The organism is Nostoc cf. commune SO-36 (genome assembly GCF_023734775.1).
In the GTDB taxonomy this organism is placed as follows: domain Bacteria; phylum Cyanobacteriota; class Cyanobacteriia; order Cyanobacteriales; family Nostocaceae; genus Nostoc; species Nostoc commune_A.
This window is the reverse complement of sequence record NZ_AP025732.1, coordinates 3,989,340-4,104,682: the sequence shown is the minus strand read 5'-3', so window position 1 is coordinate 4,104,682 and position 115,343 is coordinate 3,989,340. Positions and strand designations below refer to the sequence as shown.

97 protein-coding genes and 19 pseudogenes (1 of these 116 only partly in view) are annotated in these 115,343 nt (G+C 42.2%); 81 read left to right on the top strand and 35 right to left on the bottom strand.

Features of this window, described 5'->3' with window-relative positions; genetic code table 11:
• The 5 genes from ANSO36C_RS18505 to ANSO36C_RS18485 form a co-directional block, all read left to right on the top strand.
• Window positions 1-714: the 3' portion of a metallophosphoesterase family protein gene (locus tag ANSO36C_RS18505; protein WP_251955723.1), read on the top strand. 204 nt of this gene lie to the left of the window's left edge; the window shows 714 of its 918 coding nt (coding positions 205-918); its start codon lies beyond the left edge, outside the window; it ends in the stop codon at window positions 712-714.
• A 4-nt stretch (window positions 715-718) separates the two neighbouring features.
• Window positions 719-1,252, top strand: coding sequence for a GAF domain-containing protein (locus ANSO36C_RS18500; RefSeq protein ID WP_251955722.1), 534 nt, complete (start codon window positions 719-721; stop codon window positions 1,250-1,252).
• A gap of 54 nt (window positions 1,253-1,306) precedes the next feature.
• Window positions 1,307-2,656: an AAA family ATPase gene (locus tag ANSO36C_RS18495; RefSeq protein ID WP_458368244.1), complete on the top strand. Its 1,350-nt coding sequence runs from the start codon at window positions 1,307-1,309 to the stop codon at window positions 2,654-2,656.
• Window positions 2,653-3,303 (top strand): retron system putative HNH endonuclease, encoded by a 651-nt coding sequence (locus ANSO36C_RS18490; RefSeq protein ID WP_251955720.1) that lies wholly within the window; start codon window positions 2,653-2,655, stop codon window positions 3,301-3,303. The genes ANSO36C_RS18495 and ANSO36C_RS18490 overlap by 4 nt, the downstream gene beginning before the upstream one ends.
• A 96-nt stretch (window positions 3,304-3,399) precedes the next feature.
• On the top strand, window positions 3,400-3,693 hold the full coding sequence (locus ANSO36C_RS18485) for an antibiotic biosynthesis monooxygenase family protein (protein WP_251955719.1): 294 nt from the start codon (window positions 3,400-3,402) through the stop codon (window positions 3,691-3,693).
• A gap of 56 nt (window positions 3,694-3,749) precedes the next feature.
• Here ANSO36C_RS18485 and pcrA read toward each other — a convergent pair whose 3' ends face one another.
• On the bottom strand, window positions 3,750-6,074 hold the full coding sequence (gene pcrA / locus ANSO36C_RS18480; protein ID WP_251955718.1) for a DNA helicase PcrA: 2,325 nt from the start codon (window positions 6,072-6,074) through the stop codon (window positions 3,750-3,752).
• Window positions 6,075-6,641: 567 nt separating this feature from the next.
• On the opposite strand from pcrA, the gene ANSO36C_RS18475 reads away from it, so the two are divergent.
• The 3 genes from ANSO36C_RS18475 to ANSO36C_RS18465 are packed head-to-tail and all read left to right on the top strand — an operon-like array spanning window position 6,642 to window position 8,656.
• A complete protein-coding gene (locus ANSO36C_RS18475) occupies window positions 6,642-7,610 on the top strand; it encodes a sodium-dependent bicarbonate transport family permease (protein ID WP_251955717.1) in 969 nt (322 codons plus the stop codon).
• Between the two features lie 4 nt (window positions 7,611-7,614).
• Window positions 7,615-7,926: a P-II family nitrogen regulator gene (locus tag ANSO36C_RS18470; RefSeq protein ID WP_251955716.1), complete on the top strand. Its 312-nt coding sequence runs from the start codon at window positions 7,615-7,617 to the stop codon at window positions 7,924-7,926.
• Between the two features lie 28 nt (window positions 7,927-7,954).
• Window positions 7,955-8,656, top strand: coding sequence for a carbonic anhydrase (locus tag ANSO36C_RS18465; RefSeq protein ID WP_251960368.1), 702 nt, complete (start codon window positions 7,955-7,957; stop codon window positions 8,654-8,656).
• A 127-nt stretch (window positions 8,657-8,783) separates the two neighbouring features.
• Here ANSO36C_RS18465 and ANSO36C_RS18460 read toward each other — a convergent pair whose 3' ends face one another.
• On the bottom strand, window positions 8,784-10,508 hold the full coding sequence (locus ANSO36C_RS18460; protein ID WP_251955715.1) for a sensor histidine kinase: 1,725 nt from the start codon (window positions 10,506-10,508) through the stop codon (window positions 8,784-8,786).
• 944 nt (window positions 10,509-11,452) lie between these two features.
• Between ANSO36C_RS18460 and ANSO36C_RS18455 the strand changes: the two genes are divergently transcribed.
• A complete protein-coding gene (locus ANSO36C_RS18455) occupies window positions 11,453-11,890 on the top strand; it encodes a CAAD domain-containing protein (protein WP_251960367.1) in 438 nt (145 codons plus the stop codon).
• Between the two features lie 170 nt (window positions 11,891-12,060).
• On the opposite strand, the gene ANSO36C_RS18450 is transcribed toward ANSO36C_RS18455, so the two are convergent.
• The 6 genes and pseudogenes from ANSO36C_RS18450 to ANSO36C_RS18425 form a co-directional block, all read right to left on the bottom strand.
• Window positions 12,061-12,261: a hypothetical protein gene (locus ANSO36C_RS18450; RefSeq protein WP_251955714.1), complete on the bottom strand. Its 201-nt coding sequence runs from the start codon at window positions 12,259-12,261 to the stop codon at window positions 12,061-12,063.
• A 344-nt stretch (window positions 12,262-12,605) separates the two neighbouring features.
• A pseudogene (locus tag ANSO36C_RS18445) lies at window positions 12,606-13,365 on the bottom strand (YebC/PmpR family DNA-binding transcriptional regulator).
• Window positions 13,366-13,412: 47 nt separating this feature from the next.
• A pseudogene (locus tag ANSO36C_RS18440) lies at window positions 13,413-14,983 on the bottom strand (metallophosphoesterase).
• Window positions 14,984-15,442: 459 nt separating this feature from the next.
• A pseudogene (locus ANSO36C_RS18435) lies at window positions 15,443-16,649 on the bottom strand (nicotinate-nucleotide--dimethylbenzimidazole phosphoribosyltransferase).
• 77 nt (window positions 16,650-16,726) lie between these two features.
• Window positions 16,727-17,468, bottom strand: a pseudogene (locus ANSO36C_RS18430) (DUF2232 domain-containing protein).
• 224 nt (window positions 17,469-17,692) lie between these two features.
• Window positions 17,693-18,394, bottom strand: coding sequence for a Crp/Fnr family transcriptional regulator (locus tag ANSO36C_RS18425; RefSeq protein ID WP_251955713.1), 702 nt, complete (start codon window positions 18,392-18,394; stop codon window positions 17,693-17,695).
• A 484-nt stretch (window positions 18,395-18,878) separates the two neighbouring features.
• Here ANSO36C_RS18425 and ANSO36C_RS18420 point away from each other — a divergent pair.
• Window positions 18,879-22,894: pseudogene (locus tag ANSO36C_RS18420) on the top strand (hypothetical protein).
• 625 nt (window positions 22,895-23,519) lie between these two features.
• Window positions 23,520-24,173: a sugar transferase gene (locus ANSO36C_RS18415; RefSeq protein ID WP_251955712.1), complete on the top strand. Its 654-nt coding sequence runs from the start codon at window positions 23,520-23,522 to the stop codon at window positions 24,171-24,173.
• Window positions 24,174-24,195: 22 nt separating this feature from the next.
• On the opposite strand, the gene ANSO36C_RS18410 is transcribed toward ANSO36C_RS18415, so the two are convergent.
• The 8 genes and pseudogenes from ANSO36C_RS18410 to ANSO36C_RS18375 all read right to left on the bottom strand — a co-directional run bounded on the left by ANSO36C_RS18410 (window position 24,196) and on the right by ANSO36C_RS18375 (window position 33,214).
• Complete coding sequence (locus ANSO36C_RS18410; RefSeq protein ID WP_251955711.1) at window positions 24,196-25,032, bottom strand: carbohydrate ABC transporter permease; 837 nt, start codon at window positions 25,030-25,032, stop codon at window positions 24,196-24,198.
• 177 nt (window positions 25,033-25,209) lie between these two features.
• A pseudogene (locus tag ANSO36C_RS18405) lies at window positions 25,210-26,162 on the bottom strand (ISAs1 family transposase).
• A gap of 751 nt (window positions 26,163-26,913) precedes the next feature.
• Complete coding sequence (locus ANSO36C_RS18400) at window positions 26,914-27,807, bottom strand: catalase family protein (protein WP_251960366.1); 894 nt, start codon at window positions 27,805-27,807, stop codon at window positions 26,914-26,916.
• A 186-nt stretch (window positions 27,808-27,993) separates the two neighbouring features.
• On the bottom strand, window positions 27,994-28,569 hold the full coding sequence (locus tag ANSO36C_RS18395) for a 5-formyltetrahydrofolate cyclo-ligase (RefSeq protein ID WP_251955710.1): 576 nt from the start codon (window positions 28,567-28,569) through the stop codon (window positions 27,994-27,996).
• A 74-nt stretch (window positions 28,570-28,643) separates the two neighbouring features.
• Complete coding sequence (locus ANSO36C_RS18390; protein ID WP_251955709.1) at window positions 28,644-29,588, bottom strand: GDP-L-fucose synthase family protein; 945 nt, start codon at window positions 29,586-29,588, stop codon at window positions 28,644-28,646.
• A 23-nt stretch (window positions 29,589-29,611) separates the two neighbouring features.
• Window positions 29,612-30,693: pseudogene (gmd, locus tag ANSO36C_RS18385) on the bottom strand (GDP-mannose 4,6-dehydratase).
• A 511-nt stretch (window positions 30,694-31,204) separates the two neighbouring features.
• Window positions 31,205-31,960 (bottom strand): sugar transferase, encoded by a 756-nt coding sequence (locus tag ANSO36C_RS18380; RefSeq protein ID WP_251960365.1) that lies wholly within the window; start codon window positions 31,958-31,960, stop codon window positions 31,205-31,207.
• Between the two features lie 111 nt (window positions 31,961-32,071).
• Window positions 32,072-33,214: a glycosyltransferase gene (locus ANSO36C_RS18375; protein WP_251955708.1), complete on the bottom strand. Its 1,143-nt coding sequence runs from the start codon at window positions 33,212-33,214 to the stop codon at window positions 32,072-32,074.
• A 294-nt stretch (window positions 33,215-33,508) separates the two neighbouring features.
• Here ANSO36C_RS18375 and ANSO36C_RS18370 point away from each other — a divergent pair.
• Window positions 33,509-34,449: pseudogene (locus ANSO36C_RS18370) on the top strand (NAD-dependent epimerase/dehydratase family protein).
• Between the two features lie 65 nt (window positions 34,450-34,514).
• Here ANSO36C_RS18370 and ANSO36C_RS18365 read toward each other — a convergent pair.
• Window positions 34,515-35,249 (bottom strand): Uma2 family endonuclease, encoded by a 735-nt coding sequence (locus tag ANSO36C_RS18365; RefSeq protein WP_251955707.1) that lies wholly within the window; start codon window positions 35,247-35,249, stop codon window positions 34,515-34,517.
• Window positions 35,250-35,472: 223 nt separating this feature from the next.
• Between ANSO36C_RS18365 and ANSO36C_RS18360 the strand changes: the two genes are divergently transcribed.
• The gene (locus tag ANSO36C_RS18360) at window positions 35,473-36,357 is read left to right on the top strand and encodes an SMP-30/gluconolactonase/LRE family protein (RefSeq protein ID WP_251955706.1); all 885 of its coding nucleotides are present in this window, start codon (window positions 35,473-35,475) and stop codon (window positions 36,355-36,357) included.
• 78 nt (window positions 36,358-36,435) lie between these two features.
• On the opposite strand, the gene ANSO36C_RS18355 is transcribed toward ANSO36C_RS18360, so the two are convergent.
• Window positions 36,436-36,651: a hypothetical protein gene (locus ANSO36C_RS18355; protein WP_251955705.1), complete on the bottom strand. Its 216-nt coding sequence runs from the start codon at window positions 36,649-36,651 to the stop codon at window positions 36,436-36,438.
• Window positions 36,652-36,844: 193 nt separating this feature from the next.
• Entirely contained in the window at window positions 36,845-37,372 is a 528-nt protein-coding gene (gene pgsA, locus ANSO36C_RS18350) for a CDP-diacylglycerol--glycerol-3-phosphate 3-phosphatidyltransferase (RefSeq protein WP_251955704.1), read from the bottom strand.
• A gap of 192 nt (window positions 37,373-37,564) precedes the next feature.
• On the opposite strand from pgsA, the gene ANSO36C_RS18345 reads away from it, so the two are divergent.
• From ANSO36C_RS18345 to ANSO36C_RS18320, 6 genes and pseudogenes are all read left to right on the top strand, one after another.
• Complete coding sequence (locus ANSO36C_RS18345; RefSeq protein WP_251955703.1) at window positions 37,565-39,001, top strand: aspartate ammonia-lyase; 1,437 nt, start codon at window positions 37,565-37,567, stop codon at window positions 38,999-39,001.
• A 246-nt stretch (window positions 39,002-39,247) separates the two neighbouring features.
• Window positions 39,248-40,215, top strand: a pseudogene (locus ANSO36C_RS18340) (DUF362 domain-containing protein).
• A 1,025-nt stretch (window positions 40,216-41,240) separates the two neighbouring features.
• The gene (locus ANSO36C_RS18335; RefSeq protein ID WP_190940600.1) at window positions 41,241-41,426 is read left to right on the top strand and encodes a hypothetical protein; all 186 of its coding nucleotides are present in this window, start codon (window positions 41,241-41,243) and stop codon (window positions 41,424-41,426) included.
• A gap of 355 nt (window positions 41,427-41,781) precedes the next feature.
• Entirely contained in the window at window positions 41,782-42,294 is a 513-nt protein-coding gene (locus ANSO36C_RS18330; protein ID WP_190940619.1) for an inorganic diphosphatase, read from the top strand.
• 126 nt (window positions 42,295-42,420) lie between these two features.
• Window positions 42,421-42,804: an aspartate 1-decarboxylase gene (panD, locus tag ANSO36C_RS18325; protein WP_251955702.1), complete on the top strand. Its 384-nt coding sequence runs from the start codon at window positions 42,421-42,423 to the stop codon at window positions 42,802-42,804.
• Between the two features lie 11 nt (window positions 42,805-42,815).
• Window positions 42,816-43,719, top strand: a pseudogene (locus ANSO36C_RS18320) (MBL fold metallo-hydrolase).
• 78 nt (window positions 43,720-43,797) lie between these two features.
• Here the strand turns inward: ANSO36C_RS18320 and ANSO36C_RS18315 are convergent.
• The 5 genes from ANSO36C_RS18315 to ANSO36C_RS18295 all read right to left on the bottom strand — a co-directional run bounded on the left by ANSO36C_RS18315 (window position 43,798) and on the right by ANSO36C_RS18295 (window position 53,019).
• Window positions 43,798-45,009, bottom strand: coding sequence for an HhoA/HhoB/HtrA family serine endopeptidase (locus ANSO36C_RS18315; RefSeq protein WP_251955701.1), 1,212 nt, complete (start codon window positions 45,007-45,009; stop codon window positions 43,798-43,800).
• A gap of 264 nt (window positions 45,010-45,273) precedes the next feature.
• Window positions 45,274-46,596: a D-alanyl-D-alanine carboxypeptidase gene (locus tag ANSO36C_RS18310; protein WP_251955700.1), complete on the bottom strand. Its 1,323-nt coding sequence runs from the start codon at window positions 46,594-46,596 to the stop codon at window positions 45,274-45,276.
• Window positions 46,597-46,746: 150 nt separating this feature from the next.
• Window positions 46,747-47,817 (bottom strand): LOG family protein, encoded by a 1,071-nt coding sequence (locus ANSO36C_RS18305; RefSeq protein ID WP_251955699.1) that lies wholly within the window; start codon window positions 47,815-47,817, stop codon window positions 46,747-46,749.
• A gap of 600 nt (window positions 47,818-48,417) precedes the next feature.
• Entirely contained in the window at window positions 48,418-51,171 is a 2,754-nt protein-coding gene (locus ANSO36C_RS18300; RefSeq protein WP_251955698.1) for an NACHT domain-containing protein, read from the bottom strand.
• A gap of 81 nt (window positions 51,172-51,252) precedes the next feature.
• Entirely contained in the window at window positions 51,253-53,019 is a 1,767-nt protein-coding gene (locus ANSO36C_RS18295) for a pentapeptide repeat-containing protein (RefSeq protein WP_251955697.1), read from the bottom strand.
• A 504-nt stretch (window positions 53,020-53,523) separates the two neighbouring features.
• Between ANSO36C_RS18295 and ANSO36C_RS18290 the strand changes: the two genes are divergently transcribed.
• The 5 genes from ANSO36C_RS18290 to ANSO36C_RS18270 all read left to right on the top strand — a co-directional run bounded on the left by ANSO36C_RS18290 (window position 53,524) and on the right by ANSO36C_RS18270 (window position 58,094).
• A complete protein-coding gene (locus tag ANSO36C_RS18290) occupies window positions 53,524-56,547 on the top strand; it encodes a zinc-dependent metalloprotease (RefSeq protein ID WP_251955696.1) in 3,024 nt (1,007 codons plus the stop codon).
• 98 nt (window positions 56,548-56,645) lie between these two features.
• Entirely contained in the window at window positions 56,646-57,065 is a 420-nt protein-coding gene (locus ANSO36C_RS18285) for a XisH family protein (RefSeq protein WP_251955695.1), read from the top strand.
• A complete protein-coding gene (locus tag ANSO36C_RS18280; protein WP_251955694.1) occupies window positions 57,053-57,388 on the top strand; it encodes a XisI protein in 336 nt (111 codons plus the stop codon). Before ANSO36C_RS18285 ends, ANSO36C_RS18280 begins: the two co-directional genes overlap by 13 nt.
• A 67-nt stretch (window positions 57,389-57,455) precedes the next feature.
• Window positions 57,456-57,626 (top strand): hypothetical protein, encoded by a 171-nt coding sequence (locus ANSO36C_RS18275; protein ID WP_251955693.1) that lies wholly within the window; start codon window positions 57,456-57,458, stop codon window positions 57,624-57,626.
• A gap of 51 nt (window positions 57,627-57,677) precedes the next feature.
• A complete protein-coding gene (locus ANSO36C_RS18270) occupies window positions 57,678-58,094 on the top strand; it encodes a type II toxin-antitoxin system VapC family toxin (RefSeq protein WP_251955692.1) in 417 nt (138 codons plus the stop codon).
• Between the two features lie 157 nt (window positions 58,095-58,251).
• Here ANSO36C_RS18270 and ANSO36C_RS18265 read toward each other — a convergent pair whose 3' ends face one another.
• Window positions 58,252-58,986, bottom strand: a complete 735-nt coding sequence (locus ANSO36C_RS18265) for a DUF1995 family protein (protein ID WP_251955691.1) — start codon at window positions 58,984-58,986, stop codon at window positions 58,252-58,254.
• Window positions 58,987-59,368: 382 nt separating this feature from the next.
• On the opposite strand from ANSO36C_RS18265, the gene ANSO36C_RS18260 reads away from it, so the two are divergent.
• The 4 genes and pseudogenes from ANSO36C_RS18260 (at window position 59,369) to ANSO36C_RS18245 (ending at window position 64,160) form a co-directional block, all read left to right on the top strand.
• Window positions 59,369-60,181 carry a DUF2382 domain-containing protein gene (locus tag ANSO36C_RS18260; RefSeq protein ID WP_251955690.1) on the top strand — a complete coding sequence of 271 codons (813 nt, stop codon included), beginning with the start codon at window positions 59,369-59,371 and terminating at the stop codon, window positions 60,179-60,181.
• Between the two features lie 753 nt (window positions 60,182-60,934).
• Window positions 60,935-61,831: a DUF2382 domain-containing protein gene (locus ANSO36C_RS18255; protein ID WP_251955689.1), complete on the top strand. Its 897-nt coding sequence runs from the start codon at window positions 60,935-60,937 to the stop codon at window positions 61,829-61,831.
• A 257-nt stretch (window positions 61,832-62,088) separates the two neighbouring features.
• Complete coding sequence (locus tag ANSO36C_RS18250; RefSeq protein ID WP_251955688.1) at window positions 62,089-62,991, top strand: DUF2382 domain-containing protein; 903 nt, start codon at window positions 62,089-62,091, stop codon at window positions 62,989-62,991.
• A gap of 259 nt (window positions 62,992-63,250) precedes the next feature.
• Window positions 63,251-64,160: pseudogene (locus tag ANSO36C_RS18245) on the top strand (ion channel).
• A 26-nt stretch (window positions 64,161-64,186) separates the two neighbouring features.
• Here ANSO36C_RS18245 and ANSO36C_RS18240 read toward each other — a convergent pair.
• Window positions 64,187-64,381 carry a hypothetical protein gene (locus tag ANSO36C_RS18240; protein ID WP_251955687.1) on the bottom strand — a complete coding sequence of 65 codons (195 nt, stop codon included), beginning with the start codon at window positions 64,379-64,381 and terminating at the stop codon, window positions 64,187-64,189.
• Window positions 64,382-65,186: 805 nt separating this feature from the next.
• Here ANSO36C_RS18240 and ANSO36C_RS18235 point away from each other — a divergent pair.
• Window positions 65,187-66,905: pseudogene (locus ANSO36C_RS18235) on the top strand (alpha/beta hydrolase).
• 204 nt (window positions 66,906-67,109) lie between these two features.
• On the opposite strand, the gene ANSO36C_RS18230 reads toward ANSO36C_RS18235, so the two are convergent.
• A complete protein-coding gene (locus ANSO36C_RS18230; protein WP_251955686.1) occupies window positions 67,110-68,441 on the bottom strand; it encodes an HlyD family efflux transporter periplasmic adaptor subunit in 1,332 nt (443 codons plus the stop codon).
• An 836-nt stretch (window positions 68,442-69,277) separates the two neighbouring features.
• Here ANSO36C_RS18230 and ANSO36C_RS18225 point away from each other — a divergent pair.
• The 8 genes and pseudogenes from ANSO36C_RS18225 (at window position 69,278) to ANSO36C_RS18190 (ending at window position 74,565) form a co-directional block, all read left to right on the top strand.
• Window positions 69,278-69,583: a hypothetical protein gene (locus ANSO36C_RS18225; protein ID WP_251955685.1), complete on the top strand. Its 306-nt coding sequence runs from the start codon at window positions 69,278-69,280 to the stop codon at window positions 69,581-69,583.
• A 46-nt stretch (window positions 69,584-69,629) separates the two neighbouring features.
• Window positions 69,630-69,899 carry a hypothetical protein gene (locus tag ANSO36C_RS18220; protein ID WP_251955684.1) on the top strand — a complete coding sequence of 90 codons (270 nt, stop codon included), beginning with the start codon at window positions 69,630-69,632 and terminating at the stop codon, window positions 69,897-69,899.
• Between the two features lie 77 nt (window positions 69,900-69,976).
• Window positions 69,977-70,249, top strand: coding sequence for a hypothetical protein (locus ANSO36C_RS18215; protein ID WP_267145325.1), 273 nt, complete (start codon window positions 69,977-69,979; stop codon window positions 70,247-70,249).
• 77 nt (window positions 70,250-70,326) lie between these two features.
• Window positions 70,327-70,599 (top strand): hypothetical protein, encoded by a 273-nt coding sequence (locus ANSO36C_RS18210; protein ID WP_251955683.1) that lies wholly within the window; start codon window positions 70,327-70,329, stop codon window positions 70,597-70,599.
• Between the two features lie 77 nt (window positions 70,600-70,676).
• Complete coding sequence (locus tag ANSO36C_RS18205) at window positions 70,677-70,949, top strand: hypothetical protein (RefSeq protein ID WP_251960490.1); 273 nt, start codon at window positions 70,677-70,679, stop codon at window positions 70,947-70,949.
• A gap of 77 nt (window positions 70,950-71,026) precedes the next feature.
• The gene (locus tag ANSO36C_RS18200) at window positions 71,027-71,317 is read left to right on the top strand and encodes a hypothetical protein (RefSeq protein ID WP_251955682.1); all 291 of its coding nucleotides are present in this window, start codon (window positions 71,027-71,029) and stop codon (window positions 71,315-71,317) included.
• Between the two features lie 701 nt (window positions 71,318-72,018).
• Window positions 72,019-72,318 (top strand): collagen-like protein, encoded by a 300-nt coding sequence (locus ANSO36C_RS18195; RefSeq protein ID WP_251955681.1) that lies wholly within the window; start codon window positions 72,019-72,021, stop codon window positions 72,316-72,318.
• A 101-nt stretch (window positions 72,319-72,419) separates the two neighbouring features.
• Window positions 72,420-74,565 (top strand): annotated as a pseudogene (locus ANSO36C_RS18190) (peptidase domain-containing ABC transporter).
• Between the two features lie 207 nt (window positions 74,566-74,772).
• Here ANSO36C_RS18190 and ANSO36C_RS18185 read toward each other — a convergent pair.
• Window positions 74,773-75,093: a hypothetical protein gene (locus ANSO36C_RS18185; protein ID WP_251955680.1), complete on the bottom strand. Its 321-nt coding sequence runs from the start codon at window positions 75,091-75,093 to the stop codon at window positions 74,773-74,775.
• 1,098 nt (window positions 75,094-76,191) lie between these two features.
• Here ANSO36C_RS18185 and ANSO36C_RS18180 point away from each other — a divergent pair.
• Window positions 76,192-77,015 (top strand): annotated as a pseudogene (locus tag ANSO36C_RS18180) (SDR family NAD(P)-dependent oxidoreductase).
• 31 nt (window positions 77,016-77,046) lie between these two features.
• Here ANSO36C_RS18180 and ANSO36C_RS18175 read toward each other — a convergent pair.
• The gene (locus tag ANSO36C_RS18175; RefSeq protein WP_251955679.1) at window positions 77,047-78,285 is read right to left on the bottom strand and encodes a ScyD/ScyE family protein; all 1,239 of its coding nucleotides are present in this window, start codon (window positions 78,283-78,285) and stop codon (window positions 77,047-77,049) included.
• A 434-nt stretch (window positions 78,286-78,719) separates the two neighbouring features.
• Between ANSO36C_RS18175 and ANSO36C_RS18170 the strand changes: the two genes are divergently transcribed.
• From ANSO36C_RS18170 to ANSO36C_RS18160, 3 genes and pseudogenes are all read left to right on the top strand, one after another.
• Window positions 78,720-80,216 carry a glycosyl hydrolase family 57 gene (locus ANSO36C_RS18170; RefSeq protein ID WP_251955678.1) on the top strand — a complete coding sequence of 499 codons (1,497 nt, stop codon included), beginning with the start codon at window positions 78,720-78,722 and terminating at the stop codon, window positions 80,214-80,216.
• A 136-nt stretch (window positions 80,217-80,352) separates the two neighbouring features.
• A pseudogene (locus ANSO36C_RS18165) lies at window positions 80,353-81,509 on the top strand (FIST signal transduction protein).
• A gap of 7 nt (window positions 81,510-81,516) precedes the next feature.
• Entirely contained in the window at window positions 81,517-82,596 is a 1,080-nt protein-coding gene (locus tag ANSO36C_RS18160; protein WP_251955677.1) for an ATP-binding protein, read from the top strand.
• Between the two features lie 45 nt (window positions 82,597-82,641).
• On the opposite strand, the gene ANSO36C_RS18155 is transcribed toward ANSO36C_RS18160, so the two are convergent.
• The gene (locus ANSO36C_RS18155) at window positions 82,642-84,000 is read right to left on the bottom strand and encodes a sensor histidine kinase (protein WP_251955676.1); all 1,359 of its coding nucleotides are present in this window, start codon (window positions 83,998-84,000) and stop codon (window positions 82,642-82,644) included.
• Between the two features lie 239 nt (window positions 84,001-84,239).
• On the opposite strand from ANSO36C_RS18155, the pseudogene ANSO36C_RS18150 reads away from it, so the two are divergent.
• Both ANSO36C_RS18150 and ANSO36C_RS18145 read left to right on the top strand, forming a co-directional pair.
• A pseudogene (locus ANSO36C_RS18150) lies at window positions 84,240-85,009 on the top strand (Uma2 family endonuclease).
• A 96-nt stretch (window positions 85,010-85,105) separates the two neighbouring features.
• Entirely contained in the window at window positions 85,106-86,275 is a 1,170-nt protein-coding gene (locus ANSO36C_RS18145) for an S-layer homology domain-containing protein (protein ID WP_251955675.1), read from the top strand.
• A 121-nt stretch (window positions 86,276-86,396) separates the two neighbouring features.
• Here the strand turns inward: ANSO36C_RS18145 and ANSO36C_RS18140 are convergent, their stop codons facing one another.
• The 3 genes from ANSO36C_RS18140 to ANSO36C_RS18130 form a co-directional block, all read right to left on the bottom strand.
• On the bottom strand, window positions 86,397-86,717 hold the full coding sequence (locus ANSO36C_RS18140) for an RNA recognition motif domain-containing protein (protein WP_190942914.1): 321 nt from the start codon (window positions 86,715-86,717) through the stop codon (window positions 86,397-86,399).
• A 261-nt stretch (window positions 86,718-86,978) separates the two neighbouring features.
• The gene (locus ANSO36C_RS18135) at window positions 86,979-87,518 is read right to left on the bottom strand and encodes a phycobiliprotein lyase (protein WP_251955674.1); all 540 of its coding nucleotides are present in this window, start codon (window positions 87,516-87,518) and stop codon (window positions 86,979-86,981) included.
• Window positions 87,519-87,843: 325 nt separating this feature from the next.
• Window positions 87,844-87,999, bottom strand: coding sequence for a hypothetical protein (locus ANSO36C_RS18130; RefSeq protein ID WP_251955673.1), 156 nt, complete (start codon window positions 87,997-87,999; stop codon window positions 87,844-87,846).
• A gap of 174 nt (window positions 88,000-88,173) precedes the next feature.
• Between ANSO36C_RS18130 and ANSO36C_RS18125 the strand changes: the two are divergent.
• Window positions 88,174-89,560: pseudogene (locus ANSO36C_RS18125) on the top strand (efflux RND transporter periplasmic adaptor subunit).
• A gap of 62 nt (window positions 89,561-89,622) precedes the next feature.
• A pseudogene (locus ANSO36C_RS18120) lies at window positions 89,623-92,888 on the top strand (efflux RND transporter permease subunit).
• A 108-nt stretch (window positions 92,889-92,996) separates the two neighbouring features.
• Here ANSO36C_RS18120 and ndhN read toward each other — a convergent pair.
• The gene (ndhN, locus tag ANSO36C_RS18115) at window positions 92,997-93,473 is read right to left on the bottom strand and encodes an NAD(P)H-quinone oxidoreductase subunit N (protein ID WP_251955672.1); all 477 of its coding nucleotides are present in this window, start codon (window positions 93,471-93,473) and stop codon (window positions 92,997-92,999) included.
• A gap of 669 nt (window positions 93,474-94,142) precedes the next feature.
• On the opposite strand from ndhN, the gene ANSO36C_RS18110 reads away from it, so the two are divergent.
• The 32 genes and pseudogenes from ANSO36C_RS18110 (at window position 94,143) to prfA (ending at window position 112,595) form a co-directional block, all read left to right on the top strand.
• The gene (locus ANSO36C_RS18110) at window positions 94,143-94,316 is read left to right on the top strand and encodes a hypothetical protein (RefSeq protein WP_251955671.1); all 174 of its coding nucleotides are present in this window, start codon (window positions 94,143-94,145) and stop codon (window positions 94,314-94,316) included.
• Between the two features lie 72 nt (window positions 94,317-94,388).
• Entirely contained in the window at window positions 94,389-95,021 is a 633-nt protein-coding gene (rplC, locus tag ANSO36C_RS18105) for a 50S ribosomal protein L3 (RefSeq protein ID WP_251955670.1), read from the top strand.
• A gap of 147 nt (window positions 95,022-95,168) precedes the next feature.
• Window positions 95,169-95,807 carry a 50S ribosomal protein L4 gene (rplD, locus tag ANSO36C_RS18100; RefSeq protein ID WP_069070797.1) on the top strand — a complete coding sequence of 213 codons (639 nt, stop codon included), beginning with the start codon at window positions 95,169-95,171 and terminating at the stop codon, window positions 95,805-95,807.
• Window positions 95,800-96,114, top strand: a complete 315-nt coding sequence (locus ANSO36C_RS18095; protein WP_251955669.1) for a 50S ribosomal protein L23 — start codon at window positions 95,800-95,802, stop codon at window positions 96,112-96,114. The genes rplD and ANSO36C_RS18095 overlap by 8 nt, the downstream gene beginning before the upstream one ends.
• A gap of 158 nt (window positions 96,115-96,272) precedes the next feature.
• The gene (gene rplB / locus ANSO36C_RS18090; protein WP_094349090.1) at window positions 96,273-97,136 is read left to right on the top strand and encodes a 50S ribosomal protein L2; all 864 of its coding nucleotides are present in this window, start codon (window positions 96,273-96,275) and stop codon (window positions 97,134-97,136) included.
• A 142-nt stretch (window positions 97,137-97,278) separates the two neighbouring features.
• Window positions 97,279-97,557: a 30S ribosomal protein S19 gene (gene rpsS / locus ANSO36C_RS18085; RefSeq protein WP_012410721.1), complete on the top strand. Its 279-nt coding sequence runs from the start codon at window positions 97,279-97,281 to the stop codon at window positions 97,555-97,557.
• A gap of 84 nt (window positions 97,558-97,641) precedes the next feature.
• Entirely contained in the window at window positions 97,642-97,998 is a 357-nt protein-coding gene (gene rplV / locus ANSO36C_RS18080; RefSeq protein ID WP_069070777.1) for a 50S ribosomal protein L22, read from the top strand.
• Between the two features lie 53 nt (window positions 97,999-98,051).
• Window positions 98,052-98,831, top strand: coding sequence for a 30S ribosomal protein S3 (gene rpsC / locus ANSO36C_RS18075; protein ID WP_251955668.1), 780 nt, complete (start codon window positions 98,052-98,054; stop codon window positions 98,829-98,831).
• An 87-nt stretch (window positions 98,832-98,918) separates the two neighbouring features.
• A pseudogene (rplP, locus tag ANSO36C_RS18070) lies at window positions 98,919-99,345 on the top strand (50S ribosomal protein L16).
• 3 nt (window positions 99,346-99,348) lie between these two features.
• Entirely contained in the window at window positions 99,349-99,576 is a 228-nt protein-coding gene (gene rpmC / locus ANSO36C_RS18065; protein WP_251955667.1) for a 50S ribosomal protein L29, read from the top strand.
• 6 nt (window positions 99,577-99,582) lie between these two features.
• Window positions 99,583-99,831 carry a 30S ribosomal protein S17 gene (gene rpsQ / locus ANSO36C_RS18060; protein WP_069070773.1) on the top strand — a complete coding sequence of 83 codons (249 nt, stop codon included), beginning with the start codon at window positions 99,583-99,585 and terminating at the stop codon, window positions 99,829-99,831.
• Between the two features lie 46 nt (window positions 99,832-99,877).
• Window positions 99,878-100,246 carry a 50S ribosomal protein L14 gene (rplN, locus tag ANSO36C_RS18055; RefSeq protein WP_069070772.1) on the top strand — a complete coding sequence of 123 codons (369 nt, stop codon included), beginning with the start codon at window positions 99,878-99,880 and terminating at the stop codon, window positions 100,244-100,246.
• Window positions 100,246-100,599 carry a 50S ribosomal protein L24 gene (rplX, locus tag ANSO36C_RS18050; protein ID WP_118167584.1) on the top strand — a complete coding sequence of 118 codons (354 nt, stop codon included), beginning with the start codon at window positions 100,246-100,248 and terminating at the stop codon, window positions 100,597-100,599. Before rplN ends, rplX begins: the two co-directional genes overlap by 1 nt.
• A 125-nt stretch (window positions 100,600-100,724) precedes the next feature.
• Window positions 100,725-101,273, top strand: coding sequence for a 50S ribosomal protein L5 (rplE, locus tag ANSO36C_RS18045; RefSeq protein WP_104906405.1), 549 nt, complete (start codon window positions 100,725-100,727; stop codon window positions 101,271-101,273).
• Window positions 101,274-101,293: 20 nt separating this feature from the next.
• Window positions 101,294-101,695 carry a 30S ribosomal protein S8 gene (gene rpsH, locus ANSO36C_RS18040; protein ID WP_012410712.1) on the top strand — a complete coding sequence of 134 codons (402 nt, stop codon included), beginning with the start codon at window positions 101,294-101,296 and terminating at the stop codon, window positions 101,693-101,695.
• 120 nt (window positions 101,696-101,815) lie between these two features.
• On the top strand, window positions 101,816-102,364 hold the full coding sequence (gene rplF, locus ANSO36C_RS18035; protein ID WP_251955666.1) for a 50S ribosomal protein L6: 549 nt from the start codon (window positions 101,816-101,818) through the stop codon (window positions 102,362-102,364).
• A gap of 2 nt (window positions 102,365-102,366) precedes the next feature.
• A complete protein-coding gene (gene rplR, locus ANSO36C_RS18030) occupies window positions 102,367-102,729 on the top strand; it encodes a 50S ribosomal protein L18 (protein WP_118167587.1) in 363 nt (120 codons plus the stop codon).
• Window positions 102,730-102,858: 129 nt separating this feature from the next.
• Window positions 102,859-103,386: a 30S ribosomal protein S5 gene (gene rpsE, locus ANSO36C_RS18025; protein WP_012410709.1), complete on the top strand. Its 528-nt coding sequence runs from the start codon at window positions 102,859-102,861 to the stop codon at window positions 103,384-103,386.
• Between the two features lie 103 nt (window positions 103,387-103,489).
• Entirely contained in the window at window positions 103,490-103,933 is a 444-nt protein-coding gene (rplO, locus tag ANSO36C_RS18020) for a 50S ribosomal protein L15 (RefSeq protein ID WP_069070765.1), read from the top strand.
• Window positions 103,934-104,007: 74 nt separating this feature from the next.
• The gene (gene secY / locus ANSO36C_RS18015) at window positions 104,008-105,318 is read left to right on the top strand and encodes a preprotein translocase subunit SecY (RefSeq protein ID WP_251955665.1); all 1,311 of its coding nucleotides are present in this window, start codon (window positions 104,008-104,010) and stop codon (window positions 105,316-105,318) included.
• Between the two features lie 2 nt (window positions 105,319-105,320).
• Window positions 105,321-105,875 (top strand): adenylate kinase, encoded by a 555-nt coding sequence (locus ANSO36C_RS18010; protein WP_251955664.1) that lies wholly within the window; start codon window positions 105,321-105,323, stop codon window positions 105,873-105,875.
• 177 nt (window positions 105,876-106,052) lie between these two features.
• Window positions 106,053-106,277 carry a translation initiation factor IF-1 gene (gene infA / locus ANSO36C_RS18005; protein ID WP_006276978.1) on the top strand — a complete coding sequence of 75 codons (225 nt, stop codon included), beginning with the start codon at window positions 106,053-106,055 and terminating at the stop codon, window positions 106,275-106,277.
• Window positions 106,278-106,394: 117 nt separating this feature from the next.
• Window positions 106,395-106,508 (top strand): 50S ribosomal protein L36, encoded by a 114-nt coding sequence (rpmJ, locus tag ANSO36C_RS18000; RefSeq protein WP_015129703.1) that lies wholly within the window; start codon window positions 106,395-106,397, stop codon window positions 106,506-106,508.
• 115 nt (window positions 106,509-106,623) lie between these two features.
• Window positions 106,624-107,004, top strand: coding sequence for a 30S ribosomal protein S13 (rpsM, locus tag ANSO36C_RS17995; RefSeq protein ID WP_012410704.1), 381 nt, complete (start codon window positions 106,624-106,626; stop codon window positions 107,002-107,004).
• A 54-nt stretch (window positions 107,005-107,058) separates the two neighbouring features.
• A complete protein-coding gene (gene rpsK, locus ANSO36C_RS17990; RefSeq protein ID WP_069070761.1) occupies window positions 107,059-107,454 on the top strand; it encodes a 30S ribosomal protein S11 in 396 nt (131 codons plus the stop codon).
• 310 nt (window positions 107,455-107,764) lie between these two features.
• Window positions 107,765-108,712, top strand: a complete 948-nt coding sequence (locus tag ANSO36C_RS17985) for a DNA-directed RNA polymerase subunit alpha (RefSeq protein ID WP_094349104.1) — start codon at window positions 107,765-107,767, stop codon at window positions 108,710-108,712.
• Window positions 108,713-108,743: 31 nt separating this feature from the next.
• Window positions 108,744-109,094, top strand: coding sequence for a 50S ribosomal protein L17 (rplQ, locus tag ANSO36C_RS17980; RefSeq protein WP_069070759.1), 351 nt, complete (start codon window positions 108,744-108,746; stop codon window positions 109,092-109,094).
• A gap of 67 nt (window positions 109,095-109,161) precedes the next feature.
• A complete protein-coding gene (truA, locus tag ANSO36C_RS17975; protein WP_251960364.1) occupies window positions 109,162-110,010 on the top strand; it encodes a tRNA pseudouridine(38-40) synthase TruA in 849 nt (282 codons plus the stop codon).
• Between the two features lie 116 nt (window positions 110,011-110,126).
• Window positions 110,127-110,588, top strand: coding sequence for a 50S ribosomal protein L13 (gene rplM / locus ANSO36C_RS17970; protein WP_251955663.1), 462 nt, complete (start codon window positions 110,127-110,129; stop codon window positions 110,586-110,588).
• Window positions 110,588-111,004 carry a 30S ribosomal protein S9 gene (gene rpsI, locus ANSO36C_RS17965; RefSeq protein WP_104906415.1) on the top strand — a complete coding sequence of 139 codons (417 nt, stop codon included), beginning with the start codon at window positions 110,588-110,590 and terminating at the stop codon, window positions 111,002-111,004. The genes rplM and rpsI overlap by 1 nt, the downstream gene beginning before the upstream one ends.
• 147 nt (window positions 111,005-111,151) lie before the next feature.
• A complete protein-coding gene (gene rpmE, locus ANSO36C_RS17960; RefSeq protein WP_251955662.1) occupies window positions 111,152-111,394 on the top strand; it encodes a 50S ribosomal protein L31 in 243 nt (80 codons plus the stop codon).
• A 103-nt stretch (window positions 111,395-111,497) separates the two neighbouring features.
• Window positions 111,498-112,595 carry a peptide chain release factor 1 gene (gene prfA / locus ANSO36C_RS17955; RefSeq protein ID WP_251955661.1) on the top strand — a complete coding sequence of 366 codons (1,098 nt, stop codon included), beginning with the start codon at window positions 111,498-111,500 and terminating at the stop codon, window positions 112,593-112,595.
• Window positions 112,596-112,683: 88 nt separating this feature from the next.
• On the opposite strand, the gene ANSO36C_RS17950 is transcribed toward prfA, so the two are convergent.
• Window positions 112,684-113,130 carry a hypothetical protein gene (locus ANSO36C_RS17950; RefSeq protein ID WP_251955660.1) on the bottom strand — a complete coding sequence of 149 codons (447 nt, stop codon included), beginning with the start codon at window positions 113,128-113,130 and terminating at the stop codon, window positions 112,684-112,686.
• A gap of 240 nt (window positions 113,131-113,370) precedes the next feature.
• On the opposite strand from ANSO36C_RS17950, the gene ANSO36C_RS17945 reads away from it, so the two are divergent.
• The 4 genes from ANSO36C_RS17945 (at window position 113,371) to ANSO36C_RS17930 (ending at window position 115,135) form a co-directional block, all read left to right on the top strand.
• On the top strand, window positions 113,371-113,733 hold the full coding sequence (locus tag ANSO36C_RS17945) for a helix-turn-helix domain-containing protein (protein ID WP_094342463.1): 363 nt from the start codon (window positions 113,371-113,373) through the stop codon (window positions 113,731-113,733).
• Window positions 113,734-113,850: 117 nt separating this feature from the next.
• Entirely contained in the window at window positions 113,851-114,330 is a 480-nt protein-coding gene (locus ANSO36C_RS17940) for a DUF29 domain-containing protein (RefSeq protein ID WP_251955659.1), read from the top strand.
• Between the two features lie 95 nt (window positions 114,331-114,425).
• The gene (locus tag ANSO36C_RS17935; RefSeq protein ID WP_251955658.1) at window positions 114,426-114,872 is read left to right on the top strand and encodes a DUF4336 domain-containing protein; all 447 of its coding nucleotides are present in this window, start codon (window positions 114,426-114,428) and stop codon (window positions 114,870-114,872) included.
• Window positions 114,869-115,135, top strand: a complete 267-nt coding sequence (locus ANSO36C_RS17930) for a DUF4336 domain-containing protein (protein WP_251955657.1) — start codon at window positions 114,869-114,871, stop codon at window positions 115,133-115,135. The genes ANSO36C_RS17935 and ANSO36C_RS17930 overlap by 4 nt, the downstream gene beginning before the upstream one ends.
• Window positions 115,136-115,343 lie beyond the last annotated feature (208 nt).

The window sequence follows — 115,343 nt, the reverse complement described above, 5'->3', positions numbered from 1 at the left end:
CAGTATGCTGTGGCTGGAGCGATGAATGCGTATCATAAGAAAAATCCTTATGATTTAGTCGTTTTAGCTGGAGATAACATTTACAATAACGGCGAAATCGAGAAAATTAATGCAGTTTTTGAGCGTCCTTATCAAGGTTTACTCAAGCAAGGCGTGAAATTTCATGCTTGTTTAGGTAATCACGATATTCGCACCGCCAATGGCGAACCACAAGTAAAGTATGCTGGCTTTAATATGAAGGGACGTTACTATACATTTAAACGTAATCAAGTACAATTTTTCGCTTTAGATACTAACAGTAATGCTGATTGGAAAAACCAGCTATCTTGGTTAGAAAAAGAATTAAGTCTTAGCAATGCTCCTTGGAAAGTGGTGTTTGGTCATCATCCGATTTATTCATCTGGTCAATATGGGAGTAATCCAGATTTTATTAAAACTTTTACTCCTCTATTTCAAAAATACGGCGTTCAACTTTATATCAATGGTCACGAACATAATTATGAACGCACTCGTGCTATTGATGGTACAACTTACTTAATTTGTGGCGCAGGTGCTGGTAATCGTCCTGTAGGGCGTTCGGAGTGGACAGGGTATTCTACCAGTGACTTAAGTTTTGCTTCTTATGAAGTGTATAAAGATAGAATAGAAATAAGTGCGATCGCTACTAATAATCGCGTTTTTGATAAAGGTATTATTCAATTAAAATCAGCTTAGTTATATGACTCAGCAAGAACTTCCTTCTGCACTCAAAAATATTGTAGAATCATCTCAAACACCAGATGCTCTATTTTCTGCACTATTGCCAGCTATAGGCGATTTTCTACAGTCTGATAGATGTTTTCTATACCTGCATAATCCCCAAAATAACCTCGGTAGAGTCGCCTTTTGTTGGATTCGCACTCCAGATGTACCTACTGTTTATAATGAAGAATGGGCAGCACAACCCCCAACTTTAGTAGATGATGATCCGATGTTTGCGGCTGCGCTACGTGCCAAACCTTCAATCTTTGTCGAAGATGTGGAAACTGCTGAACCTCAAGTCTTAAATCGGGAATTTGAACAGAAGTATTTTGGACATCGCGCCTTAATTCATGCCCATATCCGCCAGGATGGTGAACTCTGGGGAATTTTACAACCATGCATTTTTGGTCATCCTAGAATTTGGACTGAATATGAACGAGGAGTGATTAATAATCTTGTCGATAAAATCACACCTTTTGCAGTTGATTATGTCAAGTCTGCTTTTGATTAGCTTTAGTAAATTACATTCAGCGTTGTTAAAACTATGAAAGTCAAGCGCTTGAAAATGCAATCATTCCGTGGAATCGGTGATTTTACGTTGGAGTTTGATGAAACAGTCCCAACGGTACTTATTGGTATCAATGGTGTGGGAAAATCGAGTATTCTTGACTGTCTTGCTATTCTTCTAACACAGTTTACTGGACAGATGCAAAACTCACTTGAGTCTTTACGTTTCTTTATTAAGCAAGATGTTACAAACGGACAGGAAAGAACACTCAATAAAATTACTGTACTTATAGAATTACAAGAATTAAGTTGGTCAATGAGTGAATATGATTTACAAGATAATATCAAAAGCATTTTAGATTTACAAAAAAAAATAAAGGAGAGTCTAGAAAAATATAAAAGAGAGGAAATTGAGACTCTTTTTATGGAAAGTGAAAATCTGGGTACAGAGATAGCAAAAACAATACGTACCAAATTAAGAGAATCTCTAAAAATAGCTATTGAAAACTTAAACAATCAGTTAGCAACTATTGCTGATACGAATATTCCTTTAGCAGTTTATTACCCCGTTAATCGTGCTGTTATTGATATGCCTCTAGAAATTTCAGAGGCATATTCTTTTAAACAAGTAGATGCTTATGAGCAGGCACTCACAGGAGGAAGAATAGACTTCAAAACATTTTTTGAATGGTTTAGAAATCGAGAAGACTTAGAGAATGAAAGACGAAGGGATAACCCTGATTATCGAGACAAACAATTAGAAGCAGTAAGACAAGCTATCTCTTCATTGATACCGGAATTCTTAAATTTGCGAGTTGAGCGTTCACCCCTACGAATGACTGTCAGAAAAAAAGGTGAGCAACTTATAGTTAATCAGCTATCTGATGGAGAGAAATGCTTGCTGGCAATGGTGGGAGATTTAGCAAGACGATTAGCGATCGCTAACCCAGGTTTAACAGAACCACTCGAAGGTGAGGGTGTTGTTTTAATTGATGAAATTGAGTTACACTTACACCCCAAATGGCAACGAGAAATCATTCCAGCTTTGACAAGAACATTCCCCAATTGCCAATTTATTGTCACTACCCATTCGCCTCAAGTACTCAGCCAAGTCAAACCGGAAGGAATTTACATTCTAGAAAAAACAGACCAAGGTGTTGTTGCTAAAAGGCCAGAAAGTTCCTTTGGGAGAGATAGCAATCGGATCTTAGAAGACCTCATGGGTGTTCCAGAACGTCCGCAAGAAATTAAGCAAAGTCTTTTAGAACTTTTTCGACTAATTGATGCTGGAAATATTGAAGGTGCTAGGCAATTACGTCAAAAATTGACTATTGAAATTGGAGCAGATGAGCCAGAGTTTGTCAAAGCGGATGTACTCATTCGGCGGAAGGAAATTCTCAACCGATGAAGCACATCAAAAAGAGTCAAGAACCAGAAAAATTTACCAACTGGAAGGCTCTAGAAAATGATGATTGGAAACCTAGCTGGGATGATAATTTTCAAACACCAGAAAAACCTGTTGTACATGATGCTTTACTGAAGGAACAGGGATATATCTGTTGCTATTGTGGAATGCGTATCACTAGAAAAACTAGCCACATAGAACACCTCAAACCTCGTAGTACTTATCTCAATCTGGCACTGGAGTACACAAATCTCCTCGCTTCATGTCAAGGAGAAAGAGAAGAACCTCCTACTGTTCCCGTGCATTGCGGACATAAGAAAAAGTATTGGTACGATGAAAATTTGATGGTTTCACCTTTGGAAATAAACTGTGCTGATTTTTTTAAATATCCTGCTTCTGGTGAAATTCAACCGACAGATAATCCAGGTAAAAAAGCTGTTGCTGAAACAACAATTGAGAAGCTTGCACTTGACATTGACAAACTGCAAAAGATGCGTAGAGTAGCAATCGATGCTGCATTGCTAGCTACTGAAGGTTTAACTGAAGTAGAAATAAAACTACTTGCGGAAGGTTATGAAAAACCGGATGTTGATGGACAACATACTCCGTTTTGTGCGGCAATTAGCTATTTACTCAAGAATTATTTTTGATTCAATAAAATATGTAGGTAGGCGTAGACTATCGTAGACATCACATTCACTTTATACTAAATAATATTAGCTTCTTAATTGTCACTGCAAAACTATATGATTCTTGAGGCAGTTATACTTCCTATTAAACATGGTCTAGAATCCGATTTTGAAGCTACTTTCAAAAAAGCTTCTAAAATTCTTTCCTCAATGGACGGATATTTATCCCATGAATTGCATAAATGTATAGAAGTCCAAGGTAAATATTTATTACTTGTCAGATGGAAAACTTTAGAATCTCATACTATCGGATTTAGAAATTCTGTTGAGTATCAAGAATGGAAAAAACTTCTGCATCATTTTTATGAGCCATTTCCTACTGTTGAACACTTTGAAGAAATTGAAATATGAAAAACCAAAAAACAAGATCCCCGACTTCTTAAAGAAGTCGGGGATCTGCGATTGTATCACTCTACTCGTTGCAACTGTGCTACTCTTGGATCAACAATTTTCTGCCCCAAGCTGGCAAATTTAATTGCTACAGACATTTTATTACCTGTTCCAAAAACATGAGTGATTTCACCAAGCCCAAAAGTTTTGTGTAATACTCGATCGCCTACTTGCCAACTCTGTGATGTGTCTTGTTTACCATTAGAAGTAGAGGCACTTTTGGTATAACTTTGACGGCTTGCGCGTTTGGTAGATAATAATTCTTCTGGTAATTCGTCGAGAAATTGCGATCGCATCGCAGGTTCACGAGAACCATACAAACGACGTTCCCGCGCGTGTGATAAATACAACCTTTCTTGGGCGCGAGTAATCCCCACATAACACAAGCGGCGTTCTTCTTCCAAAGATGCGGGATCACTTAGGGAACGGTAGCCGGGAAATAGCCCTTGTTCTAATCCCACCAAAAACACTACGGGGAATTCCAAACCTTTGGAAGCGTGCAAAGTCATCAAAGAAACGGCTGTCTGTCCTTCTTTTAAGTTATCCAAATCGGAACTGAGGGCGGCGCTACTCAGAAAATCTCGCAGGGAAATTTCTTCGTTTTCTTCTTGAAATTGCAGTGCGGCATTATAAAGTTCCTGGACGTTTTGTACCCGATCTGTGGCTTCATCCGTGCCTTGATTCATCAAGTCTTGAACGTAACCAGAATCTTCTAATATTCCTTGCAAAACCTCTGTCACCGGAAGCGTAGCAACTTGTCCTTGCCAACGGCTAATTATTGCGGCAAAGTTATTTACAGCTTTTGTTGCCCGTCCAGCTAATGTATTAACTGATGTTTCATCGCTGAGTATTTCCCACAAAGTTGTCCCTAATTGCTGAGATGCGTTCATCAAAGCGTCAATAGTGGTTTTGCCAATTCCCCGCCGGGGAGTATTAATAACTCGTAATAAACTGACTGTATCAGCTGGGTTATTTATCGCTCTTAAATAAGCAACGACATCTTTAATTTCTTTGCGATCGTAAAACCTCATTCCCCCCACAACTGTGTAAGGAATTTGATATTTCACCAACAATTCTTCAAAGGGACGAGATTGAGCATTCGTCCGATAAAGTATAGCAAAACTACCCCAGTTTAACTCTGGATTTTGCTGTTCTAAAGTGCTAATTTGATTAATTACAAATGCCGCTTCTGCAAGTTCTTCATCGGCTTTGTGACAAGTAATCTGCTCACCCGTCCCCCGCGTCGCTTTCAGGACTTTATCAATCCGTTGGGTGTTATTTTCAATCAGTTCATTAGCCGCTTGCAGAATGTTTTCACAAGAACGATAGTTTTCTTCTAGCTTAACCATCGTTCGGGTGTCATCATCTACCAAACCATCACCAAAGTCTTCCTGAAATCCTAGCAAGATGGTGAAATCTGCCATCCGAAAGCTGTAAATTGATTGGTCTGCATCACCGACAACGAAAACTGAGCGATTTTCCCATTGCCACTCACTCTTTTTAGTTTCGCCATTAGTAACTAATAAATTAATCAGTTGATACTGAGTGCGGTTAGTATCCTGATATTCATCTACGAGAACATGACGAAACTTGCGATGCCAATAACCCAGTACCTGCTCGTTTTGTTGAAATAATCTCGTAGGTACAAGAATAAGATCGTCAAAGTCAAGAGCGTTGTTTTGTGCTAACTTATCTTGATATAAATTGTAAACTTGGGCAATCACCCTTCCGCGATAATTGGGTTGTTCTTGCTCAAATTCTTGGGGTGATAAACCTTGGTTTTTAGCGTTACTAATAGCGTAGCGAACAGAGCGAGCGTCAAACTTCTTATCGTCTAAATTTAGCTCTTTATTAACGATTTCTTTGATCAGACTGATAACATCTGATTCATCAAAAATAGAGAAATTACGATTCCACTTGCGTCCTTTTTCGTCTACGTATTTTTCAATATCAAAACGGAGAATGCGAGAAAATAGACTGTGGAAAGTGCCACACCACAAATCTTTGATCGTGTTTTTGTAAACTTGCGATCGCAGTTGTGTTTGTTGGTATTCTGTCAACAAATCCAATCGCTGTCCGTGTTGTTTCATTGCCAGTTGTTCTGCAAACAGCCGTTGAATCCGTTCTTTCATCTCCCGTGCGGCTTTATTGGTAAAAGTAACCGCCAGGATATTTTCTGGATCAACACGGTGTTTCAGAATCAGATTCGCAATACGATAAGTTAGCGCTCGTGTTTTACCGGAACCTGCGCCAGCAACAACTAGCAACGGGCCACAGTAGTGTTCGACGGCTTGACGTTGGCTAGGGTTAAGGTGACTGAGAAAGTCGATGGTTGTTGTCATGGATGTGAAAAAGCGATGTCTAAGGGCGGGCTACGCCTACGCCTGGCATCACATCAATAGAGAGTTGCTATTGCCCAGGTTACAATATCTTAACGAAACTTGGTCAATAAATTATCTTTATGGAATGCCAAAGCGAGAATCATAACCTTGACAAAAGTTTTTTCTGACCGTTCTTTTGAGCAAGCAGAATTTACAAAACTGTTGTAAATCAAAAAATACTAGGATTTAACCAAGATTTGTGCAGGAGCAATTCATGAATTGAGCCTATAATACGTTAATTTTTTCTACGCTAAACAAGTTGAGCGCAAGTTCTCCCTACACTTTCTGTCGTAAGATCAGCGACGGGGAAGCCAACATCAAAAAATGTTGGGTAAGTTCTCACTTTTCTTGTTCTCAGCACTGTTTAACACCTAAAGAATAAGTATTGTCACCAATAGGACGATCGCTCCTTGAGTACCCAAGTGACATCGGGTAGCGATACACAATACATCACGATTCAACCGTTAAGTTTTTAAAGATGAAAAATTTCTTTAATTTCAGGTTTAACCAATACAAAAAGGGGTGGATATGGATATCAGCTTAATTGTATCCAATATTTTGAATCCGCCAATCCTGTTTTTCTTTTTAGGCATGATTGCTGTTTTTGTCAAGTCTGATCTAGAAATTCCTGCACCAATTCCCAAACTATTTTCGTTGTATCTGCTGTTTGCCATTGGTTTTAAGGGAGGGGTAGAACTAATTAAAAGCGGTGTAACTCAGGAGGTAATTCTCACACTTGCAGCAGCAATGATGATGGCTTGCATTGTGCCAATTTACACCTTTTTTATCCTGAAGTGGAAATTGGATACTTACGATGCGGCTGCGATCGCAGCAACCTACGGTTCTATCAGTGCCGTCACCTTCATCACAGCTAGCGCTTTTTTAACTGAGCTTGGCATTGCTTTTGATGGTTACATGGTGGCAGCCCTAGCCCTGATGGAATCTCCAGCGATTATAGTTGGTCTAATTTTGGTGAACATATTCGCCGTTGATGGAAAGCGAGAGCTTTCGTGGCCGGAAGTTTTGCAAGAAGCATTTCTTAATAGTTCAGTCTTTCTATTAGTAGGTAGTCTATTTATAGGTGTGTTGACAGGTGAACGCGGTTGGAAAGTATTAGAACCCTTTACTCAAGGGTTATTCTATGGCGTTCTCACCTTCTTTTTACTTGACATGGGATTGGTGGCTGCGAGAAGAATTAAAGACTTGCAAAAAACCGGAGTTTTCCTAATTTTATTTGCCATACTAATTCCTATACTCAATGCAGGTATTGGGTTAGCGATCGCCAAATTGATCGGTATGCCTCGCGGAGATTCGCTATTATTCGCTGTATTGTGTGCCAGTGCTTCTTATATTGCTGTCCCAGCAGCTATGCGGATGACTGTTCCAGAAGCAAATCCTAGCCTGTATGTTTCTACCGCTCTAGCGGTGACATTTCCGTTCAATATTATTGTGGGAATTCCGTTATATCTCTACGGAATTAACCTATTTTGGAGCTAATAATATGCACGTAGTTAAAAAGATAGAAATTATTGCTAACTCCTTTGAACTTGCCAAAATTTTAGATAATTTAGACAAGTCTGGTGTACATAGCCATGCCGTAATCCGAAATGTTGCTGGCAAAGGATTACGAGGAACGACAGAAGATTTAGACATGACCATGCTTGATAATGTTTACATCCTCGCGTTTTGTATGCCAGAACAACTCAAGCGTGTTGTAGAAAATATCAAACCACTTCTCAACAAGTTTGGTGGTACTTGCTACGTTTCCGATGTAATGGAAATTCGCTCTGTCAGATGTGTTGCTTCGATGTAAGAGAGTTGTAAATTCAATGAAGCATTTCATGGAACGTCGTAACTTTTTAAAGTTGGGAATCACCGGGGCATTTGGAATGGCGATAACTGCCAGTGATTTACTCTGGCGGGTAGAACAGGCTAAAGCTGACGAAGCACACCCAGCCCCCACTCAATCTCTTACTCCTGATGCCGCCTTACAAAAGCTGATGGAGGGAAATCAGCGATTTATCGATCATCACCTCCAACACCCCGATCAATCAGCGCTACGGTTGCAGGAAGTTGCTCAAGTTCAACATCCATTTGCAACTATTCTTAGTTGTGCTGATTCACGAGTACCCGCAGAAATTGTTTTTGATCAAGGCATTGGGGATATTTTTGATGTTCGGATTGCCGGAAATATTGCCACACATGAAGCGATCGGTAGTATTGAATATGCCGTTGTCTTGTTAGGCTCTCCACTGCTGATGGTGATGGGTCATGAGCGTTGTGGGGCTGTAACCGCAGCTGTAAAAAAGGAATCGTTACCTGGTGATATTAGTACTTTTGTTCAGGCAATTAAGCCAGCACTGAAAAAAGTCAAAGATCAGCCTGGTGATGCGGTTGAAAATGGTGTGGTGGCAAATGTGCAATATCAGATTGAACGTTTGCACAAATCAAAGCTTTTAACTGAGCAGGTGGAGTCAGGTAAATTGAGAATTGTGGGCGGTCGTTACGACTTGGATACTGGAAGGGTAAATATTATTACTTAGTTTGGGAGATGAGGGGGCAGGGGGACAAGGGGACAAGGGGACAAAGGGACAAGGGGACAAAAGTTTAAAACTTACAATAAGTCTTTCCCCAATTCCCAATTCCCAATTCCTAATTCTCAATTCCCATTCAATCCTGTACAGTCATTGGCAGACGAATAGTAAAAGTAGAGCCAACTCCTGGCTGACTTTTGACAATAATTTCACCACCCATCATCTGACAAAAGTGGCGGCTAATTGCTAATCCCAGTCCCGTACCTCCATACTTTTTCGTAGTCGAAGTATCTCCTTGGGTAAAAGGTTGAAATAACTGCTGCTGTTGACGATTAGACATACCGATACCTGTGTCGGTAACGGTAAAAGTAATCATCCCCAAAGGAGCATCTAGTCGTAATTCATCCTTTTCTCTTTTGACTGTCAGCGTCACCTTGCCGTTTGTAGTGAATTTACTGGCGTTGCTCAATAAGTTTAATAATACCTGCCGCATCCTAGTTTGATCGGCGTACATTGTTCCAAGTTGTTCATCAAAATGCACTTCTAAAACATTGGCATTTTTTTCGATCGCTGATTTGACTGTGAGGACAATGTTATGAATCAGATTTGCAATCTCGAATGTCTCTGGATAGAGAGTCATTTTCCCGGCTTCAATTTTTGACAAGTCGAGAATTTCGTTAATCAAGTGCAGTAGATGTTTACCAGCAGCGTTAATTGTTTCTAAGTCTGTGATAAAGTCTGCCGATAAACCAAGATCGGTAGCGTCGTCTTCTAGTAGTTGGCTCAAGCCAATGACAGCATTTAGTGGTGTGCGTAATTCGTGGCTGACATTGGCTAAAAATACGCTTTTTGCTTTGCTAGCAGCTTCAGCTAACTCTTTAGCTTGCTGTAGTTCTTTGGTTCGCTCGGATACTCGCTCAATCAGACGATTTAAAGATTTGGCGAGTAGGCCAATTTCATCTTCAGTAGTAACAGGCGCTCGCAAATCAAAATTATGTTTCCGCGCCACTTGTTCAGCCACTTGGGTGACAGTGATCACTGGTTCCGCGATCGCTCGACTGGTACGCCAAGCTACAATGGCTGCGATCGCTACCGAAACCAGCATACTCAAAATCACGATGAAGCGCTCAACTACTTTTGCTTGCTCAACGGCTTTTTGCCTTTCTTGCTCTTGATCTTCAGCAGTTTGCAGGATGTTGGCCAAGTTTTGCGAAAGCTGTTCTAGCCTTATAGCTGTTTCACCACGCATTATTGTTAATAACTGCGATCGGGCAGCAGAAATTTGCTGAGGCTGCGCTGGTTGGGAGTCAATTTTTTGTAAGACAACCTCGATTTGCTCAACGTAGGCTTTTAAATTATTCTTGTAATTCAGCAATAAGGTCTGTAAAGTCGAACTTGTTGCCGCTAGTCTTTTAGGCTTACTGTCGATAAATCCGGCAATTTTTGACTCTAATTGCTGGGCTTTTTCAACATTCTTCAGAAAATCGGCTTTTTTGCTTTGTAGTTGTTGTGAATTTTCTAATACAGCAACAAGGTTAGAGCTATGCAATTGTGCCCCTACTACTGCATCTCTATAATTACTGAGTAATTGTCCTTGTTCATAAGCTTGATTGAACTGTCTGACTTCCCTTCCCCGGTAGTAATTAGCGATCACTAAGCCAGTCAATGAGCCAAAAAAGCCAATTCCAATAGCTACAAAGTATCCATAGCCAATTTTTTGATGGATGCGCCAAGAACTGGCTTTGAGCTTCCCTCTTGAGGGAAATTCTATAGTCGGTAGTTCGTCTGTCGATGGCTCTTCGGCTGACACTTTTTTGCTTTCTGAACTGCTGTCAATAGGGGTTGGCTTTTGAGTTGGCATTTCTCAAACCTCCTTGCCTTCCCGCAAAAATAATCAAATTAGCCTAACTTGTGGAAACACTTCAATTGGTGATTAACATCTACATTATCTTGTTTTATAGCAAGAGCAAATCATTGCTTATTAGATAATTAGTATAGCCCTATGCTATGGCAGCGTTTTTTCTTACACTAACTATAAGTAAAATTACTGCTAGGGAACAGGATTCACTTTTTTCAGCAGCAACGAATAACTTCTTGCATTCAAGTCCCGCCTTCTCCTTACTACAGTATTTTCCTCAATATGCGCTTGATAGCATTCTTGCCATCAGGTACGCCACTACTCTACCTTAATGCTTCCTTATAAAAGTAATATAATCAGGAAAGAACAAAAGGTTTGCTCATTTGTTGGGTATGGGGTATAGGGCATTGGGTATTGATTACTTTTCCCTCATCTCCCAAGCGTTCATATCATAAAATAAGTTAAAAGTCTAGTTTATATGAATACATAAAAACTTTTATTACGTACTAATATCAATTACGAATGGTTTAATTGGCGATCGCGGCTGAAAATTACTCTAATATCAGATAAAATCGGCTTCTAGCCTTATATAAATGAGAGCTAGACATATTTTTGCATGATTTGTACTTAGATTTAGTACGATTATGAGCAAATGACACGGAATGGGATAATCACAACCTGAGGATTCCAGATGATTCCAAAAATAGAACTCAGGAAGTTGATTATAATACATCTTGCTGCATTCTGAGTTCTATCCTCCTACTGACTGTCTACCTTGTAGTTGATGCAGTAGCTATTACGAGGCAATTATGGTTATAGGACACGATAACCTTTTTGTGTCCTTAGCCCAATTGAACTGATGCACTTGTGCATTACCTAATCAACAGCCTTTTGGTTGTAATTATCCAGATTAGAAAAACTCAACTGTCAAATTAATGGGAGTGAAAATGCCAGAACAAGAATTTACCGAAACCGCATCCAAAGAGGCTACAGTGGCAGAAATCAACAACCAGACGGGAACCATCACAAAACTTCAGCCTCCTGCACAGTCTCAGGACGAATGGCTAAAATACGGAGAGCAAGTTTCTACGTTTTTAGCAACATTACCAGAATATCTAGGAAGCTTTTTTAATCAATATAAGCAACCCCTAGTAACACTTGGTTTAATTGTGGGGTCTATTGTTGGGGTTAAAGTACTCTTGGCAATATTAGATGCTTTGAATGATATTCCCTTGGTAGCACCTACTTTTGAGTTGATTGGTATTGGCTACTCTGCGTGGTTTGTTTACCGCTATTTACTCAAAGCCTCAACAAGGAAAGAGTTAACTAGTGAAATCACCACTCTTAAATCACAAGTTGTTGGTAAAGAAATTCCAGAAGCTTAATATCTAATTATCGCTTCTCTATGAGACGCTACGTCTAGCTTGCTCCTGTGTAGAAATACGCTCTAATTCCAAATTGTCGAAGTCTGAACGCTGGAAGCCGGCGTTCGGACTTCTCTCCAAATCCTCAACTTGATTAGAGAGTTACTAAGAACTTTTGCAAGTAATAGTAACTATTTATGAGCTTTAACAGCTACATTTTTAGCATGATGCTTGTGATTTTTGTGATGTTTATAATGTTTATTCTGATGAACTTTAGCACTTTTTACGACGTTATGAGTATAGACAGTTTTAGCTTGAGCTTCAGATGCAAAAGCGCTTAGAGGTGCAGCAAAAATCAAAGCCAAAAGTAAAGCTTTAGCGAATTTATTCACTTAGAAATCCTCATCAGGTAATCAACAATCTAACTATCCAATAGCTATATGTCATCAGTTTGTAATTGATATGAATCTTTCATGTCTAATTTTATATCTATAAAATACAGATAGAACCCAATACAGTTAGTTAAGCAATTTTTTCCTTCTCATTCTTCTCTCTGCGTCCTCTGCGCCTTGGCGGTTCGTTAAAAAGTTGAATTTGATAACAGAGTTTTAGCCTTAACTGAACCGTATTGAGATAGAACCTAGAGGATTTTTGAAAAGTTTTAGTGCTAACCTACCCTGTGCCTCATTCAAATGAAAATCGCTATATTTGGCTATGATACCTGCGTTAATTTTGATTAAGAAATACTCAAAGTCATCAATTCTTCTGATATTTCAAAGTTAGCTGTGACGTTTTGTACATCATCCAAACTTTCTAGAGTATCAATTAGCTTGAAAAGCGATCGCGCCTGATCCGGTTCGGTAACTTCTACACTATTACTGGGAATCCAGCGCAATTCGGCATCAATTACCTTAATACCTTGCTCTTTGAGTGTCTGGCTAAGGGTTTCTAAATTGCCAATGTCAGTAAATACCTCAGCCATCTCATCTTCAGTCATCTCATAAGACTGGGCATCGCCTTCGAGGGATGCTTCTAAAAGCTGTTCTTCGTTAACCACATCCTGCACTACACAAACGCCTTTTTGGTCAAAACATCCAACTAACGCAACCTACTTCGCCAAGATTGCCACCATTCTTGCTAAAAGCTACACGCAAGTCAGCAGCCGTGCGATTGCGATTATCTGTGAGGGCTTCAATTAAAATCGCTACACCACCGGGGCCGTAACCTTCGTAGCGAATCGCTTCAAAGGTAGCATTATCACCGCCAAAAGTACCTGCACCTTTAGCGATCGCTCGTTCAATATTATCATTGGGGATACTCGCAGCCTTTGCCTTGTCAATTGCCGTGCGAAGTTGAAAATTCAGCGCCGGATCTGGTACTCCGCTTCTAGCAGCAACGATAATCGCCCTGGATAACTGAGTAAAGGTTTTTCCCTTTTTTGCATCTACTACGGCTTTTTGGCGCTTAATATTTGCCCATTTACTGTGTCCTGCCATAATTTGAAATTATCAAAACTCTATTCCAGACTAGGATATATTCGCGTTTAAATTACAAAAGATTCAAGTTCGCTATTATGCCACTCTTCTTCAACCCGTTCAGTAATTAGTGGTCTGATAATAAACTTGGGCGGACAACCATCAAGAACATCAATCCGCACGCATGAGTAAGGTAGTCGGTTTTGGGAATTGTAGTCATGACGCCCCACAAAAAGCGTTGAATCCGCAACTTTTCGAGTGGTTTTACCTGCAATTTCTGCAAAAGTTTCCATCAATTCAGTCCCCTCTCGCCTTTGATAACGGGGACGATGACCACTACCACCAGAGATAATGCAGTTAATGTGAGAGTCAGCAAATCCGGTATCAGTTGTGCAAAGATGCTCCAAACAGTGAGCGTGACCATTTAAAATCAAATCAACTATGGGACGTTCTTTAATTAGAGAACCAAGAGTTTCTGCCACTCGTTCAAACACCCAGCGCAAGCGGTGGCGAACCGCCAAGGTTTGTGCCTGATTCCATTTGGTAGCTTCTGTGACGTAGGGGGGATGGTGGAAAAAGATTACGCGTCCGCGCACTTCTGAGGTGTTCCAAGATTCAATTAGTCTGCTTCGCAACCATTCAAGTTGTTCAAAGTCGATCGCAGGCATTTTCTGAGATGCTAGTTGTTTCTCAATGTCGATTTTGATCTCATTTATTTGGTCTAATTTGGCGCTAAGTTCATCGAGTTGTTCCGCTTCGGTGGGTTTATCTGGGTTGAGTCCATCGCATATTTTCAAAATCTGCAATTCTTCTCGATCGATTTCATGGCGACGCTTTTGCAATTCCTGGCGGTAAATTTCCCCCTCTTGAGTTTCAGGCAAGGGTGACGGTGTATTAAAGGTATTAGAATCCAGTGCGAAAAAATCTATCCCGCCGTAACGAAAGGTGTAATAGCGATTGGGTAAGCGGGTAAACTGTCCAGGTTCATAACGCAAACAGCGCCCTGTGTCGGTCTTAGCAGTATAGTGCCGATCTAAATGACGTTCTAACTCTTGTGGGAAGCGATCGCCCCTGTATAGTCCATAAATGCCCGTGCGTAAGCATTACCTTGGTATGATCCATGCCAGCCAATCTCAATATCTTTGTAGCGGAACAGGCGACGTAGTGACGATGTTGTTCCAGTAAATAAACGGTACATCAATGGCACATCGTAATAATCATGATTACCAAGTACTGGCAAAAACGGCAGATTAAACACCATGCGGTCATAAGGAATGCTTTTCGGGTTATCGCCACCGACAAGAAATTCCCGATAAGGCTCAATAAAGTTTGTTGAATAATACTCTTGCGAACCCACCACATAAATCACATCGGCCGTGTGCAACACAAAACTGCAATCGTCGCGGTGAGGAAGCATCAATTCGGCAACTTTTCGTTGGGGGTGGTGGCGAGAATGGGATTTAGTGCCAGAATCACCAATAACCATGAAGGAAAACTCTGGACTATCCTGCTTGCCATCGTCAATAACTATACTGGTTTGGTCAATTCCCCGTTGCACAAAACTTGGATGCATCCACCGCACCCGTTCCTTCATCTTTTGAATTTTTACAGGAATCGGTGGTTCGGAAATCAATTTCATGGCTGATAACTCTTGAATGCCTAACGCATAAGCAGATTGTAACGAAATAATAAGAATTTGATTTTAAAATACTATGTTTATAGCGGTTCTCGTTTGCATCCAATAAACCTTGGCTTCTCTCCTAAAAAGCTACGGTGTACACACAAGCCTTTTGACTTGCAACTTGATTGCATCGACCTACAACTTGATTGCATCGACCTGCAACTTGATTGCATCGACTTGTGATGAACCTATTTGAATGCTGTACTTATACCAATTCAATTAATGATTGCAACACATCTTTGGGTAAAGACGCGATGAATCGCGTCTCTACAAATGGTCTATTTGTCGCATTCTTTATTTAACAAAGTGCAGGGATTTAAATCCCCGGCTTTTATCAAGCCGCAAGTGTTGTGGCGGGGTCTAAATCCCCGTTACAACACGTAATTGCGAATTGCGAATTGCGAATTGCGAATTGATTTAAATTGGTATTAGGCTTTCTAGTTGGGCTTCAATAGCTGCCAAAAGTTGGTGTTGCTGCCAATCTTGGCTAAGATGGGCGGCTATGCAAGCGGCTCCAGCACCAATACCCTCTTTCACAAAACCTTGCTCATAAGCTCTCAGTTGGGGATAACGAGAATCAGCAAAACTTAGATGAGTTGCTAATAGAGGAGGGATTCTTCCACTATGAGTTAAGCTGCCTTTTCCTAAATTGAGGGCTAAGTCAACTGTAGCGCCAGTAGGGTCTTCTGCCACCCAACGGGTTGTGCCTACAACTACTTCTTCTGGTTGCCATGATAAGGCGTAAGCTTGGGCGATCGCACTCATTAGCGCATAAACCGCCAGCATTTGCGTCCCACCAGCAAGCATTACACCACAACTACGGCTAGCAGCGATCGCCATTCCAGCTACCACTACTTGCATGGGATCACCCACAGCAGCAACAAGTTGTAAAGGGTTAACTGAGGAAGATGAGGAGGATGACGAGGACGTAAAATTTTCTTCCCCTGCTCCCCCTGCTCCCCCTGGCCCCCTGCCCCCTGCCCCCCCTCATCTTCTCCAACCCAGTTTGGACTAGTGCCCACTTTTGCTCATGGTTACAAACAGGGTGACTACTGTTAACTTTTCCGGCAGCTTCTATACCTAAACCAGTTAAGATTGCCAGGGCAGTTGTAGTACCTCCAACGACGCACTCACCGATAATCAGATACCCCTGTTGGATATTGGCAGCAAGGCGTTCTCCCCAAAGTAGCCCTTGTTCAAGCAAGTGCTGTACCGTTGCGATTTCCATAGCAGCACCTCCACTTAAACACTTAGCTGGAGCGCCACCTAAATCAACTACTGGTACAGCAGGAGGCTGCGGTAAACCAGCATTAAACAAATGAACTGGTATCTTTAATGACTCAAAGACAGCACGAGAAATCAGCACAGGTGAAGCGCCAGCCGCTAATGGCGGTAGGGGATATTGAGCTTTATGTTTTGCGCCATAATACAAAAACTCGGCATCGGCACAAGCAGTATATTTCCGATCCTCTGGAGTGCGTCCAGCTGCGGAAATCCCTGGAATTAAACCAGTTTCAGTAAATCCTAAAACACAGGCAAATACAGGTAGACAACCACGATAGCGTCGCAGCCATTCTTCACCTTGTTCTTTTTGGGTATAAATACGAATTTGGGCATTGGGCATGGGGCATTGGGGATTAGTTAGGACTTATCATTTAACCAATGACAAATAACAAATGACAAATGACAAATGACAAATAACTATCCGTCATAATCCATCAGGACTTGTACCCAGCGTGGGGGACGGGGAATGGGGTTGCCGAGACGTTCAAAAAGGAACCACGCTGCCAGGTGTACCACAAAAAGGTAGATAAAATTGTTGAGTAAAATTAAAGCGATCGCTCCCACTTGAATCAAAAAAAACACTGGGAGTCGTCAACAAACTCAACTTCAAAAATGCCCACTCAATGAACTCAGTCACCTGGGTAATTACATAAATCCACAAGTCTTCACCTGACAAAACAGACAACAGCCACAGCCTAAAAAATACTCCCAAAGTACCCAACAACGTACCCAAGCTGATAGAAACAATCCAGGGAACACGACGGCGATACCATGTTGCTCCCAAAAGCACGCCCATGAACCCGTAGGGCATGACAAACAGTAAACTACGGGCTGGCCCCATCAATACAGTCAGCAGCAACCCGCAAGTAAGTGCTGCCATCCACGCCGCACGTTTGCCCCAACGCAGATAAACTAGAGCGATCGGCACTGGAAAAAATATCCGTAAAACTGGGCCCAAAGGAAAGTAAAAATTAATAAACCAAATTAAGCTAGCGGTACTTGCTAAAAATGCCGTTTCCACCATTCTCAAGGGCGCATCAGCCTTGAGTTGAGGAGGCATTAATTGCTGTTCTTTGTCTAACCAATGATTCTGAGGAATTGGAGACTCAGGGGATGGATCTTCCTCCGGCTCATCTGGCAGAGAATCTAAAATACTCATATCTGATAAGTTCTTAAACTGGGAATTCGAGATTGGGGGCTGATTTTACTGGACATTGGCAAAATCTGGATGGGAATTTATACCCCAACCAAATCTTAAAAGAATTTCTTCCCCAGTACCCAGTACCCAGTACTCAGTTCCGAAGCGCTCATTCCTCACCAACTTTTCTTAGCTTTTTACGTAGCCTTTCGTAGAGAAGTTGGGGAAGCAAAGGCCGCGATCTGTTAAACGATCATTCTTTCTAAGGCTGACAAATCGGGAACACAAATAGTGTCTTGATCCCGTTTAATCAAGCCTTTTTTTTCTAGCCTTGTCAATACTCGTGTCACCGTTTCCCGCGCCAGTCCGCTCAAACTGCTTAATTCACGATGAGGTAAATTAGGGATTTCAGTTCCTGTCTGCCCTTTTTTTCCTTGTCCTTCTGCCAAAAATAGCAAAGTATCTGCTACTCTTGACTGGCTATCAGATTCCCGCAACCGCAATCGGCGATTTACTTGCCGCAAACGTCGTGCCATTAGTTGCGCTAATCGAACTCCTGCCAAGGGTTCTACCTGAAGTAGCTTGACAAAATCTTGAGCAGGCATACTCCCAATTATTGTTGGGGCCAAGGTAATCACATCTGTGGATCTAGGTACTTCATCTAGCGCGGCCATTTCACCAAACAATTCCCCTTTGCCAAGAATATTCAGCGTTACCTCTTTTCCTTCCAGATTATAGGTACGAATTTTTACCCATCCATCCATAATAAAGTACACAGAACCGCCCCAGTCATTTTCCAGTAGAATTACCTGATTGGCTGGGTGGGTACGGGTAACAAGATGGACAAGGGCTAATTCTACAGCAGTTTCTGGCAACCCTTGAAAAAAGGGAGCGGAGGTGATCATCCAGGGATTAGCCTGTGCTTGCAAGCTATATCTGTCTTCCATTACGACATCTTTAATTCAAGCTGCTATATACACACAACAAACAAGGGCGCCATTTTTAGCCTAAGCTATCAAAGCACAGCTCCCTTTCAAAGAGAACACTAAACTATGCTACATAAGAAAGCGACCAGAAGGTCTTTCTAAACAATTTTTACCAAGAAAGGCAGATAGCGCAGCGTAAAGTCTTCTCTACGAGAGACATTCGGCATAGCATTTCTAAGAGTTGTTATGCCTAGCTTGCTTCTGGGTTCGCTACCTTTCTTGATAACCTGCAAAAATAAGCTTTTCACACAAATGCTGACTGAAGATTGCCACGGCTCTCAGTAATCCATAACATAATGACAGTCACAAGTCCAAACTTGGCTTTTACTACTCAAAACCTCTCCTCTGGTCGACGCGGCGCGTAGCTTGCTTCCCCTTAGGGAGACGGTGATTGTAAAGTAATTGTCACATTAATTGGCATAAATTTTTAGATAAGGTAATAAAAGTGACTTTTAGTACAGACGAAATTTCCAAGCTGATCGCAGACATTGACAACTTACTTGCTAGCGGTGGCAAGCGCCTGTCTAGATTTCTGTCTGGTCAGGCGCAAGAGCCTAAAGAAGTTTTAGAACGAATTCGCGGCTTCTTAGTGAAATTACAAGAAAAAGAAGCATTAGAAAGCGGCATCCCAAATCAGTCTTTTGAAGAACCGCGTTCGCCTTTGTTAACAAAATTTATTGATCGCGGCAATAACCAGTATCCACTACTGCCGCTAGAACCCACCCAGGAAGAGAGTACTGTTAGTACAGGAGAATTAAAAAATGAATTTTCGAGATTGATTCAGCCGTTGCGATCGGAATTAGAATTGCTCTTGCAAGAGCGAACCACTCTCATACAGGAAATTCGCCAGCTAGAACAAAAGCGTTTGCAAAACTACTCCTTAGCGCAGCAGTTGACAAACCAGGAGCAAATGATTACCGAGTTTTTACAGGTACTCATGAGTCGCCTAGTACCAACTTTAACGCCATTGATCGGACAGACGGGAGAAAATACCTCTAGTTCTTCAGGAGGAATTAATCAGGCATCTGCAACTCAACCTTTGTTAGAATCCCCAGAGCGTCTAGAGCAGTTAACACAGTTGGCCAGGGAGTTGGATCAACGCCTATTATCACTAGATGGCACGGTAAATGTAGTATTTGACGCACTACAGCGCAATATTAATACTTATTACGAATCCTTGTCGCAAGCACTGGCAAGAATGCATAGCCAGGGGATGCAAGGTGAACAGCTGATGACCAGCTTTGTGAACAATTTCACCCAGTATTTGCAGCAAGAACCCCCTAGTTCCCAGCCATCTTTCTTGGGGATAGAATCTGAAACACTAGCATCATCGCCTGAAACAGCCGAGATTGCTGTTGAAGTTGCACCCCAACCTTTGGAGATTATACAGCCAGAAATTTCATCTCCACTCACTATTAATTTTGAGCAACAGGAGACTACCCTCACAGAGGATTTAGATGCAGCAATGTTGCAGCTTGGTTTAGACTCGTCTGAATCTTCTGAAACCTTGACCGAATTACCGGAAGATATTTCTGCCTTAATTGGTGATGAAGTAGACCAACTTTACGCCAGTTTGTTTGGTGCTGGTGATGTTAATAATCCAAATCTCGATGTTGCCACAAATGACTTATCCACAGTTTCTTCATCACCGTTAAACATCGCTGAAGCCCCACCTGTTACCCCAACGGTCGATTCTGCGATCGCAGCACCAGATACAAGTTTATCAACCCAAGAGACTTTAGGAGAAACCACGGATTCATTAGAGCCACAGGAAGAACTCTTTTTTGCAGAGGATACTGACTTAGACTCACCTCTTAGCCTTTCTACTCCACAAACAGAGAGTTTCCCGGTAGAAGCCGACACTCAGCCACCTAATGTTGATACAATTAATAACCTAACTGACTTATTGCCTGATACAGGTAGTGATGAGCAAGGGCTGGATATATCATCTTTTGCGGAGGATGTCACAAGTCCAGCACAAGTTACTCCAGAAGTAGCAGCAATTGCGTTGGCATACCCCTATGAGGAAGCAAGCTACACGCAGGGTCTTGTAGAGAAGCCTACCGAAATCGCTACATCGGAAGTATTAATTAACAATGATCAGCAAGAACTTTCTTCAGATAGCTACATTGCTGCTTCACCAGAAGAAAACTTGCTTTCTGTTGAGTCAAACCAGTCTCCAGTAGTACCTGATATTTCCCTAGATGAAGAACAGTTGCAGCAATTAGATCGCGATTTGGCTAATTTTGATCAGCAGCTAAATTCTGAGTCGCAACCAGCTACCAACTTGGATATTTTCGCGGGACTAATTGATAAAACTCAAGACACAATCCCCACAACTTCCTCTGAAAGTCTCCAATTAATAGAAGATACCTCAGCTGCTGCTTTCGTTAGTTTAGAAGCTCCCCAGGTAGAAACTGACAAAGAAGAGGAAGTCACAACTCCGCTTCAAGACAGTTCTTTGCCTTCAATTTCTCACTCCATAAATAATCCAGAAGTTTCGTCCGATTTTAAAGAATCAGTTTGGTATTTAGGAATTGATTTAGGTACAACAGGAATTTCTGCCGCATTATTAAATCGCTCGACTTTTGTTGTACATCCTATCTACTGGTCAGCAGAAAATCCACCGGAAACAAGTTCCTTCCAGCAATCATTTCGTTTACCAACAGAGGTTTATCTACCTACAGCTTCTATACCCCACGGTGAAAATGAAAGTATCGAAGCACATGAGCAAACAGCACCTGCGGCTGTTGCTCAAGATAAAGGTAGCGATCGCTCGGCTACCACTCCTGCAACACCGAGATCAACGGCAGATCCGACGATAAATAATCTCTACTCGGCGCAGCTGAAGCCTTATTTACAAGTAGCCATTCCCTACAAGAGTGAACGACAGAAATGGGAACCTGTTTTGCAATTAATGAATTTTCGGCAGGGCCTTTGATTTGGGTAGTGCGATCGCTCTCTAAGCTACTATTAACCCTCAAATCCGAAAAAACTTCTACCACCCCCAGTTTAATGGCTGCTGCTGTTGGCATCAGCGAACAAAATTTTCCCCAAATTATCAATAATATTGCTGGTGTAATTTGCACCTGTCCATCTAACTGGTCGGAACAATACCGCTTTAACGTGCGGGAAGCTTTACTCACTAGCAAGCTGATCCAACATCCGCAGCAAGTCTTTTTTGTCGAAGAAGCGATCGCTAGTCTACTCCCAGAACTCGATGCTGCTAACGGTGAGCAAGTAAAATTAAGCGATGCTCAAGGTTCTTATCCAGCAAAAACCAGCGAACATCCCATTGTTGGCAACACCCTTGTAATTAACATTGGGACAACTGCCACAGAAATGTTGTTGGTGAATGTACCAGAAAGCTTGACGCAATTGACATACAATGATTTCATGCTCCACAGTTTTGCTTATGCTGGCAAGGGAATTGAACAAGATATTATTTGCCATCTGCTATTGCCACCGAAATCTCGACAATCACGCTCAGAAACACCAAGCGACGGCAAAACTACCGCCAGCAATCCTTGGCAATGGCAACCGTCAATTCCCGGTTTAGACCAAATGCACTGGCAGAGTTTAGGGTTGGAAGAATTAGAACTACCCAGAGTCGGAGAACCAGATATTACCGCTCGTATTCGCCTCCAGCAGCGTCTAGAAAGTTCTTTACTGGGACAGGCAGTATTAGATGCGGCATTAGCACTAAAGCTGATTTTGCAACACCAAGACTCTTTTACTCTGGAATTAGCCGATCAGCGATGGATTTTGCAGCGACGAGACTTAGAAAGCCAGGTATTTATCCCCTTTGTGCGCCGCCTGAACCGAGAACTTAACAAGTTATTGGTAGCTCGTGGTATCCCTACAGAAGCCATTAATCAAGCTATTCTCACTGGTGGGGTGGCTTGTGTCGGGACGGTGAACCGTTGGTTACGCCAAAAACTCCCCAGCGCTAAGATTATTCAAGATTTATACCTCGGCGAAAACGGCGCTCCTAATTGCAGTCGGGTTGCTTACGGTTTGGCGATGCTACCTCTGCATCCCCAAATTTTAGATATACCTAGGCAACAATATACTGATTATTTTCTCTTTACAGAATTGCTGCGACTGCTACCAGACCGATCCGTATCTTTTGGTGAAATTACCCAGTTATTTGAGGGTCGTGGGATCAATACTCGCACTTGTCAGCAACGACTGCTGGCTTTTTTGGAAGGTGAACTACCTTCGGGTTTGATACCTTCAGTTACAGATTCAACTTGGCTTACCCAGAGTTCACAAGACAATCCAGACTATCAAGCGATCGCTACGGCACCTCTTTTTGAAAAACAAGGGAGTCTCACTTATCGTCCCAATACCCAACAACTATTATCTTTGCGCCGCTATCTAGATGCGATCAAAGCTAGTAATCAGCAATCGCTGGAGGAACCATATACGGTGAATTTCGCCTTAGAGGTTGACCGTTGAAACTAGTACATAACGCTAGAAATAAGAATACTACTGAAAATTCCAAATGCTTACGTTGTCAGCATTTGGAATTTTGTAAGTACTACTAATATTTTATTAAAGTAATTTTTGGGACATCTACGTATAGTAGTATATTTTTTATTTTATGGAAAAAATACTGTAGATTCACAATTTATCAGTGTAATTTAAAGATTCTGTAAAATTTAAATTTTTGATTTTTTTAGTGTTTCAATTTTATGTACAGTACCAATCGGTAGTAGTAACAAAAACAGTTTTAAGAAGAATTCAGAAGTCAGAATTCAGGAGTCAGAATCAATCAGTCGCGGGTCTGAATCCCCGACTGATTGAAGACCACCAAATTTTCAATTTGGTGGGGGTCTTAAACCCGATTATTCAGACGCGACGCTCGAATACTCGCTAACGCTACGCTATCGAGTACTCGCTCTAAGCGAAGCATCCCGAAGGGTATACGCTGCGCTATCCGCCAGTCGTACAGAATTCATTCTGAATTCTGACTCCTGACTCCTGACTCCTGAATTCTGTTCGATAAATCGTTTGTAAAATCATGTCTATGTCTACACTACTGATGATGCAAAAATTCCTGTAATAAAATAAGTTAGCCCTCGTGAGTAATCTTTATCTTTATTCAGTTAATTCTTCGCAAAAGCCTTCACACCCTTCAACATTAAGCGTCAGAAAACGATTAATTGACATTATGGGAGCTATTGTGGGGTTAATAATCACATTTATAGTAGCAATTCCCGTAGCAATTGCTACTTTTATTTATGAGCCAAATCCAATATTTTATTCTCAAATTCGCTGTGGTTTGAATGGAAAAACTTTCCGGATGTGGAAATTTCGCTCGATGATCGTTGATGCTGATAAACTCAAGCATTTGGTTCAAAATCAAGCAAAAGGCCATATTTTTAAATCTGTTGACGATCCTCGTATTACTCCCGTAGGTAAATTTTTGCGGCGTACTAGCTTAGACGAATTACCTCAATTTTGGAATGTTTTGTTAGGAGACATGAGTTTAGTTGGTACTCGTCCTCCTACTCCTGATGAAGTCAGTCATTACGATCCACACCACTGGGATAGATTGCGAGTCAAACCCGGTATTACTGGAGAATGGCAGGCTAATGGGCGTTCAACGATTACAGACTTTGAAACTATTGTCAAGATGGATATAGATTATCAACGCAAGTGGTCTGTAATTTATGACTTGGTTCTGATTATTAAAACTATTTGGGTGGTATTCAAAAAGACTGGTGCTTATTAAATTGGGGCATAGAGAAAGATTTTTATCCTTTAACGCCGCTACCAGTTTCAGTGGGTACAATGTAACGTTGTAAAAATAGAAATAATAATAATACTGGCGCGATCGCAATTACTGAACCAGCAGCTACCAACCGCCAGTCAAGAGAAAATGTCCCTGCTAACTTGGCAACTCCCAACGGAAGAGTGTATAAATTTTCGTCTTGGATGACAATTAAAGGCCACAAAAAGTCACTCCAAGCACCAATGAATACGAAAATAGCTAAAGTTACCAGTGCTGGGCGAACTGCTGGTAACATAATATGCCACCATAATCCTAATTCTGAGCTGCCATCCATCCGGGCGGCTTCTTCTATTTCTTTGGGGACACTCATGAAAGCTTGGCGCAATAGAAAAATGCCAAAGGCAGAAGCTAAACTCGGAAAAATCATCCCTAAATAAGTGTTTCTCAAACCTAACTGGACTGTCAAAATATACAGAGGAATCATTACGATTTGAAAGGGAATCATAATCGTCGAGACGATCGCTACAAAAATCCCGTCTCGCCCCACAAAGGACAATCTTGCCAACGGATAGGCAGCCAAGGCGCAAAACAGTAGATTTAAAGCCACAGTCAGCACTGATACCAAAGTACTGTTATACAGGTATTGTCCAAAAGGTAGAGAGTTCCACACACTAAAGAAGTTATTTAATGTTGGTTGACTGGGTAACAACTGTGGCGGCGTCTGAAAAATGTTTTCCGTCGGTGACTTCAAGGCTGTACTAATTAGCCATAGTAAGGGAAAGAGCATCAACAGTGCGATCGCTCCCAACAGCACATACATTAGTAAAACCTGCGATCGTGATTTTTTACAGTTCAGCATTTGATTAATAAATTCCGATTTTTGTAAATATTAATTTTTGACTAAGAGATTTTTTAATCCATTATTTAATAGGTCAACCTGAATTAATAAATGTCTCAATACTCTTGGTAAGTAGCTGCCTTTCTTCATAGCTAAAACTTCTATAACATTCATTTAGAGGTAGATTATTGCCCAGGGCTATTTCATTCTAAAAAATTGCTTAAGTGTGTCTAACCCAAATGAACATAATCGTTGAGCTTGTGCCATATTTTCAAACATTTGACTTCGATATAAATTCAGAGTGAAATTACGAGCGATAGCAAAAATCTGGGGTAAAGGTTTAGTACGAATTCTAGAAGCGTCTTCTCCTTGAGTTACATCTCGAACATAATGAACTTTATTTTCAACACCCCAATATCCCCGGATGCGCTCGCTAAACTCTTGGGCTGTCGTACTTAAGGAAGATATGTAATAACGTGTTTCATTTTGGACTTCAATATGATTGTGCCTGATAGTCTGACGTTCTGATTGGACTCGGATGATAGTTTTCAGACCAGGCCAGAATGTAATATCATTTGGCGACTGACAAATACTAACTCTACGTTTTTCGATTCGACCATGACCTTTATTAATTAGTGAAACAGTAGAGTCTGGTATAAAATTTGTTTTAACATCTTTAAACAGAGTTGGTTGGTTGCCTTTAAGAGCAGCAATGTAATCATTACCAGTTTCGATTATCAATTCACAAGTTTTTTTTGGGTATTAATCGCATCAAAAGCGAAAACTACCCCTTGAAGAGCTAATTTTTGAATCAAAATTGGTAGAGCTTTAATTTCATTGGTTTTAGCATCTACTTCCCACGGCTCTAAAATCAAACCACGCTCGACAATATAGGTGCTAACTAACATTATTGCCGGATGAGAATCGGAATTTGGATTATCTTCTTCGATTTGATACGAACCTTTGATGACTTTGCCATCTAACCCTATGGTTTCTCCGCAGACTGGTTGTATATTAAAGAACTTAGCAAGACACGCTCCATATTCCTCGTAATTAACCTGTAACAAGGCACGACGTAAGGTGCTATACGAGGGTAATCTATTTTTCGCAGGTTTTAATAGTTCTATCAATTCTTCTTGGTAGCTTGCAATCCAATCTCCGATTGCTAAAAATCCTTTATTCCCCGCTGCGATGCCTACGGCGGGCTGCGCCTACGCAAGGGTAAATAATGCTAGGCACAATGGCAACGTATGACGTTGCCCAGCTCGGCGGCGGGGGTCTTGAAGCTCAAGAAAAGCTTCAATTATTGCTGGTTGGCTCACGGTACTAGATGTATTTCATTTTTAGTGCTGCATTGTACCATACAGCCTTTATGTTTAGAATGAAATAGCCCTGGATTATTGCCTGATGCTAATTTTAGATTAAAGCGATAAACTTTACCGAAGAAAGGCAGAGGGCAGAAGGCAGAAGACAGGAGGAAGAAAATATAATTTTTGCCCTCTGCTAAAAGGGTTTAAAGCCCCTAAATTTATTTATGAAAAAAAGAAAAAATATGTATTTCGAAACGCGCAGCGCAAGAAATACTACGTCCCTATTGAATCCCCTAAATTTATTTATGGGGTTTCCCTTCTGCCTTCTGCCTCCTGCCTTCTCAACATCTTCACCATCACCTTATTCTATTTGTAAACCTACAATTTGACTTAGCGGATATTCAATTACTTGAGTACTCAGCCATCAGTTATATAATTATTTATTCATTAAACCAAGATTACTGACTTATTTTAAAAGTCGGTAATCTTGGTATTTCAATTTTTACTAATTAGATTTAATTGGTAGAAAACCCAATGTTGTACACACAGCTTTCAAAAGTTTATCTTGCAGTTTTAAGCCAATTCACAGTAGTTAATCTTCAACCGCTACATAAGGTTGTGGTTCCCGCAAGCGTTGGGCAATTTGTTCTCGTCGATACTTTGCAAGTTCGCTGTAAAGCCTCTTACGAGAGAGATTCACACTTCCAACAGGCTCATGCTCTAGGAGTGTATGCCAAGGAGAAAATAGCGAACCCTCATCTAAACGTTTGCGTTCTTCAAAATCAAACTTCTGACTAGGAATGCGGACAGTTGCAACGTTAATAAATGGTGAATCTGCTTCTTGCCATTCTTTAACATGGTCTTCAATTGGCGTTTTTTCATCATCTACATAAAACTGAATTAGGAAGTCAAAAGACGCTTCTCGACCTTCTTCAGTCAGATATTTTACCAGCGTTTCTCGAAGGTAATTTTCTGATTCTGGAAGTGTTTCCGGTGGTTGTTCAGGCTGTTGAGATTTGACAGACAATTTTACAATGCGAGACGCTCCTAACGTCGCTACCGCTTCGCTAACGCCAAACTTAAAGGGAGCCATACTCCAATATTGAATCAAAAGTGGATTTCCTACCTTGTGGCTGCCAATTTTTTGCAAGATAGCAAAGGCGTAACCAAGTTCTTCTAGCCGTTCTGGGCTAAGTTTTCCACTACCTGCTTGAGAAAGATCGACATAATCACGAACGTCTTTAGTCAAGAAAATCGGATAATTGTTAAGTATAAAATCTTGAGTTTTTTCTTCATCATCAAGGGCTTTTTGCCCTTCCACATTCATCACCTTGATGGCGATACCACGAACATCAGGTTGGCTATCGGAGTGGAATTTCCCACGCTTTTGAGGTGAACCACCACTAGAGAAACGAATCCACGCAGGATAGGTTTGGGGCGTTTTGAACAAACCTACTTTCAGGTCTTCACGAAGATTGGGTTCAATAATAAACTCTCCCCAAAGGAGTCCATGACTTTTGCTATGAATTTGGCGGAGGTCTGGGCCATTTTTTTGTTGAGCTTGGAGGCTCGTTGCGATAATATCGTCGATTACTTGCTTCTTGCTCAGTGGTAGATGACGTTGGGTTAGTCATAAAACATTTGATGAGATGTCTTCATTATCCTGAATCCTTCAACCTTTTTGAGTCAATCCGGTTTCCGTACAAATATGTTGTAATGGTTTATCCCAAGGTTCAATCGGTATTTGGGAGAAATAGGCAAAATCAAAGACAATTCCGATAGTCGGCTTTGTCTGCCACTGCGGTAAACTGAGCAAGCGATCATAATATCCGCCGCCATAACCCAAACGATATCCTTGATGGTCGCAAGCTACACTGGGGACAAGAATCAAATCTACTTTCGCAGCATCTAAGATTGGAGCGTCAGGGTGTGGTTCAGCAATGCCATAAGCGCCGCTTTGAACAGAATCATCAGGTGTCCAAATATGCCAACATAAGGATTTATCAACGCAGCGAGGAAATCCCCAACGGTATTTGGTGTTGGCAAATAGGGGACTGAGATCGGGTTCTTGGCGAAAGCTGAAATAAGCGAGTATTGTTTTTGCTTGGGTAAACAAAGTAGATTTTTGTAAATGATAGCTAATGCGATCGCTTTTTTCTCTCCATTCTCCAACGGACATTGATTGACGTGTTTTGAGTAAAGTGCGGCGCAGTTCTGCTTTATTTAATTGATGATTAACTTTGTCCATAAAAATTTATATCGCCAAAAAAATAAGCTGGGCATCGCCCAGCTTATATAACTCTACATTCACCAATACTATAGTTATGCCGCGTGTTGACGATACCACTCAATGGTATTTTTTAGCCCTTCTTCAAAGCTCACCTGAGCCGTAAAATTAAAGGCAAGCTTGGCGCGTTCAGTATCTAAACAACGGCGGGGTTGACCATTAGGCTTGTCAGTTTGCCACACGATTTCACCCTTAAACTCCATTAATTCGCAGATAAGAGTTACTAAATCAAGAATGGAGATTTCATAACCCGTTCCCAAGTTAACTGGTTCCGATTCATTATAGAATTGAGTCCCCATAACAATCCCCCTCGCTGCATCTTCTGAATACAGAAACTCACGGGTAGGACTGCCATCACCCCAAACTTGCAGTTGCTTTTCTGCTTTAATTTGGGCCTCGTGAACTTTGCGAACTAATGCCGGAATAACGTGGGAACTTCCAGGGTCAAAATTATCTTCTGGGCCATATAAATTTACTGGGAGTAGGTAAATCCCATTAAAACCGTACTGCTGGCGGTAAGATTGCAATTGAACTAAAAGCGCTTTTTTTGCAATTCCGTAAGGGGCGTTGGTTTCCTCGGGGTAGCCATTCCAAAGGTCATCTTCTTTGAATGGCACTGGGGTAAATTTAGGATAGGCGCAGATTGTGCCAACACAAACAAATTTTTCTACTCCAGCTTGGTAAGCAGCGTGAATTAGCTGGGTTCCCATGATCAAGTTATCATAAAACAACTCAGCGGGTTTTTCGCGGTTCAGACCGATACCACCGACATGAGCTGCTAGGTGAATAATGATGTCTTGCTGGTCAACTGCACGTTGGCTATTTTCCCAAACACGCAAATCACAATCGCGCGATCGCACTATTGTAATCTTCTCACGATCAGCCCCTGCAATACACAGTTGATCGATCACCTGACGACCTAGAAACCCCGACCCACCAGTGACGAGAATTCGTTGATTTTTTAGTTCTAAGGCGGTCATATTTTTATCCTCTGTGGTGCAAATCAGAAGTGCAAAGCGCCCAGTTCTTGACGAATAGTTGCAATATCTAATGGAAATTGCGAACCATTTCCATTGGGTGAAGTCTGACCCAATGCTTGTAAGTCTGCTTCTACCATTAGGGAAACTAGTTCTTCAAAGGTCACTGATGGTGTCCAACCTAAATTCTGCCGTGCTTTGGTAGCATCGCCAATCAATAAATCTACCTCCGATGGACGGAGGTAACGCTCATCAAACTCTACATAATCTTGCCAATTGAGATTTACATAATTAAATGCTAGTTCCAAAAATTCCCGTACCGAGTGGGTTTCGCCAGTAGCAATTACGTAATCGTCTGGCTGATCTTTCTGCAACATCAACCACATTGCTTTGACGTAATCCTTCGCATAGCCCCAATCTCGCTTGGAATCTAGATTACCCATGTAAATCTTTTTCTGTTTACCAGCAACAATACCAGCCACGGCTCTAGTAATTTTCCGGGTTACAAAGGTTTCACCCCGCCGTGGTGACTCATGGTTAAAAAGTATACCGTTACAAGCAAACAAATCATAAGACTCACGATAATTTACAGTTTGCCAGTGGGCATAAACTTTCGCACAGGCGTAGGGGCTGCGGGGATAAAAGGGCGTTGTCTCACTTTGAGGTATTGCTTGTACTAAACCGTACATTTCTGAAGAACCCGCCTGGTAAAATCGCACCTGAATTCCGGTACGATGCTGGTAGTCTCGAATTGCTTCCAACAGACGCAATGTACCCATTCCTACAGCATCCACCGTAATATTCTGGTGAATCAAAGCTAACTACTGACATGGGATTGAGCGCCGAGGTTGTAAATCTCTACTGGTTTAACTTCTTCTAAAATGCGGCGCAACGTCGTACCATCCGTCAAGTCTCCGTAGTGAAGAAATAACCGCACTCCCTCTTTGTGGGGGTCTTCGTAAATGTGATCGATGCGGTCTGTGTTGAAGGTAGAAGTCCGGCGAATGATGCCATGAACCTCATAGCCTTGTTCCAACAAAAACTCACTTAAATATGAACCATCTTGACCGGTAATACCAGTAATTAAAGCTCGCTTCTGTTGCGTCATGCTCAATATATACCTTATTTTCCTTGATTAAAAAGTTACAGGCAATCTGATACAACCTAGCAACTAATTGCTGAATTGCCTAATGGGAAACCTACGAGTTCTTGCTGTTATAAGACTTTTTCCGTAAATAAATATACGTAATAAAAAATAATTTAGCACGTAAGTATAAACTGAAATAGCTCAAGATTTCTTAATTATGTATATTCATTTTTTTACCAGAATAGATCAAGATTATTTTTGTATACTTTGTTTTTTTGTTAAAAATTTATTGATTTTATAAAGACTTAATAAAATAGGTATTTTGTATTAGACTTCTGGCAACAATCCAAATCAGGGCAGAAGGAAGCACAGAGACATACCCAGAAAAGCCTGAGTTAAGTAGAAAAGAACAAAGCACAAACAAATTATAGATAATTATGCAAATCAAAGATGAGCAATACTCTAGTCTTAAGGTAACAATTAGTACTTAGGGGCATTAACTGCCCCACAGAATCGACCCTAAGTAATTTACTCAGTATGCCCCGTTGTTTTTGGGCAAAATGACCACATCAACAGTTTTCAAAATTATCCATAAATCAAGCCAGAAATTCCTAAATTTGACATAATGCAGGTCTATTTGGACTCGTCGAGGGTAGGGAATGTCATTACGCCCAGATACCTGCCACAAACCAGTAATTCCTGGACGGATTGTTAAAATCTCATCAATGTGATAACCATATTTTGGCAGTTCTTCTGTTACCAAGGGTCGGGGGCCGACTACACTCATGTCCCCTTTTAAAACGTTCCAGAACTGGGGAAATTCGTCTAAGCTAGTAATTCGCAAAAATCGACCAATTTTGGTAATCCGGGGGTCTTGTTTCAGCTTAAAACTGCTCTCAAATTCTTGTCGCAATTCGGGCGATGTTTCCATCATTTGCATGAGGATTTCGTCTGCATTGCTTACCATTGTTCGGAATTTAATACAATTAAACGCTTTGTAATTTTTCCCTACCCGTTCCTGGATATAAAAAATTGGCCCTTCTGAGCTAAAGGCAATCAGCAAGGTCAAAATTAAGTAGATGGGGAAGAACAAAATTAATACCGACAGCGAAAACACTATATCGAACAGTCGTTTGGCAAACTCTCCGTTTAAACCCTGAAAAGATGAACCTTTGGGCTTAACTTTTGGCGTCTTTGTTTTTTGACCGCGTTTTAAGAAACGCGTAGACGAGCTAGTGTCTTGCCTAACGCCTCGCTTGCCGGAGAGGAGTGAGCTCTGGGCAGTCATCATACTCCTTTATAATCCACACCACACATAGTCCCAATATTAAAGCCAAAATGAGGTGCTTCTGGTGAAAATTGCCAAAAGCCTAAAAAAATAAGACGTTAATTAAGACCATCATTGCAAAAATGGTCTTTTTTCGTTGCATTTGTTTACAAAATCTAAATAACGATCGGCAAAAATTTGCGGTGAGAACTGCTCGGCGTGCGATCGCATATACTCGGAACTGAAGGAACCTTGATAAACTTCAAACTTTTCTACTGCCTCCACTAAAGCCGTCTCTGTTTGTGTTTTGAAAAATATACCTGTCCCTGTATCCACACAAGAGCGGATATCTCGCACACTTTCTAAAGCACCCCCTGCACCATAAGCAATTACTGGCGTACCGCAAGCCTGTGCTTCTACTAAGGACAATACCAAAATCTTCACAAGCTGCATATACAAACACCTTAACCCTAGACATATATTTTTTAACCACATTATCGGGTTGCCACCCAGTATTTGAATATTGGAGTTTGCCATCTCCCTAATCTTGTTCATTTCATCTCCTGTACCAATGACTACTAATGGTCGTTTTAGTTGATTAAAAGCCTTGACAATCAACGATATTTGCTTATAACTCACTAACCGGGAAACTGTCAGGTAAAAATCCTCTTTTTCAGAGAGAAACGGAAATTCCGCAATATTCACTGGTGGATAAATGACTGTAGCTTCTCGTCGATAGCAACGCCAAATCCGCCGAGCTGTATACTGCGAGTTGGCAATGAAGTAATCAACACGATTGGCACTCAATACATCCCACTGGCGCAAACGATGTAATAAATATCGCGTTACCCACCCAGGTACGCCACTACCTAGTTTGCTGTAGCGCAGATAATCAAAGGTTAAGTCCCAGGCATAGCGCATAGGGCTATGACAGTAGCAAATATGCATCTGTTCGGGAGTGGTAAGGATTCCTTTGGCAACAGCGTGGGATGAAGACAGAATTACATCATAATGCCGCAAATCAAGTTGTTCAATTGCCAAGGGCCACAAAGGCAAGTATTTTTGTACACCGTTCCGGGCATAAGGAAAGTTTTGGAGAAACGTCTTGCCAATCTGACGTTTGTATAAATAACTTTCAGGATTGCTGGATTCAAAATCGATGAGAGCATACAAATCAGCATCAATGTGATTCAAAATTTCTCGGACAACGAGTTCTGAACCACCGGTGGCTTTGGGTGTCAGCCACTCATGAACCAGAGCATATTTCAAGGGCACAGATAACTTGAATAAATGGAAAATACAAAGACCAACTTGATGACGTTAACTGAAAAGTTTCCCTTTGTGATTAATTTACGGTAAGCGCCCAGATTAGCACATAGGACGAATCTTTTCCTCTGAGGTTCCAGATGGATGCTGCAACCTGATAATCTCAAAGTGGGGAGTGGAGAATGGGGAGTGGGGAATGGGGAATACCAATAGTAGTTATTCTTCCCCTGCCTCCCCTGCTTTATTACCTACTCCCGAACCCCCTACTCCCTTGCCGACAACTGATATAAAAAGGGTGAATTTATGCGAATTCTGATTATAGAGGTGGTACTCGGTTCATTGGTGTGTATTTGACTCAGCTACTAGTGGAACAAGGACACGAGGTGGTGCTGTTCAATCGTGGGAATCGACCTGCACCTTCTTTACAGGGAGTAGGACAAATTATAGGCGATCGCACAGATGCTACTCAATTAAAAGCAAAGTTATCACAAGAAAACTTTGATGTCATTTTTGACAATAACGGGCGGGAACTTACTGATACTCAACCACTAGCAGAGATTTTTCAAGACCGAGTGCAACATTTTGTGTACATGAGTTCTGCGGGAGTGTATCTCAAATCTGACCAATTGCCTCATGTAGAAGGCGATCCAGTAGATCCCAAAAGTCGTCATAAAGGTAAACATGAAACAGAAGCTTATTTGACTCAATTGGGATTACCCTTTACCTCTATTCGTCCTACTTATATTTACGGGCCTCGTAATTATAATGAGTTGGAGGGCTGGTTTTTTGACAGAATTGTGCGCGATCGCCCCATTCCTATCCCCGGAAATGGCTTGCATATCACTCAGCTAGGTCATGTAAAAGACTTAGCACAAGCAATGACTAAGATTTTGGGTAATGAACAAGCCATAAAACAGATTTATAATATCTCTGGCGATCGCTTTGTCACTTTTGATGGTTTAGCCCGTGCTAGTGCTGTAGCTGCTGGCAAATCGCCCGATGCTGTAAAAATCGTCCACTACGACCCGAAAAAGTTTGATTTCGGCAAACGCAAAGCTTTTCCGATGCGGGTACAGCATTTCTTTGCTTCGGTGAATAGAGCGCAAACAGAATTAAATTGGCATCCTGAATATGATTTGATTTCTGGGTTACAAGATTCTCTGGAAAATGACTATTTGGCTAATGCAAAAGATAAAGCTGATGTTGATTTTTCTGTAGATGAGGAGATTTTACAAGCGTTGTGAGTGCATCAGGCTGGGCGAATAAGACTCGCCCGTTTCACTTAAGTTGACTTGATGCGATCGCATTTTCATAAATCATCAGGGTTAACGCCTAACTCTCGCAGTTGTGCTGCTAATCTGTTAGCACGTTGACTTTCTCGTTCTAGTTTTTCTAGCGGCGTGGGAAGCCAATTCCCAGATGCATCATACCAACGTAGCCACAATCGCTCAATTCCTTGGTAAGAACCTTGCCAAAGTCCTAAGCCCAGTTCTAAACCCGGCATCCACGCCCGTGAAGTACTCAAGTCCAATTCGCTGTAACTATCTGCAACTAATTGAAATACTTGGAGTTTGTCAGTGTAGCGGTCAAAAACAATGTAGTAAGGAACTCGCAAAATCCGCTCATAAACTTCCCATTTGGTCGGTGGTTGGTTAATCTCCCGCAGAGTTTGTCCTAAGTCTTCTTTTTCAGTGCCAGGAGAAAGCAATTCTACCACTACAAAAGGAGCAACCCCTTCTTGCCAGATAACATAACTCAGACGCAAGTTTTGCTGTTCGTAGAGACGCGAAACTCCCACAGCAGCAAACCAGTCTGGGCGTTTGTACCATAGTGTATGCCGGAGGTCATAGTAAAGGTTTAAGTCATTGGCAACAAATACTTCCTCTGCTGGATAGTTAGGTGGACAGAAGGTTTCGCGCAGAAGTTGGGGCTGAAAAAGGTGAAATTCGTCAGGCAAACCAGAGTCCTCCGGGTATTCACTGGGAAGATCATACATGGTTGGCAGGGTTTCTTTGGGAGAGAGAGGCGGGTCTGTTTGATACATAAGGCGAATCCTGACCGACTAATTTTAAGTTAACGGATCGCAGTAAAGGTTGAGTCAAAATTAAAAATATTTTCTTCTACCTGGGGAAGACGCGATAAATTGCATCTTTAGTCTTTACTGAAACAGGAATGAAAATTTTCTTTATTAGTCAGGCAAACGTTTTTTAGAATTGCCTGAAGGCTACTGAAACTAGTTTCTGTAAATACTATTGTTGATTGATAAAATGAGCCAGGTTTTGCAATATCCACTTTACAATGTTCTAGAGTCTCGTGCCCGCTTGGGTGAAAGCCCCATCTGGGATTCTACCCAAAACTTACTGTACTGGATTGATATTCACAACCATCGTGTACATCAGTTCAATCCGGCTACGGGGAAAGACTTGTTTTTTGATGTGGGAGATGTAGTAGGTGCGATCGCAACAGCAGGTAAAGATAGATTAATTATGGCACTGCGTCATCATCTGGCATTCCTCAACACCCAGACAGGTGAAGTTACTCCCATTTTAGAAATTGAAGCAAATCTGCCAGATAACCGTTTTAATGATGGCAAATGTGACCCCCAAGGCCGCTTTTGGATTGGCTCAATGTGTTCTTTAGAAAAACCCCAGGCTAGTCTCTATCGTTATGATGCTGATGGTTCATTGCAGATCATGGAAACGGGATTGACTATCTCTAATGGTTTGGGGTGGAGTCCCGATCAAAAAACGTTTTATTTGAGTGATTCTCCTCAACAAAAAATATATGCTTACGACTTTAATTCAGTAACAGGTAGCATTACTAATCGCCGGATTTTTGTTGATTTAACTCATGAATCTTTCTATCCAGATGGGTTGACGATAGATAGTCAAGGAAATATTTGGTCAGCGATGTGGGATGGATGGTGTGTGATTCGTTTCAACCCCAAGGGTGAAGAGATATTGCGGATAAAATTACCTGTGCAAGTGCCAACTAGTTGCACTTTTGGCGGCGAAGATTTACAAACACTCTACATTACTACTGCTTCAGTTGGACTTAGCCAAGGGGAGATAGAAAAAAGTTTCTATTCAGGTGATTTGTTTGCTCTCCAAACTGATGTTAGCGGATTACCTAGCTATGATTTTGAGAAATAAAGTAGTAGCTGTGTCAAAGTGAGGCGCTAAATTACTTCTCATATTTGTTCAACTCGACTCTTTATTTGTTTGTGAATTCTAAAAATTCCGAGTTTTGAACTTTTGATCTTGAAGTTCCGGGTTCAAAAGTGCAACTTCCGAGTTCAGAGGCTCAACTTCCGAGTTCAGAGGCTCAACTTCCGAGTTCAAAGGTGCAACTTCCGAGTTCAGAGGCTCAACTTTCGAGTTCAAAGGCTCAACTTCCGAGTTCAGAGGCTCAACTTCCGAGTTCAGAGGCTCAACTTCCGAGTTCAAAGGCTCAACTTTCGAGTTCAGAGGCTCAACTTCCGAGTTCAGAGGCTCAACTTTCGAGTTCAGAGGCTCAACTTCCGAGTTCAGAGGCTCAACTTCCGAGTTCTAAAGGACTTCCAAATAAAAAAATATCGATACAATGCAGGTTATTTGATTTCTCCTTGAACTTAAAGGTGTATTTTTCCTAGTTACGATACTATATTGCCGTTTCATTAGTGCTAACTTTTTGCGGCAAAAGATAAATACCCCCAGAAATTAAAGTCAAGGCAACAGAAATCCAAAAGGCAATCAGAGAGGGACTTTGCCATACTTCAGGTAGTGGTGCAATCAGAAGTGCGATCGCAACTATTTGACTAACAGTTTTGAGTTTACCCCAAATATTCGCCCCAGTAATTGTCGTTTGATTTACCCGCCAACCAGCGATCGCTAATTCCCGCGCTAAAATCAAAAACACTCCCCAAGCTGGCACTTTTCCTAATTCAATAAAAACCAGCAACGGCGCAAGTACCAAAAGTTTATCCACTAAAGGATCGAGAAATTTACCCAATTCACTAATTTGGTTGAGTTTTCGCGCCAAATAGCCGTCTAACCAATCAGTCAATGCAGCAACGAGAAAAATCGACAAACATATCCACTGAGCTTGAGGTGTGGGATTATATAAACCATAAAGCAGAAATGGTATCCCCAATAGGCGAGAGAAGGTAATCCAGTTGGGTATAGTCATAATAATTCGTAATGGGCTTCGCCCCGCTTCGCTAACGTAATTTGTAATTCGTAATTCATAAATCAAACTTCAAAATTAACGACTGTAAAGCAACAAGCAGCGAGGCAAATATGCAAAATCTATGCAGATTAGTGTATCTGAGTGTGCCTGCGTGGGAAAATCTGTTTTCTGTAGCTCTCTTAAAACAATACTATGACTGAACACACAGACAACCAATTCCGCATCGAACGCGATTCGATGGGCGATCGCCAAATTGCTAGTAGCGTTTATTACGGTATCCAAACGCTACGAGCAATCGAAAACTTTCCCATTAGCGGCATCAAGCCTTTACCTACTTACGTAGATGCTGGATTAATAATCAAAAAAGCTACAGCAATTGTGAATGGAGAACTAGATTGCATTCCTCAAGATATTAGTCAGGCGATTGTGCAAGCAACTGATGAAATCCTGGCTGGGAAGTTCCGGGATCAATTTGTTGTGGATGTTTATCAGGCAGGTGCTGGAACATCCCACCACATGAATATCAACGAAGTTCTGGCAAATCGCGCCTTAGAAATTCTGGGTGAAGAAAAGGGGAATTATAAACGCGTTAGTCCTAACGATCACGTTAATTATGGACAGTCTACCAATGATGTGATTCCTACTGCAATTCGGATTGGTGGATTATTGGCATTATCCAAGACATTACACCCAGCAATAGATGGTGCGATCGCATCCTTAGAAAACAAAGCGGTAGAATTTCAAGATATCGTCAAATCTGGCAGAACCCACTTACAAGATGCCGTCCCCGTGCGTTTGGGTGAGAATTTTCGGGCTTGGGCGCACATTCTTACAGAACACCAAAACCGGATTTACACCGCCTCTGGAGATTTGATGGTGTTGGGTTTGGGAGGTAGTGCAGCCGGAACCGGGTTAAATACTCATCCTCTATATCGCGCCCGTGTAGTAGAAGTTCTCTCAGAATTGATTGATACTCCTTTAGAACCTGCGCCCCATCTCATGGCAGCCATGCAAAGTATGGCGCCATTTGTAAATGTTTCCGGTGCTTTACGCAACTTGGCTCAGGATTTAGTCAAAATATCTCATGATTTGCGGCTGATGGATTCGGGGCCAAAAACAGGCTTGAAAGAAATTCAACTCCCCCCAGTGCAACCCGGTTCCTCGATTATGCCAGGAAAATATAACCCAGTTATGGCAGAGATGACATCAATGGTGTGTTTTCAGGTGATGGGCTACGACAGTGCGATCGCATTAGCCGCCCAAGCCGGACAATTAGAATTAAATGTGATGATGCCGCTAATCGCCTATAACCTGATTCACAGCATCGAAATTCTCGGTAATACCATCGCTGTCCTTACAGAACGCTGTATTGAAGGAATCACAGCAAACCAGGAACGTTGTTTAGCTTATGCAGAAGGTAGTTTAGCCTTAGTAACCGCGTTAAATACCCACATCGGTTATTTAAATGCCGCAGATGTCGCCAAAGAATCTTTAGAAACTGGTAAATCTTTACGGCAAATTGTCTTAGAACGCGGATTGATGAATGAGGCAGAATTAGCCACAGTGTTAAATCTAGAACAGATGAGTGGTATCTTACCTCTGAGTCGAGAATCAAAGCAGATCGATTAGTGTCAATTTTTTTAACGTAGACGCAAAGCGGCTTGCCGCAGGCTACCACAGAGGCACAGAGTACACAGAGAGAAAAATAAAAAGGAACGATTAACTGATCAAAAAACCTCTCATGACTCTGCGTTCTCTGCGGTTCGTTTTTGGCTTTGTGGTTACGGCAGAGGTTAAGCTAGTACGCGAGATTTTAGAGAATTGGTATAAATAGGAAGATAAAAGAATATCTTCATTACTGGTAATTTATTATCCATGCAGACTCAAAAATCATCTGTCAGTCTCATTCGGGCTACATCCTACGAACAAGAGGCTTTACGAGAATCTTTAGTCACACTGCTGGAACCTTTTGGAGGAATGGCAGCGTTTGTAAAAAAGGCGATCGCGTTTTACTCAAACCTAATCTACTTACAGGCTCGCGTCCTGGTAAAGAGTGTATCACCCGTGCCGAACTAGTTTACGAAGTTGCCCAGATGGTAATTGAGGTTGGCGGTAAGCCATTTTTGGGCGATAGTCCTGCTTTTGGTAGTGCCAAAGGCGTAGCAGTGGCAAATGGCTATCTGCCTATTTTAGAAGAACTGAATCTTCCCATCATCGATTTTCAGGGTCAGCGTTACCAAACCATTAGCGACAATTTTAACCATCTGCGACTGTCAAAAGAAGCAATGGAAGCAGACGTAGTGATTAACCTACCGAAAGTAAAATCACACATGCAGCTAACATTAACACTGGGCGTAAAAAACTTATTTGGTTGCGTCCCCGGCAAAATGAAAGCTTGGTGGCACATGGAAGCCGGAAAAGATGCGAATAGATTTGGTGAAATGTTAGTAGAAACTGCTAGGGCTATTAACCCTAACTTAACCATATTAGATGGCATCATCGGTCATGAAGGAAATGGCCCTAGTAATGGTGAACCTCGCCAACTGGGAATTTTAGCAGCCGCATCAGATATATTTGCGTTAGATCGGGCAATGGTAGAAATCCTCAATGTTCCTCCTGAACAAGTTCCTACAGTTGCAGCTTCCCAAAGGCTAGGGGTTTGTCCAGAACTTGCTGACATAGAGTTTCCGCATTTAAATCCTGACTTATTAAGAATAGAAGATTGGCGACTACCAGACAAGTTAATGCCCATTGATTTTGGTATGCCCCGCGTCATTAAGTCTACGTTTAAACATCTTTACACCCGATTTATCAAGGAACCAATGAGTGTTTATGGAAAGTAAAGACGCGATTAATCACGTCTGTAGGGAGTGAGAGAGATGAGTGCGACAAGGAGAGTAAGCATGCCCAATCCTCAATTCCCAATCCCCAATTTAATGCAAACTTCGTTACAGCAATTTCATTTATTAGCAGAGTAATCTGTAATTACCCTCCGATTGCTTAACAAGACCGCCCTATGATAGTTAGTGGCGGTTTTTTTAGTTAATTAATTTGTTATGTAGGATACAATTTTTTGTATTTTATCTGGATTGATCCAAAAAATTATACGGATTTAGAATTTGAAAATTGAGATTGGGTATTTGATTCAAATGTGAGCAAAGTCTGGCGATAACACTCTACACATACACACCATTCTCTAAAACATTTTTTACTCTATCTATATATAGATTGACAAAATTACTGTGATATTGAACAGATTTGAAAATTCCAATTCTTAAATATTTGTTTAGTGTTATCACTGAATTCATGCTGTACAACACAGTTACTGTATCTGTATTTATTCGGTAGTTATGATTGGTTACAAAAATCATTACTAGCCATTTATTCTGGATCATCAAATATTTGTGTGTATAACTACCGTATAACAATAAAAGCACTGGTAGATATTCAGTGCAATTGCGGTTTTGTGTCCTGTATCACAAATTAGCAATTATAGTAAAATAACCTTATCAAAGGCTTTACAGAATGATATAATCATGAAGTATCGAACAAGTACATTTTGCTAATTAATTTTTAAGCAGCGAAAAAATGTAATTTATGATGCTGTTAAAGTTGGCTTTACCTACTGGAGCCGTTACACCATACAGGGAAACATCTGAAAATATTAATCACAAAATAAAACATGATTTGTTTACTTGTAGCTTGGTATTAATAATTTCATGTATAAAAACGCTCTTCTGACAGTTGCACAACTGGTTTAGCTTGTGGAATGATACACATTCTACAGTTTAAAAATAGCTAAAATAGCATCAACACTCTCATTCAGAGAGTAGACCTATACAGTGTTACGAAAAAACTTCAATTTTGTATGAATTCAAATAGCCAGTCTGCCAATGCCGACACATATTCCCAACGTTTGGCAGATATTGTGGGAACTGCGATCGCTCTGTTAACTCTCATTCTACCTGTATTTGTCATCGCCCATTATTCTTCAGCTAATGTTGAAAATAACCAGCAACCCCTGATCCAAAACCTACAAGGAAGTAAAGATTGATAAAGCTTTCTAGTAGCATCTCCCTAATAGGAGAGCTGTAAGAAACGAGAAAACTGATTTTGATGCAATCTCTAGAGATTTTGGATCGAGTTTATCAGGAATAAGCTGAATCTGTGTTGTGTGACTCCAGATTTAACTTGTCTTGACACAATAAGGGTGAAAAATCCCCATAACAGTAATTAAGGGCGGAGGATATCCATAATACCCTCTTGGAAAAAGCGTTGCGAGGAAGCTTGCAACGCTTTTTCTATTTTTTGCTAATACCTTGGGAAGAGAGTCATATTGCCCTAAAATTCTACACGGGGAGCAAAGCTGACTGAGTGCCCCCATAATTGAGTTATCAGAGGAGTTTTTTGTGGACTTATCTCGTATTCCAGCCCAACCGAAACCCGGTCTAATCAACGTTCTGGTTGAAATTGTTGGTGGAAGTAAAAATAAATACGAATACGACAAGGAACTAGAAGCTTTTGCTCTAGACCGAGTACTTTATTCCTCGGTAAAATATCCTTATGATTACGGCTTTGTACCAAATACTTTGGCTGATGATGGCGATCCCCTAGATGGTATGGTCATAATTGACGAGCCAACCTTTCCAGGCTGTGTGATTGCCGCACGACCGATTGGCTTTTTGGAGATGATTGACGGTGGCGATCGCGATGAAAAAATCCTTTGTGTTCCTGACAAAGATCCGCGCTACACTCAGGTCAAATCCCTGAATGACATAGCGCCACACCGCTTAGATGAAATTGCCGAATTTTTCCGTAGTTATAAAAATTTGGAAAAAAAGGTAACTGAAATTCTCGGTTGGCAAGATGTAGACAAGGTTGCAGCTTTAGTTGAAAAATCCGTCAAAGCTTATAGAGGATAATAGAGTAGTTAAAGAGTTAAGAGTTAGGAGTTAAGAGTTATGAATTTTTATTTCTTACTCCTCCCTCCTAACTTCTAACTTTTGCTTCTTACGGATTTTAAAATCTGCCACCAACCCCGAACCAGAATGCAGCGTACTCTCCTTTTGGCAAAAATTCATAACTGCACCCTCACGGGGGCAAATATCAACTACGTGGGTAGTATCAGCATTGATGAAATCCTTTTAGACAAAGCTGGTATCTTACCTTATGAGCAAGTGCAAGTAGTTAATAGTGCCAACGGTCAGCGCTTTATTACTTATGCGATCCCGGCTCCAGCCCATTCAGGAATAATTGAGCTAAATGGGGGTGCGGCACGTCTAGGCATTATTGGCGATCGCTTGATTATAATGACTTACGGGCAGTTTACTCCAGAAGAGTTAAAAAGTTACTCTCCGACGGTAGTAATTGTGGACGAAAAAAACAGGTTATTGGAAGTGCGGCGCTACGATGACCTGCTTAGTAAGGTCTAATTTCAAGGAAAATGTCAAATTTTGAGTTGTCGGATTCCCAAAGCTACATACCTGAAAAATCAGCTACCCTGCCAAATAGTCCAGCAGATAAATTTCTTGTGCAATTTTGGGGTGTAAGAGGTTTGATTCCCACCCCAAGTAGCAACACCAATCGTTATGGTGGTAATACCGCTTGTCTAGAAATGCAGGTAGCTGGGAAACGCTTGATTTTTGATGGCGGTACTGGCTTACGTATATTAGGTAAAACTTGGCAAGAACTGCAACAGCCAATACAAGCCCATTTATTTTTTACCAACTGCCAATCAAACAGAATCCAAGGTTTTCCCTTTTTTGCTCCCGCATTTATTGGGGAAAATTGCTTTCATATTTATGGCACAGCTGCCTCAAATGGAGCATCAATCAAAACAGTGTCTGTATGACCAGATGCTCCAGCCCCACTTTCCTTACCCTTTACAGGTAATGCAGTCGGAGTTGCAGTTTTATAATCTGGCTCCAGACAATGACGTAAAGCTAGATGATGTCACCATTACAACTGCATTAATTAATCAAACTCAGCGGTCAGTTGGCTACCGAGTGACTTGGCAAGAGTATAGTGTTGCTTATGTCACGGATTTGCATCAGAATGCCGATCAAGTGGAGCGAGAGCAGATTTTACAGTTCATCAAAGGCGTTGATTTGCTGATTGCTAATGCAACTTACACTCCTCCTACTTCTCACAACCATGACTCTGCTGATTTGCTTTGGCAAGCTGGGGTGAATGCGGCTCTGAATGCTGGAGTTAAACGGCTAGCCATTTCTCATCATCACCCAGATGATCATGATGATTTTCTTGACCAGGTTCAAGTTGATATTAAATCTGCTTTTCCTCAAGCGATACTAGCTCATGAAGGTTTAGTATTAAATGTTGCTAAGTAATTTAGACATATTTGATATAACACGCAGTAATGGCACAGCAATGCTGTGCCACACAATTAAAATCGGCTATATTGTCCCCTACGAAGCATTTTGCAACTCAGCTGTGCGGATTGAAAACTGCTGTGTCTGATTACCTCGTTGCACTTTCACCTGTAATACTTGACCAAGACGACTGTCTTCGACAACATTCTGCAATTGTTCAGCACTGGTAATAGGTTTACCATCAACTTGAAGAATTACATCCCCGCGCCGGATACCCGCAGATGCTGCTGGAGAGTTGGGGACAACTCGCATGACAAAAACACCATTAATTTCTGGTATCTGAATCGGAGAGTTGGGATCAGTGTTATTTTGCTTGGCAAGATCGGGTGTCAAAGTTAGCATTTGCACACCTAGATAGGGGTGAGCAACTTTGCCATCACGTTGAAGTTGTGCAGCGATCGCTTTGGCTTTATCGATGGGAATGGCAAACCCAATACCCATTGCATCAGGGCGAATTGCTGTATTAATCCCAATCACTTCACCTTGACCATTTAATAGTGGCCCGCCAGAGTTTCCTGGGTTAATGGCGGCATCTGTCTGAATGAAGTCTAAGCGTTTGTCACTAATGCCGACTTGAGCGCTAGAACGTTTGAGGGTGCTGACAATTCCCAAGGTAACGGTATTATCAAACCCTAAAGGATTACCAACTGCGATCGCCCAGTCTCCTACTTGGACATTACTGGAAGAACCCAAGGGCGCGACTGGCAAATCGTTACCAGCATTAATTTTGACTACTGCTAAATCTGTGACTTCATCAATCCCTTGAACTTTTCCTTCAAAGGTACGACCATCTTTGAGTCGGACTGTTACTTTATCAGCCTTATCGACGACATGAGCATTAGTCAGAACTAACCCACTCTTGTCAAGAATAAAACCTGAGCCTAAACCGCGTAACTGCTCAGAAGGAATCTGTTGGGAGAAACCTTCACCAAAAAATCGGCGGAAAAAAGGGTCTTCCATAAATGGATCGACGCGACGAGTAATTGTCCGCTCAGTATCAATGCGGACAACTGCTGAACCAACACGATTTACTGCTGCTGTGACAAAGCTAGTGCTACCGATCGCAGCAGATGGAGATTGCCGTTGGGCAATTAGGTTTGAACTATCTCCAGCAGTTACTGTGGGTGCTGGTTCGGCTTGGGAAGGTAACACCTGCAATGTGCTAACTGTTAGCAGAACTCCTAGCGCGATCGCTAAAACATGAGTACCGAGTTGACGGAAAGACCGAGATAATTTGGGAAATCGCATAATCACAACCTAATTTATAAGCCTAATTGTTGCTTAGTCGTGACAAATCTATTTACAGTTATTTTTATTCTAGGTTTCGCCTGTTTCCACTCTTGTGGTTAGGGCATTTTACGAACTGCCTGTAATCAACTTAATAGAAAATTTAACCCAAAAGCTATTATAGACATTTACCCTTTACAAGTTCGGTTTTTACCCATCAATAAAACTTTTGGATTGCTCATAAGATTAGTCCGCTCTCTGTTCTAACTGTAGACTATCGATGAACTAACTTTTGTATAAGATTTCATTCCGACTAGCTGCGCCTAGCTGGGGTAAAGAGTTTACCGCCGAGTGGGGAGTGAGGGCAACAGGAACGGTGGGAGGTTGTTGTAATTGTTTGACAACACTTTGTAAGAGTTGGTCTTGTTCAGTCCGCAAACCCCAGACATTTGTCCCACGGTTGATAATAGCAAACCAAACCAAACCGCGATCGCGTGTGGGCATTACTCCCGCTAAAGCGCTGACATCCCGGAGAGTACCAGTTTTGATCACAGTAGCCAGAGGAATATGTCTAGCGTGCAGTGTCCCCCGGTGATCAAAACCAGACATGGGGAACAAGTCAGCGAGATTCAGTTGATGGGCGGCTGCCTCACCTTGAATAGCCATCAACATGGCACAAGCGGCTCTGGGGGAAATGCGATTTTCCGGCCCCAGTCCAGAACCATTGATTAACTGAATTTCTACTTGTGGCACTCTAGCAAGGCTGGCGGCGGTTGATTGGACTACACCTGCTCCCCCGACTGAATCTGCCAGCATCTCTGCCATATCGTTGTTACTGTAAACGTTCATCTCCTTGATTAGTTGCTTCAAGGGCAATGAGCGATGACGCACTAACAAAACTTGTTGAGGGTTTGGTTGCGCCTCAACTTTCACCCCGCCTGCAATTACAACTTGAGGCTTGGGTGTTCCCTTGGGCATGGTTGAGTGTATATAAATCGCAGGGCGACCCCAAGTTGCACGATTTAGTGTTTGTTTGAGCATCACACCCGCCAGCATCGGCTGACGTTGGAAATTCATGGCAAAATTGCCAGTAATGATCAAATTTCCCTTTACTTGCTTAATGCCCATTTGATTGAGAGTATTACCGAGAGCGATCGCTTCTTCCCAAACAAACAAAGGATCGCCACGGCCAGCAACGACCAAATCGCCCTGTACAACTCCATTTACCACTGGGCCAGTCGCACTCACCAAAGTATCAAATTGGTAATCTGGCCCCCAAGTTTTCAAGGCAACTAATGAAGTTGCAATTTTGGTTAAAGAAGCAGCCGGTAGCGGAGTTGTACCTTGGTGATTTGCCATCAGCATCGGCCCCGACTGCATCCAAATCCCCTGACTCTCAGCCAGATTTTGCCCCACCACCTTTGATGTTATGAGCTTTTTTAGATATCCCTGCACCGTAGTTGCCCCAGTTGGATTTGGATCAGGGGCAAGAACTAAGCCAGGACTACTTTGCCAAGTTAGAGCATCTAAGGCATCTAGAGGCTTGATTTGTACCCCAGCCATTTCCAGCCAAAGTGACACCAAACCTGAACCCAATAATTCCAGCATTTTTTATTCCTCTGTTGGGATTTGAGATGTTGTTTACTGTGCCAATATACAAGTTTTTTTACAACAATCAGTATTGAGCCATAATAATTGGGGAAAAGGTTAAAGGTTAAAGGTTTTTTCTTTCCCCTTTTCCCGACTTATGCAAGATACTTACTTTCTTTCTGGATGCGCTACATCCTCTGGTGAAGGAGTACCATTCTGGTTAATTGTGGCAATCATTTGATACAAGCGCCCCAAGTCGCGTTGATTGAAGTACAAAGTGAGACGGGGTAGTCCAAAAGTTTCATCTTGGGATTCTTGAGCTAATGCCTGACTTTTTTCAATTCTTCCTTGAATCAGGATGTCGCTAAAATCTGCATTGAGTTGCTCTACAAGCGCGTCTGATATATCTGTCTTCAGGCGGATGACTAACTTATTGCTTACATAGCGGCTGGAGTGATAAACCTGGTAAAAACTAGTAATGGCATCACAAGCCACATCCAAGTTATCTGTCACCGTATAAAGGTTGGGATCTTCAGGACTGACAAGACCATTTTGCACTAATTGCTTATCAATATATTCGCTCCAAGAGCGCCAGTAATCACCACCAGGGTGGTCAATTAAAACTAGAGGTAGTGGGCCAAATTTACCAGTCTGGCTTAATGTCATACATTCAAAAGCTTCATCTTGAGTCCCAAAGCCTCCAGGAAACAAAGCTACAGCATCACTTTCTTTGAGGAGAAACAACTTGCGGGTAAAGAAATATTTGAAGTTAATTAGCTTGGGATCACCTTCTATAAAGGGGTTTGCTTCTTGTTCAAAGGGTAACTGAATGTTTAATCCAAAAGAATTTTCTCGCCCAGCACCTTCATGACCCGCCTGCATGATTCCACCACCACCGCCAGTCATGACCATAAATCCTAATTGAGAAATAGCACGACCAAACTCAAGGGCCATTTGGTAATCTGGTGTATCTGGCGCTAGACGAGCAGAACCGAAGATGGTGACTTTGCGAACGTGTCGGTAATCATAAAAAAGCTGGAAACCGCGTTCCATATCTGCTAAGGCAGCCGACAATATTTTCCAATCGAGACGCTCAATTTCGGTATCAGCTAGACGAATAATAGTAGCAAGTGCTTGCTGAATAAATTGCCGATTTTTTAATGTCGGTAAACGAACGATCAATTCAGCGATATCCGCCTGTAAAGACTCTAATGTGTCAAACGACGCAGATGAGGTCATGAGAACTGCTGCAACAATGGCACTATATTTTACGTGAACTACTCACACTCTAGCAAGCAAGATATCGGCTTGTGATGTACAGTTAGCATACTCAGAGCGGGCTTTGAGGTAGTATTCATCACTGCTCAAGCTCAGATGCCCATCTTTTGAGATTGGAACTCGGAAGTTGGTGTTCGGAACTCGGAAGTTCGTGTTCGGAACTCGGAAGTTGGTGTTCGGAACTCGGAAGTTCGTGTTCGGAACTTGGAAGTTCGTGTTCGGAACTCGGAAGTTCGTGTTTTGCGTGAGCTCGACGAACCTCTCTCTGCCTTGAGTTTTAGTTCAAGTCTGTCCCTCCTCTAATACGGTTCGGTTAAACCCAAAAAATAAAAATGTGTAGGTTGGGTTGAGGAACGAAACCCAACATTTTGCGGGGTTTGTTGGGTTTCACTTCGTTCAACCCAACCTACAAATATTCTCGGAAGTTCGTGTTTTCTGTGAGTTCGACGAACCTCTCCCTGCCTTAAACTAAAGTTCAAGTCTGTCCCTCTCCGAGTCGGAGAGGGACGGTTTTGCGTAGTAAAACCAGGGAGAGGTCTTTTCTTTCATTGAACTAATTAGTTATGTACTGATTCTCCCCTGTTCCTTTGCTTCCAACTCTTCTGAACTCAGCCCCAACTGTTGCTTTAAGGCTTCTGGCACATTGATTGCTGTATCCAGCCCTTTTACATCATCCCATTTTGTATTTTCATCCCAGCGGATATCTCCATAAAATTCATCACTGAGGTATGAGCCACTAAGGTTTGCGCGAGTGAGGTTTGCGCGAGTGAGGTCTGCGCCACTAAGGTCTGCGCGGAGGATTTGTGCTTGGCTAAGGTCTGCACCACTAAGGTTTGCGCGAGTGAGGTTTGCGCGGCTGAGGTCTGCGCCACTGAGATTTGCGTCGCTGAGGTCTGCGTCGCTGAGGTTTACGCGGGCGAGGTATGTGTGGGCGAGGTATGTGCGGCTGAGGTTTGCGTCGCTGAGGTTTGCGTCGCTGAGGTTTGCGCCGCTGAGGTTTGCGCCGCTGAGAAATTGTCCAACTACACTATTAAAAGTTCCAAGCTGAATGCAATCACTGTAGTTGATGATGCGAAACAGTTGGGCTGTCCAAGAATTTTTATTTGGTTGACCAGACGGATAGAAGATAATCTGTTTTTTGAGATCATCTCGCTCTTGAACATAGCGGTGCAACTCCAAGAGCAAAATCATCACATTCAACCCTGCATAAATATCTACCTGACGCTGACCTAGCTCTTGAATTCCATACTTTTGCAACTGTCGCAGCTTTTTCTGAGGTAAAGTCTCTTCAGCAGAGTCAATAAATTTTCCCTTACACCAGTTAACGTAAAACTTTTCTAAGCGCTTAAATAACTGCTCCCAAGGGAAATCTTGATTTTCAGTCAGCAACCCCATCAAATATTCCACAATTTCTGGTGTGAGTCTGCCAAAACCCAGCAAATCATAAATTTGCCAATTCATTTGGGCTTCGGAAATAACTAATTGTCTTTCATCTTCTGCTTTATAGTATTTTGTCCAATCTTTCAAACGTACTTTTAGACGTTCAGCAAAGAGAAATTCGCCAAAACTCTTATGAAAAAACTCAACTCCACCCTCTTGTTTATCAGCAGGACGAATGTAAAAAGCAGCTAAAGCTGTTTTGAGAGCTTCGTTACCCAGTTTTTCTTTAGCTTTTTCAATTAAAGCTTTTGCTGTTTCGTCATCTTGTAAACGGGCTTCTAACATTGACATGGAAGCAAATTCGCCTCCCGACTGCACAACGCAAACAGCCGCTTCTGTGAGAATACGTTTTAAATCTTCGGGTTTCTGTTTGGTTAACTCAATATTTAAATTAGTCCCATCCTTTTTAGAACGCTGTTTTGTCAGTACCCAGTTTAAAGCCTCCTGATAAATTACAATTTTGGCTGTGCTATGGTTTGCTTGCTCTAATTTATCAATTGCCAATTTCCCATCTCGATACATTGCGGCTAACAAATAAAGTAAGAGCGGCTCTTGGGCTAAATTTTTCACCTCAGATGGACATTTATCACCTTGTAAAAACTGCCCAAAGGCTGCGGTTCTTCCTTTATTGGCTAGTAATTCTTCCCACTTCTCTAACCATTTTTGTTGGAGTTGTCCATCCATTTCGACAATTTCCACCCGCTCTAAATTGCGAGGCAAGTCAGGGATACCTTGTAAAGACATCGACCTACCAGTAATTAACACCCGATGTCCCATATTAGGGTAATCTTTACAATCTTCCTGAAATCCAGAAAGTTGTTTGATAAATTTTTCTAGATTGAGGTCGTTTCTAGCCTTAATATGCAATTCATCAAACCCATCAAGGATAAACAAGAAACCGGTGTTTTTATTCGTCAACCAGTTTTCATCGCTTTGAATAAAGCTAATTTTCAGTTCTGCTTTTAAAGTTTTTGCTAAACTCGATTCAAAGGAGTCTAGATCCCGTAAGCGAACCAAAATTGGTGTCCAAATGGGATGCAAATGCTGCCGCACCCAATCAGAAAACATCCGACAGAAGACACTTTTGCCACTTCCTGGGCTTCCTTGAACAAACATCACTTGTTCTAAGTTATTTGGATTGAGCAGATTTTCTTTAGCCCACGTTTCTAAATCTAAGGAATTTACTTTTTCATCTATATCGCCATTTTTATCTACAGGTTTGGCTTTTAAAGGTACGTAAATATCTTTAAATGAAAAACTCTCATCAAAAACTTTTTCTAAAGGCTTACCAGCAATATGATCTTTTAGGTATTCATCAATACTAGAGAACTTCTGCTGTTCTTTCTGCCATTCTCCAAAGGAAGGTTGAATTATATTTTTGATGGCATCCCCTGATTCTATCCAGGCTTGAATTATGTAGCGGTGAGTATTCCAAGCTACTCGTTGCGTCAAAATATTAGCATGAGCATTGGGGATGTTTGCTGCTGCTAACCGCGCTAATAAAACTTGATTAAATGCTTTAGCTAATTCTGATTCGTGGAAACAGGCTATAGCATTGCTGGCATTTTGATAATCTAATTCAATATCATTTAGTTTTTCTAGTTCTTTGGTTAGTGCTTTATTAATATTGAGGTCACTATTCAATTTAATAGATGGGTATAAAGATAAAATTTCTTGGATACTTTCTAAATAAGCTACTTGACTAACTATAAATATACAGTCTACTAAAGAAGGATCTTGCTTGGTTACGTCGCGGGAATACTTTAGCAAGGCTATTCCAAGCGGCACGAATGGCAAACCCGCACCCACCACCTGCGCTAAAGGTGAACACAACACATCTAGTAGTGAAGATGAGTTTTGTAATAGAGGTTTCAATAGTTCTAGGCTGGCACCTTGTTCTTTAAAGGTATTTGCCGCTTCTAAAACTGCCTTGCCAGTCTTCCTTGCCCCCTCATCTCAATTCAACCCCAATTCTTCCTTCAACGCCGGAGGCATATTAACTGCTGTCTCTAATCCCCGCACATCTTCCCACTGCTGCTTTTTACCCCAGGTCATTTTTTCCATATTGGCATCGCTGAGGTCAGCACCACCCAGAATGGCGTAACTTAGGTCACTATGGCTGAGATCCGCACCATTGAGGATAGCACCACTGAGGTTACTGCCACTGAGGTTAGCACTGTTAAGGTTGGCATAACTGAAGTCTGTACCGAAAAGAATAGCGTCGGTGAGGTCGGCACCACTGAGGTCGGCTTCGTTGAGAATCACACCACTCAGGTCGGCTTCGTTGAGAATTACCCGACTAAGGTCTACACCGCTAAGGTCGGCGCCTAAAAACATTGCACCGTTAAGTCTGGCATTGTTAAGTTTGGCCCCATTAAGTTTGGCATAGCTCAGGTCTGCGGCAACAAGAATGGCATTACTAAGGTTGGTACTGAAAAGAATTGTGTCACTAAGGTTAGTACCGTTGAGGATGGCGTGACTCAAATCAGCACCACTGAGGTCGGCACGACAGAGGTCAGCATGGTTAAGATTAGTGTTGCGGAGGTTGGCTTCACTCAGATTCGCACCGAAAAGGATGGCGTTACTTAAGTCAGCATGGCTAAGGTTGGTGCTGCTGAGGTCGGCGCGGTTGAGGTCGGCATGGCTGACGTCGGCGCGGCTGAGGTTGGTGCTGCTGAGGTCGGCGCGGTTGAGGTCGGCGCGGCTAAGGTTGGCACAACTAAGGTTAGCACCACTGAGGTTGGTGCTGCTGAGGTCGGCGCGGCTGAGGTTGGCACCGCTAAGGTTGGCACCGCTAAGGTTGGCATCCCCCAAGTTAGCACCGCTAAGGTTGGCACCACTGAAGTTGACACCAGTTAAGTTGGCATCGCCGAGATAAGCAAAGCTTAGGTTAGCACCGCTAAAGTCTGCCCCGGTGAGGTTGGCATCACCCAGGTAAGCATTCTGAAAGTTGCCCCCTTTGAGGAATTGCCCAACTATGCTGCTAAAGTTGCCAATTTCCAGTGCATCACTATAGTTGATGATCCGCAGTAATTGGGATGTGAAAAAATTGTCTGTGTCTGGTTGTGCGGATGGATAGAAGGTGATTTTTTGTTTGAGTTCATCTCGCTCTTGGGCGTAGCGGTGTAACTCTAACAGTAAAATTAGTACGTTTAACCCTGTATATATGTCTACTTGTCTCAACCCGATCGCAATATTTTCTGCTGCTAGTTTTAATCTGGTTTTCTGAGGCAGGTTATTATCTGGTGTCCCATCGATAAATTCTCCCTGACACCAGCGACGATAAAAATCTTCTAGCCGCCAGAAAAGCAGTTCTAGGCGAATTTTCTTATTTGTCACAACCAATTCTATTAATTGGTGAACTATTTCTGGTTTCAGGGCACTATTACCCAATAATTCGTAAATCTCTTCATGCATCTGGCGATCGCATATTTTAAAGCAAAACCCAGAAGCGACAATGCCCGATGTCTGATTATCTATCTTAGAAGTCAAACCGTTGACTGGTATTGTCCATTTTTCTAAGCTTTTTTGCAGTGTTGGCGAGTATAAATACTCCTGCAAATTATCTTGAGCAAATTTAACACTTTTGTCTGCTTTAATACTTTTTCCTAAAGGTAAAACTGCTTCAGTTTCTAGCGATGTGGTCTTTGGCATCTCTTGCAACCTTGTACCCCTCACATAATTTCTCAGCAGCAGCCAGACTTGAGATAAATATGTTGACATTTCTGTGTCCGTTGTTACATTTAAATTACTGTTTTTGATAATCCGGAATTAAAAGTTTTCTATGCTAGTTTGCTTCTCATTGTCAAGGACAAATAGTATAAATAAATACTATAGTCAAAAAATCATGAGTTGGCGATGCTACGCCGGACTACTGTGAATTTGCCAACGGCGTTCCGAAAAGGCGGCTTCTCATGATGTAGATAAAGTGTTAACTGAAAAATTCTCTTAAAAATAAAGTAATTTCCATACCTTGGTTAATTTGTTATACTTTTTTTCCAATAAATTTCCTCGTCTGATGTAAAAATAATACTTACTGTTTATTGGAGAAAGAATTGTTAGGGAAAATCCTACACTAAAACAACACAACAAAGCTAATAGGCAATTAAATTGAAGCCAAAGTTTGCTGCTTAATATAACGCAACTGAAAGAATCGGCAGAGTGCAGGCTGTATAGCTTTGCAAAAGTTATAAATTTACTACGGGATAGTTATCGGGAATGGATGCGATGAACAGATTAACTTTTTATATGATTTTGTTACATGGTTTGTTTTTAGGAATAGTAACGGCTAGTGCCAAGTCACCGTCTGTTAACAAAGTTGATACTTTGTCAGGCAACCATAGAGTTGTAGAAGCTGTGGTGACAGCTAGGAATGAAGAAAAATCCAATAGTCAGTTAAAAACAGAATTTCCTGTAACTAAAACCTCAGCCTTATCGCCAAATAATATCAATATTTCTGATAAAGAGAGGCTACCATCAGGGCAAGTTTGGGTAGTTAACCAAAGTAAAGCCGCACAGCCTCAACCGTTTATGTGGGTAGTCAAAGACCTGAAAAAATCAGCACAGCAGCCATTTTTACAAGTTGCCAAACCTCCAGAAAAACCAAATACAAAGCCTAGTCCTAGTGCTAAACCAGCAGCTAAGGATGATTTGGAACCATTTAACGAAGTAATCAAAGACACCCAAAAGTCAGGGGGATTGTTCACCCTTTATCGCAACAAAGAAAAGAATAAGATTTATCTAGAAATTAAGCCAGAACAACTTAATAAAAATTACCTAGCTACGGCAACCCTAGAATCGGGCATTGGCGAACGGGGTATTTACAGTGGTATGCCTCTGCAAGATTTTTTGTTTTATTTCCAACGGGTAGATGATAAATTAAACTTTGTGATCCGCAATGTGAATTTTCGCACTCGTGAGGGAGATCCGCAAGTGCGATCGCTAGCGCGGTCTTTTAGTGACTCTGTTTTATATAGCATTTCCATTAAAAGCATTCATCCAGAACGCAAAACTTTTCTGATTGACTTGGGAGATTTGTTACTCACAGACTTAGCTGGATTATCTGTAAATTTAGGAGTACCGGGAAGTACAGATCAGTCTTATTTTGGTACTGCTAAAGCTTTTCCCCAAAACTTAGAAATCGAATCAGTTTTAAATTTCTCTGGTGGCGTTGACCGCGACAGTGAAGTGGCAAGCTTTGCTTCGCTAGCTGACAACCGTGGCTTTACCCTGCGCGTCCACTACAGTCTCTCCCAACTACCCGATCAAGATTATCGACCACGCACTGCTGACGATCGCATCGGCTATTTCATCACCGCCTATCAAGATTTATCCAAAGACGATCGCGGCGATTCTTTTGTCCGCTACATCAATCGCTGGCATTTAGAAAAACAAGACCCGAAAGCAATAATTTCTCACCCCAAAAAACCGATTGTCTTCTGGATTGATAACGCTGTACCCTTAGAGTACCGCGATGCGATGAAAGAAGGCGTTCTGATGTGGAACAAAGCCTTCCTCAAAGCCGGATTTAAGGATGCAATTGAAGTCCGCCAAATGCCAGATGATGCCACATGGGATCCAGCAGATATTCGTTACAACACAATTCGCTGGATTAACACAGTAGATGGATACTTTGCAATGGGGCCATCCCGCGTTAACCCATTAACAGGGGAAATTTTGGATGCAGACATTCTCGTAGATGCCAGCTTTGTAAGGGTACTCAAAAGTGAGTATCGCAAAATCGTTCAGCCCAGCCAAACAGAAAATCGCACCACTTTATCAGCTTTGATGCAAAATCGTCTACTTTGCGCTAATGGTTTAGATGCGAAAAACAGTGGTGTGCCCCAGCAAATGCAAGGGAAACAGGGTTTGTTGAGTCGTTTATCAAAAATGGCAGGCGAGTACGATTTATGCTACGGGATGGAAGCTGCTAACCAGTTTGCCGTTGGTTCACTAGCGATGTCACTGCTGCCAGAGACTATGGCCACTCCAGACCAGATGAAAGAATATATCAATCAATATTTACGTTTAATCATCGCTCACGAAGTTGGGCATACTCTTGGTTTACGTCATAATTTCCGTGGTAGTACACTGTTACCACCGCAGGAGATGAATAATACAGAAATTACCAAAGCTAAAGGTCTGACAACTTCCGTAATGGATTATATTCCCCCAAATATTGCTCCTCAAGGTACAAAACAGGGAGATTATTTTCCTAGCATGGTAGGGCCTTATGATGAATGGGCGATTAAGTACGGCTACACACAAATTCCGACATCAACTCCCCTAGCAGAAAAGCCAATTTTAGAGGAAATTGCTGCACAATCCTATAAGCCAGAGTTGAGTTATTCTACAGATGAAGACGTGTATGACCTTGACCCAACTGCTGATGCTTGGGATAACAGCGGCAATGTGCTGCTTTATTCTCAGTGGCAATTGAATAATTCGCGGGTGATGTGGGAACGTCTCGATCAACGTTTCCCAATGGATGGTGATAGTTACAGCGATGTGAGCGAACGTTTTAGCACGGTATTGGGTAACTATTTCCAGCAAATATATTACACCACAAAATACATCGGGGGACAGTCTTTCTATCGCATTCACCCTAACGAGATCCCCTCCCAGAAAGTCTCTGGAGTCCGGCAACATCGATTACCATTTGAAGCAGTACCAGTTGAAGAACAACGGCAGGCTTTAGAGACGCTGCAAAAGTATGTGTTTGCAGAAGATGCCCTGAAGTTTTCACCAGAACTACTGAATAAGTTAGCACCTTCCCGTTGGCGGCATTGGGGTAGTTATCCGCAAGTTGGTCGTTTGGATTTTCCAATTCATGACTTGGTGCTACTCATGCAGAGTTCTGTGTTGCGAGATTTACTCTCAGGCGATCGCCTCTCTCGCCTCAAAGATATCGAACTCAAAACTAGTGAGGGAAAAGCACTGACTCTACCGGAACTATTTGACACTTTACAATCAGGTGTTTGGACAGAAGTAATCAAACCAAAAGATAAACCGATGAAAATCGCCAGTCTACGGCGAGGTTTGCAGAGGGAATACCTGGACATTTTGACTGGTATGGTATTGCGAAAAGAATATGTTCCTGAAGATGCTCGGACTTTAGCTTGGTATAAACTCAAACAGCTAGATGATAAACTCAAAGGAGTTAATTCCGAGGATGAATACACCAAAGCCCACTTACTAGAAACGCGCGATCGCATTGAGAAAGTCTTAAACGCCCCGTTACAAGGGAATTAAAAAAATTAGGGGTTAGGAGTTTATAAATTCCTAACTCCTATTCCCGTTCATTTTGGCAAAATATATTTAGAATGCTATGCAGGCTGAAAAAACAGTTTATGTCAGCTAGAGATAAATTTCACAATGTTGTGAAATCGGCATTACAAAAGGATGGGTGGCGAATTACTCATGACCCTTTGTTAATTCGCATAGAAAATATTACTGATATGTATATTGACTTGGGGGCAGAGAGAATTATTGCGGCAGAAAGAGAAGGAGAAATAATAGCGGTTGAAGTTAAAAGTTTCATCGGCACTTCAACTATTTCTGAGTTTCATACTGCGGTGGGACAGTTTATAAATTATCGATATGCTTTAGAAGAGATAGATTCTGAGCGAGTTTTGTATTTAGCAGTGCCCTTAAACACTTATAACGATTTTTTAAATAAACCATTTATTAAAACTGTTATCCAGCGCAGTCAAATCAATTTGATAGTTTATGATGTAGAAACGGAGGAAATTACCCGATGGCAGATTTAGATAAATATCGAAAGTGTATTCAGCAATTACTTACAGAATATGCTCAACGTGCCTCCGCGAATAATGAAATTGAAGCTCAAACAATTTTTGACGTAGAACAAGACCATTATCAACTGATATATATTGGTTGGCAAAATAGACGTAGGGTTTTTGGCCCTGTGATGCATTTTGATATCAAAAACGGCAAAATTTGGATTCAGTGGAATGGTACAGAAGAGGATGTCGGTGAGCAACTTACGGCGATGGGAGTACCAAAAAACGATATTGTAGTTGGATTTCACCCACCCTACATCCGGCAGTATACAGATTATGCTGTGGGATAAAGGCTTGTTGTTTAAGTGCTATTAAATTTACAATTGAGGTAGCGAAGATAAAAGCAGGAAAAAGCTAATGACATTACAAAACTTGCAAAAACAGGCGCTACAATTATCAACTAGTGATCGCTGGCAATTAGTCCAAACCTTGCTCGAATCTTTACAGCACGAAACTCGCGGATTACAAAATAAAGGGAACTTGTCCCGATTGCGAGGGATTGCAAAAAGTTCAGGATGCGTCAGGTAATGAAGATATTAGAACAGAATATATTACCTATCTTACTGAGAAGTACCAGTAATGCGAGTTTTAATAGATACTAATGTCGTTCTTGATTTTTTGCAAGAGCGGGAACTTTTTGTAGAGGAGGCAGCAAGGCTGTTTCAGAGGATTGATGCTGGTGAGGTTCAAGGCTTTATTGCAGCAACAACAATCACTAATATATATTATATTGTTCGCAGAACCGCAGGCGTGAAGGTGGCTCAAGACGCAATCATTCAAGTTTTAATAGACTTACACATTTGTCCCGTTGAGCGTACTATCTTAGAACAGGCGATCGCATTAAATTTCCAAGATTTTGAGGATGCGGTGCAGTATGCCTGTGGAATGGCACATGGGGTAGATGCAATTATAACTCGTGATGTGTCTGGTTTTGTAGATGCTGCGATTCCAGTGATGTCGCCTAAAGAATTAGATAGAATATTAGCTAGTGAATAAATCTCCAGAAATACCACTTAATTTATTGCTATCCATTCATAACTTTAGAATTAAAAACAGTTAGTACTTGCTTAGATTTACAAAGTCTTTGTCTGTCTGGTATAGGGCAAAGGAGGCAGCAGATAATAAAATTTATCTCTGCTACCTCTGCATTATCTTAACTACTCAACGCTTTTAGAAACCGTTGCAAACTCTTAAACACATTGGGCTTTTTCGCAGATGTCGCGTCTGTTGTTGTTTGCGGTTGCCCTTTTAAAAGGATGAGATCCAACTCATCACCTGATGGTTTGGTGGGTAATTCAGCAATCCTTTGATATTCGCCGTTGGTTTCCAGCCAAACTTCCCACTGTCCGGGGTAGCAGCGATATAAGGCACTTTCATCATCTATAGGGCGGAGGTAATAGGCGGATTCAATGGTACTGATGAAGCGATCGCGGACTTTTCTCGCTGTATAACCAATGCCCACAGTTCCAGCATCTTCTAAGCGGGGATTTAAGAAGACTAAAGGGCGATCGCTTATTATTTCACATAACTTTTCCAACTGCGGTACTTCTATGGAAGTAGGTGCGATGAACAAGAAAATTTCATCCTCTGGCTGAATTTTTGCCTGCAAGGAAGCAGCCCTTCCCGTTCCAATATCCAAAATTTGAAATGGTGCATCAACCCAATTGCGGCGGGCTAAAGCCGCAGCACCCGCGTCAGCAAAGAAAATCTTCAAACGAGAATCATATTCTGTAAACAGTGGTAGAAATTGTTCCGCCACCGGCATAAACTTGAGTTCTGGGAACAAGAACTCAACTTGTATCCGAGTAAGGCCGTCTTTAAGGGCAGCTTGCACGGCTGTTTGAGATTGGGCGATCGCATCTTCAAGACTATTTGGAAGTTGACTCATAATCTGCATGGCGCTGTAGTGTCTACTCCTATTGTTTCAGTATTGGCTCTTAATTAGAACTTATGCAAAGGAGATTGCCCAAAAAGCAGAGCCATTCCATTCAGTCGGGTAAGGATTCTGTCAACAGCATGAGTAAGAAAGTGTAGGCGATCGTCGCAACTAATTACAAAATATTTTATACCAGTATAATGTCTCAGATTTTTATAACTTTAGTTATATTTCTATTGGTTATCAATAGTGTTTAATTTGAGTATTTGCCTAATCAAATATGAATCATAAATCATCCAATATCTCCAGTAAACTCAGTCGCCAGTAGGATGAAACTTAGCACAACATTTTTTAAAGTTATAAATAAACCCTATATACAAATTAGGAGCAGCGTATGCCTATTCACAAGCTTGAACATTTTGACCCAAATTATCAAGAAACTTTTGGTGGAGACGACGTTAAAGCGCTGGATGTTTGCACTGAGGGAGGAGATAAAGTTGGTTCAGTAGCCGATATTTTAGTTGATGACGATGGTCATTTCCGGTATTTAATTATTGATGTAAGGTTAGATTCTGTTGGCAAAAAAATATTACTACCAATTGGTCTTTCGCGGATCGATTATGCACAAAGACGCGTCTATGTTGATGGTTTAAGCGGACAGCAAATAGAAAATTTACCAGATCACACAGAAGACGCGATCGTTGATAGTGATTACGAAGAAAATGTACGTAGCGTATTTCGTTCTCCAACCAGTGCTGTAGCTTATGACCGCGATACATATAATTACCAGACAGAACCAGCTTTATACGGGTTAAACGATCAATCTCATCAAACTTTTAAACTCTATGAAGAACGATTAATTGCCAACAAAAACCGCATCAAAACCGGAGAAGTAACAGTTGGTAAGCACATTGAAACAGATACTGCACACGTTTCAGTACCTATTCAAAAAGAACGAGTTCTGATTGAGCGAGTTGTGCCAACAGAAGCAGGCAGAGTTATAGATGCCAATGAACTTAAGTTTCAAGAAGGAGAAGTAGCACGCATAGAAGTGTATGAAGAAACGCCTGAGATACACAAAGAAGCCTTTGTGCGTGAAGAAGTCCGGATCAAGAAAGTAGTAGAACGTGAGACTGTAGAAACACAAGAAACTATCCGTCGAGAAGAATTAGATGTTGATACTACGGGTAATTTAAATGTGCAATAAAATGGTATCGGTGAACATCGAGCTATTTAATTAGCTAGCTCTTGAAGAAGAATTCAGAAGTCAGAATTCAGGAGTCAGAATAAATCAGTGGGGGATTCAGACCCACCACTGATAGCGACGCGGAAAGCGAGTCAGACGCTCCTGCGTCGTTAACGCTGTGCTATCGAGCGTCTTTAAGACCAACAAATTTTCAATTTGGTGGGGGTTTTAAACCCGTTTACTCATCCACCACTCGTACAGAATTCATACCTGTTTTCTGACTCCTGACTCCTGAATTCTGTTTAGATAAATTTGTTTAGTAGATTTATCTGGAATAATTATACAGGCAAAGTTAAATTTTATCTCTGCCTGTGTTTTTTTACCTGTAAAATAATGTAATAGCTAATGCAAAAATTTGCGGTAATAATCGATAAGCTATCTGGCAATTGTATGCACAAAGGCTAAACATATCTATATGTCTATATGAAAAAAGCGAAATACTTGGGAGCATCCCAAATATGTAAAAATATAAGCTGTCATTACGCTTACAATGACAATACTATTATCTTGATAAATTTGCAGAATTGGGATGCTCCTAAATCCTTATAATTTTGCGTCTTTAGTCAATCATGTTGCTAAATATTGATAAAAGTATCTATAACTTTTGATATTTAACTCTGTAAATAATTCATTCGGCAGAAGGAGGTACAAAAATCAATAAATGTCTAGTTTAGTTATTAAGAGATGAAAAAAAATATTTGAGGTTACAACATAATGGTTCTTTACAAACTACAAGATTTCGAGCCTAACTATCAGGAAAGTTTTGATGGTCATGACATCAAAGGTCTTGGTGTCTATACCCAAGGAACTGATGAGAAAATTGGTAGTGTCAGCGATGTTTTAGTGGATGAAGAAGGCCATTTTCGCTATTTAGTCGTTGACTTAGGCTTCTGGATTTTCGGAAAGAAAGTATTATTACCACTTGGTCGTGCTCGTATCGACTATAGTACTGATCGTGTCTACACAGTTGGCTTGACTAGAGAACAAGCTGAAGATTTACCTGAGTTCAGTGAACGCGAAGCTCTTGATTACGACTATGAAGAACGGGTGCGTGGGGTATATCGTCAACCCACAGGGAACACCCTTCCTCTAGAAGCATCAACACCTGTAGAAGCAACAATCCCTGTAGATACAAATTATCAAGGAGCGACAGCTACACCAACTTACAATCGTGATACCTACAATTACGAACATGAGCCTTCTTTATACGGTTTAAATGAGCAAGATCATCAAACTCTGAGATTGTATGAAGAACGGTTGATTGCTAGTAAACGACGCCAAAAAACTGGAGAAGTAGCAATTGGCAAGCATGTTGAGACTGAAACAGCACGGGTTGCAGTACCGGTAGAAAGAGAACGAGTTGTAATTGAGCGTGTAACTCCAGCAGATGCAGGTACTACCGTTTCTGGGCGCGAAGCAGATTTCCGTGAAGGCGAAGTTGCTCGCATCGAAATCCACGAAGAAACTGCTGATGTTCGCAAAGAAGCATTTTTGCGTGAAGAAGTTAGAGTTAGAAAAGTAGTCGATCAAGAAACAGTCGAAACTCAAGAAACCGTGCGTCGTGAAGAGTTAGATGTGAATTCTGGTAATCTTCCGATTGAAGAACGCTAACTAAATATAGTCATTAGTTATTAGCTAATGACTAATAAGTAATTTGATACAGTGCAGGTAAGGTTGTTGAATAAGCTTTACCTGTGCTTCCAATAGCTGATACCACTTTAGAGCGACGATTGCGAATATTCTTCTCGATATGGGTTGTGTAAATATGTTGTTCGCAAAGATTTTCTAAATGGGATTTAGATGATTAATACATTTAATTTAGCTAAGTAGAAAACAGTTCGTAAACTTTGCAGATAAATAGCCAACCTATGGCACAAAATATTGTACAGACAAACGGTAACTCTAGCACTACCTCCTCCCTGGCAGATTTAAGACAGAAGGTGAACAATTTTTCTGTATTCGATCAGCAAGGTGAGCTAGTAGGAGTAGTTCATGATTTAATTGTCGATGCTAATCGTCGGCTAAATTTAGTTATATCTAACCAGGCAAATCAACAAACTGGAGAATATAGGGAACCGTTAGCTAATAAACGCCCCTCTTTGTTTCGATTGCAGAGCCAGAGAATAAAAAAAATCGACAAACCGACCAAATCTGTTTTCATAGACTTAAAAAAATCAGAAATCGAGTATATGCCTGAATATTTAGAAGCAGAAACACCAGGCGATAACTACGACGGTCTACGCCTACGCGACTCAACTGAGCAACTAGCCAATAATCAAACTATAAATAGCCCAGTTGAGCCAGTAGACTCAGAACAGGTTAGTGAAGAGCAGATCATTCGTCTGCTAGAAGAACGACTATTTGTTGAAAGCAGTAAGCGTAAAGTTGGTGAAGTAATTGTTCGCAAAGTAATCGAAACCCGGATGGTACAAGTTCCTGTCCATCGGGAAAAGTTGATTGTCGAGCAAATTAGCCCAGAACACAAACAACTTGCAGAAATTGATTTAGAGCAAGGAGAAATTGCTGGTGTTGAGTTGACGGAAGTAGAAAGACTTGAATTTGCAGGATTTGACAGTAGTTTAACTGTAAGGGGCGAATTTAGCTCACCTAAAATTGCTAGTTTATTATTGAATGCGATCGCACAAGAGCGAAATCACGGATGCAAGCAAGTGCGTGTTACTGTTGCTGTTGAAGATGAGTCACAGCAGAAAAAATACCAGGAGTGGTTTGACCGCTGTTCTAAAGGTGAATTGCTAAAACCAGAAAAATAAGTTTCTAGCAGATAAATTAGTAGGGTGGGCATTGCCCACCCTATTTTTTGCTGATTTAAGAAAAAAAAGGTCAAATTTCCCTTCCCTTGCAGGTAAATTCAATTAGGGATTCAGATCCCAAGCAAATTTTAAAATAATTTCTTTCCCAATCCCCATATCTCTAGCTAAAAATCGGGAATGCTGGGTGCGACTCGGTGAATGTCTCTAAAGCAACTTAATTTACAATACTAAGCAGTTGCCGTTCTTTTGGCTACTTGCGATGAAATTTAGACTGAAGAGACTTTCACGGAAGCAACGACAGCATCTGATCCCACCGATTCAGATTCAAGTTCGAGATGGAAAATTTGAAATTATTGGTATGGGTGCATGGCATTCTTACTGGCCGCGATCCTTATCATCTGCTGCTAACGATTCCCTGGCCTGGTTTTCTAATCCTAATTTGTACTTTCTATGTAACTATTAATGCTCTATTTGCAATAGCTTACTTAATAGGAGGAGATTGTATTGTCAATGCCCGACCTGTTCTTTTTTAGATGTGTTTTTCTTTAGCGTGCAAACCCTAGCATCTATCGGCTATGGGGCAATGTATCCTAAAACAACTTACGCCAATATTGTTGTCACCATTGAAGCAATGAATCGGTTTGGTGGGAATTGCTGTGATGACAGGACTAGCATTTGCTCGGTTCTCTCGGCCTACTGCCCGTGTGCTATTTAGCCGTGTAGCAGTAATTACACCTCATAATGCGATGCCGACTCTCATATTTCGCACCGCTAACCAGCGTCGCAATATGATTCTGGAGGCGCAGATGCGAGTTTACTTAATGCGCGACGATATAACCTTAGAAGGGCAGTTCATACGTCGGTTATACGATCTCAAACTGCTGAGGAACCAAACACCTAGCTTCACCTTAAGCTGGTCTGTGATGCATATCATTGATGAGTTTAGTCCTCTATATGGGATGACAGCAGAATCGCTAACACAAACAAACACTATGCTGATCATCTCTTTAAGTGGCATTGATGAAACGGTTACACAGGTCGTCCATGCCCGTCATAGTTATGCTGCTAATGAGATTTTGTGGAACAATCAATTTGTCGATATCTTCCACCACACACCCGATGGACATCGCTACATTGATTACAACCGCTTCCACGATGTTTTACCTTAGATGAAAATAGTTCAAGTGACTGAAACTTACTCGGAAGTCTGATTGACTTGTGGTTGTAATGGTTTAACCACAACCCGACCATTTTCAACAACAGTACAACTTTTAACCATGCTCTTGCTGTCGTTAACTGGCACATCCTGGCACTGGTTTTGGTGGGAGATATTCTGCTCCTGTTGTTGATTGAGGATGACAACACAAGAGGGGCAGGAGGTAAAAGACATATAAAATATTTTGATCTCTATATCTATTATCACTCTGCTGTTGCTATTTGGCTGACTGTTGGAGAGGAATGTTAGCTCCGAGACTGGGTACTGGGGAAGAGTATTTTTTCCAATTTAGTTGGGGTTTAAATCCCATCAAAATTGTCCCAGTCCCCAATTCAATCCTAATTATTCTGTATATGCGAAACTATCGATTTGACACTCCCCGCGATAAATCGACGGGGATTCTTGAATCAATGAGATCACTTAACTTGGAGTCCTTGCGTCATCCAAACCAGAGGTGAGACTCTCCTCAAGCGTTACTTTGGGTATGCCCTACCCTAGTTGCAAAAAGTGCAAGTCCTGTTTAGTTTGAAACAAATAGTTCCAAAATTCTGACTCGTCTAGCTCCTATAAATCTTTTACCTACTGCTAAGAGGAAACTAGAACAATGCAGTAGAACCGCATAGATTTAATTGTCAAGGTTCAGTGTGCCTCTCGGCGACAAGGTTTTTAAACAGGTTGATTACCTTTCCTGTTATGCTTATTGTAGCACATAGAGGCTACAAATGAATAGACCAAAAGTATACAATCTTAGGTTTTCAGATGAAGAGTGGGCAAAACTTAAATCTTATGCAGAATCTAAGCAGGTTACTCCGGCTGAAATTTTGCGTGATTATATTAAGCGATTGCCAAATATAAAGCCGTCGTAGAACACGGGGCTTTATACCCAATTCTTTGGTAAACAGGAAAGCGGTCATAGATCCCGCCTCGCTTTCCTCTCTGTTGAAACTTGTTTGGCAGGATTAGACAGTGGGTTTTTCTTATGAAAAAGTTTTTGAGATATCTGGGTTTAGGTGTGATATCTACGTTTTTGACTGCTACTCCCGGATTAGGAGCTGAACGCATTAGCTTTTTTTACCCTCCCTTTGGCGAATTCTCTCTATCTGTGAACTCGCTAGAAACTTTTGCGAAAGAAGGCAAAATCGATGATGAACTTTCCTTTTATGCTAGCCGTGCTACTCCCCAGCAACTCGCTCAACTACGGGAGCTACTTCAGCAACGCTTCAATATCAGCCCTACGCTGGTATCTCAAGTTACCTACTCACCGATAGGTGAACAGGTGGTGCAACGCCTCGGAGAATTACTCCTCACTGAGGCTCGAAATAACGGCTTTTATGCCATACGTGCCTCTTTGATTTTGGCTGCTGCGGATCAACAGGGTTTAACTGTTGTGAATTTATTGCGGAAATTTCCCAGCGATACTATGCGGGTGAATTTCACAGAAGGGTTAAAGATAGTCGATGACTTGTCACAATTGCTGAAAAAAAAGGATGAAGTTTTTGCCTCTCTTCAAAAAGAAGCGATCGCTCAAGCAGCCACTTCAACCGTTGACTTCTCTCAACAACCAGATTTGCGATCGCCAGGAAAATTCCTCTGGCAGAAAAAAACCTTTGAGCTAAATGACATTTCTCGCTCACGCCGTCTACCGGTAGATGTCTATTTACCTACAACTCAAAACCCAGAACTGACAACTCAGAACTCTCTAACCGCTCCTTTCCCCTTAATTGTAATTTCTCATGGTCTGGCCTCAGACCGCTCTACCTTTGTCTACCTGGCTGAACATTTAGCATCGTATGGTTTTGCTGTTGCTGTACTAGAACACCCTGGTAGTAATGCCGAACGCATTCAACAATATTTTGCAGGTTTGGCCGGGCCGCCAGATGCAACAGAATTTATCAACCGACCTTTGGATATCAAATATCTACTCAATGAACTCCAGCGTCTAGAAAAATCTGATCCCACTCTCCAAGGAAAACTCAATTTTCAGCAAGTTGGGGCGATCGGTCAGTCTTTTGGTGGTACACTGTTTTGGCTCTAGCAGGGGCCAATATTAACTTTAATCAACTGAGGGAAGATTGTAATCCCAATAATTCATCCTTTAATTTGTCGGCTGTTTTTGCAATGTCAAGCAACTGAGTTAACCCCAAAGAATTACGAACTCAAAGACGATCGCATCAAGGTCATCGTGGCGATTAATCCGATTAATAGCTCAATTTTGGGCGAAGGCGGAGTCAGTCAAATTAAAATTCCGGTAATGCTGGTAGCAGGTAGTCAAGATATTTTCGCCCCACCCGTATCTGAGCAAATTCGCCCCTTTACCTGGCTTTCTGATCCCAATAAGTACCTAGCTTTGATTGAAAATGCCACCCACTTTTCAGCGATCGCTGAACCGATTTCTCAAAATGATGTCTTACCTGTGCCACCTGCTTTGCTAGGCCCTGATCGTGCCCCTGTTTATTCTTATCTCAACGCCCTCAGCGTGGCTTTTTTAGAAACCCATCTCCTTAACCGCCCTGAATACCGCTCGTATTTGCAGCCTTCTTACGCCACCTTCATCAGTAAAGAGCCGCTTAGTCTTAGTCTTTTACAGTCCTTGTCGATAGATCAGTTCAATCAAATTTGGAGTGCGCCAACTCCCCAAGCAAGCAAACCATCAAATCCTCAACCTACTCCTACCCCTTATCAACCTTTGAGGCAATGAAACAGCCCTGTTGCTTTTGCAGGGGGATTGGAGGGATCAAAAGCCCTCACCCTAAATCCCTCTCCCAAAGGAGAGGGACGTTGAAATGAACTTTAAAATTGACTCCCCTTCTCCCAAGTATGGGAGAAGGGGTTGGGGATGAGGGCTAGTTTTACATTCGTAAATTCTGAGTACTTCTCAATGGCGTGGAATACAACAAAAAGCCTACAAATCTGTTAGCAGCCTTGCTTTTCTCAGAATAAATGTCATTACGGTTTCTTTTTTGGAAATGATATCAGCTGTAACCTCCATTCCTGGTTGAATGGGATAGGGTTTATCACCCTTTTTTAAATAAAGTTTCTCTGCCTCAATCGTCACCTCATAGTAAGGTGCAATTGGATTGCCGTTACTTTGAGATGTAATAGCATCAGCGGTTATGGCTCTAACAGCTCCTTTGAGGATGCCATAATCTGGGTACGGATAGGCAGAAAGCCGCATTTGTACTTCCCCCTCTGAACATTTTGTTACTTGTACGACTTTACACACTTGCACTTTGCTAATATCAGAAGCGGCAACACGGGCTTTGATAACCAGAGGTGCTTTACTAGGAGCAATTTGAGCGATCGCATCCCCAATCCGCACAACTTGCCCAGGATTTCTTAATTCTAGTTTCAGAATAGTACCTGCCTCTGAAGCCTGAATTACTGATTTTTGTAGTTCTGTTGAGAGTTGTTTTAGCTCTTCTTGAGCGCTGCTGATTTGATTTTGAATTTCTACTTGACGCCCAATAAGCTCTTGTCTTTCTTTGTTCAATGCCGCAAGCATAGACTGACCCTTTGCCCGTTCTTGGGCAATGCGTTCTTGGGCGATCTCCACATTGGCGTTAGTGGGATTGAGTCCAGTTTTGATCCCTTCTAATCTGGCAAGTGCTGCTTTAAACGCTTGTTCTTTTTCCTTAATCTGTAAAGCTGCGATCGCTCCAGTATTTGCTAGCTGCTGATATCGCTTTAGTTCCTCTCTCGATAACTCCACAGAGGCTTCTACTTCTTCCACTTCTGCCTGAGTCGTAATTTGCTTGTCTTTGTAATCCCGTTGATTACGACTCAGATCAGCTTGTGCAGAGATAACCGCCCGCCGCATCGAGTTGGACTCAGCTGTGATTTGATCCTGTAGCGCTCTTAGTTGTGCATCGATTTGGGTTCTTTGTAAATGATTCTGCCGGATATTTCCGGCAATTTGGCTTTTTTTACTTTGTAATTGGGTGTCATAGAGGAGTGAAATTTCATCTCCCCTTTTTACAACTTGATTTTCTTTCACCCTAATGCTTCTAACCGTCCCCTCTGCTGCTGCTTGCACTAACCGTATTTCTCCGGTTGGACGGACAGTACCATCTGTTTTCACTACTATATTGTATTGAATGAAACTTGCAAGGCCGAAGGCAGCGCCAACAGTTCCAATTAAAAATACTCCTCCGAGCCTTGTCCAGATGCTGATTGGCGGAAGATATTCATCGTTTTCAACTGGGCGGAGAAAGTCTGGTTGGGGGTCAATGAGCATGAACGTTAAAAAACATTTTGGGTTGTGCAAAAAAATCTCGCTAGCTTTAGCCCAATAACCAAGGTTTAGCCTGGATGTATTGGTATGTAAGTACAAAATCCATGCACACCCTACTCTAAACAATAATTAGCGTAGCGAATTTTTTTACATATACCAAATCTTTATAATATTTTTTCTAATATTTTACCATTTCTTCATCTATGAGCAAAAATTATATATTATTGAGTAGCCTTTGTTCTTCAGATCAATCAATCTTTTAGCCCGTTGGAATACATCTATATAAAGCGTTCTTATAAAAAAGTCAAATTGCTAATGTATAAAATACACGAATAAGCAAGCAAATTTCAGTGATCGTGCTTATTAGAAAAAGGTCAAATCCAACCGTTTTATTTCTAGAAATTTATTTAGGAAAAAGTTGTATCAAAAACTATTTTCTATTTATCTGTTGTACTGTATTTCAATGTATTTTGCCGATTACTATCCGTGTTAATACGTGCTAAATTTTTAATGAATCAAACCCTCTTACCTCCTGCCTACTGCCTTATCCCAACGATAAATATTTACGTCAACCTACTTATTTATGTTTAAAGATTAGCAATATCTGTAATTTCTTGATAAACAAGAAGTTTTTCCAAGTCAATTAGTATAATTCATACCTACGTGTTACTTTTGTCCGTAATTGTAATACATATTTCTTAATAATTTAGTTGCTTGATAAATTTAACAACATCCCGAATAATGATTTCTAACGGCACAGAAAAGTTACTAAATATACTGTTTATGTACTATTTATGTGACGTGACTTAAATCCCAACAATCAAGCGAGAACTAAAATTATGGAAAGCACATTGTTTACTGCATTAAGCACCAACGAAGAAGCTAACTTGTCTGGTGGTGGTAAAACGCCAATGGCGGCAATGGCGGCAGAGGCGGCAGAGGCGGCAGAGGCGGCGACTCTACTGCCACTGGTGGCGTTTTTATCGGAACCGCCGGACCTATTAATGGTAGTGGCCCTATTGATGGAGGAAGTACAACTAGTGCAGTTGGTGGAGTTGGTGCAGTTGGTGGAGTTGGTGGAGTTGGTGGAGCTGGTGGAACTGGTAACGGATAGAAAATTCATCGCCATCGATTTTGTTACTTGAAATGTAACGTGACTTAAATCCCAACAATCAAGCGAGAACTAAAATTATGGAAAGCACATTGTTTACTGCATTAAGCAACAACGAAGAAGCTAACTTGTCTGGTGGTGGTAACGCCAATGGCGGCAATGGCGGCAGAGGCGGCAGAGGCGGCAGAGGCGGCGACTCTACTGCCACTGGTGGCGTTTTTATCGGAACCGCCGGACCTATTAATGGTAGCCCTCTTAATGGAGGAACTACAACTAGTGGAACTGGTGGAGCTGGTGGAGCTGGTGGAGCTGGTGCAGCTGGTGCAGCTGGTGGAACTAGTAACGGATAGAAAATTCATCGCCATCGATTTTGTTACTTGAAATGTAACGTGACTTAAATCCCAACAATCAAGCGAGAACTAAAATTATGGAAAGCACATTGTTTACTGTATTAAGCACCAACGAAGAAGCTAACTTGTCTGGTGGTGGTAACGCCAATGGCGGCAATGGCGGCAGAGGCGGCAGAGGCGGCAGAGGCGGCGACTCTACTGCCACTGGTGGCGTTTTTATCGACGGAACCACCGGAGCTATTAATGGTAGCCCTATTGCTGGTGGAACTACAGGTAGTGCAGCTGGTGGAGCTGGTGCAGCCGGTGGAATTGGTGGAGTTGGTGGAGCTGGTGGAACTTCTAACGGATAGAAAAGTCATCGCCATCGATTTTGTTACTTGAAATGTGACGTGACTTAAATACCAACAATCAAGCGAGAACTAAAATTATGAAAAGCACATTGTTTACTGCATTAAGCACCAACGAAGAAGCTAACTTGTCTGGTGGTGGCAACGCCAATGGCGGCAATGGCGGCAGAGGCGGCAGAGGCGGCAGAGGCGGCGACTCTACTGCCACTGGTGGCGTTTTTATCGGAACCGCCGGAGCTATTAATGGTAGTGGCCCTATTGCTGGAGGAACTACAACTAGTGCAGCTGGTGGAGCTGGTGCAGCCGGTGGAATTGGTGGAGCTGGTGGAATTGGTGGAACTAGTAACGGATAGAAAATTCATCGCCATCGATTTTGTTACTTGAAATGTAACGTGACTTAAATCCCAACAATCAAGCGAGAACTAAAATTATGGAAAGCACATTGTTTACTGTATTAAGCACCAACGAAGAAGCTAACTTGTCTGGTGGTGGTAACGCTAATGGCGGCAGAGGCGGCAGAGGCGGCAGAGGCGGCAGAGGCGGCGACTCTACTGCCATAGGTGGCGTTGTTATCGACGGAACCACCGGAGCTATCAATGGTAGCTCTATTGCCGGAGGAACTACAAATAGTGGCGCTGGTGGAGCTGGCGCAGCTGGTGGAGCTGGTGGAGCTGGTGGAATTGGTGGAACTGGTAACGGATAGAAAAGTCATCGCCATCGATTTTGTTACTTGAAATGTGACGTGACTTATATCCCAACAATCAAGCGAGAACTAAAATTATGGAAAGCACATTGTTTACTGCATTAAGCACCAACGAAGAAGCTAACTTCTCTGGTGGCACCAGAGGCGGCAGAGGCGGTAATGGCAGCAATGGCGGCAATGGCGGCAATGGTGGCAGAGGCGGCAGAGGCGGCGACTCTACTGCCATAGGTGGCGTTGTTATCACAAATTCCGGCCCTATTAATGGTAGCCCCATTAATGGAGGAACTACAACTAGTGGAAATGGTGGAAATGGTGGAGCTGGTGGAGCTGGTGGAGCTGGTGGAGCTGGTGGAACTTCTAACGGATAGAAAATTCATCGCCATAGGCAAAGCTATGAGGTTTAGTAGAAGGGAAACAATAAACTTCAAGAGACGATTAACCGCGCCTTTAGAGACACGATTAACCGTACCATTAGAGAAATCAAGCGTCACGTTTTAAATAATTTACCCTGTTGCCGCAGGTGAAGTTACTTTTGCACGTGCCTCAATTGCTAATTGACCTACCAGCCATTAGCTAGTTCTTTATCGGAATAACATTACATAGTTTTTTGTTACCATCTACTTTTCTTAAACAAACTTAACATTGACGTTGCCCACCAGCAACCGTGGAGAAGTTTCAGCAGCGCTTTTCCCTAAATATACTGTTCACCATTGAGTAGTCCACTAGGGAAATAAGCGCTGTTCCTTGAGAAATTGGCAATATTCATCACAATCCAACAACTTGCAGATGTAGATAACGAAACTATTTTTACAAAACTTACTCTAAACGAATAAGCAAGCTTGTCTAATATCTACTTTATCTAAAATGAGCAACTAAGCTGACTTTATCGGGCGAAAACCCTAGATTATTCGTTTAGAGTAAGTAAGGTAAATATAACTAAAATTCCTGATGTTTTTTCTGTTGAGACATCAAACATGACCATTTTGGTACGCACTTGCTCTCGTTATCTTAAGTGAAAACAGCTCGATCAAAAGTTCAGAACTGAATAATTAGCAACTTAAGGTTAACTATGGAATGCACTCAAATATCCCCCATGTTTATCTCACTAACTCAAACCGAAGAAGCAAACTTGTCTGGTGGTGAGGCCACGGCTAGTAGCAGTGGAGTTGTAACGAACGGAGCGCGTGGACAAGACGGAGCTGCTGGACAAAACGGAGCGTCTGGACAAAACGGAGCGTCTGGACAAGACGCAGTATCTGGGCAAGCGGGTGTACTAAATTTACAGAGTTCCGAACTAAATCTAATTAATAGAAGAAAAGAACTTTTACAAAGGCTATCGTCTCGACTAACAACTCTAAGAAAAAGATAATACAACTAAACTAGACTGTTGGTCAAATTTTTAGCCATGCAGGGATAAAACCCTGCTATTTTTTGAGTTTTGTCACGATGTTATTGATACTGGAGTGCGAAATGAAATACCAAGTTGTTACACAACATAGTGAAGAAGATTGTGGAGCGCTTGTCTTGCTTCCATTGCCAAACACTATCGGACGTAACTTTACACTAAATCGCATTCGGGAAGCCGTAGGCACTGGGCAATTAGGAACAACATTGTTGGGACTGAGGCGGGGAGCGGAGGCACTTGGTTTCAATGCCCGATCGGTCAGAGCGTCAAATGAAATATTAGACCGGATGAACCAAGCGCCACTACCAGCAATCATTCACTGGAAAGGTTACCATTGGGTTGTTTTGTATGGTCAAAAAGGCAAGAAATATATAGTTGCCGATCCCGCAGCTAACATTCGTTATATCTCTAGAAAAGAATTAATAGAAGCTTGGCCAGATATGGTGATGCTTTTGCTAGAGCCAGATTCGGTTCGCTTTTATGCTCAACCGGATGAGAAAATAGGCGGCTTTGGGCGCTTTGTGCGGCGTGTATTGCCTTATCGAGGCATATTATTTGAGGCTTTTCTCTGCGCTTTAGTTCTAGGTCTGATTTCATTAACTTCTCCATTTCTAATCCAAATTCTTACAGATGATGTACTAGTTCGAGGCGATACAAGGCTTCTTGGTGCTGTGATTGGTGCCGTTATAGTGATGAATTTTGTGGGAAGTAGTTTGCAACTAATTCAATACAACCTCATTGCCTCATTTTGCCCAACGGCTTGAGTTAGGGTTAGTTCTGGAATTTGCCAGGACAATCTTGAGAATACCTCTGACTTACTATGAACCGCGTCGTAGTGGGGAGATTGTTAGCAGATTACAAGATATTCAACAAATTAATCAGCTAGTTTCTCAAGTAGTTGTCAGTCTGCCTAGCCAATTATTTATTGCAGTAGTTTCTTTAAGTTTCATGCTGTTCTATAGCTGGAAACTCACCTTTGCTGCCTTTATTATTTGCTATTGTAATGTCTTTATCTACAATCGTATTCCTACCTGCACTTCAACAAAAAGTTAGAAGTCTATTGGTTTTAGAAGCAGAAAACCAGGGCGTTCTTGTTGAAAGCTTTAAAGGGGCGCTAACACTCAAAACCACTGCTGCTGCTCCTCAATTTGGGAAGAATTTCAAAACCGATTTGGACGATTATCAAACCAAATATTCCGCACAGTTCAGATTGGAATTATTAATAATGTTTTCTCTGGGTTCGTTTCTGGTATTGGCAGCATTAGCTTAATTGGTTTTGGCAGCATTCTAGTTATTAGTAAAGAACTAACTATTGGTCAAATGCTGGCATTTAACGGCATGAATGGTAATTTTTTGGCATTCATTGGTACTGTCATCAGATTTATAGATGAATTCACTCGTGCCAAAACTGCTACGCAGCGCTTAACAGAAGTTATTGACTCTACACTTGAAACTCAAGGCGATACTAACAAACCCTTTGCTAAAATTCCTACCAATGCTGATATTATTTGCACAAATCTCAACTTTCACTACGCTGGGAGACTAGATTTACTGGAAGATTTCTCTCTAACTATTCCTGGTGGTAAAGTTATTTCCCTAATTGGTACATCTGGCTGTGGGAAAAGTTCTCTTGCTAAATTGATTGCCGGATTATATACACCTAACTCTGGTAATATTCGCATTGGTATTTATAATCTGCAAGATTTAGCCCTTGATTGTTTGCGACAACAAGTAGTACTAGTTCCGCAAGATGCTCATTTTTGGAGTCGCTCAATTATTGAAAACTTTCGGTTAGGTTCTCCTCACGTCACCTTTGAGCAAATTGTCAACGCTTGCCAAATTGCTGAGGCAGACGATTTTATTAGTAAACTACCTGAAAAATATCAAACTGTATTAGGTGAATTTGGCTCAAATATTTCTGGTGGACAACGGCAAAGATTAGCTATAGCAAGAGCTATCCTCAACGATCCACCAGTCCTAATTTTAGATGAATCAACAGCTGGACTAGATCCTGTGAGTGAAGTTAAAGTTTTAAATCAGCTGTTGTTGCATCGTCAAGGCAAAACTACGATTCTGATTAGCCACCGTCCGAGAGTAATTGCCCGTGCTGATTGGATTGTGCTATTAAATCAAGGTAAATTACAAATTCAGGGGACTGTGGAAGATTTGCGTGCCCAACCAGGAAACCATTTAGACTTTTTAACCCCTTAATTAAGCTGATGGCCTTTATAGTATTTTTCAGGTATTTAGACCACAACTTAGACGGTGAATAGGAAGTGGTGTTAATACTGGGTAGGTTTTGCCTAAAAAATAGAAATGTGTCGCTACTTTTTTAAAAGTCAAGCGTAGGACTAGTAGTCTGTCAAATTCATTTTGACGGTTAGAGAGACGGGATAAATCGCCGTCTCTACAAGGAATTTATCCGTCAATTAGTTCTTGACAGGCTACGCCTACACCGCAGTGCGACAAAGTTTGAAGTACTTCAACACGACTTCGGAGTACTTCAACACGACTTTGAAGTACTTCAACACGACTTTGAAGTACCTCAACACGACTTTGAAGTACCTCAACACGACTTTGAAGTACCTCAACACGACTTTGAAGTACCTCAACACAACTTTGGAGTACTTCAATACAACTTTGAAGTACCTCAACACAACTTTGGAGTACCTCAACACAACTTTCAAGTACTTCAACATAACTTCGAGGTATGTGTTGCTTGTATATAGCGATTATCATTCAGATGCAGTACAAAATTATATGGCAAGGTGTAGGGGCACGGCAGTGCCGTGCCCCTACGGACGTACTTCACTAGACTGGAAAACGCTATAGCAGTCCTAAATCATTCGTGATTTTGGGTAACGCTTACGCTCAACTAAACTTACAAATATTCTTAACCAAGCAGTATTGATATCCATCTTGGCTGCGAGTAAGTCATTTAACTGTGGGGTAATAATTAATAATTACGTAAATACACGGAGTGTAGTTTTTGGCAGAATCATCAATTAGGAATCATGTTGACTTACAGTTAGATGCCCGATTTATTAAAGAAGTCGGGGATCTTAGTGTTCGAGAATGATTGAAGTTTGCTATCGACGAGGCAAGTCTCAAGCATTACTTTGATGAACTCAAAGCTAAACCTAAACAAATTACTATTTATCCTAAAGTTTTGGCAGATAATTTCAGACAACGATCTAGCTCTATTTGATTATTTTCAAGAAATAAAAGCCATCAACCTTACTTTTCAAGAAAACAGTAAATATACTGTTGCAATTATATTAGTTAGTTTAGAACTCTAACTATTGCAACCATCAGCCAAAATGCTATGTGTCTTTTTTGTTTCTAAACCATGAATTAGATATCACAATTTCCTTAAACAGGGCTATTTGTCAGGAAAATGAGATATTTATACTGAGGGATTCATAAAAACTTATTTAATAAAATCTTTTGTATATATATACTTGTCGTTAAGAAGTATTAAGAAATACTTATTAAAGAATATTGCAATAGCTTGATTTAATTGCTAACGTGTGTATGACAGCGATGCTGATGAACGCTCGGATCTAGGAGAAATAAAATCTATGAGCTATACCCATTCAGCCAAGTGTGTTAGGCTTTGACGGGTTTAAAACGAGAAAGTTCTGCCTCATATAGACAACTATGAGGGATTGCAGATTAACCAAGAAATGTCTCGTTGCTAAAGGCTTAGTTTCAGTTTGATTTCAATTGCGATTGATTATTTGTCTTACTTTGTTCCGACAAGTAAGTAGCTCTTGCTTGTGTGTACCGGCAATAACGAAGAGTTTGGTAAGACTTAAATTTTGGAGAATAAAACTAATGGAGATTCAAGGTAAAGTTGCCCTAATTACAGGGGCTTCGCGTGGAATTGGACGAGCGATCGCCATCGAATTAGCGCAACAAGGCATCAAGCGGATGATATTGGTAGCACGCGATCGCCAAAAGTTAGTCGAAGTAGCAGAAGGAAATTGAGACGATGGGCACAGAAACTGCGATCGTCGCCTTAGATTTGACTCAAACAATTGAAGTAAATATCGCTGTTGCCCAATTATGGCGCAATTACGGGCAGATTCACCTGCTGGTTAATTGTGCGGGAGTCGCATACCAAAGTTCGTTTTTGCAATCCAAAATGCCCCAAGTCCAAGAAGAACTCTCTGTAAACTTGTTAGGGATGTACAACCTTACTAGTCTGATTGCTCGACGCATGGCTAGCCAAAGACAAGGAACAATTGTCAATAGTATCGAGTCTGATGGGGAAGGTGGCTGCACCGACGATGGCGACTTACTCAGCAACTAAGTTTGCTATCTTAGGATTTACCCAAGCCTTGCGCCAGGAACTAGCTGATTACAATATCCGCGTCATTGCATTGCTGCCTACCCTGACAGACACAGACATGGTGCGCGACTTAAAATTATTTCGTTGGGTGATCCCTATGACTCCCCAGCAGGTAGCTAAAGCCCTCGTCACCGGAATGCAAAATGATTCATCAGAAATTTTAGTCGGATGGCAAAGTCATTTAGCCGTGTTGTGTCAACGCTTTGCCCCTTGGCTGTTAGAGCTAATTTTACGAATAGCAACACCGCCAGCACCAAGCAGACAACGGCTGATTGAAAAACTTATCCCTTCGCGTAGCGTCTCGTAGAGAAGGGGAGATGCCGAGAGCGATCGCTAACTCAACACTCCTGAACAAACTTGTCCGAAATCTTCAGTCTTTTGGCTTTACCCTTGTGCAACAAAGTAACGCTCACAGTGCCAAGAAATGCTAATAAGCTGAAAGTAGAAGTAGATTCAGGAACAGATTTGGGATTCTCAATTTTGATAACTTGTCCAAGTCCAGGGCGATCGCCTCGGTTTGTCACGTAGATAGCATTATCAGCACCAATAGTCAAAGCAGTAGGAGACTCTAATCCATTGCCACTCAGAATAGTTGTGCGAGTTCCATCACTCGCTATTTTAATTACAGAACCATCTAGATTCCCTTTCCAGAGTGATTGATTAGCGTACTGCAAAGCATATAAATTACCCTCTGTATCAAAATCTAAGTCAGTAAGTTGGGTAAAGCCATTGGTATAAACTGTTGGTTGAGCATCAGCACCAATTCGATAGATTTTTGCTTCACCTTCTGGAAAAGGAAAACCAGTTAATTCGCTAATATAATAAGCGCCATCTGGGCCTTTAGCGATATTTGTGGGTACTGCTTGGATTTCAAATGGCGATGATGATGCGCCAGAGGGAAAAATTGGATTAGTTAATGTCTGCCTGGGAATTGTGGCGATCGCCTTTAAATTACTGCCATCAGTACCTACGCTGAGTAACTCATTAGCACCAGTATCAACTGCAACAATGTTATTCCCATCTAAAAGAAGAGAGAAGGGATTGCTAATTAGATCGCCTTGATCTGGATTATTTGCAAGTTCATAATTAGCTAAATCAGCAACACTAGTCCAGGAATTTGTATTGAAATTAGCAGTGATAATTTTTCCTAAGTCAGTGTTACCTAATGTGGCGCGAAATGTGGGATTTGAACCATACCCAATTGCAATATAAGGCTTGCCAGTAGCATCAAATTTGATATCTTGAGGCCCAGAAGTATCAGTACCATCTGGTAATGCTAAAGAAGGAAGTCCTGTAAGTATGCGTTCTTGCGTACCATTTCCAATTTTTGTCACTGCACCAGTTGTGCCATAACATAAAGATTGGTTTGCAACGCTCGGTGAAGGAACACAAGCTCCACTGCCGCCTGTTCCTGCTTCGGTGACGTAGAGACTTCCATCAGTACCAAAACTTAGACCCCGTGGATTATTAAGACCATCGGCAATTACCGAAAACGATGCCGCCTCTGCTGCTTTCATTCCCGAAAAAGCAGTAATAGAAACACTCAAAAATGTAATTCCAAATTGTTTTAGTTTCATTAGACCTGTCCTAAAATTAAATTCGCGTAAGTAAAGATAGAATAGAAAATCTTATGTTGATAAATACTAATATTTACCGTGTATCTTTTTTATGGATTTTACAGCTTACTTAAAAGAGGGAAACAGATTCAAACTCAGAAACCCAGATGAAATCTAATTTTCTTAATTTTGAGTTGTATCATACCATTTCCAAAAATCTTTGCAACATAATGAATTGGCTATAGGGGCGTACAAATGTACGCCACTAGCAACAAAATTAAATAGGATAGCTGTATATTTTCCAACACTTTTTATACAAGTATTAGATCCGAACTGTTGAATTATAGTGCGGGACTACAAGACGATCGCAGTTTACATTAATACATAAAGTTGCAGATCAGAAATTGCTGGGCGATCGCATAATTTAGACATACCTTGTTTCGGAGCAATCAAAAATGCTTTCCTTCCCTACAACACTGACTCCTTTGCCCGAAATCATTGATGGCTTACCGAATATATCTGGTTGGGAAACAGAGGTTCTCTCTGTAGTTAACCACGATCAGCCAGTATTTTTACCAACAACAAACATCCGCTTAGAAGATGTAAATGCTGTGTTTGCGATCGCCTTACACATGCACCAACCAACTATACCTGCTGGAAATGGCAGTACACTTATCAGTAATCTGCAATATATGTTTGAACATCCTCATGAAGGGGATAATCACAATGCAGATCCTTTTGCCCGTTGTTACAGCCGCATGGGAGACTTGATCCCTGAACTTGTCAATCAAGGTTGCAATCCGCGTGTAATGTTGGATTACTCTGGTAATCTGCTGTGGGGACTGCGACAAATGGGACGCGGTGATGTTCTCGATAATCTGAAACGCATCACTTGCGATCGCACCTACCAACCTTATGTAGAGTGGCTGGGTACTATGTGGGGTCATGCAGTTATTCCTTCCACACCCATAGCAGATATTAAATTACATATCGTTGCATGGCAACATCACTTCGCCGCAATTTTTGGTTGGGAAGCACTAGCGCGAGTCAAAGGATTTTCGCCCCCAGAAATGCACCTACCAAATCACCCTGATGCTCTCTATGAATTTGTGAAAGCGCTGAAAGAATGTGGATATCGCTGGCTACTGGTTCAAGAACATTCTGTAGAAACTCTTACTGGTCAATCTCTCACTCATAAACATTTACCACATCGTCTGGTTGCCCGCAATTCTCAAGGTGAAACAATTAGCATTACAGCCTTAATTAAAACCCAAGGTTCGGATACTAAATTAGTTGCCCAGATGCAGCCTTATTATGAAGCAAAAACCTTATCAAAACAACAAATTGGCAGTGTTTTTGTACCACCAATAGTTAGTCAAATTGGCGATGGCGAAAATGGCGGCGTGATGATGAATGAATTTCCTAGCGCTTTTAAACAAGCTTGGTGGGATATGGTAAATCATGGCGAAGGAAAATCAGGTGTTGTTGGGATCTGTGGGACAGAATATTTAGAATTAATCGAAGCTGCTGGATGCAAACCTGAAGAATATCCAACTTGTCAGCCGGTGGGACAACATCAAATTTGGGAGCGAGTTTCACCAGAAAATAATCAACTGGAAGCTGTAGAGAACGCGATTCAAGAATTGAAGCAAATAGACTCTAATTTTCATCTGGATGGAGCCTCATGGACAAATCATATCAGTTGGGTAAAAGGATATGAAAATGTGTTGTCTCCGATGTATCAGTTAAGTAGTTTATTCCATCAAAAAATTGATCCATTACTGCAAACTGATTCAGCAGAACCATTCACTAGACAATCTCAATACCGTAACGTTCTTCTACATAACCTTTTGCTGCAAACCAGTTGTTTTCGTTATTGGGGACAAGGCGCTTGGACTGATTACGCACGGGAAATTTACCAACGTGGCGAAAATTTATTGCAGATGAATTGAATTGGGGATTGGGGAGATAAAAGTCAGGTAGATTGAGATTTAGTTCAAGTAAATGGGAAATCTAAGTGTAAGTTGCTGGGTGCTGATATCCGAATTATATTAGCTACTTGGTATTTAAACTTACAATGAGGTAGTTGTGTTTCGAGTTTTTGTTGGCCATAGCGACGATCCTGACTCTCAAAATGCGATCGCTGAAGTTCTTCAAGAATGTAGCCGTTCCCTTGTCGGCTCCCTTCCTCAGGCTGGAATTTTATTCACTGCTATAGACTTTGATCATGCGTTAATTTTGCAACGTATCCAAGATGCTTTTCCCGGAATTGAGTTGATTGGTGGAACGACAAATGGAGAGATCTCTTCAATTCTGGAGTTTCAGCAAGATTCTCTGACCTTAATGCTGTTTGCTACCGATGAAGTGGAAATTCACTCAGGGATTGGACGAGGAGCATCCAAAAATCCAGCCCTTGCAGCCCAAGAAGCGATCGCCCAAGCTAAGGCAAAGAGTGCATCTGTACCACAATTGTGCCTTACCTTCCCTGATAGTCTAACCAGCAATGGGGTTTTAATTTTAGAAGCTTTAAAACAAAGCCTGGGAGAATATATTCCCATCATTGGCGGAATGACTGCCGATGACTACACCTTTGACAAAACCTATCAATTCTTCCAAGGTGAAGTATTGAGTGATTCAGTTCCAGTGCTACTATTTTCTGGAAAACTACAATTTTCTCACGGAGTTGCTTGTGGTTGGACTCCCATCAGCCAACGTAGCCGTGTAACTAAAGTGGATGGTAACGTCGTCTATGAAATTGATGGACAGCGCGCCTTAGATTTCTATCAGCATTATCTCGGTGAAGAAAGATTTGCGTCCAACTATTCTATCTATGCTCTGGCAGTTTTTGAGGATCAAAATCATTTCTATTTGCGGGCACCCAATGGCTACGATCAACAGTCTGGTAGCGTGAAGTTTTTTTTAGATATTCCTGAACAGGCAGTTGTGCAAATTACTGATGCAACTCGTGACGATATTCTGTCAGCTTCTGAGACATCTTTGAAGAATGCTCTTGCCGATTATCCCGGTGTGGAGCCAACAGCAGCGTTACTTATTTCCTGTGCAGCTCGTCGGCGAATTCTGGGAACTTTGACAAGGCTTGAATATCAGCTTGTCAAACTCATTTACCAAAGGCATTACCTTGTTGTGGTTTCTATGCTTATGGTGAAATTGCTCCTTTAGTGAGTAGAAGTCAAACCCAAATTCATAACAAAACGTTTGTAACACTGTTAGTAGGGACAAAATGAGTAGTGTATGGATAACCAAGACAATTCCATACAAATCCAAGAGTTGGAAAAGACAAACCGCATCTTGCAAAAAAAGCTGGAACGCTGCCAAAACGAACGCCGCCAGTTAGAAACTGACATTGCAACAAAGGAGTTTTTACTTAAGAAAGTCATTTGTGAGTTAGAAGAATCTCAAACAAACTTGCAGCAAAGAGGCCAAGAGTTAGAAAATACGTTAGATAGTTTGCATCAAATGCAAGCTCAAATGATTCAAAGCGAAAAGATGTCTGCCCTTGGTCAAATGGTGGCTGGGATTGCTCACGAAATTAACAATCCCGTTAGCTTTATTTATGGAAATCTCAGCTATATCAGCCAATACACCCATGACTTATTACGACTTGTCCAGCTTTATCACCGTTATATTCCTAACCCACCTGCTGAAATTCAAACCGAACGCAAAACTATCGATTTAGAGTTTTTGGAAAAAGACGCGATTATGGTATTGCACTCAATGAATATCGGGACGGAGCGGATTCGAGAGATTGTGCTGTCACTGCGTAACTTCTCGCGCCTGGATGAAAGTGAGTGCAAAGCCGTAGATATTCATGAAGGCATCGACAATACTTTGATGATTTTGCAGCACCGCCTGAAAGCCACTGATAAAAGCCCAAAGATTCAGATTATCAAAGACTACGGCAATTTATCTCATGTAGAATGCTACGCTGGTCAGTTAAACCAAGTGTTTATGAATATTCTCGTAAATGCTCTCGATGCCCTTGAAGAACTCAATGCTCAACGAACTTATCAGGAAATCCGCGATCATCCCAGTTGCATCAAGATTAGTACCTCTGTCGTTGATTCGCAATGGGTAAAAATTGCGATTGCAGACAATGGCTCTGGGATTCCTGAATCGATTCAAAAACAGATTTTCAACCCCTTCTTCACAACCAAACCTGTTGGAAAGGGGACAGGAATGGGCATGGCTATTAGCTATCAAATCATCACCGAAAAACATGGCGGCAAGTTAGATTTCTTTTCGACACCTGAAAAAGGAACGGAGTTTGTGGTTCAAATTCCTATCCAGCAGCAAATTTGTCCAGTAATCTAAGCAACGTTATGATGGGTATTCTAATAATTCGTAATTCAGAATCAATCAAACTAAAGGCAATAATATTTCAAATTTTGTACCTATACCAATCTGTGAATGAAAATTCAATTTACCGCCATGTCTGCCGGTAATAATTCTATAACTTACAGCTAAACTAGTATTTTTACCATTCTTCTTTTCACTAGAAAAAGACTCTATAATTTGCTGTTGTAATTCTTCAGACATTCCAGAGCCATTGTCAGCAATGCGAATTAAAATCCAGCGAGAATCTGGTGCATCTGGATTGCTTGCTTCTTGCGAAATAACTTCTGTGGTAATCTCAATTCGAGGCTTTTGAATAGTTTTTGTCTCTTCTAAATGCAACTGTTGCCGTACTGCTTCATTGAGTAAAGTATCCACAACTTCGCTTAAAATATTCATCAAAACTTGGTTTAACTGCCCCATAAAGCAATATACTGGAGGTAGCTGACCGTAATATTTGACGATTTCAATTTCTCCTTGAAGACGGCTATTAATTAATAAAGTAATACTATCTATACAGGCGTGTAAATCTACAGGCTTGGGATAAAGTTCATCAATATGACAGAAGTTTTGCAAACTAGTTACAAGTTTCTTTAATCTCTCCGCTCCCGTGCGAATACTTGCAAGCGATCGCGACAAATCTTGTTCTAAAAAATCAAATTCAATTTCTTCTTTAATTTGATTAATTGCCTGGGAAACTGATGGTAGCTCTTTGTCGTAAGCCGCGATCAGCTTGAGTAAATCTTGGCTGTAGTTGGAAACATAAATTATGTTACCCCAAATAAAACCCACTGGGTCTAAAATCTCATGCGCTACGCCGTCTACCAAGCGCCCTAGATTTGCCATTTTATCATTTTGAATCATTTGGGCTTGACTGCGTTCATACCGAATCAGATTGTCGATTCCCCGAATTTGCCAAGAAATAATACTTAATTCTTGGACATCTAACAATCTATAAGCACCAGATTCTGTTTGTACTACAATTGGTTCTGCTAACAATTCTGGCGATCGCTTTAAGCTAAGTTGCATCGCCGTTAAAATCGATGTTGTATCAGCAACCAACAAAATTGATGTCCGCGCATAACTGTAAAGAACGGCTAATGGTTGCTGAACAAATAACTCTTGTCCGAATGGGCGAATCAAAAATTCCAGCAGTCGCCGCCGCGAAATCATGCCAATGAACTGTCCCTGTTCTACCAAAATTACTCCTGGTAACAGAGGATATTTTTCCAAAAAACTAGCCACTTCCATAGCGGTGTGGTTGATTTCCACCGAGAAGTTGTACATTGGTAGTTCTTGGAGAGTTGAATCTAAATCAAGATCGCGATCGCTACCAAGACACAAAAATGGCGGTGAGATTTCGCAGCTGAATTCTTCTGGCACTAGACATCCTGATTTTTTCAAACACAGGTAAACAATAAATTAATATTTTACATTCTGCCACCCTCAAAATTCAGTTTTTTTAGGTATTTAATAAGACTAGTGGTCTGTGAAGGTAAAAATTCTTTGGCGTACAATTTATAATTTGGTTGGAAAATATTTAGAGAGCGATGTCTACGACGGGCTACGCCTACGCAAGCTAAACTAAAAATAACCTTTACGAAGAGTGCAAAGGTAGCGTTATGACTTCTGTAACCAATCCACCCAATGCCCTCGCTCCTTTCCCATTCCCGGATCATACTCAACTTCCTGAGTCCAATGGTACGTTTGTGTTCGCGGAGCGTGCCGAAGGCAAAAATTGGCAAGAGCATCCCCAAAGCCTCCTACTAACTGACTCTATTACACCCATCCTCAAGCAATTAAATCCTGAAGGAGAATACTGTATAGGGCAGGACTTAGGCATTTACTGGCGGTTGACCGATCCCCTTGAAAAGGCGCGGAAGCACCAGATTGGTTTTATGTCCCGAATGTACCATTTTTGCTCAATGGGCAAACGCGACGTTCTTATGTGATGTGGCGAGAGTTTATTGCCCCGTTGATTGTCTTAGAATTTGTCTCTGGGGATGGTAGTAAAGAACGGGATAAAACTCCTTTGAAGGGTAAATTTTGGATTTATGAGCAGGTGATTCGTCCTGCCTTCTACGGCATTTATGAAGCGAGTAAAGCCAGCCTAGAAGTTTATCATCTGATTGAAGGACAGTATCAGGTTTTACCAGCAAATGAACGAGGACATTATCCTATAGTTGCTTTGGGTGTTGAATTAGGTTTATGGCAAGGAGTTTATCAGAATGTGGAATTACCTTGGCTGCGTTGGTGGGATTTAGAAGGTAATTTGTTGTTGAGTGGGGATGAAAGAGCAGAACAGGAATCCCAAAGAGCAGAACAGGAATCCCAAAGAGCTGATCGCCTAGCTGCCCAATTGCGATCGCTCGGCGTTGAACCAGAAACCTGATATCCTAACTACGAATTAAAAAAGGGCTGGTGTAAAAGAGTCATCTGTGGCTTAATTTGTTTAGACACAAATTTTACTGCTACCAGGGTAATCACGATGACAAATAGACCTCCTTCCGAACCGGAGTCATCCCCAAAAACTGCCCTTGGCTTTGATGAATTTATAGCCATTTTGGTTGCCTTCACCACTATCGGAGCGATTCTTTTTTGGTCATTGTCCCGCAGAGATTCTAGCTGGAACTTAAACGGGTTGCTCTTGCCGAACTCCACTCCATCTCCTAGTGTTCAACCAAATCCAGTATTGCCCTCTCCTACTGCCAAGGTAGAACCTTATCCAGTGCCCAACAACGTTTTACCCTATTCTTCACCAGAGGCTGTTGTTGAACCCAAGACACCTTTATTTTCAACTAACAGCGCAACTCCTTACCGCGCAATGTTGCCATCTGTTCTGGTAATCCCGACTCAATCCCCACAAGCACAAACACCTGTATCTTCTTCAATAGAACTTGAGTCATCACTCAAATCATCAGCTTTGCCTTTAGTAACTCCAGTAAAACCAAAATCAATCATTCCGCCGCCAATTGCATTTAACGATGTGCCCAATGACTTTTGGAGTCGGCGTTTTATAGATGTTCTTTCTGCCCGTGGGATTCTTAAAGGGTTTCCTGATTATTCTTTTAGACCAAATCAGCCTGTAAACCGCGCCGAATTTGCTGCCATACTAGAAAAAGCCTTTGACCAAAAACTGTCTAAGACTGCGATCGCATTTCAAGATGTACCAACAAAATTTTGGGCAACTCCAGCAATTGACCAAGCCATCAGTGCCGGATTTCTCAAAGGCTACCCGAAAAAAACCTTCAAACCACAAGAAAATATTTCACGAGTGCAAGTTTTAGTTGCCCTTGCCAGTGGGTTGAATTTGAAAGCACCCACTTCCCCAAATCAGGTTATCAGTGTCTATAAAGATGCTAAAGATATTCCAGCTTATGCTGTCGGCAAAATAGCTGCTGCTACAACTAATGGCCTAGTAGTTAACTATCCAAATCTCCAAGTTCTTGCTCCCAACAAAGTAGCTAGTCGGGCAGAAGTGGCGGCAATGATCCATCAAGCTTTAGTAAAACGGGGCAAATTACAGGCAATTACATCTCCAAATATAGTGCGTAGGTCTAGCCCGCCGCAGGCATCGCCCAAAATATCTCCAGAACTTTCCCAAACTTCAAAAGCGAAGCCAAAGGGTGAATTGCCCACAGGAGGTTCGTCTCAATAATAATCAAATTCCCAAAATTATTTAGTGTTAAAGTTTTGCATAGAAAAGGCTCAAGCATTCTTGCCTGAGCCTTTTCTAGATTCAATTAAGTTACTTTCGTCTACTTAACTTAGCTTATAGCTTAGTAACGGTTACGGTTGTAGCCACCGCCACCACCGCCACCACGATTACCACCGAAGGAACCACCGCCACCTCTGTCTTCTCTGGGCTTGGCTTTATTTACCTTCAGGTCGCGACCAAGCCATTCAGCACCATCAAGAGCTTCAATTGCTTTTGCTTCTTCATCTTCTGAACTCATTTCCACGAAAGCAAAGCCGCGTAAACGACCTGTTTCACGATCAGTAGGTAGTTGAACACGCTTTACAGCACCATATTCTGCAAATACAGCACTTAGCGCATCTTGTGTAACATCATAGGAGAGGTTACCAACGTAAATTGACATCAAATGTCTCCAAAATCATAAGTTTGTAGAGATTTAGATTTCGGAGAGAAGTCTGTAATACCAAAAGGGAAAAGCCTGTCAATACTAAAAACAAACACTGTCGCCGAATTAATTCTCATTTCACTTTCCATGATGACATGGCAATTAACTTTTGGGTAAAAGTTTGAGAAAATGTTATAAAAAGTTATATAAAAAGTTAATGGGTACGTGTTGGCTAGTCTTAAAAGGGGTGAGGCTATAGCGAACCGCACCCACGAGATACTAATCCACTCTCTTTTCTAAATATTGACCAATCATCAACTGCTCACCAGCACGGGAGATAATAGTTTGTCTAGTGCGGTATTTGCTACCAATTAGTTTTAACTCTTCCTCAAAAACTGAACCGTTGTATTCAGTTCGCAAACACAGTGTTTTTGGGTTGGAGAAATAATAGTGGGCGGTGACTGGTTTGGATATGGCAAAACCGCGATCGCGATACAAAATGTTTCCTAAAGCTCCAAATATCGTTGAACCTTGCGACTCTTTCCTTGCCTTTAGCACATCCATACTTTCCCATGTAACTGCTGCACCACAGATCAAACTACCTGTATCAGGCAAATCGTGCATTTGAGCTAGGTTTTGCAATTCATTACAGCCCTGATTGAGAAAATTGATCGTAACTATACTCTCCATCTCCTTGGTTTCTCCTTCAGGTAGAGTGTAGTAGCGCCGTTGCGATCGCCACTTACCCTCTGATTCCTGGAAAAATTCGGAAATCTGGGCTTCGTCGGCGGTTTGGGCAATTTTTAGCAATGATGTCACTTGTAACTTTCCTGACTAATATATTGGCTCTAAATATATATCGCTCTTTTCTTTGCTGTATATGCGATGTCTACGACGGGCTACGCCTACGCCTGTTTGAAATATTACAACGTCAAAAAAAGCAATTTATATTTACTATTCTTAATATATTGGATAGAGCGTAAAAATTACTAGGCATTTTGCTAACTACATTCAATCTGGCTATGTCAGCCTAAGTATATTTATTTAAATACTGCCAATTTTAGAAGAAAGGGCGCAAAATTCCCGTATCTTCAGTCAACTTAAGTTTTCTACCAAGGGCAGATTCCAAGAAATTTAAAAATATTTATACTAAGTTAAGAATTACATCGACAGCTAAAAAGCTGCCTTTATTAATGTAGTGAGTTAAAGTGGTGAGAAGTTTTCGGAATAAAAAGTAATTTTTGATACAAAATTCTGCAAGAAGATAGCTAATTGAATCTCGCCGCTTTTCATTAGTCATAATGTCTCAAAATTACTTGGTAATGCACGGCTGTTTAACCCCAAAAACTCCCCAAAGAAAGGAAAATAAATGATTTTGGATAGAAATAAGCCGCACAAGCAGGCGAAAATCTCACCTTTCGCAGCCGTTAACCAGGTAATTGATACCCAGTTAGATTCAGTTGTGAAAACTGATATGGCTGTTGCAAAAACAAAAAGTAGCTTTGACACAAAAGTGTCTTCCCCTTTTGCATCCATATTATTGATTCCCTGTTTGCTGGGCATAGGACTGCTGAGTGCGAGTTGTGGAGCGCTGCCCAAGGAATCGGCTGATGCACAATCTCAGCAGAGTCCTGGTAGTGGACAAGGTGGTAATAGTGCAACGGCTGTAGATGTAGCGATCGCTCGAACTGACTCGCTGCAAACACAACCAGAATACACAGGTAATACAACAGCCTTTCGGATTATATCAGTGCGATCGCAGGTAGAAGCTCGGTTGTTGGCTTTGAATTTAGATGTGGGTGATACGGTAAAACAAGGGCAAAACGTCGGGCAGTTAGATGCTGCCATACTTTCGACCGAATTAAAGCAAGCAGAAGCAGAGCTAGCAGCCCTCAAATCAGAAGTAGCGCGGGCAACTAATCAGGTAAGCAATGCTCGTGCTGACGTTGAAAGGGCGCGGCTAGAAGTAGTACAAGCTCAGGCAGACTCAGAACGGCAACAAAATTTATTTAAAGCTGGAGCGATCGCGGAACAAACTGCCCAGCAAGCACGTACCCAGGCACAAACAGCAGCCCAGGCACTGCGGGCAGCCCAAGAGCAGGTTCGTACAGAACAGCAAGCCGTCGCCGCCGCCCAAGGTAGAGTACTTGCCCAACAAGCATTGGTTGCTCAAACCAAAGAGCGCAGGTCTTATGCTCAACTCACATCACCCATCACTGGCGTAGTCACAGAAAAGGTGACAGAACCAGGCAACCTTTTGCAAGCAGGTAGCGAAGTCGTAAAAATTGGCGATTTTAACCGTGTAAAAAGTCGTTGTGCAAGTTTCCGAATTAGAACTGGCACAAATTCAAGTTGGGCAGTCTGTACAAGTCCGCTTAGATGCCTTCCCCACCGAAACATTAATTGGCAGAGTTACGCGCATTTCCCCAGCTGCCGATGCCACGGCTCGTTTGATACCTGTAGAAGTAGTAATTCCCAATAGTCAAGGGAAGATTGGTAGCGGATTATTGGCGCGAGTCAATTTTGAAACTCAGACTCAACAGCGAGTAGTAGTGCCACAAACAGCTATTCAAAAACAAGCCGGGGCAGCAAAAGGAGCAGGAGCAGCAAAAATAGCCGGTGGAGAGCAAGAAAACCCATCTGGGACGCTATTTGTTGTGAAAGATACAGAAGGTAAGGCAAAAGTAGTAGCGCGTGCTGTCACTTTAGGAAAAAGGGTTGATGGCAGAGTGGAAATTCTATCTGGCTTACAAGCCGGGGAGCGCTATGTTGTTCGCAGTGGTCAACCCCTAAAAGATGGAGCCGCTGTACGTTTATCAATTCTTTCCGAAACAGCAGAGTCATCCCCTAAAGGGAATTAAAAATTCAAAATGTCTTTTGGAATTTTCCATTTTGCCTTTTTAATTGGAGCGCAGCGACAGTAATGCAGCAAGTAAAAAACGGCGGCGGATTTAGTATCAGTGCTATATCAATCCGCCAACATATCGCACACTCATGCTGACGTTGGCAGTGATAGTCTTAGGGTTCTTTTTTATCGCCAAGTTACCCGTAGATTTACTACCATCAATTACCTATCCTCGGATTGGTGTGCGAATAGAAGCACCTGGAATTTCTCCAGAGGTAGCAGTTGATGAAGTCACAAGACCACTGGAAGAAGCCTTTGCCGCTACCGAGGGCGTGGTACAGATTTTTTCCCAAACTCGTGAGGGACAGATAGTTTGGATCTGTTCATTTCAACCAGGTGGCAATATTGACCAAGCTTTAAACGATGCGACAGCTGCTTTTAACAGAGCTAGAAACACATTACCAGACGCGATCGAAGAACCACGCTTATTTAAAGTCGATCCTTCGCAATTACCAGTTTACGAATTGGCATTAACTTCACCTTCCTTAGAAGGCGTTGATTTGCGCGTTTTTGCCGAAGAAGAACTAGCCCGCGAACTGAGTGTTGTATCTGGAGTCGCAGGGGTAGACATATCGGGAGGAGTTCAAGAAGAAGTTAGGGTCAATATTGATTTGGATCGGTTGCAAGCTTTGGGTGTCGGTTTGACCGATGTCTTAGATGAACTCAGAGATCGCAACATAGATATTTCTGGCGGTCGGATTTTAGGGCAGAATTCTGAACCATTAACCCGTACTGTTGGGCGGTTCCAAAATGCCAATGAAATCAGCAATCTTTCTTTTGAAGTCTCTTCTGCTCCTTCTTCCCCAGTCACCAGTACCCAGTCCCCACTCCCCAGTACCCAATCCCCAGTCCTCAACCGCCGCGTCTATTTGCGCGACTTTGCCGAAGTCATTGATGGCTCAGAACAACAACGGGTGTACGTTCTACTCAACGGGGAAGAAGCTGTAAAAGTTAGTATCCAAAAGCAGCCGGATGCCAACACCATCAATGTTGTTGAGGGTGTGAAACAACGCTTAGAAGAACTCCGGCAATCTGGGGTAGTTCCCGAAGGGACAATTCTGACACCCACCTTGGATGAGTCGCGGTTTATTCGCAACTCGATCTCGAATGTTACCAGTTCTGGATTGATTGGTACTGCACTAGCAGCGATCGCAGTTCTCCTATTTCTTGGTTCTCTACGACAAACTTTCATTATCGTCCTAGCCATTCCCTTAGCAACCCTAGCTGCCATCATATTGATGGGGCTATTTGGCTTATCTATCAACGTTTTTAGTTTGGGTGGTTTGGCATTAGGCGTGGGTATTGTGGTAGATAACTCCATCGTCATGTTAGAGAACATTGCCGAGGGGGCTGGGATGACTCCTGGTAAGGATAATAAAACCCGCTTGAATTCGCAGCAACTAATTTATCAAGCAGAAAAAAGTAGCCAAGAAGTAGAATCAGCTTTAATTGCTTCTACTAGTACAAACTTGGTGGCAGTATTACCGTTTTTGCTCATCGGCGGTTTTATTGCACTACTATTTAATGAGTTAATTCTCACCATCACCTTTTCGGTTGCGGCTTCAATTTTGATTGCTGTAACCGTTGTACCGATGCTTGCCTCCCGAATGTTGGCATGGAAATTTTCTAGCCGTCTGAGCGAATTTTGGCTGTTGCAAAAGTTTAATAGCCGCTTTGATGCTGCTACTAGAGGATACAGCAATTTTTTAGCAGGGATATTACGCTGGCGATTTGTTACGGTAGCGATCGCTATTATCGTTTTTGGCGGCGGCAGTTTGTGGATGGCTCCGCAAATTCCCCAAGAAATTCTCCCCCGCATCAACACCGGACAAGCCAACTTAAACGCCCAATTTCCTCCCGGTACACCTTTAGAAACCAACCAAAAAGTAATGGTTGCAGTGGATGAGATTATCCGCAAGCAGCCAGAAACAGAATATGTTTTCTCTACAATTGGTGGCTCACTCTTTGGAAACACTACCAATGCTAATGCCCTACGAGCTTCCAGCAATATTACCCTGAAGACAGGTACTAATGTCCAAGCTTATGTAGAACGAGTTACCCAAGAGTTAAATAAGCTAAATTTAGCAGGAATTCGCCTGCGCCTTTCCCCTGGTCAAGTACGGGGTTTGATTCTCAGCAACTCTCCGATCCGTGGTGCTGATGTTGACGTGATGCTTCAGGGAAATGACGTAAATAATTTAGAAGAAGCTGGTCGTCAGGTACTAGCAGCCTTGGAAGAACAAGCTACACTAGCGAGATTTCGTCCCGATGCAGACGATCGCCAACCAGAAATTCAGATTCTTCCTGATTGGGAGAGAGTTTCAGCTTTGGGTTTAACTACCACACAAATTGGGGAAACAATTCAGACTGCTCTTGAAGGTAGCGTACCAACTCAGTTGCAACGCGGCAACCGTTTAGTCGATGTTCGCGTCAAGTTGAATGAAAAATCATTGCAAGCAGCTTCTCAGTTGCAGAGGTTGCCATTGTTTGTCGATAACAATCGCCAAATTCGCTTGAGTGATGTTGCCAAAATTGCTGAAGCTCAAGCTCCAGGAGAAGTTCAGCGAATTAACCAGCGTCAGGTTTTCTTAATTGCTGGCAACTTAACTGAGGGAGCTAGCCTTAGTGAGGCCCTAGAACAGGTCAGTACGGTACTAGATAGTCTAGATTTACCTGAAGGTGTCAGCCGCTTACCCAGTTCAGCAGCTGAATCTAATCAGCAACTGCAAAGCTCACTACAACTATTAGGTGGATTAGCTGCCTTTTTAGTCTTTGTGGTAATGGCGGTACAATACAATTCGCTCATTGACCCACTAGTAATTATGTTTACAATTCCGTTGGCATTAGCTGGGGGGATTTTCGGACTTTACATCACCAAAACGGCCATTGGCGCGACAGTGATTGTCGGTGCGGTTTTACTGGTGGGTATTGTAGTTAATAACGCCATCATCATGGTGGAATTGGCCAATCAAATTCTCGAACGGGAAAAAGTTGACCGGAAAACTGCGATTTTGAAAGCTGCACCTCAACGCCTACGACCAGTATTAATGACAACCATTACCACTGTTTTAGGTATGTTTCCCCTAGCGTTAGGAATTGGGGAAGGCTCAGAGTTTCTACAACCATTAGGCGTGGTAGTATTTTCGGGTTTATCTTTGGCAACAGTGCTGACGCTATTTATCATCCCTTGCTTTTATATTCTGTTGCATGATTTGCTGGGTGGAAATTGGGCGAAGCCAGTGTTAAGCCAATTGCATGGATTTACCAAAAAACTTATAAGCTAATGAGCATTTAAGTTGCACATAGTCCTTCTGACTTGATTCTGACCGATAATTGCCAATATTTTGAGAGTGAGGAAGTTATAACTCATAACTTCCTCACTTTTGTAACTGTTAGCTAGCTAACAGAGTTTTTTCTAGAGAAGTCCAACGGAAAACGCGATCGCCACCCCTCTCAATAACTACTTTTACTCGTGGTTCTAGCTGAGGCAAATTCGTTAAATACTCGAGTTCCTCATTAGAAAGAATATGCCCTTCAATAATCCACAAGACCAGCCCCTTTGACTTTGGTGGTAGCTGTTCTAGATGAGAATTGAGAATTGGCGGCAAATAGTATATATGACCTACTGCTGCACCCGTACCATTGCTTTTTTTCCCAAGATGAGGAGGTCTAACTCCATGAATTCTTGTGAGATACGCAGCTACGTCACCTAGTCCTTTAGCAGTAATGTGAAGGGTAGTATAACCAGCTGCGCGTAGTCGGCGCTGATATCGACCTTCATAACCCCCTTCCAGAGGTACATACACTCCAAGAGCGCCAAATTTTTCCAGATCGCGGATTAAACCGTTGCCAGTGGTAATTAGTGCCATAGATTTTCGTCTTATCCCACTTAGATATCTCTATTATTTACCCTGAACCGATAGATTAAAAGCATTTTTTTGGGCATTGGGCATTGGGCATTGGCTATTAATTATTTCTTCCCCAGTCCCCACTCCCGACTCCCTAAAAATAACTTTATAAATTACTGGACAAACATAAATAAATAATTTATATTATTAGATTGTGACCAAAAACGCAAAGTAGTGAACTTCTTAACTGTCATTCTGGGGTAGTGTTAGCATAAAAAACTAACGAATAAATCCAAATTGGATAATCTGACTCAGATTGATCGATAGACTGGTAAACTAGAAAAGCTTTCAGGTCAACATTGGAGCTTAATGTAAGCTCCAGAGTAAGTTTACTCCTGTGCCTCTGAAAAAGTAGGCAAAATCTTAAACAATAGTTTAAGGTATTTAAGGAAGTAAAACTGAGCAGCAATGTTGGTTTCATGGCATTACGTCAGTCTCAGTTAACGGATACTGGGCGGTAAAAACCGCTTAAGTCCAACTGCAACACGGCAGTAGCCAATCTCCGGGAAGCCGTCTTATGGGCGTGTAAAAATCGGAAAACCCGCCGACAGCGCTGCCTCCAGAAAGTGCCAGAGCAATTGCTTGGACGAAAGCATTGCTGCACACAGCTTAAAGCTGTAGCGCCTTGCATTGATTCCAGAAGTTACTCCTTCCCAATGGGAAGGGACTTGTGGCTGTTCTGGTGATCTAGTGAGTGAAGCTAAACAGATTCACCAAGCAGTACGGACACGGTTTGTTGTGTCCGAAAGCATTTGGAGCGGTTTATTGAAGCCATTCCAAATTTCGCAGGCTAACCCAGCCTAAACTGATGCGTACAAAGCGTGTCCTCTAGAGTCCAATTCCAAGGTCAGCAAGTAGAAAGGAGAACCAGTTACTGTGTCTGTAGGTATTCTCGGCACCAAGCTGGGCATGACCCAAATATTTGACGAAGCAGGAGTAGCCATTCCTGTGACAGTCATTCAAGCAGGGCCATGCACCGTTACACAAGTTAAAACGAAACAAACCGACGGTTACTTTGCGATTCAAGTTGGTTATCACGAAGTTAAACCCAAGGCACTAAACAGACCACTACTGGGCCATTTGGCTAAATCATCTGCCCCAGCATTGCGTCACTTAAATGAATATCACACTGATGGCTCTAGTGATTATGCTTTAGGTCAACAGATTAAAGCAGATATTTTTAGCGCAGGTCAAATTGTCGATGTCGTCGGCACAAGTATTGGTCGCGGCTTTGCGGGAAACCAGAAGCGCAACAACTTTGCTCGTGGGCCTATGTCACACGGTTCCAAAAACCACAGAGCGCCGGGTTCTATTGGTGCTGGTACAACACCAGGTCGTGTCTATCCAGGTAAGCGGATGGCAGGGCGTTTAGGTGGTAAACGCATCACAATCCGCAAACTGACCATAGTGCGAGTTGATGCAGAACGCAACATATTGCTAATCAAGGGAGCTATTCCTGGTAAACCAGGCGCTCTAGTAAGTGTTGTACCTGCAAAAGTAGTGGGATAGTCAAAAGTCATTAGTAACTAGTCATTAGTTATTAGTCATTAGTCATTTGTCAATTGGTTCAAGGACAAAGAACAAATGACAAATGGCAAAAGACAAATGGCAAAAGACAAAAGACAAATGACAAATGACAAAGGACAAATAACAAAGATGGTTGAAAGCGTAGTTAAAAATTGGCAAGGAGAACAGGTCGGCGAGACGACCTTCGAGTTGCGCGTTGCCAAGGAAGAAACAGCGTCTCATATTGTGCATCGCGCCTTAGTACGGCAATTGACCAATGCTCGTCAAGGAAATGCCAGTACAAAAACTCGTGCTGAAGTCAGAGGTGGCGGACGTAAACCTTGGAGACAAAAAGGTACTGGTCGCGCTCGTGCAGGCTCTATTCGTTCACCATTGTGGCGTGGTGGTGGTGTGATCTTTGGTCCAAAACCCAGAGACTTCAACCTCAAGTTAAACCGTAAAGAGCGACGTTTAGCACTGCGGACAGCATTTGTAAGTCGCATTGACGATTTAATCGTGGTAGAAGAATTTAGCACTGAGCTTTCTCGCCCCAAGACTAAAGAATTAGTGGCAGCCCTTGCCCGTTGGGGAGTTGTACCAGAAAGCAAGGCACTGTTAATTTTGTCTGAAATTGCGGATACAGATAACGTTTATTTGTCAGCCCGCAATATTGAAAATTTAAAACTAATTGCAGCCGACCAGTTAAACGTTTTTGATTTACTGCACGCTGACAAAATTGTAGTTACGGCATCAGCCCTAGAAAAAATTCAGGAGGTCTACAGTGCCTAGCTTTGACCCCCGCGATCTTGCCGACTTAGTACGTCGCCCAATCGTCACCGAAAAAGCGACCATCTTGATGGAACAAAACAAGTACACCTTTGAAGTAATTCCAAAGGCATCAAAGCCAGAAATCAAGGCTGCGATTGAAGACTTGTTTCAGGTCAAGGTTGTGAAAGTCAACACCACCATACCACCACGTAAAAAGCGGCGCGTTGGTAAATTTATTGGTTATAAACCCCAATATAAGCGAGCCATTGTTACGGTCGCATCTGGGGATGAAGACAAGATTAGACAAGTTCTATTCCCAGAAGTCTAGGAATTTTAGATTTTAGATTTTAGATTTTAGATTGAGGAGTTTACTCAATAAGTGCGTGCCAAAGATGGTCGCAATTAATTAAACACTCATTAAATCAAAAATCCGAAATTCAAAATCCAAAATTAAGTAAATCCAAAATCCAAAATCCAAAATAGATTATGGGTACTCGTTCTTACCGCCCTTATACCCCCAGCACTCGCCAAGTTACAATCTCTGACTTTGCGGAAATTACTAGAACCGAGCCAGAAAAATCCTTAACAACCTCGAAGCATCGCGCTAAAGGTCGGAATAATCACGGGCGGATTACTAGTCGTCGCCGGGGTGGCGGACATAAACAGCTTTATCGGATCATCGATTTTAAAAGGGATAAACATAATATTCCTGCTAAAGTCGCAGCAATTGAATACGATCCTAACCGCAACGCCAGAATTGCCCTTTTGTATTACCAAGACGGCGAAAAACGGTACATTCTTCACCCCAACGGGTTGAAAGTTGGAACAATAATTGTTTCTGGGCCTGATTCTCCCTTTGAGGATGGTAATGCTTTACCGCTCTGGAAGATTCCCTTAGGTACTAGTGTTCACAACGTAGAATTCACACCTGGGAAAGGTGGTCAAATTGTCCGTGCTGCTGGTGCTAGCGCCCAAGTCGTGGCAAAAGAAGGTAATTATGTAACTCTCAAGTTGCCTTCAGGAGAAGTCCGCTTGATTAGACGCGAGTGCTACGCCACTATTGGGCAAGTAGGCAACACCGATGCGAGAAACCTGAGTGCAGGTAAAGCCGGACGAAATCGCTGGAAAGGTCGCCGTCCTAAGGTTAGAGGTAGCGTCATGAACCCAGTGGATCACCCACATGGAGGTGGTGAAGGTAGAGCGCCTATCGGTAGATCGGGGCCTGTTACACCTTGGGGTAAACCCACATTGGGTGCGAAGACACGCAATCGCAAGAAACTTAGCAGCAAGTTGATTGTACGTCGTCGTCGTAAGTCTTCTAAACGCGGTCGCGGTGGTCGTGAATCATAAGAATTTTAGATTTTAGATTTTGGATTTTAGATTGGGTCTACTTGTGAACATTAAAAATTTGTGAAACTCGATCGGACACATAATTATCCAAAATCCGAAATTCTAAATCCTAAATCCTAAATCCTAAATCCAAAATTGAACTATGGGTCGTTCTCTAAAAAAAGGTCCTTTCGTTGCGGATCATCTCTTAAAGAAAATTGAAAAGCTCAACGACAACAACAGAAAAGAAGTTATTAAAACTTGGTCACGAGCTTCGACAATTTTGCCTCTAATGGTAGGTCATACTATCGCTGTTCACAACGGACGCCAACACGTTCCAGTTTTTGTAAATGAACAGATGGTAGGACACAAATTGGGTGAATTTGCCCCAACACGCACCTACAGGGGTCATGGAAAAAGCGACAAAAAAGCGGGTAGGTAGTTATTAGTTATTAGGTCATTAGTCATTAGCTAAAGACAAATGACAAATGACAAATGACAAATGACAAAATTGGAGAAAAAAATTATGGCTACTAATACTACTGAAGTAAAAGCGATCGCTCGTTTTATCCGCATCTCGGCCTATAAAGTGCGTCGGGTACTCGATCAAATCCGCGGGCGATCTTACCGAGAAGCGTTAATCATCCTGGAATTCATGCCCTATCGCGCCACTGAACCCATTTTGAAGGTTCTCAGAAGCGCTGCTGCCAATGCCGAACACAACGCTGGGTTAGATCGGACTCAACTAGTGATTACTCAGGCTTATGCCGATCAAGGGCCGCCGTTAAAGCGGTTCCAACCAAGAGCACAAGGTCGAGCTTACCAAATTCGCAAGCCGACGTGTCATATTACTGTGGCCGTTGCAGCCGCCCCAGAAAAATAAGCACGTTTACACGAATAAATTGCGTAAAGTAAGAAATTTTAGAGGAAGCATTCGTGGGACAGAAGATTCATCCAGTTGGTTTTCGTCTGGGTATTACACATGAACATCAATCCCGTTGGTTTGCTGTTCCTGATCGTTATCCAGAACTTCTACAAGAAGATTACAAACTGCGTCAATATATAGAACAAAAGCTGGGTAGACAGGCTCAAAACAACGCCGGAATTTCGGAAGTACGGATTGAGCGCAAAGCCGACCAAATCGACTTAGAAGTACGCACAGCTAGACCAGGCGTAGTAGTGGGTCGTGGTGGACAAGGTATTGAATCGTTACGTACCGGACTCCAAGGATTGTTGGGTAGTAATCGTCAAATTCGGATCAATGTAGTTGAAGTTCAACGAGTTGATGCTGATGCCTACCTAATTGCTGAATACATTGCTCAACAATTGGAACGTCGGGTTTCCTTTCGGCGGGTAGTGCGGCAATCGATTCAACGCGCCCAACGGGCGGGTGTCCAAGGTATTAAAATCCAAGTTAGCGGTCGCCTCAACGGTGCAGAAATTGCCCGGACAGAGTGGACTCGTGAAGGTAGAGTACCTTTACATACCTTACGGGCTGACATTGACTACTCTTATTGCACAGCAAAAACTGTTTACGGCATTTTGGGTATCAAAGTATGGGTATTTAAGGGAGAAATTATTCCTGGACAGGAACCAGATCCGTTACCACCCGCAACCCGTGATCCCCGTGATCGTGGCGATCGCGATCGGGAACCCCGTCGCCGTCAACAACAACGTCGTCGCCAGCAATTTGAAGACCGCTCAAATGAAGGATAAATCGTCATTAGTTATTACTCATTAGTCATTAGTAAATGGCAGATGACAAATGACAAATGACAAATGACAAATGACAAGTAACAAACAATGTTAAGCCCTAGAAGAACTAAATTCCGCAAACAACAGCGCGGACGGATGGAAGGACTAGCCAGCCGTGGTAGTACCCTCAACTTCGGTGACTTTGCACTCCAAGCGCAAGAACCTGCTTGGATGTACCTCGCGTCAAATCGAGGCTTCCCGTCGGGCAATGACTCGTTATATTCGTCGGGGTGGACAAATCTGGATTCGGATTTTCCCTGATAAACCTGTAACCATGCGTCCTGCTGAAACCCGGATGGGTTCTGGTAAAGGTAATCCAGAGTTTTGGGTAGCTGTAGTCAAGCCAGGACGAATTTTGTTTGAAATCGGTGGGGTTTCTGAAGAAATCGCCCGTGAAGCTATGCGTTTGGCTTCATTTAAACTGCCCATCAAAACTAAATTTATTGTGCGCTCTCAACCACAGGAGCAGGAGTAGCTTATGCCTCTTCCCAAGATTTCAGAAGCTAGAGAATTAAGCGACGAGAAGCTCTCTGATGAAATTGTCGCAATCAAAAGACAACTATTTCAGTTGCGCTTGCAAAAAGCCACCAGACAATTAGAAAAGCCCCATCAATTCCGACAATTGCGCCACCGCCTAGCCCAATTGCTGACGCTAGAAACAGAACGCAAACGGGCAGCAAGTGAATCGGCTAAAGAAAAAAAGTAGGAGATTATGGCAGTTAAAGAACGAGTTGGCTTGGTAGTGAGCGATAAAATGCAAAAAACTGTGGTAGTCGCCATAGAAAACCGCGCTCCTCACCCCAAGTACGGCAAGATTGTGGTTAACACCCAACGATATAAAGTTCACGACGAAGAAAATCAGTGTAAAGTAGGCGATCGCGTTCGCATTCAGGAAACTAGACCCCTGAGTAAAACCAAGCGCTGGAAAATCACAGAAGTCCTGAACGTCAAGCCTGCTTAAACCTCATCGTTGTTAGTTTCTAACAACATTACAAGGGAGAATAATTGTGATTCAACCCCAGACTTACCTGAATGTCGCAGATAATAGCGGCGCCCGCAAACTAATGTGCATCCGCATCTTGGGCGGAGGCAACCGCCGTTATGGTTTTATCGGCGATAAAATTATCGCCGTTGTCAAAGATGCTACACCCAACATGGCTGTTAAAAAGTCTGATGTTGTAGAAGCAGTAATTGTCCGTACTCGTAAAGCTGTATCTCGTGACAGTGGTATGAGCATTCGCTTTGATGATAACGCCGCCGTGATCATCAACAAAGACGGTAATCCCAGAGGTACACGGGTTTTCGGCCCAGTTGCACGGGAACTACGAGATAAAAACTTCACCAAAATTGTTTCTCTGGCTCCGGAGGTGCTTTAATGGCAACCAAACAGGGTACGCCCAAAGTATTCCACAAAATGCACGTCAAAACTGGCGACACCGTACAAGTGATTGCTGGCAAAGACAAAGGAAAAGTTGGTGAAATTATCCAGGCACTTCCCCAACTGAGTAAAGTCATCGTCAAAGGTGTCAACATCAAGACCAAGCACGTCAAACCCCAGCAAGAAGGGGAATCGGGGCGAATTATTACCCAAGAATTCCCGATTCATAGCTCCAACGTGATGCTTTATTCCACCAAGCAAAACGTTGCCAGTCGTGTTTGTTATACCTTTACCTCAGAAGGCAAAAAGGTCAGAAAACTCAAGAAAACTGGCGAGATTCTAGATAAATAGTCATTAGTCATTGGTCATTAGTCATTAGTTATTAGTAAAAAGACAAATAACAAAAGACAAAGGACAAATAACAAAGGACAATAAAAGTTCCCTGACCAAGCCCAGGGATATCAGGACAAAAAACTATGGCGACAACAAGACTCAAAACGTTATATCAAGAGACGATCGTCCCCAAACTGATTAATCAGTTTCAATATACCAACGTTCATCAAGTACCGAAGTTAGTAAAGGTTACGATTAACCGGGGTTTGGGTGAAGCAGCTCAAAATGCGAAGTCACTAGAGGCATCCATCAACGAGATTGCCGTGGTAACTGGTCAAAAACCAGTGGTGACACGGGCGAAAAAGGCGATCGCTGGCTTTAAGATTCGTCAAGGGATGCCTGTGGGGATCATGGTTACTCTCAGAGCCGAACGGATGTATGCCTTTTTCGACAGATTAGTTAGCCTGTCACTACCCAGAATTCGAGATTTTCGCGGCGTTAGCCCTAAAAGCTTTGACGGACGCGGTAACTACACTCTGGGCGTGAGAGAACAGCTAATTTTTCCAGAAGTCGAATACGACAGCATCGATCAAGTACGTGGGATGGATATTTCCATCATCACCACAGCAAAAAACGACGAAGAGGGACGCGCCTTACTTAAAGAATTAGGAATGCCCTTTCGCGATCAATAAGTTCATCTATAGAGGGAACGATGGCGGCTAACGACACAATTGCAGATATGCTGACGCGCATCCGCAATGCCAACCTGGCGCGGCATCAAACTACACAAGTGCCAGCTACAAAAATGACCCGCAGCATTGCCAAAGTGCTACGGGAGGAAGGCTTTATTGCTGAAATCGAAGAAGCAGAAGAAGGGGTAAAACACAACCTAGTGATTTCCCTAAAATATAAAGGTAAGAATCGTCAGCCTCTAATCACCGCCTTAAAGCGAGTGAGTAAGCCAGGCTTGCGTGTTTACTCTAATAGAAAAGAATTACCAAGAGTACTAGGCGGCATTGGCATTGCCATTATTTCTACATCCAGTGGGATTATGACTGACCGCGAAGCGCGTCGTCAAAACTTGGGTGGCGAAGTGCTTTGTTACGTTTGGTAGTCATTGGTCATTAGTGATTTGTCATTAGTCATTGGTCATTTGTCTGAGCAAAGGACAAAAGACAAATAACAAAGGGCAAGTAACAAAGGACAAAGGACAAATAACAAAGGACAAAAAGTAATGTCTCGTATTGGTAAACGTCCAATTACTATTCCCGCCAAAGTTCAAGTGGCGATCGATGGTACGAATATTGTGGTGAAAGGCCCGAAAGGAGAACTTTCTCGCACTCTCAGAGATAATGTCTCACTCTCTCAAGAGGGGGAAATATTACACGTAAATCGTCGGGATGAAACTCGGACATCGAAGCAATTGCACGGCTTAAGCCGCACTTTAGTTGCCAACATGGTCGAGGGAGTTTCCCAAGGTTTTCAGCGCCGTTTGGAAATTCAAGGTGTTGGTTACAGGGCACAACTTCAAGGGCGTAACCTACTTTTAAATATGGGTTATAGCCATCCGGTGCAAATTGAACCACCAGATGGAATTCAGTTTGCCGTAGAAGGTACCACTAACGTCATTGTTAGCGGCTATGACAAAGAAATCGTCGGTAACACAGCCGCCAAAATTCGTGCTGTTCGTCCACCAGAACCTTACAAAGGTAAAGGCATCCGCTATGCCGGTGAAGTGGTCAGACGGAAAGCTGGTAAGACTGGTAAGGGTGGTAAGAAGTAGAAATGAAACTTACTCGTAGAGAATCAAAAAACCGTCGTCATCGACGCGTTCGTGGCAAAGTTGTTGGCTCCCCCGAACGTCCCCGTTTAGCGGTATTTCGTTCTAATGAGCATATTTATGCCCAGATAATTGATGATACTCAGCATCAAACCATCGTGGCAGCATCGACTGTAGAACCAGAGTTGAAATCTAGTTTAGCGTCATGTGCAAACCGAGATGCCTCGGTACAAGTTGGGAAGTTGATCGCAGTGCGATCGCTAGAAAAAGGCATTACCAAAGTAGTCTTTGATCGCGGTGGTAACTTATATCATGGTCGTGTCAAAGCACTAGCTGATGCAGCCCGTGAAGCTGGTTTAGATTTCTAAAGTCATTAGTCATTGAGTCATTAGTCATTAGTCATTGGTCATTAGTGAATAAACAAAGGACAAATGACAAAGGACAAAGGACAAATGACAACTGACAACTGACAAATGACGTTCACCAGAGCATAAATTATGGCAACAGAGCGTAAAAGTAGAACAAAGCGTGCCAAAAAAGAAGAAACCACTTGGCAAGAGCGGGTTATTCAAATCCGCCGCGTAAGTAAAGTGGTCAAAGGTGGTAAAAAACTCAGCTTCCGAGCGATCGTTGTCGTTGGTAACGAACGCGGTCAGGTTGGAGTTGGAGTAGGCAAAGCTTCAGATGTAATTGGCGCCGTCAAAAAAGGCGTAGCCGACGGCAAAAAACACCTCATTGATATCCCAATCACTAAATCCAACTCCATCCCCCATCCCATTGATGGTGTCGGTGGCGGTGCAAAAGTGATTATGCGTCCAGCCGCACCTGGTACTGGGGTAATTGCTGGTGGTGCTGTGCGAACTGTGTTGGAATTAGCAGGGGTTCGTAACGTTTTAGCCAAGCAACTAGGCTCAAACAATCCGCTCAATAATGCTAGAGCCGCAGTTAATGCCTTATCTACACTGCGTACCCTTTCTGAAGTCGCCGAAGATCGCGGTATTCCTATTCAAAATCTCTACATCTAATTTAGTCATTAGTCATTGGTCATGAGTCATTAGTGAATAACAAACGACAAATGACAAATGACAAACGACGAATGACAAACGACAAATGAGAACTTGATAACTTATGAGACTCCATGATGTTAAGCCGCAAAAAGGCTCAAAGAAACGCAAGAAGCGTGTAGCTAGAGGTATTTCTGCCGGTCAAGGCGCTAGTGCCGGTCTAGGTATGCGGGGTCAAAAATCTCGTTCTGGTAGTGGTACCCGACCAGGTTTTGAAGGTGGTCAACAGCCATTGTACCGCCGCTTACCTAAGCTGAAGGGCTTTCCGATTGTTAATCAGAAGATTTACACTACGATTAATGTAGAGAAGCTAGCCTCCCTTCCCGCTAATACGGAAGTAACTTTGACCTCATTGAAAGCCGCAGGTATCCTGACTGCTGTCAAAGGGCCATTGAAAGTTTTAGGTAACGGGGAATTGAGCATTCCGCTCAAGGTACAAGCGGCAGCTTTTACAGTTTCAGCTCGTAGCAAAATTGAGGCAGCTGGTGGTAGTTGTGAAGTCTTATGAGTGAGCCGGAACAGCGCACTTAAATGCAAGCCAACTCGCTGCCAGTGCTTGGTTCACTATAAAGGTAGCACTCTATGATCAGTCGAGATAAAGCCCCAACGGCTCAAGAAACTTTTATGCAGATGGCGCAGGCAGCTGGCCTCAGAGGTAGGCTGCTTGTCACCGTCGGTATTTTAATTTTGGTTCGCCTGGGTATTTTCTTACCCGTCCCAGGCATTGATAGACCGAGATTTGCCGAAGCCATATCGGGCAGTAATTCCATATTCGGCTTATTGGATATATTTTCCGGGCGAGGACTTTCGACTTTGGGAGTCTTTGCTTTAGGAATTTTGCCCTTCATTAATGCGTCTATTATCATCCAATTGCTTACTGCTGCGATTCCAACTTTAGAAAATTTACAGAAAAATGAAGGGGAAGCCGGTCGGCGAAAAATATCGCAAATTACCCGCTACGTCACTGTAATTTGGGCGATTCTGCAAAGTACAGCTTTTTCGGCATTATTCCTCCAGCAATTTGCCTTAAACCCAGGTCCAATCTTCGTAGCTGAAACTGCGATCGCTCTGACTGCTGGTTCGATGTTCGTCATGTGGGCATCAGAACTAATTACAGAACGGGGTATTGGCAACGGAGCATCATTGTTGATTTTTGTCAATATTGTTGCATCATTACCAAAAGCTTTAGGCGATACCATCGACTTGGTGCAAGTCGGCGGTCGGGAAACAGTAGGTCGTGTAATCGTGCTGATCTTAGTTTTCCTAGCAACAATTGTTGGTATTGTGGTTGTGCAAGAAGGAATGCGCCGTATCCCAATTATTTCAGCTCGTCGCCAAGTCGGTCGGAGAGTCTTAGCAGAGCAGCGCAGCTATCTGCCCCTGCGGCTAAACCAAGGCGGCGTAATGCCAATTATTTTTGCTGCTGCCATCCTCAGCTTGCCACTGCTGATCGCCAATTTTACTAAAAATTCCGATTTGGCGAATATAGTTAACACTTATTTGAGTCCAAGCGGTTCTAGCTCCTGGGTCTATGCCTTGGTGTACATGGTTTCCATCATTTTCTTCAGCTACTTTTATTCTTCGTTGATTCTCAACCCAGTAGATGTGGCGCAGAACTTGAAGAAAATGGGTTCTAGTATTCCCGGAATTCGTCCCGGCAAGGCAACTAGCGAGTATATAGAACGAGTGTCCAACCGACTCACTTTTTTGGGTGCGATCTTTTTGGGCTTCGTTGCTATTATCCCCACTGCCGTAGAAAGCGCTTTGAATGTGAAAACTTTCCAGGGGATAGGTGCAACCTCGTTGTTAATTTTAGTTGGTGTGGCAATTGAGACAGCCAAACAAGTCCAAACTTATGTCATCTCTCAGCGCTATGAAGGAATGGTGAAATAATAGTGACGCGATTAATCTTCTTGGGGCCACCTGGAGCGGGTAAAGGAACACAAGCTCAAACCTTGGCTGAACACTTGAATATTCCCCATATTTCTACGGGTGAAATATTAAGACAAGCCATGAAAGAGCAGACTCCTTTAGGAATCAAAGCTCAAAGTTATGTTGATAGCGGCGAGTTAGTACCCGACCAGCTAGTGGAGGACTTGGTACAGGAGCGCCTCAGTCAACCAGATGCCAAAAATGGTTGGATTCTGGATGGATTTCCCCGGAAAGTGACCCAAGCAGCTTTTCTGGAGAAGTTATTGGAAGCAATACATCAAGGTGGCGAAAGGGTAGTCAATCTAGATGCACCAGATGAAATTGTCATCGCACGTTTGCTAGCTAGAGGACGAAAAGATGACACCGAAGAGGTGATTCGTCGTCGTTTAGAAGTATACCGCGCGGAAACTGCACCTTTAATTGATTATTATGGCGATCGCAAAAAACTCCTAACAGTCAATGGCAATCAGTCCCAAGAAGATGTCACTGGTGAACTACAAAAGGTAATCGCTTCCTGAAAACGAGGAGAAGTAGGGAGTAGATAATTCTCGACTCCCCCCTCACTGCCCCCAAGAAGAAGATCAATTTTAGCTAAGATATATTAATAAACTGTTGATATATTTCTTAAAATGTGTTTTTTTGCAGATGAAGCGCTGCAACTGAACACGAAATTGTTGAGTTGAGGAAAAAACAAATTGTCTAAGCAAGATTTGATTGAAATGGAAGGCACGGTTACAGAGTCCTTGCCCAATGCGATGTTTCGCGTTGACTTGGACAATGGCTTTAACGTGTTAGCACACATTTCCGGCAAGATTCGCCGAAATTATATCAAGATTTTGCCCGGCGATCGTGTCAAGGTAGAGTTAACGCCCTATGACTTGACTAAAGGCAGAATTACCTATCGACTACGAAAGAAGTAAGTATATGTAGAGAATTTTACCATAAAACCATTTTTTTGACTGTTTACTAGTCATTTAACTGGATTAATTTCCCTATAAATGCTATAATTTTATATTTGGAGTCAAAAAATAAAAGGCATGAAAGTTAGAGCCTCAGTCAAGAAAATTTGTGAAAAGTGTAACGTGATCAAACGTCGTGGTCGCGTCATGGTGATTTGCGTGAACCCCAAGCACAAGCAACGTCAAGGATAACACTCTTACCAACAGAGTGAGTTGTAACACGCATATCATCATTAAAACGAAAAGACGCGATTAATCACGTTTTTCCAACCAACAGTAATTGCGAGAACAATAGGGAGAGTTCATTGTGGCACGTATTGCCGGAGTAGACCTTCCACGCGATAAGCGCGTCGAGATCGGTCTGACTTACATCTACGGAATTGGGTTATCACGCGCTCAAGAAATTATAGCGGCAACTGGTGTAAACCCAGACACCCGCGTTAAGGACTTAAGTGATGCCGATGTGACAGCCCTACGAGGGGAAATAGAAAGCAACTATCAAGTTGAAGGCGACTTGCGGCGCTTGGAGTCTTTGAACATCAAGCGCTTAGTTGACATTGGTACCTACAGAGGTCGTCGTCATCGCATGGGCTTACCAGTCAGAGGCCAAAGAACTCGCACCAATGCCAGAACCCGTAGAGGCAGAAGGCAGACAGTAGCAGGGAAGAAGAAGGCTCCAGGGAAATAATTTTGCAACGCTTGCTAATCCGAGCAAGTTTTACCTTAAATCAACTAAACAAGTATGGCGAGACAACCAACTAAAAAAACCGGGAGCAAGAAGCAGAAACGGAATGTACCCAGTGGAATGGCCTACATCCAGTCTACTTTCAACAATAGCATTGTCACCATTACCGATCAAAACGGAGATGTCATCTCCTGGGCTAGCGCTGGTTCTAGCGGTTTTAAGGGAGCAAAAAAGGGAACTCCCTTTGCAGCGCAAACCGCAGCTGAAAGTGCAGCCCGCCGAGCTATCGATCAAGGAATGCGCCAAATTGAGGTAATGGTCAGTGGGCCAGGAGCAGGTAGAGAAACCGCTATCCGGGCGCTTCAAGGAGCAGGACTGGAAATTACACTCATTCGGGATATTACCCCGATTCCTCACAATGGTTGTCGTCCACCCAAGCGCCGTCGAGTTTAAATACTAAGACTTGGGCAGTGAGGGCAAAAAGTGACAGCCAGCAATGACCGCTTGAGCGTCTAACGTCCAAACTGTCATTGAGTCAAAGCTTGGGCGACCAGAAGCGTGTCAGATTTTCCCACTGGGAAAGCTGTTAGGCTTCGGGCTACCCAAAATATTATTAGCACCTGCAAGCTCAATAGAAGTGTCAAACTATACCGTAATTTTATACTAGTAGTTTGATATACCTATAATCTACAGGACATAAATTCAATTCTGGAGGCAATTGATTTGTCTGCTAGCAGCACCTTAAAAGAAGGGAGGCTCATCCGTGGCGCAGTTTCAAATTGAATGTGTAGAGTCGAATACCGAAGAAAGTCGGAACCATTACAGTAAATTTGTTTTGGAACCTCTAGAACGCGGTCAAGGGACAACTGTTGGCAACGCACTGCGGCGGGTTTTACTGTCTAATCTAGAAGGTACAGCAGTTACAGCAGTGCGGATTGCGGGCGTTTCACATGAGTTCGCCACAGTTCCGGGCGTGCGGGAAGATGTGCTGGAAATCCTCATGAGAATGAAGGAAGTTATCCTGAAAAACTATTCTTCGCAGCCTCAGATTGGTAGATTACTCGTTAGCGGCCCAGCAACAATCACTGCGGCACATTTTGATTTGCCCAGTGAAGTAGAAGTCATCGATCAGACTCAGTATGTAGCCACCATCGCTGAGGGTGGAAAGCTGGAAATGGAATTTCGGATCGAGAAAGGCAAAGGCTATCGCACTGTAGAGCGAGGACGTGAGGAAGCCACATCGTTGGATTTTCTGCAAATCGACTCGATATTTATGCCGGTGCGAAAAGTCAACTATAGTGTTGAAGAATCTCGTGGGGAAGGCTTGATTCCAAAAGACCGACTACTGTTGGAAGTTTGGACAAATGGCAGTATTTCTCCTCAAGAAGCACTATCTTCTGCTGCTGCGATCTTGGTAGATTTATTCAACCCGTTGAAAGATATCTCCCTAGAACCAACAGATACAGGTTCCGATATTCCAGACGATCCAACTGCCCAGATACCCATCGAAGAGTTGCAACTTTCTGTGCGGGCATACAACTGTCTCAAACGGGCACAAGTTAACTCTGTGGCAGATTTGTTGGATTATACCCAAGAAGACCTCTTAGAAATTAAGAACTTTGGGCAGAAGTCAGCAGAAGAAGTCGTGGAAGCTTTGCAGCGACGCTTGGGCATCACCCTGCCAATGGAAAGAGGCTCTAAACACCCTTAAGAAAAACCTTCATAATTCATAGTGCATAATTATGCGTCACCGTTGTCGCGTCAAAAAACTCAGTAAACCAGCCGATCAACGCCGTGCTTTACTGCGATCGCTCGCCACCGAGTTGATCCGTCATGGTAAGATCACCACCACTTTAATTAGAGCGAAAGTTCTCCGAAGTGAAGTGGAAAAAATGATTACTCTAGCTAAAAATGGCTCTTTGGCAGCACGCCGGGAAGCTCTTGGCTATATCTTCGACAAACAACTGGTTCATGCTCTATTTGAGCAAGCTCCAACTCGATATGGCGATCGCCAGGGCGGTTATACCCGCATCCTGCGTACCGTACCGCGTCGGGGTGATAATGCAAAAATGGCAATAATTGAATTGGTTTAAGTCATTGGTCATTGGTCATTAGTCATTCACAAATGACGAAGGACAAATGACAAAGGACAAAATCTGTATGTTAGAAAGCCCCCAGCCTACACAAACTCATCGAGTAGCCTTGGTAATCCAATACCTGGGCACTCATTTTCATGGCTGGCAACGGCAAAAACAACACCGGACAGTCCAAGAAGAGATTGAAATTGCGATCGCTACTATTCTTGGCTACCATGTGACTCTACATGGGGCTGGGCGAACCGATTCTGGAGTTCACGCTGCTGCTCAAGTAGCCCATTTTGAAGCAACAGGTTTTATTCCGCCTCACAAGTGGGCAACAATCCTCAACAGCTACCTGCCGCCAGATATATTAATCAGGGCTTCAGCTAGTGTCGATAACCGTTGGCACGCTCGCTTTAGTGCAGCCTATCGACGGTATCGCTACACAATATATACTCAAGATCGGCTTAACTTGTTTGTAAGACCCTTCAGTTGGCATTATTATTATGCACCCCTGGATGAATCCTTAATCCAAGCTGCCTTGAAACCTCTATTGGGAAAGCATCACTTAGCTGCTTTTCACCGTGCAGGTTCAAAGCGATCGCATTCCTGGGTAGAGGTACAAGCAGCAGAGTGTCGTCGCAGTGGGCCATTTATCCATATTGAAATACAGGCAGATGGATTTTTGTATGGCATGGTACGGCTGTTGGTAGGGATGCTGGTAGAAGTAGGTTCTGGACAACGAACACTTTCTAGCTTCACCCAACTCTGGAAAGAAGAACGCCGGGAAGAAGTGAAATATGCTGCCCCGCCTCAAGGCTTGTGCTTGTTGCGAGTCGGCTATCCCGATTTTCCCTTTCCAAAAGAGGTTTGGTACGACACCTTGCCAAAGTTCGTCACTAGTCAAGAGTCATTAGTCATTGGTCAGTAGAGACGCGATTAATCGCGTCTGTACAATCGTCATTAGTGAATAACAAAGGACAACTGACAAATGACAACGGACAAATGACTAATGACAAATTAAAAATGACAAAGGACAAATGACAAATGACAACAGTTAAAACATACCTTCCTTCTCAAGCATCCCTTGAGCGTGAGTGGTACATAGTAGATGCCACCGATAAACGCTTAGGTCGCCTCGCCAGCGAAGTCGCCCAGGTATTGAGAGGCAAAAAGAAACCCGAATATACACCTCATTTAGATACAGGTGACTTCGTAATCATCATCAATGCTGAGAAAGTAGCAGTCACAGGCAAAAAGCGCACTCAAAAGCTTTACCGCCGCCATTCTGGTCGTCCCGGTGGGATGAAAACTGAAACTTTTGCTAAACTGCAAGACCGCATACCAGAGCGAATTTTAGAACAAGCTGTTAAAGGTATGCTACCTAAAAATAGCCTGGGTAAGCAGTTGTTCACCAAGCTTAAAGTTTACGCTGGGCCTACGCATCCTCACGATGCTCAAAAACCTAAAGAACTAAAAGTTAGTACAATTCCTGGAGAAGAAAATTAATGGTAGTAGCAGATGCTAATAGCGGTCGCGCCGTATACTGGGGTACTGGGCGCCGTAAGAATGCGGTAGCACGGGTACGCTTGGTTCCAGGCACCGGTCAACTGATTGTGAACGGTAAAGATGGAACCTTGTATTTCCAATTTAACCCTAACTACCTGGGAGTCATTAAAGCACCCCTGGAAACTCTGGGGCTAGAAAACGAATATGACATTTTGGTGAAAGCAGAAGGCGGCGGCTTGACCGGACAGGCTGATTCTGTTCGCTTGGGAGTTGCTCGTGCTTTGTGCCAACTCGACCCAGACAACCGCCCACCTTTGAAAACCGAAGGTTACTTGACTCGTGATCCGAGAGCAAAAGAGCGGAAGAAATATGGTTTACATAAAGCCCGGAAAGCACCTCAGTACTCTAAGCGTTAGAGAATTGGGCACTGGTGAAGAAGGTGATAGGTTACAGGAGATAGGTGATAGTTTTCTGTTACCTGTAACCTGTTCCCTTCTCCCTTCTTCTAGCTCCAATTGAAACCTGAAAGTTATAATTGATATAGATTCATCACAAAAAGAACAATGGCTAAAGCTGATATTCACCCCCAGTGGTATCCAGATGCTAAAGTTTACTGCAACGGTCAAGTTGTTATGACCATTGGCTCTACCAAGCCAGAATTGCACGTAGATGTTTGGTCTGGAAATCACCCCTTTTACACCGGCACTCAAAAGATTATTGACACTGAAGGTCGAGTAGAGCGCTTCCTCCGCAAGTACGGTATGAGCAGCACTCAAACATCTGGCGACGAACAAGACAAAAAGTAGCGAGTTGGCTCTGCTGTTAACGACGGCCCTGCATCAGCTGGGTCGATTTTCATTTATATGCTCGAGCCAATTTGTTATTTTTTAAGGAGCGATCGCAATCGTCATGGCTGAATCATACTTACTGGATAAACTCAAATCCGTTGAACAAACTTTTAATGAATTAACACGTCGTCTTGGCGACCCTGATACCGCTAGCAATCCTGATGAGTATCAAGAAATTGCTAAGTCTCGTTCTTCTTTGGAAGAGGTAGTTAATACTTATGAAACTTGGAAAGCAGCCCAAGAAGACTTGATTGGGGCACGTGAGGTTTATAAAGAATCTGCCAGTGATCCAGAGTTGCAAGAAATGGCATCACTCGAAGTAAAAGAACTTGAAGAAAAAATAGAACATTTAGAGTCTCGCTTGAAAGTCTTACTGCTACCACGCGACCCCAATGATGAAAAGAATATCATGTTGGAAATTCGCGCTGGTACTGGTGGCGATGAAGCAAGCATTTGGGCTGGCGATTTGATGCAGATGTACACCCGCTATGCTCAGACTCAAGGTTGGAAAGTTTCTCTAGTGAGCGAATCTCGTGGAGAAATGGGTGGCTGGAAAGAGGTCATTCTTGAAATTAAAGGTAATGACGTTTACAGCCAGCTAAAGTTTGAAGCTGGAGTACATCGCGTGCAGCGCGTACCGGCAACTGAATCTGGGGGACGGGTTCATACTTCCACAGCTACCGTGGCGATTATGCCAGAGGTGGATGATGTGGAAATTCACATTGACCCGAAAGATATTGAAATGACTACAGCCCGTTCTGGTGGTGCTGGTGGACAAAACGTCAACAAGGTGGAAACAGCCGTTGACTTGATGCACAAACCGACGGGAATACGCATTTTCTGTACAGAAGAACGCAGCCAGTTGCAAAACAAAGAACGGGCGATGCAAATTCTGCGGGCGAAGTTGTATGACATCAAGTTAGGCGAACAACAAGCAGAAGTAACTTCCATGCGGCGATCGCAAGTTGGTACTGGATCGCGATCGGAAAAAATTCGCACCTATAATTATAAAGATAACCGAGCTACCGATCATCGGTTAGGTCAGAATTATTCTCTTACCCCTGTTTTGGATGGTGATTTAGAGACACTTATCCAATCTTGTATATCTCTAGACCAGCAAGAACGTCTGGCGGAGTTAGCGACTTCTGCGGCTAACTAATACCAATTCAATTAATGATTGCAACACATCTTTGGTTGGATAAAGACGCGATGAATCGCGTCTCTACAAATGGTAATAATTTTTGCTGTTAAATATCCTGTAAAACCACTTGTTGTAATGTTGCTTTTAACACAGACAGGTGGTTTTCTAATATCGCGTGGAGTATATCTTCTATTTCACTGGGATAATGGTAATAGGCAAATTCGTACTTCATAACGTAATTTAACTTTGCCCATTCCTTCAGGGTTTCACAGGTATAAATTAGCTTTTCCACTTCTTCTTGCCAACGTGCAAAAATTCGGTAGCTAAAAAAGCTGCTGCATATATTGCCTTTTGCATCCCAGTAGGAAATACACACTTGATGCTTCAGAAGGTGGATTTTTTTGATTTGCTTAACATCGTAGCCTTTAACTTTTAAAGCTTCTTTGGTTTCGGCGTCAGAAATGTTCCACTGTTCTGGTTTAATTTTATTAGTGGCTATAAAGTTTTTACCTTTGCGGCGATATTGATTAATTTTGCGTGGCTTGCGAAACATGATGCACCTTCGATATTATTTCTTCGCAGCAAAGTCTAGCTACTAGCTGAAGTGCTGTAGCAAACTAAGTTTTTTGGGTTGATTAAAGATAGATGGGTTATTCTACTAGCTTGATGCCTGTAGTTGCCGATTTACAACCAGAGATATAGTTTAGTACTAAAACACAAGGCTGTCAATATAAAAGTAAACTTGTATTATTGAAAGTAAACTTGTAAATAAAGTTGGCTAGCTATATAAGCAGTGAAGATCGAAAGCAAACAAAAACTGATTGAGATCATTAAACTAGCTCGCGGTTCAATGAGTCAGCGAGCATTTGGTAAGCTTTTGGGAGTATCTGCTACTGCTGTTCAGATGTGGGAAAAAGGTGTGAAGGTGCCAGATACAGAAAATTTGGCTCAAATCGCATCGAAAGCAGGCTACACAATGGAAGAGTTAATCAGCTGCATTGATGGCAAGCCAATTTCAGAAACTTCAGATTTGAGTCTGATTCTGAGACAAATCCAGCACATGCCTTTGGCCCAAGTGGCTCAAATTGTGCAAGCTGCGGCAGATAGATTGGCAGCTGTGGCTGAAGCATCCGGGGATGAAGCCAAAGCAAGTTGAATATTAAAATAATTCGTAATTCGTAATTCGTAATTCGTAATTAAGTTTTTTAAGGACGATTTAGCGCAAAATCGGATCAAACTAGCTTGTGGTTTCTTGCTGTCAAGATTCAACCCTATGGACAAACCTTTTTTGTATGACCAAGACTTCTATGGCTGGACACAGCAGCAGGCTAAAGCGTTAGAGCAGAGGCTAGTTATGGAACTAGACTGGCAACACCTGCAAGAGGAAATTCAAGCTTTGGGGAGACAGGAGTATCGGGAACTCGTGAGTCGTCTGAGTGTATTACTCGGTCATCTCTTGAAGTGGGAGTATCAACCCCAACAACGCTGTCGCAGTTGGTTTTTAACAATTAGAGAACAGCGCCGCGGCATTCACAGACATTTGCGACAGAACCATAGCTTAAAGTCTCGAATCGAAGAAGCCTTGTTAGATGGCTTTGAAGCGGGAGTCGATTTGGCGCTACGAGAAACTAATTTACCATTACGAACTTTTCCAGAGCATTGCCCGTATTTATTTGATGATGCGATGTCTACGACAGGCTACGCCTACGCAGATAATTTTCTGTGCGATACTCGTCAAGACTGGGAAGGATAATTACTACAACTTTTCTGGATTATAAGTTTTTAATTTATATTGAGCCTTGTCATTTTGTCACACATAACCGCTCATAGCTGCTGCTGGAATTAGTTATGCTCAGAAAAATTGATAAGAATATTTGGATCGCCGAGCAACCGTTAAGGTATTTTGGATTGAGTGTCGGTACAAGAATGACGGTAATTCGTTTCACTAATCGTGAATTAGCTGTTATCTCCCCGATCCAAGTTGATGACGAAACTACTGAGCAACTCAATAAGCTTGGAAATGTTAAGTATATTATTGCCCCAAATCTTTTTCACTATCTGTTCTTATCTAACTTTAAGGCTCTCTATCCTCAAGCAAAGGTCTATGCTGTATCGGCATTGAAGGCTAAAAGACCTGAGATATCTATTGATAAAGCATTAGAGGATAGTGGCAAAAATCTTTTAGGCGAACTTGAATGTTTATTATTTGAAGGGTTCAAAACCTTTCTTCCAAGTGGAGCATTACCTTTAAATGAGTACATTTTTTTCATGCTGAAAGTAAAACTTTGGTTTTGACAGACACAGCTTTTTACTTTGATGAAAGTTTCCCAATTACAACAAAATTAGTAGCCAAAATAATGGGAGGTTACAAGAAACTTAGACCATCATTGTTAGAACAGTTGGCTACTCAAGAAAAGGAGAAGGTTAAACAATCAGTTCAAAAGGTACTGCGATGGGACTTTAGAAGAGTTATTGTGGCTCATGGCAGCATTGTAGAGCATGATGCAAAGAAGCAGTTTAAAGAAGGGTACGAGTGGTTTTTAGGGGAGTCTCTTTAAAACCACGCACCACCGCAGCTTTAAGGGAGATAGTTTCAGCACAAGGTAGCCTCACATAGATTTGGTATTAGACCAAATAGCAACTACTGGCAGTTAAGGAATAAATGGTTTTAAAATGGTGCAATCTTAAAATATTTAGGGATGCAGCTATGTCGCTACGCAATGAGCCTTTAGATTAGCAAATTGAAACGAATAATCCTTATATACC

Coding starts and splice junctions, on each gene's coding strand:
- ANSO36C_RS18500 (WP_251955722.1), top strand. CDS start 719: ATGACTCAGCAAGAACTTCCTTCTGCACTCAAAAATATTGTAGAATCA.
- ANSO36C_RS18495 (WP_458368244.1), top strand. CDS start 1,307: ATGCAATCATTCCGTGGAATCGGTGATTTTACGTTGGAGTTTGATGAA.
- ANSO36C_RS18490 (WP_251955720.1), top strand. CDS start 2,653: ATGAAGCACATCAAAAAGAGTCAAGAACCAGAAAAATTTACCAACTGG.
- ANSO36C_RS18485 (WP_251955719.1), top strand. CDS start 3,400: ATGATTCTTGAGGCAGTTATACTTCCTATTAAACATGGTCTAGAATCC.
- pcrA (WP_251955718.1), bottom strand. CDS start 6,074: ATGACAACAACCATCGACTTTCTCAGTCACCTTAACCCTAGCCAACGT.
- ANSO36C_RS18475 (WP_251955717.1), top strand. CDS start 6,642: ATGGATATCAGCTTAATTGTATCCAATATTTTGAATCCGCCAATCCTG.
- ANSO36C_RS18470 (WP_251955716.1), top strand. CDS start 7,615: ATGCACGTAGTTAAAAAGATAGAAATTATTGCTAACTCCTTTGAACTT.
- ANSO36C_RS18465 (WP_251960368.1), top strand. CDS start 7,955: ATGGAACGTCGTAACTTTTTAAAGTTGGGAATCACCGGGGCATTTGGA.
- ANSO36C_RS18460 (WP_251955715.1), bottom strand. CDS start 10,508: ATGCCAACTCAAAAGCCAACCCCTATTGACAGCAGTTCAGAAAGCAAA.
- ANSO36C_RS18455 (WP_251960367.1), top strand. CDS start 11,453: ATGCCAGAACAAGAATTTACCGAAACCGCATCCAAAGAGGCTACAGTG.
- ANSO36C_RS18425 (WP_251955713.1), bottom strand. CDS start 18,394: ATGGAAGACAGATATAGCTTGCAAGCACAGGCTAATCCCTGGATGATC.
- ANSO36C_RS18410 (WP_251955711.1), bottom strand. CDS start 25,032: ATGCTGAACTGTAAAAAATCACGATCGCAGGTTTTACTAATGTATGTG.
- ANSO36C_RS18395 (WP_251955710.1), bottom strand. CDS start 28,569: ATGGACAAAGTTAATCATCAATTAAATAAAGCAGAACTGCGCCGCACT.
- ANSO36C_RS18390 (WP_251955709.1), bottom strand. CDS start 29,588: ATGACCGCCTTAGAACTAAAAAATCAACGAATTCTCGTCACTGGTGGG.
- ANSO36C_RS18380 (WP_251960365.1), bottom strand. CDS start 31,960: ATGACTGCCCAGAGCTCACTCCTCTCCGGCAAGCGAGGCGTTAGGCAA.
- ANSO36C_RS18365 (WP_251955707.1), bottom strand. CDS start 35,249: ATGTATCAAACAGACCCGCCTCTCTCTCCCAAAGAAACCCTGCCAACC.
- ANSO36C_RS18360 (WP_251955706.1), top strand. CDS start 35,473: ATGAGCCAGGTTTTGCAATATCCACTTTACAATGTTCTAGAGTCTCGT.
- pgsA (WP_251955704.1), bottom strand. CDS start 37,372: ATGACTATACCCAACTGGATTACCTTCTCTCGCCTATTGGGGATACCA.
- ANSO36C_RS18345 (WP_251955703.1), top strand. CDS start 37,565: ATGACTGAACACACAGACAACCAATTCCGCATCGAACGCGATTCGATG.
- ANSO36C_RS18335 (WP_190940600.1), top strand. CDS start 41,241: ATGAATTCAAATAGCCAGTCTGCCAATGCCGACACATATTCCCAACGT.
- panD (WP_251955702.1), top strand. CDS start 42,421: ATGCAGCGTACTCTCCTTTTGGCAAAAATTCATAACTGCACCCTCACG.
- ANSO36C_RS18315 (WP_251955701.1), bottom strand. CDS start 45,009: ATGCGATTTCCCAAATTATCTCGGTCTTTCCGTCAACTCGGTACTCAT.
- ANSO36C_RS18310 (WP_251955700.1), bottom strand. CDS start 46,596: ATGCTGGAATTATTGGGTTCAGGTTTGGTGTCACTTTGGCTGGAAATG.
- ANSO36C_RS18305 (WP_251955699.1), bottom strand. CDS start 47,817: ATGACCTCATCTGCGTCGTTTGACACATTAGAGTCTTTACAGGCGGAT.
- ANSO36C_RS18295 (WP_251955697.1), bottom strand. CDS start 53,019: ATGTCAACATATTTATCTCAAGTCTGGCTGCTGCTGAGAAATTATGTG.
- ANSO36C_RS18290 (WP_251955696.1), top strand. CDS start 53,524: ATGAACAGATTAACTTTTTATATGATTTTGTTACATGGTTTGTTTTTA.
- ANSO36C_RS18285 (WP_251955695.1), top strand. CDS start 56,646: ATGTCAGCTAGAGATAAATTTCACAATGTTGTGAAATCGGCATTACAA.
- ANSO36C_RS18280 (WP_251955694.1), top strand. CDS start 57,053: ATGGCAGATTTAGATAAATATCGAAAGTGTATTCAGCAATTACTTACA.
- ANSO36C_RS18275 (WP_251955693.1), top strand. CDS start 57,456: ATGACATTACAAAACTTGCAAAAACAGGCGCTACAATTATCAACTAGT.
- ANSO36C_RS18270 (WP_251955692.1), top strand. CDS start 57,678: ATGCGAGTTTTAATAGATACTAATGTCGTTCTTGATTTTTTGCAAGAG.
- ANSO36C_RS18265 (WP_251955691.1), bottom strand. CDS start 58,986: ATGAGTCAACTTCCAAATAGTCTTGAAGATGCGATCGCCCAATCTCAA.
- ANSO36C_RS18260 (WP_251955690.1), top strand. CDS start 59,369: ATGCCTATTCACAAGCTTGAACATTTTGACCCAAATTATCAAGAAACT.
- ANSO36C_RS18255 (WP_251955689.1), top strand. CDS start 60,935: ATGGTTCTTTACAAACTACAAGATTTCGAGCCTAACTATCAGGAAAGT.
- ANSO36C_RS18250 (WP_251955688.1), top strand. CDS start 62,089: ATGGCACAAAATATTGTACAGACAAACGGTAACTCTAGCACTACCTCC.
- ANSO36C_RS18240 (WP_251955687.1), bottom strand. CDS start 64,381: ATGTCTTTTACCTCCTGCCCCTCTTGTGTTGTCATCCTCAATCAACAA.
- ANSO36C_RS18230 (WP_251955686.1), bottom strand. CDS start 68,441: ATGCTCATTGACCCCCAACCAGACTTTCTCCGCCCAGTTGAAAACGAT.
- ANSO36C_RS18225 (WP_251955685.1), top strand. CDS start 69,278: ATGGAAAGCACATTGTTTACTGCATTAAGCACCAACGAAGAAGCTAAC.
- ANSO36C_RS18220 (WP_251955684.1), top strand. CDS start 69,630: ATGGAAAGCACATTGTTTACTGCATTAAGCAACAACGAAGAAGCTAAC.
- ANSO36C_RS18215 (WP_267145325.1), top strand. CDS start 69,977: ATGGAAAGCACATTGTTTACTGTATTAAGCACCAACGAAGAAGCTAAC.
- ANSO36C_RS18210 (WP_251955683.1), top strand. CDS start 70,327: ATGAAAAGCACATTGTTTACTGCATTAAGCACCAACGAAGAAGCTAAC.
- ANSO36C_RS18205 (WP_251960490.1), top strand. CDS start 70,677: ATGGAAAGCACATTGTTTACTGTATTAAGCACCAACGAAGAAGCTAAC.
- ANSO36C_RS18200 (WP_251955682.1), top strand. CDS start 71,027: ATGGAAAGCACATTGTTTACTGCATTAAGCACCAACGAAGAAGCTAAC.
- ANSO36C_RS18195 (WP_251955681.1), top strand. CDS start 72,019: ATGGAATGCACTCAAATATCCCCCATGTTTATCTCACTAACTCAAACC.
- ANSO36C_RS18185 (WP_251955680.1), bottom strand. CDS start 75,093: ATGATAATCGCTATATACAAGCAACACATACCTCGAAGTTATGTTGAA.
- ANSO36C_RS18175 (WP_251955679.1), bottom strand. CDS start 78,285: ATGAAACTAAAACAATTTGGAATTACATTTTTGAGTGTTTCTATTACT.
- ANSO36C_RS18170 (WP_251955678.1), top strand. CDS start 78,720: ATGCTTTCCTTCCCTACAACACTGACTCCTTTGCCCGAAATCATTGAT.
- ANSO36C_RS18160 (WP_251955677.1), top strand. CDS start 81,517: ATGGATAACCAAGACAATTCCATACAAATCCAAGAGTTGGAAAAGACA.
- ANSO36C_RS18145 (WP_251955675.1), top strand. CDS start 85,106: ATGACAAATAGACCTCCTTCCGAACCGGAGTCATCCCCAAAAACTGCC.
- ANSO36C_RS18140 (WP_190942914.1), bottom strand. CDS start 86,717: ATGTCAATTTACGTTGGTAACCTCTCCTATGATGTTACACAAGATGCG.
- ANSO36C_RS18130 (WP_251955673.1), bottom strand. CDS start 87,999: ATGACTAATGAAAAGCGGCGAGATTCAATTAGCTATCTTCTTGCAGAA.
- ndhN (WP_251955672.1), bottom strand. CDS start 93,473: ATGGCACTAATTACCACTGGCAACGGTTTAATCCGCGATCTGGAAAAA.
- rplD (WP_069070797.1), top strand. CDS start 95,169: ATGGTTGAAAGCGTAGTTAAAAATTGGCAAGGAGAACAGGTCGGCGAG.
- rplB (WP_094349090.1), top strand. CDS start 96,273: ATGGGTACTCGTTCTTACCGCCCTTATACCCCCAGCACTCGCCAAGTT.
- rpsS (WP_012410721.1), top strand. CDS start 97,279: ATGGGTCGTTCTCTAAAAAAAGGTCCTTTCGTTGCGGATCATCTCTTA.
- rplV (WP_069070777.1), top strand. CDS start 97,642: ATGGCTACTAATACTACTGAAGTAAAAGCGATCGCTCGTTTTATCCGC.
- rpmC (WP_251955667.1), top strand. CDS start 99,349: ATGCCTCTTCCCAAGATTTCAGAAGCTAGAGAATTAAGCGACGAGAAG.
- rpsQ (WP_069070773.1), top strand. CDS start 99,583: ATGGCAGTTAAAGAACGAGTTGGCTTGGTAGTGAGCGATAAAATGCAA.
- rplX (WP_118167584.1), top strand. CDS start 100,246: ATGGCAACCAAACAGGGTACGCCCAAAGTATTCCACAAAATGCACGTC.
- rplE (WP_104906405.1), top strand. CDS start 100,725: ATGGCGACAACAAGACTCAAAACGTTATATCAAGAGACGATCGTCCCC.
- rpsH (WP_012410712.1), top strand. CDS start 101,294: ATGGCGGCTAACGACACAATTGCAGATATGCTGACGCGCATCCGCAAT.
- rplF (WP_251955666.1), top strand. CDS start 101,816: ATGTCTCGTATTGGTAAACGTCCAATTACTATTCCCGCCAAAGTTCAA.
- rplR (WP_118167587.1), top strand. CDS start 102,367: ATGAAACTTACTCGTAGAGAATCAAAAAACCGTCGTCATCGACGCGTT.
- rpsE (WP_012410709.1), top strand. CDS start 102,859: ATGGCAACAGAGCGTAAAAGTAGAACAAAGCGTGCCAAAAAAGAAGAA.
- rplO (WP_069070765.1), top strand. CDS start 103,490: ATGAGACTCCATGATGTTAAGCCGCAAAAAGGCTCAAAGAAACGCAAG.
- secY (WP_251955665.1), top strand. CDS start 104,008: ATGATCAGTCGAGATAAAGCCCCAACGGCTCAAGAAACTTTTATGCAG.
- rpmJ (WP_015129703.1), top strand. CDS start 106,395: ATGAAAGTTAGAGCCTCAGTCAAGAAAATTTGTGAAAAGTGTAACGTG.
- rpsK (WP_069070761.1), top strand. CDS start 107,059: ATGGCGAGACAACCAACTAAAAAAACCGGGAGCAAGAAGCAGAAACGG.
- rplQ (WP_069070759.1), top strand. CDS start 108,744: ATGCGTCACCGTTGTCGCGTCAAAAAACTCAGTAAACCAGCCGATCAA.
- truA (WP_251960364.1), top strand. CDS start 109,162: ATGTTAGAAAGCCCCCAGCCTACACAAACTCATCGAGTAGCCTTGGTA.
- rplM (WP_251955663.1), top strand. CDS start 110,127: ATGACAACAGTTAAAACATACCTTCCTTCTCAAGCATCCCTTGAGCGT.
- rpsI (WP_104906415.1), top strand. CDS start 110,588: ATGGTAGTAGCAGATGCTAATAGCGGTCGCGCCGTATACTGGGGTACT.
- rpmE (WP_251955662.1), top strand. CDS start 111,152: ATGGCTAAAGCTGATATTCACCCCCAGTGGTATCCAGATGCTAAAGTT.
- prfA (WP_251955661.1), top strand. CDS start 111,498: ATGGCTGAATCATACTTACTGGATAAACTCAAATCCGTTGAACAAACT.
- ANSO36C_RS17950 (WP_251955660.1), bottom strand. CDS start 113,130: ATGTTTCGCAAGCCACGCAAAATTAATCAATATCGCCGCAAAGGTAAA.
- ANSO36C_RS17940 (WP_251955659.1), top strand. CDS start 113,851: ATGGACAAACCTTTTTTGTATGACCAAGACTTCTATGGCTGGACACAG.
- ANSO36C_RS17935 (WP_251955658.1), top strand. CDS start 114,426: ATGCTCAGAAAAATTGATAAGAATATTTGGATCGCCGAGCAACCGTTA.